Below are 113,740 nucleotides of genomic sequence, written 5' to 3'. Positions count from 1 at the left end.
CTGACGAGGTGCTGCACGGTGTCGAGGTCGAGTTCCTGATCCGGCGGCACGGTCAGCGACTCGTGTGCCATCGCCCCCAGCTCCCGGTCACCGGCGTCGAGCGCGAGCACGGTCGCCCCGGCCCGCCGCGCGTCGTGGACCCGCTCCAGGAGCGGCGCCCCGGGTGCGGCGGGCGACACCACGAGCAGCGTCTCACCGCGCCGCGCCGCCTCGATACGGCCGAGGCCGACCGCGAGATGGGCCGGGTCCGAAGCCCGCGCCCCGTGCCGCACCAGCGTCGGCGACAGCTCCGGCGTCCCCGACCAGGCCGCCTCGTCCACCAGATGTGCGGCCAGGTGCCACGGCTCGTACTCGGCCGTGCCCACGAGGAGCAGGCCGCCCCCGTACGACACCACGGACCCTCGCAGGCCCTCCGCGAACCGCCGCGTGGCACCCAACCACTCGGTCCCGGCGAGGACTTCGCGCAGCAATGCGACCCGTACGGCATCCATGCGCAGGCATCCTGCCCCAATCGGCAACTGATCAGGCGGAGTTCACCATGAATTCGCCCAAGTGGGGCAGATCCCGGCGCATGACGGAAACAACCGGAACCACCACGGCAACAACCGCGGTCACCAGCACCCCCTTCCACGCGGGCCGCGAAGGCTACGCGAGCTTCCGGATCCCCGCTGTCGTCACCACCCGTGCACCCACCCTGCTCGCCTTCTGCGAGGGCCGGGTCGACTCCGCCGCCGACCACGGCCGCATCGACATCGTCCTGAAGCGGTCGACGGACGGCGGCCGCACCTGGGGCCCGCTCCAGGCCGTCGCCCGGAACGGGAACGACCTCGCGGGCAACCCCGCCCCCGTCGTCCTCGACACCGGCCGGATCCTGCTCGTGCACGTCCGCGCCGCCGCCGGCGCGACCGAGGACGCCATCCTGCGCGGCGGGGTGAAGCCCGCCGACGGGCGCCGCGTCTGGGTGCAGCACAGCGACGACGACGGCGTCACCTGGTCCGCCCCGAAGGAGATCACCGGGCAGGTGAAGAAGGCGGACTGGCGGTGGTACGCGACCACGCCCGGGCACGCCATCCAGCTCGGCACCGGCCGGGTCGTCGTCCCCGGCAACCACACCCTGCCGCCCACCGGCACGGACACCGGCACCGAGGCGAAGTACAACAGCGGCCACTGCCTGCTCAGCGACGACCGCGGCGAGACCTGGTCCCTCGGGTACGTCGACGAGAACACCGACGGATACGTCAACGCCAACGAGACGACCGCCGCCGAACTCCCCGACGGGCGCGTCTACTTCAACACCCGCAACGAAACGCGAAGTTCCCGCCCGTCCGCCCCGTCCGCCCCGTCCGCCCCGTCCGCCCCGTCCCCCGGCAACCGTGCCGACGCCCACTCCACGGACGGTGGCAGGACCCTGGTCGGTCCCTTCCGGCCGCAGGCGGGCCTGGTCACCCCCGTCGTCCAGGGCAGCGTGCTCCAGCTCCGCGACCCGGACCTGCTGCTGTACTCGGGGCCCGCCGACCCCGCCGCCCGCGCCCTCATGACCGTCCGGGCCTCCGCCGACGGCGGCACCACCTGGCGGCCCGCGCACACCGTCGACGCACTGCCCGCCGCCTACTCCGACCTCGTCCGCGTCGACGGGGCGACCGTGGGGCTCCTCTACGAGACGGGCGACTTCGGGCCGTACGAGACGATCACCTTCCGCCGAATCCCCGTGACGGCCCTCACCTGAGCCCCCGAAGCCTCCGAGGCGGGAACCGTGACACGTAAAGTCGGCCCATGACCTCTACTGACAGTGCACAGAAGGCCCCCGCGAAGGACCCCTGGGACCTTCCCGACGTGTCCGGGCTCGTCGTCGGCGTGCTCGGCGGCACCGGCCCCCAGGGCAAGGGCCTGGCCTACCGGCTCGCCAGGGCCGGCCAGAAGGTGATCATCGGCTCGCGTGCCGCGGAACGCGCGCAGACCGCCGCCGAGGAGCTGGGCCACGGTGTCGAGGGCGCCGACAACGCCGAGTGCGCGCGGCGCAGCGACATCGTGATCGTCGCCGTACCGTGGGAGGGGCACGGCAAGACTCTGGAATCGCTGCGCGAGGAGCTGGCCGGCAAGCTCGTCGTCGACTGTGTCAACCCGCTCGGATTCGACAAGAAGGGCGCCTACGCCCTGAAGCCGGAGGAGGGCAGCGCCGCCGAGCAGGCCGCCGCCCTGCTGCCGGACTCGCGGGTCGCGGCCGCCTTCCACCACTTGTCGGCCGTCCTCCTCCAGGACCCGGAGGTCGACGAGATCGACACCGACGTGATGGTCCTCGGCGAGGAGCGCGCGGACGTCGAGATCGTGCAGGCGCTGGCCGGCCGGATCCCCGGCATGCGCGGTGTCTTCGCCGGCCGACTGCGCAACGCCCACCAGGTCGAGGCACTGGTGGCGAACCTGATCTCCGTGAACCGCCGCTACAAGGCCCACGCCGGCCTCCGGGTGACGGACGTATAGCGGGCGTACGGGCATGGGGGACATGAGGGACACTGGACGCCGTACGACCTCGTAGATCTCGTACGACCTCGTCCGAACCGTCCCGACAGGAGCCGACCCCCATGCCCCGCCTCGCCCTCTATGCCCTGACTGTCTGCGTCCTGTCGGTCGCCGCGGCCGTCGTCTCCTTCGTCCAGGGCAGCTGGCTGGGGATCGTGTGGGTGCTGCTGGCCGGACTGTCGTCCAACATGACGTGGTACTACGCGCGGCGCGGCAGGTCCGTCAGCTGACCGAGCAGAACTCGTTGGTGCCCTGCCAGAAGCGGTAGAACTCCTGACCGCAGTACGTCTGGATCTCGTCGATCCCCAGGCTGTTCAGGATCGAGTGGATCACGTCGAAGAAAGCCGTGTTCACCGACGGGATCCACAGCACCGCGAACACGAACAGCAGGCCGAACGGGGCGAACGGCTCCACCTGGCGCTTGACGTTGTACGACAGCCAGGGCTCGATCACGCCGTAGCCGTCCAGGCCCGGGACCGGCAGGAAGTTCAGGATCGCGGCCGTGACCTGGAGCAGTGCGAGGAACGCCAGCGCGAACTGGAAGTCCCGCGGCACGCCGTCCAGGGCGTGCAGCCAGAACGGCGCCGTGCACACGACGGCGAACAGCACGTTCGTCAGCGGGCCCGCCGCCGAGATCAGGCTGTGCTTCCAGCGGCCCTGGATCCTGTTGCGCTCGATGAAGACCGCCCCGCCCGGCAGACCGATCCCGCCCATGATCACGAAGATCACCGGCAGCACGATGCTCAGCAGCGCATGCGTGTACTTCAGCGGGTTGAGCGTCAGATAGCCCTTCGCGCCGATCGAGATGTCGCCGCTGTGCAGGGCGGTGCGCGCGTGCGCGTACTCGTGCAGGCACAGGGAGACGATCCAGGCGGCCGTCACGAAGAGGAACACGGCCACACCGGGCTCCTCGGCGAACCCGGTCCATGTCGCCCACCCGGTCACCGCCATCACGGCCACGATCCCGACGAAGACGGGGCTGATCCTCCGGTCGCTGCTGCGACGGGAAGCGGCGGTGGTCATGGGGCTCCTCGGACTGGTGCGCATGGTGCTGGGCCTGCCCGACCGTACCGGGCTCACGGGGAAAACGTCTCGCGGTCGGTCATTGGTTCCGGAGAAGGTAGGGGCTGAGATCGTCACGTCACCGGAGACAATGGACCCCGTGCGCTACCGGATCCTTGGCACCACCCAGGCACTCCGCCCCGACGGCACGCCCGTCGTGCTCGGCGGGGCGCGGCTGCGCGCCCTCTTGACCGTGCTCGCGCTGCGGCCCGGACGGACCGTGCCCGCGGCCGTTCTGGTGGACGAGGTGTGGGACGGCGATCCGCCCGCCGATGCACCGGGTGCGCTCCAGGCCCTGGTGGGGCGGCTGCGCAGGGCGCTCGGTCCGCAGGCGGTGGACTCGGGGGACGGCGGCTACCGGCTGGCCGCGGGCGCCGACGACATCGACCTGCACCGTTTCGAGCGGCTCGCGGGGGAGGGCGTACGCGCGCTCGCCGACGGCGACCCCACGAAGGCGGCCGAGGCCCTCGACGACGCCCTCGCCCTGTGGCGCGGGCCGGCCCTCGCGGACCTCCCGGACCGGGCCGCCGAGTCGGCCCGCTGGGAGACCCGCCGTCTCGACGTACGGCGCGCCCGGTTCGCGGCGGCCCTCGCCCTCGGCCACGCCGAACAGTCCCTGCCCGAGCTCACCGCCCTGTGTGACCTCCACCCCCTGGACGAGCCCCTGCACCTCCTGCGTCTGCGCGCCCTGCGCGACGCCGGCCGGCCCGCCGAGGCCCTCGCCGCCTACGAGTCCGTACGGGAGCTGCTGGCGGACCGCCTCGGCTCCGACCCCGGCCCCGAACTGCGCGCCCTGCACAAGGAGTTGCTCAGCCCGGCCGACGACGGCGGCAGGTCGCACGCCCAGGGCCCGCGACCCCGCTCCACGGACCGGACCGAGAACCGGACCGAGCACCGGACCGGGACCGAGACCGGGACCGGGATCCGGACCGCACCGGCCGGGCGTGGCCGCTCCGCATCGCCGCCGCCCGGCAACCTCCGCGCCCGGCTGACCTCCTTCGTCGGGCGGGCGGCGGACATCGACACGATCCGGGAGGATCTGGCGACGGCCCGGCTCGTGACGTTGCTCGGGCCCGGAGGGGCCGGCAAGACGCGGCTGTCGCAGGAGGCGGCGGAGACCGTGGCGGACACCGCGCCGGACGGGGTGTGGCTGGCCGAACTCGCGCCGGTCGAGGACCCGAAGGCCGTGCCCGAGGCGGTGCTCACCGCCGTCGGAGCCCGCGAGACCGTGCTGCGCGGCGCCGGTGCGGAGGAGTTGCGGGCCGCCGCCGACCGGCACGACGACCTCCATCGGCTCGCCGAGTACTGCGCCAAGCGCCGCATGCTGATCGTCCTCGACAACTGCGAGCACGTCGTGGACGCCGCCGCGCGTCTCGTCGAGGAGCTGCTCGAGCGATGCCCGGGCCTGACGGTGCTGGCCACCAGCCGCGAACCCCTCGGCGTACCGGGGGAGTTGCTGCGCCCCGTGGAGCCGCTGCCGGAGCCGTTCGCGCTGCGGCTGCTGGCCGACCGGGGGGCCGCCGCCCGCCCGGGTTTCCGGGTCGAGGACGACCCCGCGGCCACCGCCGAGATCTGCCGCCGCCTCGACGGACTGCCGCTCGCCATCGAACTCGCCGCCGCCCGGCTGCGGATGCTCACCCCGCGTCAGATCGCCGACCGGCTCGACGACCGGTTCCGGCTGCTGACCTCCGGCAGCCGTACCGTCCTGCCGCGCCAGCAGACCCTGCGCGCCGTGGTCGACTGGTCCTGGGACCTCCTCGACGAGGACGAACGGGACGTGCTGCGGCGGCTGTCCGTCTTCGCGGGCGGCTGCGACCTCGCCGCCGCCGAGGCCGTCTGCGGACCGGCCGCCCTGGAGACGCTCGGCTCGCTCGTCGACAAGTCCCTCGTCGTGGCCGCCCCATGGGGGGACGGCGAGATGCGCTACCGGCTCCTGGAGACCGTCGGCGAGTACGCGGGCGAGCGGCTCGACGAGTCGGGGCAGCGCCCCGCCGCCGAGCGCGCCCACCTCACGCACTACCGCGAAGTGGCCCGCACCACCGACCCCCGGCTGCGCGGCCCGGGCCAGCGCGCCGCCATCGAACGGCTGGAGACCGAGTCGGAGAACATCCGCGCCGCCCTCCAGCACGCCGTCGCCGCCCGCGACGAGCAGGAAGCGCTCTGCCTGGTCCTCTCCCTGGCCTGGTACTGGCAGATGCGCGATCTGCGGCAGATGACCCGCCACTGGTCCCGCGAGGTCATGGCCCTCGGCCCCGACCCCTTCGCCGAGCCCGCGCGGCCGGCCGCCCCGCTGCTGGAGAGCTGCACGGATACCCCGCCGCCGATGCGCCCCGAGGCCCTCGAAGAGGCCCGCCGCGGTGTCCACCTCGTCCATCTCGCCTGCATGGACATGGACATGGCGGCCTGGGACACCCCGCAGGCCAAGCGGAAACTGCGCGTCATCAGCGAGACCTACCGCCCGGGCCAGCCGCAGACCTGCCGCAGCCCCGGCAACCTCTGGTTCTACGCCGTGATCCTGACCGGCGACATCGAGCGGATGCGCTCCGTCATCGACGCGACCGTCCAGACCTGCCGCGAACTCGGCTACGAGTGGGAACTCGCCGTCGCCCTCCAGATGCGTGCCAACATCCTCGCCAACCGGGCCACCTGGGCGGGCGACGCGACCCGGGACGCCGACGAGGCACTGGAACTCTTCACCCGGCTCGGGGACGCCTGGGGCGCGGCCGAGGCGCTCTCCGCACGCGGTGAGGCCCACGAGCGCCGGGGCGAGTTCACGCTCGCCGCCGCGGACTACACGGAGGCCATGACCCACGCCGAAGGGCTCGGCGCGCACGCCCAGACGGCCGTCCTCAACACCCGGCTCGGCGGTGTGCTCATCGAGTCCGGCGACACCGAACGCGGCGAGCGGTTGCTGCGGGAGGTCCTGGAGAGCGGCGACGGCGCCTACAACGAGGCCATGCCCGCCTCCCGGCTGTTCCTGGCGATGTGGCTGGCCCGCAGTGGCCGGGTCGCCGAGGCACGCGAACACATGCGGATACTGCGCGAGAACTTCGAAGCGGTCACCTTCGTGGTCTTCGACGGGTTCGTGGTGGGCGTCGAGGCCTGGCTGGACGCGCTCGAGGGGCTGCACGAGTCCGCCCTGGAGAAGGTGCGGGAGGCGCTGACGCGGGCGGGCGACCCGTTGTCGCAGATCATCGCCCCGCACATGCCCTCCGCGCATCTGACCACCGCCGCCATCGCCCTCACGGGCCTGGACGGCGGCCGCCGCGTCCGCGACGCGGCCGTGCTGCTCGGGGCCGCCGACCATCTGCTGCCGCCCGGGCACTTCGTGGGCCCGATGGAGGAGCAGGTGCGCATACAGGCGGAGGCCGACCTGCGGGCCGTGCTGGACGACGCGACGTACGAGGCCGCGTACGCCGAGGGCGGCGGGCTCTCCCTGGAGGAGGCCGCCGCCCTCGTGTGACGCGGACCGGGGGTGACGCGGACCGGGGTTTCCGTGGTCCTGTGCGCGAACGTCAGCTCTTGGTGCGGAACTTGTGGATCGCGATCGGCGCCATGACCAAGGTGAGCCCTGCTGTCCAGGCGAGGGTCACCCACAGGCTGTGCGTGACCGGGCCGCTCACCATCAGGCCGCGCGTGGTGTCCGCGAGCGCGGACAGCGGGTTGTAGTCGGTGAAGGCCTGCAGCCAGCCGGGCATGGTCCCGGTCGGCGAGAAGATCGACGAACCGAACTGCAGGGGCATCAGCACCAGGAATCCCATCGCCTGCACGGACTGCGCGTTCTTCATCGTCACTCCGAGGACCAGGAAGATCCACATCAGGGACGAGCCGAAGAGGACGGCGAGCCCCACGGAGGCGAACAGACCCGGCCAGTTCGTGATGTCGAATCCGACCAGCACGCCGACGACCAGCAGGATCGTCGTCGCGACCAGCATCCGCATCAGCTCCACCACGATCTTGGCGAAGAGCACGGAGCCCTGGCCGATCGGCAGGGTGCGGAAGCGGTCCATCACCCCCTTCTGGAAGTCCTCGTTGAAGCCGGTGCCGACGGCTGTGGCGATGTTCATCGCCGTCATCGCCATCAGACCGGGCACCACGTACTGGACGTAGGCGTCCTGTCCGCCGCCCAGCGACTGCCCGATGGAGCCGCCGAAGACGTACACGAACAGCAGGGTGAAGACGACCGGCATCAGGACGGCGTCGAACATCGACTCCGGGTCCTGGCGGATCCACAGCAGGTTGCGGCGGACGAGCGCGCCGATGTGGCGCGCGTGCGCGCGGGGCGAGATACGGGGGTCGCCCTTCGCGGCGACGGGGGCTTCGACAACGGCGGTACTCATGCGGAGACCTCCTCGTAGGCGCGGGCGGGGGCGGCGTCCTGCGGGACACCGGCCTTGTGGCCGGTGAGGGACAGGAACACCTCGTCCAGGCTGGGCAGTTCGGTGGAGATGGAGCCGATCGTGATGCCGCGCGCGGTGACCGCGCCGACCACGGCGGTGAGTTGTTCGTCGCTGAGGATCGGGACCAGCACGGTGCCGGTCTCGGTGTCCACGACCGAGGCGGCGAGACCGGTGAGCCCCAGCTCGTCGAAGAGGGAGGCCAGCGGGCGCAGCTCCAGCGGGTCCACCGGGCGGATGCGCAGCGTGCGGCCGCCGACCCGGGCCTTCAGCTCGTCGATCCGGCCGCTGGCGATGACCTTGCCGCGGTCGATGACCGTCAGCTCGGAGGCCAGCTGCTCCGCCTCCTCCATGTACTGGGTGGTGAGCAGCACGGTGGCGCCGTCCGCGACCATCCGCTTGACCTCCTTCCACACCTCGTTGCGGGTGCGCGGGTCGAGCCCGGTGGTCGGCTCGTCCAGATAGAGGACGGAGGGGTGGCCGATCATGGAGGCGGCGAGGTCGAGACGGCGGCGCATACCGCCGGAGTACGTCGATGCCGGGCGCTTGGCCGCCTCGGTGAGCGAGAAGCGCTCCAGGAGCTCGTCGGCGCGCCGGCGGGCGTCCTTGCGGGGCAGGTCGAGCAGCCGCCCGATCATGTACAGGTTCTCCCAGCCGGGGAGCTTCTCGTCGACCGAGGCGTACTGACCGGTCAGGCCTATCACGCGGCGCAGCTGGCGGGGCTGGGTGAGCACGTCGTAGCCGGCGACGGTGGCCCGGCCGGCGTCGGGGGTGACGAGGGTGGAAAGGATACGGACGAGGGTGGTCTTGCCGGCACCGTTGGGACCGAGCACCCCGAGGACGGTTCCCTCGCGGACGTCCAGGTCCACGCCGTCCAGAGCCTTGGTCTCGCCGTAGTGCTTGACCAGCCCCCGCACGGAGACGGCGCTGCGGGCGCCGCTGTCGGGGTTCTTGTCGATTCGCGTCATGCCCATCAAGGTGCCAGCGCCCACCGACAAACCACCTACAGCTCGCCTACAGCGCCGTACGCTCACCGATATATCGCCGACAGACGTTCGCGCCTCTCACCGTGGTGCGTGCCCTTCACGTACGGCGACAGCCCGCCGACGGGGGAAATCGGCGGGCTGTCCTGGTGCCGCAGTGGCTCAGTGGGTCCAGGTAGTCCTGGGCGGTCCTGGGCCCCAGATGCTCAGTGGACCGAGTGCTCCTCGAGAGGGAACGTTCCGCCGACGACGTCGTCAGCGAACGCGCGCACCGCGTTGCCCATGACCTCGCGCAGATCGGCGTACTTCTTCACGAACTTCGGCACCCTGCCGCCGGTGAGGCCGAGCATGTCGGTCCACACCAGGACCTGCGCGTCGGTCTCCGGACCCGCACCGATGCCGACGGTAGGGATGTGCAGGGTGCGCGTGACCTCGGCGGCGAGCTCCGCCGGGACCAGCTCCAGGACGACCGCGAACGCGCCCGCGTCCTGGACCGCCTTGGCGTCGCGCAGCAGCTGCTGGGCGGCCTCCTCGCCGCGGCCCTGGACGCGGTAGCCCATGGAGTTCACGGACTGCGGGGTCAGGCCGATGTGCGCCATCACGGGGATGCCGGACTCCACGAGCAGCTCGATCTGGCGGTGCGAGCGCTCGCCGCCCTCCAGCTTCACCGCGCCGACCCCGGCCTCCTTGACCAGGCGGGTGGCGGAGCGCAGGGCCTGGACGGGGCCCTCCTGGTACGACCCGAAGGGCAGGTCGCCGACGATCAGGGCGCGGCTGGTGCCGCGCACGACCGCGGCGGACAGCATCGTCATCTCGTCGAGGGTGACGGGGACGGTCGTCTCGTACCCCAGGTGGCAGTTGCCCGCCGAGTCGCCGACGAGCATGACCGGGATGCCGGCCTCGTCGAAGACGGACGCGGTCATCGCGTCGTAGGCGGTGAGCATCGGCCACTTCTCGCCGCGTTCCTTGGCTGTGGTGATGTCGCGGACCGTGATACGGCGGGTGCTCTTGCCCCCGTACAGCGCCTTGCTGCTGTCGGTGGTCGCCCGCACGCCCTCCACGGGCTGCTTCGGGGCAGCCGAAAGCTGCGTCATCGCAACGGCTCCTTCTGTCATCTCGAGGCGCCCTGACGGCGTCCCCGGACCTCCTACATGGTGGCACCTCGTGCCACCGGGGGCCAGACCGGGGCGAGCGATGTACGTCTCGGGTCCACCCGCGATGTAGGTCGCGGGTGGACCGTAGACCCATCTCTTCGTAAGGTCTCTGTAAAGGATTTACGATACGAGACGGTCCCGTATCGAAAATCGCTAGGCTCGGCCCCATGACAACTCCCGCAGCCCACGTCGAACGGCGCGTGCCCGAGGCGGTCCATCGGCGCCGCTGGGCCATTCTCGGCGTGCTCATGCTCAGCCTGTTGATAGTGGTGCTGGACAACTCCATCCTCAACGTCGCGATCAAGACGATCTCGACGCCGGCGCCCACTGGACTCGGCGCCACCCAGAGCGAGCTGGAGTGGGCCATCAACGCCTACACGCTCGTCTTCGCGGGGCTGCTGTTCACCGCAGGCCTCTTCGGCGACCGGTTCGGCCGCAAGAAGGTCCTGCTCGCCGGACTCGCCGTCTTCGGCACCGGCTCCGCGCTGGCCGCGGAGGCCGGCTCGCCCGTCCAGCTCATCGTCTTCCGCGCGCTGATGGGCTTCGGCGCCGCCTTCGTGATGCCCGCCACCCTTGCCGTCCTCATGAACGTCTTCGAGCGCGAGGAGCAGCCCAAGGCCATCGGCATCTGGGCCGGCGGTGTCGGTATCGCCATCGCCATCGGCCCGATCACCGGCGGCGTGCTCCTCGCCCACTTCTGGTGGGGCTCGGTCTTCCTGATCAACGTGCCGATCGTGCTGCTGGCGCTCGGCCTGATGTTCTGGCTGGTCCCGGACTCCCGCGACCCGAGCCCCGGCCGCATCGACCTCGTCGGCGTCGTCCTCTCGGTCATAGGGCTCGTCCTGCTCGTCTACGGCATCATCAAGGGCGGCCAGCTCGCCTCCTTCACCGACGCGGCGGTTCTCGCGACCATCGGCGCCGGAGTCGCCGTGCTCGCCTGCTTCGTCCTCTACGAGAAGCGCAGCGACCATCCGTCCATCGACATCACCTACTTCAAGAACAAGGTCTTCTCGGCCGCCATCGCCGCGATCGCGCTCGTGTTCTTCGCGATGATGGGCGTGACCTTCTTCTCCGTCTTCTACACCCAGAGCGTGCGGGGCTACTCGCCGCTGAAGACCGGTGTGCTGCTGCTGCCGCTCGCCGCGGCCCAGCTCTTCTTCGCGCCGCGCGCCCGCCTCGTCGTCGACCGCTTCGGCAACCGGGCCACGTGCACCGCGGGCCTGGTGCTGCTCGCCGCGATGCTCGGCGCCTTCGCGACCCTGGACGCGGACACGCCGATCTGGCTCCTCGAGGTCATCTTCTTCCTCATGGGCACCGGCATGGCGCACATCATGACCCCGACGAGCGTCGTCATCATGCAGGCCCTGCCGCGTGAGAAGGCCGGCTCCGCCTCCGCCCTGAGCAACGTCTTCCGTCAGGTCGGCGGCGCCCTCGGCATCGCGGTCCTCGGCTCGGTCCTCTCCTCGGCCTACCGCAGCGGCATCGAGGACAAGCTCACCCTCCTGCCGGCCGGCCTGCGGCACACCGCGGGCGAGTCCATCGAGGCCACCCTCGGCGTCGCCGCCAAGCTCGGCCCCCGGGGCGACGCCCTCATCACCCCGGCCAACGACGCCTTCCTGCACGCCATGCACGTCACCGCCCTGTGCGGTGCGAGCATCGCGCTGGTCGGCGCCGTGATCGTGGCCCTGTTCCTGCCGGGCCGCAGTTCGACCCCGCAACAGGGCAAGGAGGAGACGGAGTTGGTGGCCGCCGAGCACTGACGGGGCGCTGCAGGGAGAATTGCGCCAGCACCACCAAGGAAAGGAGCGACACGTGAGCCTCGCGGACAGCCGAGCCAGGCAAGAGGGGTCCCCCCGGGGGCGTCCCCGCAGCGAGGCCGTGGAGCGCTCCATCATCGAGGGCGCGATAAAACTCCTGGAGGACGGCGTCCCCCTCGCGGAGATCTCCATCGAACGCCTGGCCAGGACCGCGGGCGTCGGCAAGGCGACCATCTACCGCCGCTGGAGCGACAAGGAGGAACTCTTCGTCGACGTCATGCGCGCCACCGAGCCCCCGGACACCGAACTCCCGGGCACCTCGATGCGCGACGACCTGATAGCCCTTCTGGAGCCGCTGCGCCAGCGGGGCCTGGCCAGCCGCTCCTCGGCGCTCCTGCACAACGTCTACGCCCAGATCAAGTCCAGCCCCAAGATCTGGGCCGCGTACCAGGCGATCGTCATCGAACCGCGGCGCCTGACCACCTTCGAGGTCCTGCGCCGCGGACAGCGGGACGGCGAGCTCCGCGACGACGTGGACATCGAGGTCATCAACGACCTCTTCGTCGGCCCCATGCTGGTACGCGCCGTCATGCGCCCGGACGCCGAACTCCCCGAGGACCTGGCCGAACAGATCGTCGACACGGTACTCGCGGGACTGCGTCCCGACCGGCCCTAGTTCGTCCTCTCACCCATCCTCGCATTCATCCTCTCGGCCGATGCGCCGAATGTGCGCGTTTCGTCACAGAGGCCGCGCTCCGCCCCGTATTCGGAACTCCGGACGCCGAGTTGTTCGTCCTCGTGCCCGTACGGCCGTCCCCGGACGGCGAGATCGACGCCGATCATCCCCTAGGGTCGTAGCCGAGGGGCTGACGGTGTGCACGGCAGGTTGTGAGGCGACGGTATGGCGCAGGCGTACGTGACGGAGACGGGCAGCGACGGCTCGGGGCCCGAGCGTCGAGGTCCCCGGCTTCGGCGCCTGCTGGACAAGCTCAGGCGCGCGCTGGGTTCATGGCGCGGCGACCGCGGCGTCTGGCGCCGCGGACTGATCCTGGCCGCGCTCGCCCTGATCCTCGCCCTGGTGATGCTGCTGCACGCGCAGATCCCCAACAGGATCGGCAACCTCGGCAGTCTCACCGAGACGTTCCTGCCGTGGCTCGGCATCCTCATCCCTGTCCTGCTGGTCCTCGGCCTCGTGCGGAAGTCCGCGACCGCCCTGATCGCCGTCGTGCTGCCCGCGACCGTCTGGCTGAACCTGTTCGGCGGACTGCTCACCGACCGGACCGGTGCCGGCGGCGACCTGACCGTCGCCACGCACAACGTCAACGCGGAGAACCCGGACCCTTCCGGTACCGCCCGTGACGTGGCCGCGTCCGGCGCCGACGTGGTGGCCTTGGAGGAGCTGAAGGCCACGGCGGTCCCCACGTACGAGAAGGCGCTCGCCCCGACGTACAAGTACCACTCGGTGGAGGGCACCGTCGGGCTGTGGAGCAAGTACCCGATGAGCGGCACCAAGCCCGTCGACATCAAGCTCGGCTGGGTTCGCGCGATGCGCGCCACGGTGACGACCCCGAACGGCCAGGTCGCGGTGTACGTCGCCCATCTGCCCTCGGTCCGGGTGAAGCTGCAGGCCGGGTTCACCGCCCGCCAGCGCGACCGGAGCGCCGACGCGCTCGGCGAGGCGATCGCCGACGAGTCACTGCAGCAGGTCATCCTGCTCGGCGACCTCAACGGCACGATGAACGACCGCGCGCTGAACGGTGTCACCTCGCAGATGCGCTCCACCCAGGGCGCGGCGGGCAGCGGCTTCGGGTTCAGCTGGCCCGCGTCGTTCCCGATGGCCCGGATCGACCAGATCATGGTCAAGGGCGTCGAGCCGGTGACCTCCTGGACCCTGCCCAGGACCGGCAGCGATCACCTCCCGATCGCAGCCCGGGTCAAGCTCGCGGCAACCGGATCTTAACCTCCTGGAATACTGGGCCTGCGAGACTTTGTTCCACAGGTGAACTTACAGAGCCCGTGCACACCGGTGTGCACGGGCGTGTCCGTGTGCGCGTGTGCCCCAGGCCACTGGGGCGCACGCCCACGAACCCGGTCCCGTCCCCGCCCGTCTTGTTCTCCTCTTTGCATTCCGCTCCTCTGAAAGGCCCTTCATGCCTCTGGCCCTGCTCGCCCTAGCCGTGGGCGCCTTCGGCATCGGTACCACCGAGTTCGTGATGATGGGCCTGCTGCCCGACGTCGCGGACGACCTCCACATATCCATCCCCAGCGCCGGACACCTCGTCTCGGCCTACGCCCTCGGCGTGGTGATCGGCGCCCCGCTGCTCGCCGCGGCCACCGCCCGGATGTCCCGCCGCAAGGTCCTCATCGCCCTGATGGGGCTCTTCGTGGCCGGCAACGCGCTCTCCGCCTTCGCCCCCGACTACCACTGGCTGCTCGCCGCCCGCTTCGTCAGCGGTCTGCCGCACGGCGCCTTCTTCGGCGTCGGCGCCGTCGTCGCCACCAACCTCGTCGCCCCCGAGCGCAAGGCGCGCTCCGTCTCGCTGATGTTCCTCGGCCTGACCGTCGCGAACATCGCGGGCGTCCCCGTCGCCACCTTCATCGGACAGCACTTCGGCTGGCGGGCCACCTTCCTCGGCGTGAGCGCGATCGGTCTGGCGGCGATAGCCTCACTCGCGTTCCTCATCCCGCGCGACCACACGCACGGCCCCACGGGCGGTCTGCGCGGCGAGCTGGCCGCCCTGCGGTCGCTCCCCGTCTGGCTGGCCCTCGGCACGACGGTCGCGGGCTTCGGCGCCCTCTTCTCCGCGTACAGCTACATCACGCCGATGCTCACGGACGCCGCCGGGTACGCCGACTCCAGCGTCACGCTGCTGCTCGCGCTGTTCGGCGTCGGAGCGACGGTCGGCAACCTCGTGGGCGGCCGCCTCGCGGACCACTCCCTGCGCGGCACCCTCTTCGGCGGACTCGTCTCGATGGTCACGGTCCTCGCCCTCTTCCCCGTCCTCATGAGCGCCCAGTGGAGTGCGGCCGTCGCGGTCACCCTCCTCGGTGCCGCCGCCTTCATCACCGGCTCGCCCCTCCAGCTGATGGTCATGGAGAAGGCCTCCGCGGCGCCGTCCCTGGCGTCCTCCGCCAACCAGGCCGCGTTCAACCTCGCGAACGCCGGCGGTGCGTGGATCGGCGGCATCGCGCTGGCCGCCGGCTTCGGTACGACGTCGCCCGCGCTGGCGGGGGCTCTGCTCGCCGTCCTCGGCCTCGCGGTCGCCGCGACGGCGTACGCCGTGGACCGCCGCCGCGCCGAGGCCGCCGCCCCCACGCCGGGCCGCCTGGTCGCAACCCACGTCCCCCCACACCCGGAACACGCCCACCACTGACGCAAGACCCCACGCCCAGCCCCCACCGCCCGTCGGCCGCACGCCGACGGGCGGACGGCGGCTTTCAGGGGCGCGGGGAACTGCGCGCCCAGCCCCCGCCGTCCGTCGGCCGAACGTGGACGGGTGGGCGGCGGTTTTTAGGGGCGCGGGGAACTGCGCGCCCAGCCCCGGTCGTCCGTCGGTCGAACGCGGACGGGCGGATGGCGGTTTTTAGGGGCGCGGGGAACTGCGCGCCCAGCCCCCGCCGTCCGTCGGCCGAACGCGGACGGGCGGATGGCGGCTTTTAGGGGCGCGAGGAACCGCGCGCCCAGCCCCCACCCACCCGCACAACCCCGCTGCCGCCCCCCGGCAAGGTCACGCGTGCTCGCGCCACCGATTGGTGATCGGAAGCCGCCGGTCCTTCCCGAACCCCTTGGCGGAGATCTTGGTGCCCGGCGGATACTGTCGGCGCTTGTACTCCGCCGTGTCCACCATCCGCAGCGTCTTCACCACCAGCTCCCGGTCGAACCCCGCCGCGACGATCCCGTCCGCCCCCTCGTCCCGGTCCACATACCGCTCGAGGATCGCGTCCAGCACGGGATAGTCCGGGAGGGAGTCCGTGTCGACCTGGCCGGGACGGAGCTCCGCGCTCGGCGGCTTGGTGATCGAGTTCTCGGGGATCGGCGGGGTCTGCCCCCGCTCGGCCGCCGCCCGGTTCCGCCACTCCGCCAGCCGGAAGATCGACGTCTTGTACACGTCCTTGATGGGCCCGTACGCGCCCACGGAGTCGCCGTACAGCGTCGAATACCCCACCGCCAGCTCGGACTTGTTCCCCGGTGCCAGCACGATGTGCCCCTCCTGGTTGGAGATGGCCATCAGCATCGTGCCCCGCAGACGCGACTGGAGGTTCTCCTCGGCCAGCCCGGTCAGCCCCAGTGACGACATATACGCGTCGAACATCGGCTCGATCGCCACCGTCCGGAAGTTCAGCCCCGTCCGCCGCGCCAGCTCCGCCGCGTCCCCCTTGGAGTGGTCGGAGGAGTACTTCGACGGCATCGACACCCCGTACACGTTCTGCGCGCCCAGCGCGTCGCACGCGATCGCCGCGACCAGCGCCGAGTCGATGCCGCCGGACAGGCCGATCAGCACGGAACGGAACCCGTTCTTCGCGACGTACGCCCGCAGTCCGACGACCAGCGCCGAGTAGACCTCCTCGTCGGCGTCGAGCCGCTCCGCGTACCCGCCGGCGAGCTCCGCCTCGTACGCGGGCAGCGGCTCCTGCGACAGCACCAGCCGCTCGATGCGCAGCCCGTCGTCCACCACACCCGTCACCGGCTCGGCGGCGCCCGCCGGCAGCTCCAGGTCCAGTACGACGCACCCTTCCGCGAACTGCGGCGCGCGTGCGACGACCTCCCCGTCCCGGTCGACCACGATGGAGTCGCCGTCGAAGACCAGCTCGTCCTGCCCGCCGATCATGGCGAGGTAGGCGGTGGTGCAGCCGGCCTCCTGGGCCCGCTTGCGCACCAGTTCGAGGCGAGTGTCGTCCTTGTCGCGCTCGTACGGCGAGGCGTTGATGGACAGCAGCAGCCCGGCCCCGGCGGAGCGGGCCGCCGGCACGCGCCCGCCGTCCTGCCAGAGGTCCTCGCAGATGGCGAGGGCCACGTCGACCCCGTGCACCCGTACGACCGGCATGGTGTCGCCGGGCACGAAGTAGCGGAACTCGTCGAACACGCCGTAGTTCGGGAGGTGGTGCTTGGCGAAGGTCAGCGCCACCCGGCCCCCGTGCAGCACGGCGGCGGCGTTCTGCGGGGCGCCGGCCGGCTGCCCGTACTTCGGCTGGGCGGTCTCGGACCGGTCGAGGTAGCCGACGATCACCGGCAGCTCCCCGAAGCCCTCGTCGGCCAGCCGCGCGGCCAGCGCGCGCAGCGCGGCGCGGGAGGCCTCGACGAAGGACGACCGCAGGGCCAGGTCCTCGACGGGATACCCGGTCAGCACCATCTCGGGGAACGCCACCAGATGCGCTCCCTGCTCGGCGGAGTGCCGGGTCCAACGGACGATCGCCTCGGCGTTGGCGGCGAGATCGCCGACGGTCGAGTCGATCTGATTCAGGGCGAGGCGTAGTTGAGGCACGGGCCCAGTGTAATCGTCAGAGCGACACAATGGGGTGTGGGGCGCCCCACCCGGGCAACCTACCCCTACGGGGTATCCGGCACGGCTGGGCCGCCGGTCCGCCCGGAAACGCGGACGCCCGCCCCTCGACGAGGGGCGGGCGCGGCGGAGAGGTGACGGAGGACCGTCAGTGACCGTGGTGCGAGCGGTACGACTCGACGTAGCCCGAGGTGGGCGTGCCCACACCGGTGACGTCGTCGTAGCCGCGCACGGCCTTCAGGGAGCTGTCCTTGCCGAGGCTGCGGACGGAGGTGAGCAGACCGCCCGACGCGTCGATGGAGTTGGCGAAGTCCACGCGCGCCACGGCGAGTTCGGAGCCCGTGGGGGTGTCCGTCACGTCGTGGTACGCCTTGGAGCCGTACTTCGCGTAGATCGACGGGTTGGCGAAACCGATCGCCTTGCCGCCGCGCGCCTCCTGGGCCAGGGCCTGGACGGCCGCGATCACCGGCGCGGCGAGCGAGGTGCCGCCGATCCGGTACTCGCTGTACTGCTGGGACCCGTCCGGGAAGGTCTGCGTCTGGCCGACCTTGAAACCGGTGTTGGGGTCGGCGACCGCCGCGATGTCCGGCACGGTGCGCATGGCCGTCGTGCCGTTGGCCGTGGCGAGCGCGCTGGGCACGACACCCTTCTGGTAGAAGGGCTGCGCCACGGTCTTGCTGGTGCCGCCGCCCGCGCCCGAGGTGAACGCGCCCGGGAAGCCGGTCCAGCTCTTGCCGTCGGCCGCGAGGGCGGCCTTCTCGGTGCCCCAGCCGGTCTCGAACTGGTACTTGTCGCCCTTGCCGACCGCCAGCGACGTACCGCCGACCGCCGTCACCCACGCCGAGTTGGCCGGGGTGTCGACCTGCTTCGTGCCGGTGTTGGCGACCTCGTCACCGTTGTCACCGGAGGAGAAGTAGAAGCCGATGCCCTCGACCGCGCCGAACTGGAACGTCTGGTCGTAGGCGGCCGCGAGGTCCGGCGTCTGGTTGGCCTCGATGTCGCCCCACGAGTTGGAGACGATGTCGGCCAGGTGGTTGTCGACGATCTTGTTCAGCGAGTCGAGCAGATCGTTGTCGAGGCAGGACGCGGCACCCACGTACGTGATGTTCGCGTCCGGCGCGACGGCGTGCACGGCCTCGACGTCGAGGGTCTCCTCGCCGTACCAGCCGGCCGCCCCGCACTCCTCGGTCTGCGTGTAGGTGCCGGGCAGCACCTGACGCAGCTGGCTGCTGCTGTACGCCGAGTCACCGTGCTTCTTGGCGTACGTGGCCGCGTCGAACGCGATGGTCGGCGAGGCGTACGCGTCGGTGATGGCGACCCGCACGCCCTTGCCGGTGCGCTTGCCCGCGCCGTAGGCGGCGCGCAGCTGCTTGCCCGTGTAGCCCTCGATCGCGTACGGAATCTTCTTGCCGTACGCGTCCGGCAGGGTGCTCGCGGTGTTCGAGCCGAAGTACGAGGAGAACGGCCCGGAGTTCTTGAACACCGCGTCCGGGGGCGGCAGCGTGTCGTCGTGCGTCGCCTTGTGCGGGGCGTTGTCCAGGCCGGTGACGGTCAGGACGGCGCCGTTGAGGGCGGCCGGCGCGGAAGCCGTCTTCGACGGCGCCCGGTAGGTCTTCTTGCCCTTGGCGTAGTTGTGCAGCTGAGTGCCGAACGCCTTCTCGGCGGCGGCCACGTCACCGGTGACGGAGACGTAGTGCTGCGTGGTGCCGGTGACCTTCAGGCCCGCCGACTTCAGCCACGAGGTCACCGCGGCGACCTGCGCCTTGGTGGCACCGAAGCGGGCCTGCGTCTGCTTGGCGCTGAGGTACTTGCCGTACGAGGCCGAGTTCGGGTCGGACACGGCCTTGGCATACGCGGCCAGACCGGCAGCGTTCCGGCCGGCCAGGTAGACCCGGGCGGAGACCTGGGAGTTGTCGGACGCGGCCCCCTTGTCCGCCTTCGCCGTGGCCCACGCGGGCTTGGTGCCCGTGAGGGTGTCCCGGCTGGGACCGTCCGCGGCGTTGGCCGTGGGTATACCGAGCGCCAGCGCGCCGGCGAGCAGCGGCAGTGTCGCTGCCATGCTCACTCCGGCGCGCATGGTGGCGCGATTGGATCTCATAAAACCCCCTGCGATGCGGTTCGTCGCATGTGTGGTCGTTCGTGATGTGCGAAACCGTGTGCCGTAATTGCGGACACAGGGAATGGATCACGCTGGGGTCACTCTGGCGATGAACCGTTCATGCCAGGGGAATGAGAAGGCCAAGGAAACACCAAGTGGCCGCGAATAAAGGGTATTTGCGACGGTATGACGCCACCCTCGCCCCGGATGTAGGGATATCCCTCGTTTTCTTGTAAAGGGGTTCCCAACTTCTGTGAGCGTATTGCGACATCGGCAGGTTCGTGGTTCGCCCCGGCGACGGGAAGGCACCCCGGGGCCGATCGCGTCCTGAAGGCCGGGTCGACGCCTGACGAGGACGGCCGGGGTGGCAGGGGTGTCGAGGGCGGCGTGGCCGTGCACCCGGCGGAGAGGGGCGGACGGGTCCGGGGTTCGACACCCCGGACCCGTTCACACACAGCCGTTCACACACAGCCGTTCACGCGCAGTCGTTCACACTCGGCCGTCCTCGGCCTAAGCGGGTCGGGTGAAGTCCGCTGCCGTTCGGCAGCGCCCTGAAGGGGCGCGGGGAACTGCGCGACCAGCCACGAGGGCGCCGCAGACGATCGACGGCACATCCCGGCACTTCCAGCGGAGCGCTTAGTCGCGGGCCTTCGCGCCCCGCTCCTTGAGCATGTCCGCCATCAGCTGGATCTCCGACTGCTGCGCGTCGACCATGCCCTGCGCGAGCTTCTTCTCCACGCCGACCGTGCACTTCGCGACGCAGCCCTCGGCCATGTGGATGCCGCCCTTGTGGTGGTCGGTCATCAACTGCAGGTAGAAGACCTCCGCCTGCTTGCCGCTCAGCGTGTTCAGCTTCTTCATCTCGGTGTTGGTCGCCATGCCGGGCATCAGCGCGCCGTCCTTGCCGGACGCCATGTCGCCCATGCCCATCCACGTCATGGGCGCGTCCGCCGACACCTTCGGCAGCTCCCACAGGTCGAGCCAGCCCAGCAGCATGCCGCGCTGATTGGCCTGCGTCTGCGCGATGTCGTACGCGAGCCGCCGTACCTCCACGTTGTCCGTATGGTCGCGCACGATGTACGACATCTCGACGGCCTGCTGGTGATGGACCGCCATGTCCCGCGCGAAACCCGCGTCCGCCGAGTCGGCCGACGGCACCTTCGTCCCCGAGGACCCCGAGCCGTCGCTCTCGGCGACCGCGTACGTGATCGCCCCGGCGGCCACCAGCACCGCCGCCGTGGTGCCCGCGATCCAGCCCACCTGGCGCATCTGGCTCACTGCGACAGACCGTTGGTGCAGGCGGCGCCCGGCTCGGGCGTCTGCTTGCCCTGCACGAACTCCGAGAAGAACTTGTCGACGTTCGGGTCGCTCGCGCTCGTCACCGTGCGCTGCTTCCCCCACGCGCTCAGCATGATCGGATCCTTCTGGTCCTCGACGGGGCTCATCAAGGTGTACGGCGTCTTCTTGACCTTCGCTTCGAGCGCCTTCACGTCGGCGTCGGAGGCCTTGCCGTTGTACGTCACCCACACCGCGCCGTGCTCCAGCGAGTGCACGGCGTTCATGTTGTTGATCGCCTTGCCGTAGACGTCGCCGTTGCAGTTCATCCACACGGGGTTGTGGTTGCCGCCGACCGGGGGCTCCATCGGGTACTTCACGGTCTTGGTGACGTGGTTGCGGGACAGCGTCCCCGACCAGGTCTCCACGCCGTCCTTGCCCGCGACGAAGTGCCCCGAGCCGCCCTTCGAGTCGCTCGCCGAGGTGCTGCTGTCGTCGGACTGCGACTTGACCAGGACGACACCGCCGACGACAAGACCGGCGACTATGACCGTGCTGGCCGTGATCGTGAGGATCCGGTTACGACGCTCCCGGGCACGCTCGGCCTTGCGCATCTCTTCTATGCGCGCCTTGCGCTGCGCGGAGGTGGTGTTCTTGGCGGAACCCATGGCGAGTCCTTATGGGGATGGGACGGTCGGGTCCGCTGATCGTAATGGGACGAGGGCGCTCAGTACGAAGGGAGGTCACGGAATGTCCAAAGGAGACACCCTGTGGCGCAGCCCCGCAAAGGGGGGAGGCGGCCCTGTTCGGATGATCCGCGGATAATTTGAGCGACAGATGCGTATTAACTACGCTGGCGGTATGAGGCTGCTGCGCTCCACCGATCTGGCCCTGCGTGTCCTGATGCGGCTCGCCGTCGCCGACGGGTCGACCCCCACCACCCGCGAGGTCGCCGCGGACATGGACGTCCCCTATACCCATGCCGCGAAGGTCGTCGCCGAGCTCCAGCACCTGGGACTGCTCGCGGCCCGCCGCGGCCGAGGCGGCGGCCTCGGCCTCACCGAAGCGGGGCGTACGGCTTCGGTCGGCGCGATCGTCCGCACCTTCGAGGGCGACGGTGACGTGGTCGACTGCGAGGGGGCCACGCCGTGCCCCCTCAACTCCGGGTGCCGGCTGCGGGGTGCGCTCCGGCGGGCTCAGGAGGCGTTCTTCGCCTCGCTGGACCCACTGACGGTGGCGGACGTGGTCGCCGCGCCTACGGGGCCGCTGCTGCTGGGGATCTCTGGCAGGCCGACCTCGGCTCTGACATCGGAATGACGGGCTGACACTTGACGAAATCTGTCATCTGTCATCTGTCATCTGTTACCTGTTACCTGATACCGGATACGGGATACCTGAAGTCCGCCGCTTGCCGTCAGGTATCCGTTATCCGTCAACCACCTCAGTCCTGCGCGAGCCAGAGATCCGGTCCGAACACCTCGTAGTGAATGTCGGCCGGAGCCACCCCCTTGTCGATGAGCTGCCCCCGCACCGCCCGCATGAAGGGGAGCGGCCCGCACAGGTACGCGCGCGTGCCCGACGCGACGGCCACGGAGGAGAGGTCCGCGCGCCCGGGGCGGCCGGCGCCCTCGGCGTCCTGCTCGTACCAGAAGTGGACGGCCGCGTCCGCGAGCTTCCCCGCGTACGCCTCATGGTCGGCGCGCAGCGCGTGGTCGGCGGGGGAGCGGTCGGCGTGGACGACCGTGACGGGGGCGTGGTGTCCGGTGAGCGCGAGCTGTTCCAGCATGGCGATCATCGGGGTGACGCCGATGCCGGCAGAGGCGAGCAGCACCGGCGCGTCCGTGTCGTCGAGCACCAGATCGCCGTACGGAGCGGAGAGCTCGAGCGTGCTGCCGACGTGCACACGCGCGTGGAGGTGGTTGGACACCTCGCCGTCGGGGCCCGAGGCCTCGCCCTGCACCCGCTTGACGCCGATCTGCCGTACGGGGGAGCCGGGGGCGCTGGAGAGGCTGTACTGGCGTATCTGGTGGGCGCCGTCCGGCAGCTCGACGCGTACGGACACGTACTGGCCCGCCCGGAAGTCCGGCAGCGGCCCCCCGTCGGCCGGGCGGAGCCGGAAGGTGGCGACGTCGGCGGTCTCCTCGACGCGTTCCACGACCTCCCAGACCCGCCACCCGCCCCTCCCGTCGCCGTGCTGCGCGTACAGCCGCCGCTCGATGGCGATGAGGGCGTTCGCCATCAGCCAGTAGACCTCGTCCCAGGCGGCCTCGACCTCGGGTGTGACCGCGTCGCCGAGGACCTCGGCGATCGCCGCGAAGAGGTGCTCGCGCACGATCGCGTACTGCTCGGGGGCGATCCCCAAGGAGGCGTGTTTGTGCGCGATGCGGTTCAGCAGCACGTCGGGGCGCTCGTCCGGCCGCTCGACGAGGTGGGTGGCGAAGGCGGCGATGGATCCCGCGAGGGCCTGGCGCTGGATGCCGGAGGCCTGGTTGCCGCGGTTGAAGAGGTCGCGGAGCAGTTCCGGGTGGGCGGCGAAAAGCCTTTCGTAGAAGCGGTCGGCGATCTCGCCGATGGCGGCGCCGACGGCGGGGAGGGTGGCGTGCACCGTGGCGGTGGACTGCTCGGACAGCATGGGGGGCTCCTCGAATGCCTGGGGCGGAACGGGGGTTGCGGTCCCCGTTTCTGCCCCGCACAGTAATAAAACTTGCATCTAAGATGCAAATTAAAGCTCACGAGGCGAGAGTCTCGGAGTCGGCCATTACAGACAGGCGGATGAGCAGGCAGTATGGGCACCAGAGCAGGACACCTGCCGTACGTGAGGCGTTCAGACCGCGGTCGCCCGGGCGATCATGGTCCGCAACGCGTACGAAATGGTGTTGTGGTGGGATGCTCAGGTGCCCCGACCGTCTCCGAGGCGTGGGAGCAGGCGACCTGACCAGCAAGGATGGGTGGAAGCGGAAGATGGACAAGCAGCAGGAGTTCGTGCTCCGGACACTGGAGGAGCGGGACATCCGGTTCGTTCGGCTGTGGTTCACGGACGTGCTGGGCTTCCTCAAGTCGGTGGCCGTGGCTCCGGCCGAGCTGGAGCAGGCCTTCGACGAGGGCATCGGCTTCGACGGCTCGGCCATCGAGGGCTTCGCCCGTGTGTACGAGTCCGACATGATCGCCAAGCCGGACCCGTCGACGTTCCAGGTGCTGCCGTGGCGTGCGGAGGCCCCCGGTACGGCCCGCATGTTCTGCGACATCCTGATGCCGGACGGCTCCCCGTCCTTCGCGGACCCGCGCTACGTCCTCAAGCGCGCCCTCGCGAAGACCTCCGACCTGGGCTTCACCTTCTACACCCACCCGGAGATCGAGTTCTTCCTGCTGAAGGACCGCCCGCTGGACGGCTCGCGCCCGACCCCGGCCGACAACTCCGGCTACTTCGATCACACCCCGCAGAACGTCGGCATGGACTTCCGCCGCCAGGCGATCACCATGCTGGAGTCGATGGGCATCTCGGTCGAGTTCTCCCACCACGAGGGCGCCCCCGGCCAGCAGGAGATCGACCTGCGCTACGCCGACGCGCTCTCCACGGCCGACAACATCATGACGTTCCGCCTGGTCATGAAGCAGGTCGCGCTGGAGCAGGGCGTCCAGGCGACGTTCATGCCCAAGCCCTTCTCCGAGCACCCCGGCTCCGGCATGCACACGCACCTCTCCCTCTTCGAGGGCGACCGCAACGCGTTCTACGAGTCGGGCTCGGAGTACCAGCTTTCGAAGGTCGGCCGTTCCTTCATCGCGGGCCTGCTGAAGCACGCGGCGGAGATCTCCGCCGTCACCAACCAGTGGGTCAACTCCTACAAGCGCATCTGGGGCGGCTCGGAGCGCACCGCGGGTGCCGGCGGCGAGGCCCCCTCGTACATCTGCTGGGGCCACAACAACCGCTCCGCGCTCGTCCGCGTCCCGATGTACAAGCCCGGCAAGACCGGCTCCGCACGCGTCGAGGTCCGCTCGATCGACTCGGGCGCGAACCCGTACCTGGCCTACGCCCTGCTCCTGGCCGCCGGCCTGAAGGGCATCGAGGAGGGCTACGAGCTCCCGCCCGGCGCCGACGACGACGTGTGGGCCCTCTCCGACGCCGAGCGCCGCGCGATGGGCATCGAGCCCCTGCCCCAGAACCTCGGCGAGGCTCTCACCCTCATGCAGCGCAGCGAACTGGTCGCCGAGACCCTCGGCGAACACGTCTTCGACTTCTTCCTGCGCAACAAGAAGTCGGAGTGGGAGGAGTACCGCTCCGAGGTCACCGCCTTCGAGCTCCGCAAGAACCTGCCGGTGCTGTAAGCGCTGGTCGGGGCGGGTTTCCCGCCGACGCGACGAACGGGGCCGACGGTCATGGACCGCCGGCCCCGCCGCGTCTCACCGACCCCGACCGTCCGAGGTCCAGATCATACGTTTGGAACGCGAGTCGGAGCGGGGACCGCCGGCGCACGGCTGGACGGATCAGCGGTGGACGCCAGCCCGGGTGAAGACGTTGATCGGCCGGCTGTCCCACGTCTCGTACACCGTGGAGGGCACCTGGCGACCGCTGAAGCGGCACGACTGGTCGTGGCAGCAGCCGACGCGGCGGGCCGTCGTTCACACCGACGGCGATCTCTTCCAGACCGTGACGCGAGGCCCGCGAACCTCGGACCGAACCCGGCAGACGGTTCGCTTCGACGATCTGTTGGAGATCCCGAGCGACTGCTTCATCGACAGGACGCTCGCGATCGACACGGTATCGCTGTGGATGACCGAGGACGCGCTGCTACCGGCCGCAGGCTTCTCCGACGACCTGTTCGGCTAGGTCCGTGCTGGTGGAGGAATCACCACCGGCCGAGGAGTGTCCCGACATCACCCATTCAAGTTCAGCAGCCGTGGGGAAAGCTCGGGATTGTATAGGCGCCCACCGGCAACGCGGGAAGTAGGAGCAGGGTATTCCGGGGGTTCGCCAGGCACGGAGTGGTGATTACGGGGGCACGCCCACTAATTCTTATCAGAGAAGCGTTTCGTCGGGCCATTGCGAGACGCTGACCTGACCTGACCTGACCTGACCTGACCTGACCTGACCTGACCTGACCTGACCTGACCTGACCAGCAGGCTCGGCGAGCCCATCGTCTTCGAGAGCACCCGCGTATTCTGACCGCTTGGACCAAGGGATAGCTTCTAGCAGGACGCGGTGCATCCCGAACCGGTTATGACGGGATCCCGCTGAGTTACTCCTTCAGGCTGTCGTCATCGTCCTCAATTGGCGTGTCGGGAAAAACCGCATGATCGCCCCGTTACCGTGCGGGGGTCGACCACAAAGGACTACCCGGCGGCTGGTGGGTAAAGGCTCCCTCAGCCGCATAGCGGCGTAGTCCGATCGAGAGGATCTGGACCTTGAGCGATTTTTCCCGCCGCTACCTGCTCAGGGCGTCAGCGGCCGCCGGCGCCGGGGCGGTCGTCGTCCCGGGCCTTACGGCCGCAGGCGCGCCGGACATCGCGGCCGCGAGCACCTTGGACCTTCTGGCCGCGAGCGACCCGACCAATGGGTCGTCGGGATGTCGGCCGGCGAAGCTGACCGGTCACATCGTCCGCCCCGGTGACGCTTCGTACACGGATGATCGCATCGACTACGACCAGCTGTTCTCCCACTACCCGCTGGTCATCGTCTTCGCCCAGAAGACCCAGGACGTGGTGAACGCCCTCACCTGGGCGCGGCAGCACAACGTCGCACTGCGGGTACGCAGCGGCCGCCACGCCCTGGAGGGCTGGTCGAACATCGACAACGGCATCGTGATCGACGTCAGCCAGCTCAAGTCGGTCCACATCGACGCCGACGCTCGTATCGCGACGGTCGGCGCCGGCCTGACCCAGCAGGAAGCGGTGACGGCGCTCGCCAAGCGGGACCTCGCGGTCACGACCGGAAGCGAGGGCAGCGTCGGCTTGGTCGGCGCGACGGTCGGCGGCGGCCTTGGCCCCCTCAACCGCTATCTCGGCATGGCCTGCGACAGCCTGATCGGGACCGAAATCGTCGTCCCGTCGGGTCGCGACTGCGCCAAGGTGATCCATGCCGACCTGAAGGACCACTCGGACCTCCTTTGGGCGCTCCGTGGGGCGGGAAACGGCAACTTCGGAATCGTCACGCAACTCACCTACAAGGTGCACCCGCTCAAGCGCATCGCCTACGTGACGGCGACCTGGGACGGCCTTACGGACCTGCATGGGATCTTCGATGCCTGGCAGCGCACGGTACCGTTCGCCGACAACCGCCTCGGATCCGAAGTCGAGATCCACAAGTCCCAGATCCTGCTGTTCGCGTGGCTCGCGGAGGGCACGGAGGCAGAGGCCAAAAGGCTGCTGGCCCCGATCCTGTCGATCGGCTCGCCCGATGTGACAGTGCAGGTCGGCAACTGGGGCCCCATCTTCGCCGGAGCGCAGGTCCCGCGCTCGCAGGAACCCGCCAACGTCAAGTTCTTCTCGCAGTTCGCCAAGAAGCTGTTCTCGAAGAAGGCGATCGACGTCATCGGCTACTACATGAAAAACGCTCCCACGGAGGACAGCAACTACTTCGTCGATGCCTTCCGCGGGGCGATCAAGAAGGAGCCCCGCGGCGGCACCGCGTTCGTGCACCGCGACGCGATCTTCTACGGCGAGATCGGCGCAGCCTGGGGAACTCCTTCAACGACACCAGGCGTCTGCGACCCGCTCACCTCGACGTGCCAGGCCTGGACCGCCGAATTCAGCCAGGCGATGCGCGGCTTCGTGGACGGCGCCTACGTCAACGTGCCGAACGTCGGCATGCAGGAGTGGGAGACCGCCTACTGGGGGAGGCGCAACTTCGAGCGGCTGCGCGGGATCAAGGCGAAGTACGACCCCTGCAACGTCTTCCAGTACGAGCAGAGCATCCCGCCCGCGTCACGCTGATTGACAGTTCGCCGTCGGGGCCCCGCCCCGGTCAGGCTCGGGCCGTCTGTGGGCCGTCGAAGGATGGCCCACAGCAGCCACCAACGACCATTGACGGCCGCCCGACCGCAGGTCGGCGTTACGCCGACGTCGGTCGCATGAGGTCGCTCCGGACCGACGTCACTTCCTGCGCAACAAGAAGTCGGAGTGGGAGGAGTACCGCTCCGAGGTCACCGCCTTCGAGCTCCGCAAGAACCTGCCGGTGCTGTAGGCGCAGGTCAGAGCGGATTTCCCGGCAGAACTGCACGTAGGGCCGACGGTCACCGACCGTCGGCCCTACGGCGTTCACGGCGCCGTACGGGAGATCTCAGCAGGTCGGGTGACGTGCGAGGTGAGAAATCAGACCGGGACGGTGGGGAGGGGCTGTTCGGTCCAGATGGACTTGCCGGTGCGGGTGTGGCGGGTGCCCCAGCGCTGGCAGAGTGCGGAGATGAGCTGCAGGCCGCGGCCGCCCTCGTCGGTGGCGGAGGTGTGACGGATGTGCGGCGTGGTCAGGCTGGCGTCGGCGACCTCGCAGATCAGTGCGCGGCTGCGGAGCATGCGCAGCCGGATGGGGCCGCAAGCGTGCCGGATGACGTTCCCGACCAACTCGCTGACCACGAGTTCAGTGGTCATGATCAGGTCCTCATCGGCCAGGTCCCAGTCGGCGAGCTGAGCGCGGACCAGGCCGCGGGCCTCGCCCGCCGCCACCGGGTCCTCCGGCAACGACCACTCGGCGACGTTCTCCGCGGCCAGCGGGTGGGTGCGGGCCAGCAGCAGGGCGGCGTCGTCGATCAGCGCGCCGTGGGCGGGGAGGAGAGCGGAGGTGATGGTGGCGCAGAGGGCGTCCAGGTCGGACGCATCCGCCGGTGAGGTCGACGTGGCGTTCACGGACTGGGAGAGGAGCTCGGCGAGGCGGTTCATGCCGGTGGTGACATCCCTGTCCTTGCTCTCGACCAGGCCGTCGCTGTAGAGGGCGAGCAGGCTGCCGGCGGGCAGTAGGGTCTCGAGGGTTTCGAAGGGGGGAGTGGCCACCCCCAGCGGCGGGTCCGGGGTCATGGACAGGAAGGTGACGGTGCCATCGGGGTGGGCCACCGCCGGGGGCGGCTGACCGGCACTGGCGTACGACAGACGCCGGGTCACCGGGTCGTAGATGCCGTACAGGCAGGTCGCGAAGGCATCGTTGCCCGGCTCGCCGACGATGTCGTTGAGGTGGCCGAGGATTTCGTCGGGCGTCAGCTCCAGCTCCGAGAGGGTGCGGACGGCCGTGCGGAGTCCGCCCATGGTGGCGGCCTCGGCCATGCCGTGGCCCATGACGTCGCCGATCACGAGCGCCACCCGGGCCGCGGAGAGCGGGATCACGTCGTACCAGTCGCCGCCGACGTCGGCTCCCTGCTTGGCCGGCTGGTAACGCGCTGCCGCCGTTACCTCGGGCAGTTCGGGAAGTGCCTGCGGCAGCAGGCTGCGTTGGAGGGTACGGGCCCGGGTCGTCGCCTCGTCGTAGAGTCCGGCCCGCTCCAGGGCCTGCGCGATCAGTCCGCTGAGCGCGGTCAGCAGCGTTTGTTCGTCCTCGTCCAGCACCCGCGGTCGATCGAAGCAGATCGCCGCCGCGCCGATCCCCCGTCCCGATACCGCCAGCGGCAGAAAGGTCCACGCCTGCTTGCCGCCCTCCCGGACCAAGGTCTCGGTCCCCGGGTAACGCTTCAGGAACTCCTCCGGGGAGGAGATGTGGAGGGGTGCGCGGGTGCGCAGGGCGTCCCCCACGGGGTTCGTGGTGTCCCTGACCGTCCACTCCCCGTCCAGCAGTCGGGTGAAGCGCTCCGAATACCCCCGGGAGCCGACCACTGTCAGCCGGTCGCCGACCACGCCGAGCATGACGAGTCCGGTGGACCCGAGGGGTGTCATCACACCGTCGGCCACCGCCGCCATCACATCCTGGGTCGTGACAGCCTCGGCCAGCTCCCGCGTGATCCGCTGCACCAGGGCCGCCCGCTCCGCGGCCGCCCGCTCCGCGGCGGCGCGCTCGACCTCCCGCAGATGCCGTTCGGTGGTGTCGGTGATGTAGAGCGTGAGGCCTTCCGGCACCGGCACCAGCCGCAGGTGGTACCAGGACGTCCCGTCCGGCCACGGTACGTCGAATCCGGCCGGCCGGCCCTGGGCCGCCGTGGCCCGGCACTGTTGCTCCAGCCCTGGCACGGCACGTACCGCGGGAACGTTCCAGAGCAGGGCTCCGGCCACATCTCCCGCGGCGCCGAAGAGCCGCTCGGCGGCCTGATTGAGAAATCCGATGCGCCAGTCCGTGTCCAAGGAGACGAAGCCGTCTCTCATGTGTTGCAGCGCCCGCCCCACCGACTCGGCGGCGGTGTGCGTTTCGCTGCTGTCCTGGAGGGCGCCGATCACCTTCACCGGTGTCCCCTCTTCGTCCGTGATCGTCCGGGCACGGGCCTCGATCCAGAGGTATGTGCCGTCCTGGCGCCGGATCCGGTACTCGTTCTGGAAGCCGCCGCGCAGCCGGATGCCCGTGTCGAAGCCGGCTACCGCCCCTGGCAGGTCGTCCGGGTGGATCAGCGCTGCCCACGCCTCGATGCCGCCGCTCATCACCTCCGGATCGATGCCGGCCAGCACCTCCTCAACCGGTCCGTCGGAGGTCAGCTCGCCGGTGCGCAGGTCCCAGGTGTACGTGATGGAGGGCACCCCTTTCACGTCCCACGGGGGGGCCTCCTGCGGTCCTGGCCCGTGCTCCAGGGCGCGCAGCAGAGTAAGGGACGGATTGAGGATCCCGGACGACCTGAGCCTCCCGGACATCCAGGCCGCCACCTCGTTCAGAAACGCGCGCTCCGCCGTGCCGGGCTCGGCGCCCGGAGCGAAGAGGACGGAGAGCGCGCCGCGTCGCCGGCCATCGCCCGGAATCGGCGCGGCCAGGTGACCGATGCCGACGGGGAGCCGGGAAGGCCACAGGGCGGCGGGGTCCCGCCCGGGCACCGGGTCAGGCGGGGCCAGGTCGGGCTGCCAGGTGATGGTGTCGGTGCGGGCGGCGCTGCTGGGCGGCGCCGTGCCCCGTGCTGGGATGATCAGCCAGGGTCGGGTCATCGACTCCGGCAGACCACTGCTGGCGACCAGGTAGAGGATGCCGCTCATGCCGCCGCCCGGGAGATGCACCATGCCGCCCAGGCCGTGCACCTCGGCCACCGCCTGCTGGAGCGCGGTGAGCAGCACCTCGACATCGTGCCGGTCCTCGTCCACGGCATCGAGCAGCAGCATCCGCACGCGGTGGCCCTCCAAGGGCTGCACGGTCTGCACGGTCCGCAGCCCCCGCGGCTGGTGCAGCGGATGGAGGGTGCGGGGCATGGACGGACCGCTGCTGTCGGCATCGCCGCCTCTGGAATTAACCACGGCCGACTGTCGCCTCCGCTCACCGCTTGGGTACCCGCTGGGCCGCATGTGATCGGGACCTGCGGCGATCTACATCCCTTGACCCACTCTAATCCGAATAATCTAGGTCATTTCATCCGTTTTGGGGAATCTTTCGCGTCCGATCAACCCCCTCGGCTCACCCTCGGCAGGCGCTGTGCGGGATTCTGTTGGTGGGGTGTGGGTGTGTGTACGGGGCGTTCACCCGCGTTCATGGGCGGCTCGCCACCGGATGGAGATGCCGTGCCGAGCGTCGCGAGCGTCAAAGGTCTTCGACCTGTGATCATGGAGCGTTCATGGAAAGTGGTCGACGAGGAGCTCCAGGCCGCGGGCCCGATGCGCCGCCGCCGTGTGGCGCTCGCGGGAACGCGCTGTAGGTGATGTGGTGAACTGGTTGACCTCGCTGCCGGCGGTGGTGCTGGTTGTGGGCGGACTCCTCCTTGCCTTACTGGTCGCGGCCGTGGCGCGGGTCGGCGTCCGGGCGCTCGTACCGGTCGGGGAACAGGACCGGGTGCCGCAGATCGCCACGCCCCTGATGCCGACACTCGGCGCTGCCTTCGCGATCTTCGCGGCGCTCTCACTGGCCAGCGAGGCCGGCTACCTGCGCGCAGCAGAGGGATTGGTGAGCGACGAGGCGGCCGCGGCCTCCCGCCTGGCATGGGCGGCGACAAGTCCGCGAGTCCAGTCGGAGCCGATCCATGCGGCACTGATGGACTACTTGCAGACCACGCGTGCCAGGGAGTGGGAGGGGTCAGCAGCGGCGTCCGGTGACGACCCGGCCACCGCTCGCGCGATCGCACGGCTGGAGCGGAGTGTGCGCGCCGAGGCGGCCCGGCCCGATGTGGGAACCCCGACAGGCACGGAGCTGGTGGCTTCCCTGGACGGTGTCACCAGCAGTCGTCGCGCCCGCGTTGCGGCCGCCTCGCGCGATGTTCCCGCGCTCTACGTCGTCACGCTTGTGGTCAGCGGGCTGGCCTTGATCGTGAACTCCGGCGCACTGGTCTTCCGCAACAGTCTGCGAACTTCGCTGCTCATCGTAGGGGTTGCGAGTGTGGTCGGACTGAGCCTGGCGTTGCTCTTCGCACTCAGCGGGCCCTGGAGCGGAGCGTTCATCGTCAGTGGGCATCCGCTCGACGCCATCATCGGGGACCTGAAGTCCGGCTTCTTCGGCCACGGGCCGTAGCCGACCGGCGCGATCAGTATGCCGACGACTGATCACCGGCTGCCGTGACGCTCGCACGGTGCGTGCGTGTGAACTTGTGGACTTCGGGCGTCGGGCAGCAGGGGAACGGTTTGGTGTCCGCCGGCGTCGTCCCTCTCCGGGGCACGATGGCCGTGTCCGGGAGAGGGGACACCGGGTGCGTACGGGCGGCTTCGCCAAGTGGACAAGGCGGTTCGAGGACGAGCGGGAGCGCAGGCGCGCCCTGGGTGACCCGGACTGGGGGCAAGGTGCGACGCTGCATCCGGCGGTGTGGGCCAGCATCCAGCGCTTCCAGGTCGGCGAGGACGGTGACGGCGCCAACCTCGTCGGCAAAGCGGACCAGGCCGGCGACGTCGACTACGCGCAGGCGGTCCGGCTCTTCATCGCCGAGGAACAGAACCACGCCCGTCTACTTGCTCGGCTCCTGGCTGCGGGTGGCACACCGACGTTGAACGGCCACTGGACCGACACGGTCTTCGTACGGCTGCGGCGTCTGATGGGCCTGCGCATGGAACTGCTGGTGCTGATGATCGCGGAAGTGGTGGCGCTGCGTTATTACCGGGCCCTGCGCGACGGCACGGACGACTCGCTCACTTCGGATGTGGCGGGGCGGATCCTGTCGGACGAGCAGCGCCACGTCCCGTTCCACTGCGAGCGACTGCATGCCTCTCTGGCGGAGCTGCCCCGCGCCACGCGCCGCCCGGTGATGATCCTGTGGCGACTTCTTCTGCTCGCGGTCTCCCTCGTCGTCGCCGCCGATCGCGGTCCGGCACTGCGCCGACTCGCCATCGGACGCCTGCGATTCGTGGTCGATGTCATGACCTCGTCCGGCGCGGTGGTCTCCGCGGTGCTGGTGCCCCGCCCAGATGCATGGACGAGCGCGGGGTGACAACAGACAGCTCCACCGCGTCTTACGGCCTCTTCGGGAGAGAGGCGGGGGAGTCCTGCCGGTGACCTGCGACTTCGCTGGTCGAGCTGGCGGACACGGTTGCGCCCGCCAAGGGCTTGCAGATCATTAACACGTCGTCTTGATCTTGCTGTTGGGGCTGTCGCTCTGGGCTCGAACCCGGGCCTGGAGGGTTGTGTCATTGGGTTGGCTGTGGGTGCCGCATACGTGTGTCACGGAACACCACTCTTCGTGCCAGCCGTAATCGTCGCGATCTGCTCCTTCTGGTCCAACGGCGTCATGTCCAACTTCCGTCGCACGCACGAGGTCCCGCGCCTTGCAACAGCAGTGAGCCTGATCTGCTTCGTCCTCACGCTCGTCTTCGGCATCACGGGCCTGGTCATCAGCTGAGCACGGGGCGCCGGCATCGAGGCTCGCGCCCTCAGCTTGGGAAGCTGCGGGCGCGAGGGGCGGGTTTCCGAGGGCCGACCTGGGCGAACGCCCGGAGCCCGGCTCCGACGGGCCTGGTTCCTTTCACCGTCTGCGCTGTTTCCCGCTCCGTCTGGTGCGGATGTGGTGCGCGTCCTAGTCAGCGGGTAGGACCCGGTCGGCAGGACTGTGCGGGCACGCTGGCTGAGTGCGTCAGAGACGCTGCTTTGCCGCGCGCACCAAGTGAGTGATGCCATCACGGGTGTGCGCTCGGCGCTCGTCGAGTTCGCTTCGACTATCCGTCTTGTAGAGGCCGGTCACGTCAGTGAGTACAGCTTCTGCGGACCGACTCAGAGACTCGTCATCCGTGAGCATCTGCACACGGAACAGGGCCTCTTGGGCACTTGATCGGAGGTCGTAGGCGCGTATTCGAACCTCGTCTGCATCCTCGGGCGGCGGTTGCTCATGGATGCAGAACCACAGATGGACGAGACACCGCCGGTAGTTGACCAGGGCGCCGGCGTAGGCCGAGTAGGCATCGAGTCGTTCCTGTCGGAGCTTCTCGCGGCGTGTGAACTCGTGGCTTCTCTCGGCTGTGCGTCGCTGAAATGCAAGGGTGATCCCTGAGCCAAGCAGGGTGCCTAGGACGGCTACGGCGCTGGCGATGACGGCTTCCACAGAACAAGCTGATCACGTCTCGCCTACGTCGGGAGGCTGTTGGCCCAAGTCCGGCGCCGCCAACACGCTTTCCAACTGTGTTGGTGGGGCGCTGGACGGTGTGCAGAGGTGTTCACCTGCGTTCATGAGCGGACGGCCGGTGAGGCGGGCTCCGTCCTGGGCCCGTTCTGAACGACCCTGAACGGTGCTGAATGAGACGGAAACTGAGACGGTTACCCATCCCGTCGGCGGCTGCCGGCCACAGGAACAAGAGCGTTGTCAGTGGGGGCTGTTAGCTTCCGTGGCAGAGATGAGCCGGTTCGATGTTCTCGCCGAAGAACACGGCGGCCAAGGGGGGTGGCCGGATAGGGGTCCCCGGACCACTGGGTCCCGGGATGCCGAATGGCTCCGCACCCACCCCCCTCACAACCTTCTGATCCGTAGCTCTAGCCGGATTGGTCAGTGACGGCCAGTCCGGCCGCTACCAAGCCCCGGAGGTGCGCTACCGGACGCGGGAGACTACTGGGGTTGCGGTACCTGGCTGCGGTACCGCAGGATCCAGGCGGGGGTGACCATGGAACGACACGTGCTGGAATCGCTGTTGACCGGCGACGACGAGGCGTCTGTGATAGCTCTGGCCTCCCTCCGCAGCGGCGCCACCTACAGCGTGGGAGAAAGGGCACATCCCGCAGACCGGCATGCCGGCGTCTTCAAGCAACGACTTCAGCGCATGCGGATGCACGGACTCGAACCTCCTGGGCTGGAACGAGCAGTGCAACTCCTCAGCGAACATGGCCGACCGGTACGCGTAGGGCTGGTCAATTCCGCCGATCGGACGTGGACCTCCCTGCTCTTCCTCACCGAGGACGGCAGTGCACTGGTGGCCAGCGCCAGCTGGCAGCTGGTTGCCAATGAATCACCTGAATCACCGCTTTAGGAGAGAGTCGGGGGAATCGTGCCGCTGAACTGGGGCTTCAATAAGCGAAGATGCCCCCGCGCCGATCCGCACGCGCACGGCGATTTCGGCGGCCGCGACTCAACAGCGGGGGCGAGACCAGTCGATCGGCGGTTCTCATCGTCGCGATTGGGGCCATCAGGCTTTATCCTGTGCTGCGTTGCCTCCTCCATACATGCGGAGAGACGGCAGTCATGGCTGTTCGAGAAGCAGTTGTCAGCCGGCGGCTGCCGACGCGGTAAAAAAAGCTACCTAGACATCAGTGGCGTCTCGAAAAAAGGCTTGCCATGAATTCTTGAGAGTTCCATAAAGTCGCGCAGATCCAACTTCTGAAACTTCGATTGAGAAACTATTCCACCGAGGCGCCCGATATGGACGGAATTCGAGTTGGATTTTTCCTGGAGAGGTATCCGCGTCAATCAGAATTACAGCCGCCTGTGGCAAAGTTGCGGATGTCTTGATGTGTAGATTGCGCTTGCCGTTTTCAGAGAGCGTAAGTTTCAGCTCGCCAAGGGCGCTCAACCCGTGATTCACATGGTGTCGAATTGCATCTGCTGACATCTCTAGATCTTTACTCAACGCTTCTGGCAAAACGCTGGTAGGGCTGATCATGGCAATCTCTACAACTACGCCCCTCTCAGCCAACTCCGCGAACACTCGAGGAATCCCCTCAAGGGTCCCCTGTGCCATCCAGTAGCAAGCAATTTGCACAGAGCCTCTGGCTTGTCTCAGGTAGTCGGCGAGTCTGGATGGAGTTCGATAGCGAAGCCACTCATCACGACCCACGTAGAAATTAGAAACTCCTTCTGAAAACATTCGCAAGCTAAAACGGTGCGCTTGCCTCAAGGCGAGTTGACGGCGCACTCGTGATGTAATCCGAACTCGCGTTCGAGCCACAATGAATCCGAGGACACTCAGAACAGCGGCGGATACGATCCCGATCACTAGCTCGTTGAGCATCCGAGGTCAGTCCCCTATTTAGCGTTTTGGTTTCTAAAAGTGACTAGTGATCAACTCGACTGCTTCGCGTGCGGACCAAGGAGAAGACAGCTCGATTACATTCTCTGTGTCGGTAACGAATTCGTCAATCAGGTTATTTTCGTAACGCTCTACAGTTCGGTAGAAAATCAATGCTTCATATGGTGTCGTGCGCTTTTCGGTGACTCTCTCCAGAAAGTCATGATCGGGCAAGCGGAGCTTTACTATGTGTGGTGTGAAAATCTCCAGCTGGCGCATTAGTGCATCTCGGTATCGAGCCACCGTTTTATCTGAGCCACGGGCCATGGCGAATGCAATGTTCCCGATGTGCCAACTTTCGATGACTGGCAGACGCTTTTCTCGGGCAATCTTCGCGTCACGCTCAAGTTCAATTTGCATGACCTGGGTATCAAATGATTCAACCGGTACGGTAACTCCGTAATCAACAGCCGCACGCAATGTAGTGCCTATCTGCGGGAAGAAGGCGAATTTGTCACTGGGCAGCGCGGACCCTAGCGTAGTCTTCCCCGCACCGTGGACCCCTAGCAGTACCACCACGCGCATGTCTCGCCCCTCAAAGCCCTTCTAGGTAATTCTTCACGGATTCAACAGAAGGGCTCGATGTGAGGTCGAAGGAGTTATCCTCGCGCACTATGCACGGCTGCAATTTCCCAATCGGTGTAATGCGGAGAGCGAAGATCCCCTCCTTGCATATTTCCTTCACTTGGCACGTCCGGCAAGCCAAGAATTTCTGCTGTGCGCCTATTTCAAGATGCTTAACCTCGATCTCGCCACCGCCTTCGAGCTTCATTACTTTGACGGGGAGAGAGTATGGGTCTATTTCCTCTGTAACGCTTTCAATCGGCAATGTGGCCAATTTTTCCAGAAGTTGAGATATTGGCATCCCGTCCCGGGAAGACAGTGATGGAATTCTGTTCAGTACATTCACGCGGACTGACCGCTCGCGCGCGAATGCCAATATGTCATGCAATGTGGCCATGTCTTGGAAGACGTGATTAATCTTTCCAAGAATCCCGAGAGATGCCGTGCGATCTATCCCGGAGACGACACGGCTCATGAGACTTGCTGGGCCCACGTTTTCTCTAAAGAACTCTGGGTTTAGGCTAAATAGGGAAACGTTGACCCTATCGATTCCGGCCTCTTTATACGCCTCGCCCAGACTTGCCAGTCGGCTTCCGTTCGTCACCATGGACAGATCAAGCGCAGGGTCGATCTGTCGAAGCCCACTGAGTATCTCTGGTAGATCTTGTCGGAGAGTTGGCTCTCCTCCCACGATTTTGAACTTGCGAACCCCTGTCTCGTAAAGGATTCGAGAAAATGAGACGATTTGTGCTGGCGTCAGCATAGGTCCAGGGCTCGTGCGTTGCATGCCCTCCTCATGGCACCAAACGCAGTGCATGTTGCATGTCTTGCTATGATTTACAACTATTCGAAGGTAAGGGTGAAGATTCGATTTCATGCCTTTGGCCTCGCAAAGTCGGGCTCTTCGAACCAGAGTTGCGACAGCTCTCTGTTTAGCGTGAGAGTGATGGCCTTCCTTATGTACGGAATCGTCTCATGGGGCAGGGAGTGGACATTGAACCAGCGCACATCGTCACATTTATTGGGCTCATTGTTGGTTATGTTGCCCCTCCATGATCGTCCGGTAAGGAAGAACTCAATCCTCTCCTCATCCGACAAGCGATGCATGACCCCAACCAGGCTCAAGTCCAAAGGGGATATGGATACATCAATCTCTTCTGCTGCTTCGCGGCAGGTGGCTTCTATTATGTCTTCCTGGCCCTTGAGGTGGCCGGCGACAACACCGTAGAGGCCGTCGCAATAGCCGGTATTGTATCGACGCGTGAGAAGTATCTGATCATTAGAGAAAAGGAGGAGATGTACTGCGACTGGGAAACGCATGTGCTGCCCGCCCATGGGACCTCCCCGGCTGGACAAAGGGAAATCACCCCTCGGTCACGTTACTCAGCGGTGACTCGTTCCAGGTTCTTGGGTGCGCCGTGCTCCGTAGCGGAGTCTAGGCGCTAGCGATGAGCCATGCCATATGTCGGTTCGGCTGGGGTAAGCCGTAACCGTCGGCCCGGGCGGGGGCCGGGCCGCACTTGAACCAGTAGGGAAAGTTGTAGATCAGTCGGTCGCGTGGGGCTTGAAGTCGTATGCACAGGAGGGGAGTTCAACGCTTCGTCGGCGTGCCAGGGGCAGGAAAAGTACTGGTCGGGCCGTCCAAGAGATGCGTGTGCCGCCCTGGTTGATCGTGACTGTGCAGGGCTCCGAGCGCAGGAGAGCTCTCCTCGTCTGGATGCGGTCCTCGTACAGCCATTCCCATGCTTCGTCGGAAACCCTGGGATCCAGTGCTGGTGTGATGGTGCGCAGTGCGATCGCTATCCAGCGGTCTGCCTGGCCGGCCGAGTGGGCGTCGAACGAGCTGTGAAAGGCCGGCGTCTCTGTCCTGGTGAGGTCTTCGGTCCAGCATTCGCAAGGTGACCGACGGGCCTCCGGTGACCAAGCGACTGATCTTTACCGGGCCGCGCGGCGGGTACGTCTGGCGGACATCCCTCAACGAAGGAGCGTGGAAGCGGGCGCTGGCCTCGGCCGGTGTCATCCCCGAGCGGAAGCCGGGCGAACCGTACGCCGAATCACGCGAGAACGGCATGCACGCCCTCCGTCACTTCTACGCCTCGGTGCTCCTGGGCGCCGGAGAGAACATCCAGGCCCTCGCCGAGTACCTCGGCCACTCGGACCCGGGCTTGACGCTCCGCGTGTACGCGCACCTCATGCCATCTAGCCAGGAGCGCACCCGCAAGGCCCTGGCCGCCGTCCTCCGGGCCACTTGAGGAAGTCCGGAAGGAGCCGAGTTCCAGGCCCTTCCCCCAGGCCGGGGCCTGAGTACGCGTACTCAGGCCCCGGCCGTCACGACCGGAGAGAATTTTGTCATGGACGCTACTGCGGCACAGCGGTACGACGAGCCTGCGGCGCCATCCGGTGGGGCTCTGGCCGTGCGCAGCACGGGCGCTGCCGCAACCGGTGCCGCTCTCACTTACCTGTCGATCCATCTTGTGCAGGAGGCGTACGCCTACGACGCCCGCTTGTGCGCCGATGAGACGAGTGTGTGCCTGACGCCGTGGCCGGTCCTCTCGTTCCCCGCCTCGTTCGCCATCGCACTCGTCGGGCTGATCGTGGCGTACAGGCTGCTGGGCATCCGCCCCCGGCTGACAGTCATCCCGCCGACGCTCCTGCTGGCACCCTTCCCGCTCCATGCCGCACTGAGCACACTCGGCACGTGGCCGGCCGTCGTGGTGGGAGCGGTATGGGCCGCCGCCGTGGCACTGACGGCATGGCGCCCCTACCGGATCCTGGGGCTGTCCGCCGCGGCCGCGCTGCTCCTGGCCTCGCTCATCGTTGTCTACCACTGACCTTCACCGCCATCGCAGCAACCCTCATATGCCACTGCGGACTTACCAAATGAAATGACGTCTAAATCGACGCGACGCGACGCTTAAGGGCTCGTACGCTTCGCACCCCGGGTGGCTGTGTAGGTCTCAACCGAAGGCGTTTGTTGCTCACTTCGGGAGGCACTTATCGGCCTGCGGGCCGGGAAGTTTTGTCGAGAAATGAAGTCGCACGCCCGTGCGGAGTCGGTATTCGCGGACGCCCCCACTTGGCGAAGGGGAGCCGGCGCGTGTGTGCCTCACCCTGGGTGTCCGGGCAGAGAACGCCGTCGAACCGGCTGGTTCATACCTCCTTGGCGAACATGCGGTCCAGGAAGCGGTCAGGGTGATTGACGAACGCGCGGGTCAAAGCGACAGGCTCGGCCTGGTCGTATTCCACCTGCTCGATGGTGCCGTCGGATTCGATCTGCAGGATCCGTGCGCCTGGCATGGCAAGCAGGATCGGCGAATGGGTAGCCACCACGAACTGGCACCCTTGCTGGAGGAGTTCCCGGATCCGGACGATCATCGCCAGGCATCCGTGCACCGACAGGGCTGCCTCCGGTTCGTCCAGCACGTAGAGACCGTTCGGGCCGAAACGGTGGTGGACCAGGTCCAGGAACGACTGGCCGTGGGAGCGTTCGTGTAGAGACCGGCCGCCGTAGGCGCGCAACAGTTCCCCCGAGTCTTCGTCCAGCCGCTCGATCTCGGTAGCCACGTTGTAGAAGCTTTCGGTACGCAGGAAGAAACCCGTGCGAGGCCTGCGGTTCCAGCAGACAGTCAGGTGATCACCCAGATCGGACTCGGTGGACCGGCTGGCGAACCGGAAGGACCTGGAACCGCCCTCGGCGTTGAACCCGACGGCCGTGGCCAGCGCCTCGATCAAGGTTGACTTGCCCGAGCCGTTGTCGCCGACCAGGAATGTCACAGCGGGGTCCAGATCAAGCCTGTCCATGCTGGCGAGATGGGTGACGACCGGCAGGCTGAAGGGGTAGTGGTCGGCGCCCACAGGCGAATCGAGCGCGACATAGCGAACAAATCCCCGATTGTAGCGGGTCATCGGCTGCCCGTTCTGGTCCGGTCCAATGTCACAGGGCCTGTCGGAGTCATGCTCTGACCATAGATCCAGGCACTGACAGCCCGCCTACTACGGGTCCCCATCCCAGCCGATGGGCTCAGCCTGCAGTGTTCTGCTCGGCGCGGCCCCTGGTCTGGGCGAGCCGGTAGGCGGCTGACCGGGCTGAGTCTCTGGCGCAGCAAGGTCCTGGCAACGCAGGTACCCGCCATGATTCTCGAGGGCGTACCTGAAGAAGACGCTGAGGCAGCAGTCACGGCCCTACGCGCTCTGGGAGCACAGGCAGAGGCGAGGGAACAGCCCGAGCCGGACTTCCTGAAGTCCTGAGGACGGCCCGATCAACTGGCTAACGACCCAGGGACGGCCCCAGCACAACTCGCAGAATCACTCGTACCGGAGACGTCACCTCGTCCGGGCCCGCAGTGTGGGGTCCGCACTACCTCTGACGGGTCAGCATCCTCGGTCGTAGATCGCCCGCAGCCACGGTTCCCTGACGGCGGGTGTCCGCGCGAGCGTGTACCGGAACGCCTCCTTGGACGGCTGAAACGGGTACCACGGGTGCGGCGGCAGCGGATCGTCCCGCTCCACGCCTGTCGGCAGCCCGCCGACCGCCGGAAGCCGGGTCCGATGGGGAGGGAAGGCGAGCTCGGCCCAGAGGGCGGCATCCATAGGTACCGGCACCGCCCCGGCGCGCGGCTGCCACGCGTCTCCGGTCTGCGGATGGACCGGCACTAGCACCAGATCACTGGACGGCTCGCCGAACCCCGGTCCCGCCAGGTCCAGCCGCTTCGCACCTTCCCCGGCGGGCAGCAGCGCGCCGAGTGCCCGGCCGAGGAGCTCAGCGACCGGCCCGGGCGCCACCTCGACCGGCTCGCCCCCGGCGGCCACCACCACCTGGGCGAGAGCCACGCCCGCCGGGATGTCCCGGTACTTGCTCAGCCGGTGCCACAGCGCGCCGGTGGCCAGCAGCTCTGCCCAGCCCATGACCGGCCGCTCCGGCGGGCCGGGCAGCCGCACTACTGCCTGCGGGACGAGCCGGACGACCTGCCAGCACCCGCAGTCGTCCATCCTCGTTCCGACCGGCAGATCGCAGCCAAGGCAGGCAAGGTTCGGCCCGTCCCTCCCGTCGATCCCCATGCAGTAGCCCCCAGCCTGCTCGAGGATCAGCTTGGTGCCGCGCATGTCGCCGGGCGCGAGGAGGACGGTGTTCGACGGTCCGTTGGACAGCGCGCCGAACGGTGCGAAGCGCCCCCGCTCTGCCGCCTCGTGCGCCTCGACCTCGTCCCACTGCCGCCACGGCGGCCCGTACCGTGCGGGGTCGACGGCGTAGGACCCGGCCTCCAGCAGCGGCGGGTGCAGCGTCTCCCAGTGGGTATCCGCCAGGTGGATCGGCAATGCCACCTCCGACACCGCCGCCGTCAGGACCGCACCGCAGCCCGCACACCCGAACACCGCCAAGCTGTCCCCTCCCACCGTCGAAGCCCCTGTATCCCACCAAGCAGACGGACCGGGGGCAAGGAGATTTCAGACGACGCCAAACGCCCGACCGATAGGCGGAGCGGGCCTCGACGTCCCGGTCGCAGTCTCAGGAAGCCGGAAGCCGCGCCGGACTGAGCCGTACTGGATCTGCCTGAGGCGCGCACGGGAGCCCTCTGCATGCGCCCAAGGCTGCGGCGTGCGTGGTCGTTGATGTCAGCGTGGGATGTTAGTAACTCCACCAGACGTGCCGACTGGCACAGCTCCACAGCGAGCGACACGTCCGCCGGCCGTCATCCTTCCGCTCCGCTAGCACGAGGCCACCAGACTTCATAGGCCGGCCGCATTCAGGACAGGCCGGAACGTCGCTGGTCACGCGCCACACCCCAACGGAAGACGACTACGGAGCCGCGCCGAATTGCAGCCCGCCCGCTCTGGACCGAAAGCCCTCGCACAGCCCAGGGACAACCCGAACGTAATCACCTGAGCGCCGTCCCTGACGCGTGCAGCATCGACCCGGATGAAGACGCCGAAGGGCTGGCGCCAGATCACCTCTCCTGCCACGGCCTCCCCCGGGGGGAGAGCGCCGAGGAGCCCGCGACCGGGTTCGGTGAGGGCCCAGCTCGGCGGTGCCTCTCGACTGCGGCGAACCGTCGTTGACCGTGATAGACCGCACGATGTGGCACGGCTGTGGCACGTGCCACAGCCGTGCCAGTCAGCGTCCATCGGATGCAGGAGCAACACCTCACTGATGACCTGTCGTTCCAAGGAAAAGGCGCTCATTTAGCTAGGATTCCTTGAGGCCCTGCGTGCTCACCCGCGTCTCGTCAGTTGGCGACCGGCTCGCGCGGTTCGGTCTCTGGCCGGCGAGGCGGCGAAACTGCCACTGTTCGCCCGCCGGGCGGGTCCTGCCGCAGCCACCGCTGCGGCGTGTGCCGTCGCCACCACTTCTCCGCGGGCTCCTCCACCGCGGAGTACAACGCCCAGGCCAGCACGACGACGACCAGGCCCATGCCGATCAGCGCGAACAGCGTGCCGTTGTTGTCGGGCATGCGGCCCCACTGGTAGATGGCCAGCCGGCTGATCGAGTGGTGCAGGAGGTAGAAGCAGTACGACCACAGGCCGAGCTGAACCATCAGCTTGGCGTTGAGTACCCCGCGCAGTCCGCGGACCTCGCGCTGGACGAAGGCGAGGATGATCAGTGCGGCCAGGACCGCGACCACCGGCCGCATCAGATAGTCGAGCTGCGAGGCGGCCCCGGCCGGCAATCGGGCCTGGCCCTGGTAGTAGCAGTAGACGTAGGCCGCCAGCAGCACCACCGGCAGCGAGGGGTGCAGCGGCAGTCGCCAGCCGCGTTTGACCGCGAGCGCGAGCGTCATGCCGAGCAGGAACTCCGGCAGGTAGATCACAGGGTGGCGCATCACCCAGGCCGCGTGGGCGGGCGAGTAGTGGGTGGTGGCGAACCAGTCGACGGCCCACATTCCCACCAGTCCGCCTGCCGTGACCGCCCCGAGCCAGCGGGTGCGCAGCCTGACCGCGATCCGGCCCAGCAGCGGGAAGAGGGCGTAGAAGAGCAGTTCGACGCTGAGCGTCCAGGTGACCTCGTTCCCGGGGAGGGCCGGGGTGACGTTCGGGGACCAGGTCTGCACCAGGAAGGCGGAGGAGATCAGGCTGGGCCAGCTGATCGCGAGGTGCGCCGCCGTGTAGTAAGCGTAGGTGCCCAGCAGCAGGGCGACCAGGTGGGCGGGCCATATCCGGCCTACCCGGCGCCAGTAGAAGGCGCCTGGGTGCTCGTTCGGTTTGAAGACCCAGGTCATCAGGAAGCCGGACAGAACGAAGAAGAGGCTGACGCCGTTTCCGCCGAACTGCGCGTAAGGGAAGATCAACGGCGCCCGTCCCAGTCCGGTCTTGCCGCCGCTCCCGGTGAAATGGGTGGTGAAGACCGCGCAGGCCGCGAAGAAGCGCAGGCTCGTGAGGGAGTCGAGGCGTTTGGGGAGAGGTGTCACCACTGCCCGTATGCCTGGCAAAGACATGGGGTTTCGCCGTAGCCCTTCGAGGGTCCGCCAGTATCCGGCGCATTATATGACCACTGACGTAAGGCTAAGTAAGCGCCAGGTTTCGGCGGACAGTGATGGAGTGTCGTGTCTTTCCCTGACCGGGTGGAGCTCAGCTGACACCCGGAGCACCCCAGGAACGCGATCAGGGCCGGTCTTCCTTGGTGGGAAACCGGCCCTGACCTGCTGCTTTCCGAGTCGGAATGGCGGGATTCGAACCCACGACCTCTTCGTTTCCCCTTAGGCCGGACTGCCTCGCACCCTCGCACCTGCTGCGATGGTCCACACGCGTACGTGCTTGTCCGCCGCTGTGCGTGGCCGTTGTCACGCAGTTAGACACTCACCTTGTCTGGCGCTCGGCCGGGCGCGGCCATCTGATCCGTAGCTCTGGACAGATCGGTCAGTGGCGGCCATACCTCCGCACTTCGGGTCTACAAGGACGCTACGGGGCGGGGCCGGTTGCTGTGGTTGCTGTACTTCGCTGCCGTATGGCTAAGGGGTGGGCTTCCCGGTCCAACCGCGTAAGCGTGATCAACAGCCGCCGCGTAGCCTCATCGGGGTGTACGACGACTGGTTCGAAGACGACGAACTGAACAGCCATCAGAGAGCCTTCGTGGACGTCGTGAGGGATTCCGCCCGTTCCTGGCCCCAATGCCCACCCAGCTCCACCGTCGTGCTCGTCTTCGAGCCGGATGAAGACGATGAAGAGGACGGATGCGCCGTCGCACAGGAGCCCCCATGGGAGCCCCCGGTCGAACACGCGGCTTACCACACTGCACTGGACGGGGCGTTGTCCCGAGGGGAAGAAGTCCTCACCCTGATCGCAGACCTGCTCGATCTGGAGATAAATCTGATCTTCAGGACGCTGGGCGCGACTGTCATCGGTGACAGGCTCTTCTGCAGCGAGCGGCACAGCCAGAACTACCAGAGTCCGGAACCCATCAGGGACGTGGAACCGCTCTATGCCGCCGGACCTCCCGAACATCTCGGTCGGATCGCAGCCGCCTGGTTCGAGGAGATCATGAGCCGCCCCGTCATCTCCCCTCTTTCGGTGGGGGGACACTCGTTCGTCTCTCCTGGCACCGCGCTTCCTCCGAGGCATCGTTGGGTCCGCAACGCACCCCGCACCTAGTGATGAAGCCTGCCTCGGAGCAACCTTGCAGAACCCGAACTGCTGTGGCTGTGGTCAGTAGCCGAAGAAATGACGGGCCGAGTCTCTGACCTGTGGCCGTGCTGTCGATCAACGTTGCGACCTACGGTTCAGCTGTCAGTGGTTGTCAGTGGTTGTCAGTGTTGGTCGTCATTGAACACCTTTGACGGCCCCGAGACGGCCCAAGGGCTACCCCCGGAACCGCTGGCGCTTTCCGTTGGCCAGCCCCGGCTGGCTTGTGTCGTGACGGTTGCGCTACTTCCCTGCTGTACTGCAGCCGGGGGCACAAGGGCCTAGGATTCCGCGATGATCACGGCCCAGGCGATGCAGCACACCCAGCCGGGCCCCACATGGGTCCGGCAGCTGTTCGTTGTCGGGGCGTCATCGGTGGCGCTGTCTTCCTGTACGGCGCGGCGACTGTCTTGGTCGAATTGACAGCTGGCTGACCTCGGCAGTGTCCCGACTGGCGGCACCCGCTTCAGGAGAGCGGTTGAGGTGCCTGGCCGGTGGCTCGCGGCTTCGACGGACCGACCAGGAGGCATGGACAGTCCTGCCCAACCACCCTTGTAGACCGGGGCTGCCCCCTGCATCGGGCACGGCTGTGGCAAGTTCACTGGCTTGAGCTCCGAGGCGGCCTCAGCAGTTCCGTATTCGGCAGGCGGTAGCCCGCCGGCTCTCTGCTGTCTGCTGTCTGCTGTCGGGTCTTTGGTCGGGGGATGGTGCTTGCCCCAGACACCTCAGCCGTGGTGCACGGCCACCTCCTCTGATCCGTAGCCGTGCCCTGCCCCGTGCCGTCTCCACCTCCGGGGGCCGGCGGTATGCGGGCCGCGGATCATGGTGGACGAGGTGCTGAAGGGTGCGCGGGTGCATACGTGACTGAATCTGCACAGCGAATGCGCAACTGCGGCACGGGTGCGTTCTGTTGGTGCGGAGTTGTCCTGGCCGGAGCTGCCGCGGCAATAGTTGTCGGGTTCCTGTGCGGGGCTACATGTAGAGAAGCTGCCCTCAATTCGTGTGCGTGCGTGCATGGATGAGTAGCCGACTGACTCAACTGACCTGCTGGGAGCAGCGACCGACTGGATGCCGGGCACGCTCCGTGATTTGATCCTTCGCGCCGCCGGGATCGCGCCAAGGCGTCCGGAAACGGATGGCACGCGCCTGCGGTCGCGGCCCACCGTCCATCCCCAGCTTGGCCGTTCCCCCTTGTGGAACATCCATACGAAGGGAAGTTTCATCATGAACTCCGCTCCCCAGGTTCAGACCCTTGAAATCTCTGACGCCGAGCTCGACACCGTCTCCGGCGGTCTGAGCCCGCAGGTCGGCATCGCCGCAGGCCCCACGGCGATCAGCAGCTCGGGCCTTGTGGCTCAGTTCGGCGCGGTGAAGGACGAGGTCCTGGGCACCGTCGGCCAGTACCACCAGGCCGGCGTCACTGTCTCCTTCTGATCGTCAGATCGCGGGACTTCCTCATCGCGGGATCGCTGATATCGGCAGCCTGACCGCCGATCGGCGTCCACGGCGACAAGCCCCCTACCTGCGGGTCTTCGCTGGTAGGGGGCTTGATCGTTAGAGGCTGCTTCTTCTTTCCCCGGGTCTTGTCGGGGATCTCGATGAGCTGTGTTTTCGCAGCTCAGGGGCGGTGCCCTGTTTTGGTGGTGACCCGGGCGCGTAGTGTCTCGCGGACGGTCGGCCATTCTTCGGCGAGCAGGCTGTAGTACAGGGAGTCGCGGCGGGTGCCGTCCGGGCGGCGCATATGGCTGCGCAGGGTTCCTTCGTGGACCAGGCCGAGGCGGATCAGGGCCTGCTGAGACCGCACGTTGAGGTTGTCGGTGCGCAGGGCGAGCCGGGCCAGGCGCAGGTCTTCGAAGGCGTGGGTGAACAGCAGCAGTTTGGACTCGACGTTGTAGGGGCCGCCCCAGCAGGAACGGTCGAACCAGGTCGCGCCGATCTCGGTGCGGCTCTCGGCCAGGTCGAGGTCGTACATGCTGGTTGAACCGATCACGGTGCCGTCGTCACAGCGCTGCACCGCGAAGCAGCGCCGCGTCGGGTCGGCGGTCATCTCGCCGAGCCACTCGCGCAGTTGGTCCACGGTCTCGGGTCGTGCCCGGGGCATCCACCGCCAGACCTCGGGGTCGGCCGCCGACGGGAAGAGGGCCTCGGCGTGGTCGGGAGACAGGCGGACGAGGCGGACGACGGTGCCCTCAAGCGGCTGGTTGGTCACCGGAGCAGAATAGATCCGGTGGCCAGTGGCGATCTTCCGCGCACGGGCCTTTTCGCGAGCCCTCTTACGGGCCTCCTCGCTGGAGCGCGCCAGGGGCCGTACGGCGTCAGGCCGTCACCTTCGTGAGGAACGCCGCCAGGTTCGTCACCGTCCGTTGGATCTTTTCCTCCAGCGTGAGTGACTCGTGGAGGCGGGCGCCGGGGCCCGCGTCCTTCTTGCCTCGTACATACAGGGAGCAGGAGAGGTCGGTGCATATGTAGGCGCCGACCGAGTTGCCCTGCTGGCCGGCCTTGCCCGCCTTCGGGGCGACCCTCAGGGAGACGCCGCCGGTGTGGGTGGTCAGGCACATCGAGCACATGCTGCGCCGGGTCTGCCAGGAGGTGGGGCTGGGGCTGCGCAGGGCCAGGGCCTTCGGGTGGCCGTTCAGCTCGAGGACGAGGTAGGCGCGTTCGGGGGACTGGGGGTCTCGCCAGCCGAGATAGTCCAGGTCGTCCCAGGGGCGGTTGGCCAGGTCGCGTGGGACGGACAGGCGCTTCGCCTCGCCCTTGGTGCAGTTCACGAACGCGGCGCGGATCTCTTGTTCGGTCAGCGGTTTCATGAGAGGCATGGTAAATTGCCTAAAGGTGTTAGGCAAACGTATTAGATGTTGTGGTGAATGGGGGCAAGGTTATGGCGCGCGTCGGGCTGACCACGGAACGTCTGGTCCTCGCGGGGGCGGAGCTGGCCGACGAGGTCGGCTTCGATCAGGTGACCGTCTCGGAGCTCGCCCGACGCTTCGACGTGAAGGTCGCGAGCCTGTACTCGCACGTGAAGAACTCCCAGGACCTCAAGACCCGGATCGCCCTGCTCGCCCTGGAGGAACTCGCCGACCGGGGCGCCGCCGCGCTGGCCGGACGGGCCGGCAAGGACGCCCTGGCCGCTCTCGCGAACGTCTACCGCGACTACGCCCGGGAGCATCCGGGCCGGTATGCCGCCGCCCAGTTCAGACTCGATCCGGCAACGGCCGCCGCCAGCGCCGGTGGGCGGCACGCGCAGATGACGCGGGCGATCCTGCGTGGCTACGCGCTGACGGAGCCGGACCAGACACACGCCGTTCGGTTGCTGGGCAGCTTCTTCCACGGCTACGTCAGTCTGGAGATGGGGGGAGGGTTCAGCCACAGCGCCCCCGACACGCAGGAGACCTGGGTGCGGATGCTGGACGCCCTCGACGCGCTGCTGCGGAACTGGCCCGCGGGTGCGACAGAAACAGCTACCGCGCCCGCATCCGCCCCCTGATCGTCCCGCCGGAATCGTCCCGCAGGAATCGTTTCGCCGGTCGATTCCGGCACCCGAGAGTTCCGAGGGAGACACCGAGGCCATGACCACCGACCACGACCGGATCACCACACCCATCACCACGCCCATCACCGCCGGCCTCCTGCGCGGTGCCCTCGACCTGGAGCCCACCGAACACGGTCTCCTCCCGCACCGGCTGCCCGCACGGGCTCGCAGGCAGATCCCCGACGGACAGCTCACCATGGCCGAGGCCCAGCCCTCCGGCGTACGGCTGGTCTTCCGTACCCGGGCCACCGCCGTCGAACTGGACACGTTGCCGACCAAGCTCGTCTACGTGGGTGCGCCGCCGCGTCCGGACGGGGTGTACGAGTTGGTCGTCGATGGCCGGCCGGCCGGGCAGGGGAGTGTCACCGGCGGCAACGCGAAGGTCATCGACATGACCTCCGGAGCTGTCGAGACCCGATCCGGAGCGGTCGGGACCCTCCGTTTCGACGGTCTGTCCGACGGCGTCAAGGACGTCGAGATCTGGCTGCCGCACAACGAGATCACCGAACTCGTCGCCCTGCGCACCGACGCCCCCGTCGAGCCCGCGCCGGACCGGGGACGCAAGGTGTGGCTGCATCACGGCAGCTCGATCAGTCACGGTTCCGACGCCGCCGGGCCCACCTCCACCTGGCCCGCGCTCGCCGCCTCCCTCGCCGGTGTGGAACTGATCAACCTGGGGCTGGGCGGGAGCGCTCTGCTCGATCCGTTCACCGCGCGGGCCATGAGGGACACCGCCGCCGATCTGATCAGCGTCAAGATCGGGATCAACCTGGTCAACGCCGACGCGATGCGGTTGCGTGCCTTCGGCCCGGCGGTGCACGGCTTTCTCGACACCGTCCGTGACGGGCATCCCACCACGCCGCTGTTGGTCGTCTCGCCTCTTCTCTGTCCCATCCATGAGGACACGCCCGGGCCCACCGCCCCGGACTTCTCCGATCTCGGCGCGGGGCGGCTGCGGTTCGTGGCCATGGGGGATCCGGCGGAGCGCGCGAGCGGGAAACTGACGTTGCGTGTCATCCGCGACGAGCTGGCCCGGATCGTGGAGCAGCGAGCGGCCGAGGATCCGAACCTGCACCACCTGGACGGCCGGGGCCTCTACGGCGAGGCCGACTTCGCCGAGTTGCCGCTGCCCGACCAGCTCCACCCGGACGCCGCCACCCACCGCCGTATCGGCGCACGCTTCGCCGAGCTGGCCTTCAACGCCCAGGGTGCCTTCGCCTAGTTCACCTACGCCTTCGCATGGTTCACGGACGCCGTCGCCCGGTTCACGGACGCCGTCGGCTAGTTCACGTACGCGGGTGACACCGCCGCGGTGCTGATGCGGCGCGGCTTTCCCGTGCCGTCGGACGGGACGGTGTAGAGGTCGGCTCCATAGTCGCCGGGGAGGGCGTAGACGATCGTGCGGTCGTCGCGCCAGACCACCTGGTCGTCGACGCTGCGGGGCTCGGCCAGCGGGGTTTCGCGCATCGTGCGCAGGTCGAGGACGTACAGGTGCCAGGGGGCGTCCTTCGACAGGCCCGGCACGCGCTTCTTGTAGGCGACGCGCGTGCCGTCGGGGGAGAGGGACGGGCATTCGACGTTGGTGTGGAGGGTCGTGAGGGTGCGGGCCCGGAGGTCCCCTCGGACCAGGTACGTCCTGCCCTTCGTCGCCAGCGTCGCGTAGAACGTGCGGTCGTCGGCCGCGAACGTGACGCCCCAGAAGTTGACGTCCGCCGCGTGATACGTCCTGCCGTCCTTCACGACGCGGAACGCCTCCAAGGAGGAGGTGAGTTTCCCTGTTCTCGTGTCCACGATCGCCGCGCGCGTGGAGAAGTTCGTACCCGCGTACGAGTCGCCGCCGACGAAGGCCGTCCACGCGGCGTACCGGCCGCTGGGGGAGACGCGGGCGCGGGACGGGATGCCGGGGACGTCGTAGCGGGCCGTCTCGCGCAGGTGCGTGTCGAGGATGACGGCCCGGTAGGTGTCCTGGACCGGGCCGTGCACCGACTGGAGGCAGACGCCGGTGCCCGCGGCCGTGTAGAAGCGGAGGCATTTGACCTTCGACGCCGTGCGGGGCCCCGAGGGGTTCGACGCCGGGACCGTCGTCAGTTCGTCGCGGTGCGGGCCCCAGGCCATGTTCCGGAAGATCATGCGGCTCCCGGACCCGGTGGCCAGCGCGACCGTGCCCGTGGTGATCCTCGGGCCGCCGGGCTGGGTCTGGTTCTTGCGGTCCGCGCGGGCCGAGGCGTGCAGGACGGAGGCCGTGGCCACGCCCGCCAGGACGACCAGCGCCGAGATCAGGACCAGGATGCGGGTACGGAGGGTCATGCGAGGCCTTCTGAAGGGGCGGAGGGGGTGGGACGGCGGAGTGTCAGCGCGAACAGGGCGCAGAGCGCCAGCGCCACCGTCGACGCCGTGAGCGCCGTACGGTCGCCCCAAGCCGTCCATGCCGCGCCGAAGCCGAGCGAGCAGACGAAACGGGCCAGGGCCTGGCCCGTCTGGACGAGGGCGAGACCGGACGAGCGCAGTTCCTCGGGCACGCTCTCCGAGGCCACTGCCATCAGTACGCCGTCGGTGGCGGCGTAGAAGCAGCCGTGCAGGAGCAGGACGGCGTACGGCAGTGCCGTTCCGTGCCAGGAGGTGAGCAGGAGGGCGTACGCGAGGAGCAGGGCGCCGTGACCGGCCAGGAACACCCGCCAGCGGCCGACCCGGTCCGCGAGGCGGCCGAGCGGGACGGCCAGGAGCAGGAAGGCCGCCGCCGTGCCGAGGGGCAGCAGCGCGAACCACCGGTCCGGTACGCCCAGGCGCCGCTGGAGGAGCAGGTAGACGAAGGAGTCGCTGACCGTCGCGAGGCCCAGCAGGAGCGCGCACAGGGTGACGCGGCGCAGGTCGGGGCGGGCGAGGAGGGCGATGGCCGCGCGCAGGGTGGGGCGGGGTGCGGTGTCCCCGGAGATTCCCTGCGGTGCCGTCCCTGTCGCCCGCGAACGAGCGCCGTCCGCACCCGACTTCGTACCAGTGCCGTCAGCACCCGATTTCGTACCAGTGCTGTTCGCACCGTTCGGCACGAACAGCACCAGGACCAGTACGCCCACCACCGCCACGCAGAAGCTCACCGTGAACACCGCGTCGTACCCGTCGACCGTGGCCCGCAGGATCAGGAAGGCCACGAGGGGACCGAACAGCGCGCCCGCGGTGTCCATCGCCCGGTGCACGCCGAACGCGCGCCCCCGTGTCTCCGGCGTGCTCGACAGCGAGATCAGCGCGTCGCGCGGGGCCGTGCGCAGGCCCTTGCCGGTGCGGTCCGCGGCCAGGATCAGGCCGATCGGGGTGAGCGTGTGGGCCAGGAGCAGCAGGGGCTTGCAGGCCGCCGAGAGGGCGTAGCCGAAGCCCGCCACCCATTTGTGGCGGCCGCCGCCGCGGTCGGCCAGGTGGCCCCCGATCAGCCGGACGAGTGCCGAGAAGCCGTTGTAGATGCCGTCCAGGAGGCCGAAACCCAGCGGGGACAGGCCGAGGCCCGTCACCAGGTACAGGGGCAGTACCGCCGTGACCATCTCCGAGGAGACGTCGGTGATGAGACTGACCGCGCCGAGCGCCAGCACCGTGGGCGCGACCGCGGCACGGCGCCGTCCGGCACGAGGCCGGACGGCGCCTTCCGCGGACGCCGCACTCGTGGAGGCGCGGCTGTCCGCCACGTACATCTCAGGACGTCCAGATGCCGGTGATGTCCTTGCCGGAGGCGGCGTTGCCCGCGTGTGTCGACAGACCCTGCGAGTCCTCCAGGGTGCGCAGCAGGTCGTAGTGGTTGTAGGTGGTCGAGCTGGTGGATCCCGCGGTCACCTGCTGGCCGTAGAACACGGTCGGGATCTTGTTGCCGCTGAGCCGGTTGTCCTCGTCGAAGGTGACGACGAGGAGGCTGTTGTGGGTCTTGGCCCAGGTCGCGTACGCGCCCAGCTTGTTCTTCAGCCAGGTGTCACCGGTCGACACCGAGCAGTCGTGCATGTCGCTGCACAGGTTGGGGACCACGAAGGAGACCTGCGGAAGCGTCGTGTAGTCCGTCGGGAACTGGGTGAAGGTCTTCGCGGTCGACGTCGGTACGTTGCTGAAGCCGAACCACGGGTTGTGCTTCTGCGCGTAGTTGCCGCTGCTGCACGTCGTGGAGCCCTGGCTGGGCAGCGTCTCGTTGTAGCTCGCCCAGGTCCTGCCCGCCCCGATCACCTCGGAGGCGAGGTTCGCGGCGGAGGAGAAGCCGGGGGTGACGCAGCTGTCGTCCGTGACGCCCTGGGTGGAGCCGGAGAAGAGGGCGTAGTAGTTGGGCTGGCTCGGGTGCGTCTCGGCGTACGACGAGGTGAGGTTGGCGCCGCCGGTCTTGAGCGAGTTGATGTACGGGGCGCTGGAAGAGCCGATCACCTGGCTGTACGCGTGGTTCTCGAAGACCACGACGACCACGTGGTCCGGGGTCGGTACCCCGGCCGCGGCGTGCGCGGTCGTGGAGCCGCCGAGGCCGGTCCACAGGCCCACCGCGGCTGCGGTGAAGGCGAGGGCGGACGCCACGACGGCACGACTGCGGCGGTACACGTTTCTGCCGGACACTTCAGACCTCCGGTGGGGGGGAAGGCGACGGTGGCGGTGCGGACAGAGCATGCACACGCCAACATTCCCCTGCGCCAAGCCGCCCAACCGGCGGGGTGAAGACCTGATGAACTGCTTACTTCCCGGCCTGCGCGGTCGTCGCCACCCCGCTCGCCTTCTTACTTTTCTTACCTTCCTCGCCGCTCGCACGGGCCACATCCGAGGACACCTTCCACGGAAGCCGATTCCGGCGCGGGGCGCCACCGTGGGGACCGGGGTTAGGCTCGGGCTCGTACGACCTTGATCGGACCGGTCGTGCGACCTGATCCGACGGGAGGGCCCAGGATGATGGCGCCGGGGCGCAGGAGCAGTACCTTCACGCGGCTGCTGCGACACGGCTTCACCGATCCGTCGGCCGCCGAGCGGCTCCTGGACGGTGCGGAGCTCGAGCCCGTACGGTCCGATCCGGTGCTCCTCGACGCGCTCGGCGCCACCGCCGATCCCGATCTCGCGCTGCTCGGGCTCGTCCGGCTCGTCGAGGCGCAGGACGGCCACATCGCCGAGCGGGAACTCCTCGACACCCTGATCGCGGCCAAGCCACTGCGTGACCGGCTACTTGGCGTCCTCGGTGCCTCCGCCGCCCTCGCCGACCACCTCGCCCGGCACCCGCGCGACTGGCAGGAGCTCGTGACGTACGAGCCGCAGGACCTCCACCCCGGGGTACGGGAGTTCGAGCGGGGGCTGGCGCAGGCGACCGATCCCGTCGCCCTGCGCGTCGCCTACCGGCGCTGCCTGCTGTCCATCGCCGCACGCGACGTGTGCGGCACCACCGACCTCGCCCAGACCGCCGCCGAACTCGCCGACCTCGCCACGGCCACCTTGCGCGCCGCGCTCGCCATCGCCGGCAGAGCCGCGCCCGACGACGCCGCGCTGTGCCGGCTCGCGGTGGTCGCGATGGGGAAGTGCGGGGGGCACGAGCTGAACTACGTGTCCGACGTCGATGTCATCTTCGTCGGGGAGGCGGTGGAAGGGGCTGACGAGCGCAAGGCGCTGCAGGCCGCCACCCGGCTCGCCTCCCACATGATGCGGATCTGTTCCGAGACCACCGTCGAGGGCAGTATCTGGCCGGTCGACGCGAATCTGCGGCCCGAGGGGCGGAACGGGCCGCTGGTGCGGACGCTGAGCAGTCACCTCGCCTACTACCAGCGGTGGGCCAAGACCTGGGAGTTCCAGGCCCTGTTGAAGGCGCGGCCGGTGGCCGGGGACCTTGGACTCGGCGAGGAGTACGTGGCCACGCTGGCGCCCCTGGTGTGGCACGCCGCCGAGCGGGAGAACTTCGTCGCCGACGTACAGAAGATGCGGCGGCGGGTCGTGGAGAACATCCCCGTCGCCGAGATCGACCGCGAGCTGAAGCTCGGACCGGGAGGACTGCGCGATGTCGAATTCGCCGTGCAGCTCCTCCAGTTGGTGCACGGGCGGGCCGACACCTCACTGCGCAGCGGGACCACGCTGGACGCGTTGAAGGCACTCGCGGCCGGTGGGTATGTCGGGCGGGCCGACGCCGTGCAGCTCGACGACGCCTATCGGTTCCTGCGGTCCATGGAGCACCGCATACAGCTCTACCGGCTGCGGCGGACTCATCTGGTGCCCGAAGACGATGCCGATCTGCGGCGCATCGGGCGGTCGCTCGGCCTTCGGGCCGATCCCGTCGTCGAGCTGAACCGTGAGTGGAAGCGGCACGCGGCTGTCGTACGGCGGCTGCACGAGAAGTTGTTCTACCGGCCGCTGCTGGACGCCGTGGCCCAACTCGCCCCGGGCGAGAGCCGGCTGAGTCCGGACGCGGCGCGGGAGCGGCTCGTCGCCCTCGGGTACGCCGATCCGGCCGCGGCGCTGAGGCATTTGGAGGCGCTGGCTTCCGGGGTCTCGCGGAAGGCCGCGATCCAGCGGACCCTGCTGCCCGTGCTGTTGGGGTGGTTCGCGGATTCCGCCGACCCCGACGCCGGGTTGCTGAACTTCCGCAAGGTGTCGGACGCCCTGGGCAAGACCCCTTGGTATCTACGGCTGTTGAGGGACGAAGGGGCCGCGGCGGAGAACCTGGCGCGGGTGCTGTCGGCCGGGCGGCTCGCCCCGGACCTGCTGATGCGGGCGCCGGAGGCCGTCGCGCTGCTCGGCGACGGGGACGGGGGCGGGCTCGAACCGCGCAGCCGTGCCCATCTGGAACAGGAGATCCTCGCCGCGGTGAGGCGGGCCGACGGGGGCGAGCAGGCGGTGACCGCCGCGCGTGGTGTGCGGCGGCGGGAGCTGTTCCGTACGGCCGCCGCGGACATCGTCGCCTCGTACGGCACCGAGGAGACGCCGGCCGTCGCCGATCAGGGCGCGCTGGTGGATCAGGTGGGCGGTGCCGTGTCCGACCTGACGGCGGCGACGCTGGCGGGGACCCTGCGGGCCGTGGTGCGGGACAAGTGGGGGGACACGCTGCCCACGCGGTTCGCCGTCATCGGGATGGGGCGGTTCGGGGGGCACGAGCTCGGTTACGGGTCCGATGCGGATGTGCTGTTCGTGCATGAGCCCCAGGAGGGTGTCGACGAGCAGGAGGCATCCCGGGCGGCCAACGCGGTCGTCTCGGAGATGCGGCGGTTGCTTCAGGTGTCCAGTGCGGATCCACCGTTGCTGATCGACGCCGATCTGCGGCCCGAGGGGAAGTCCGGGCCTTTGGTGCGGACGCTGCACTCCTATGCGGCCTACTACCGGCGATGGTCGTTGGTGTGGGAGTCGCAGGCCCTCTTGCGGGCCGAGTTCGTCGCCGGGGACGAGGACCTGGGGCGGCGGTTCATCGAGCTGGTCGATCCGTTGCGGTATCCCGCGGAGGGGCTCGGTGACGACGCGGTACGGGAGATCCGACGGCTGAAGGCCCGGATGGAGTCGGAGCGGATGCCCCGCGGAGCCGATCCGACGCTGCACACCAAGCTGGGGCGGGGCGGACTGTCCGACGTGGAGTGGACGGTGCAGCTGTTCCAGTTGCAGCACGGGTGGGTGGAGCCGGGGCTGCGGACCACTCGCACACGGGAGGCGCTGGGCGCGGCGTGCGCGGCGGGGCTGGTGTCCGGGGAGGACGCGGCCATCCTGGACGAGGCGTGGGTGCTGGCCACGCGGGTGCGCAACGCGGTGATGATGGTGCGGGGGCGGGCCGGGGACACGTTTCCCTCCGACGGCCGTGAACTCGCCGCGGTCGGGCGGTACTTGGGGTACGGGCCCGGTCATGTCGGCGACATGCTCGAGGACTACCGGCGGATCACTCGGCGGGCGCGGGCCGTGGTGGAGGTGCTGTTCTACGGGGCGTGAGCGTGGGGGGCCTGCCGCGCGTGAGGCTTGAGGGCCTTCCGCGCGGTGGGCGGGTTTCCTTCCGTTCGGGGCGGGTGCGGGTGGCCGCCACTCCGGCCAGGACCACCGCCATGCCCACCAGGGTGCGGGGGCCGAGCGCCTCGTTCAGGACCAGGGCGCCGAGCGTCACCGAGACCACGGGGAGCAGGTAGCCGACCGTGGCCGCGCTGGTGGGGCCCTCTTCGGCGATCATGCGGTAGTTGAGGTAGAAGGTCAGGCCGGTGGAGAAGACGCCGAGGACGGTGACCGCCAGCAGGGCCGTGCCGTCGGGGTGGCTGGGGGCCGCCGTGGGGAGGGCCGGCGTCGTCCACGCCGTGGCCATGAGGAGTTGGGCCGCCGATACGGCCAGGGGGGCGCCGCGGGGGGTGAGGTGGCGGGCCATGTAGGTGAAGGCGATCGCATAGCTGGCCGCGGCGGCCAGGAGGGCTCCGGCGCCCCAGCCGGCCAGGCCGCCGTGCCGCCAGGGAGCGAAGATCAGCAGGACGCCCGCGAAGCCGAGGAACAGGCCGGTCAGGCGGAGGGGGTGGAGGGCGCGGTCCGTGCCGAGGACCGCGCCCAGCAGGAGCGACCAGAGGGGAGTGGTCGCGTTCATGACGCCCGCGATCCCCGAGTCGACCGTCTGCTCGCCGAGCGCGAAGAGGGCGAAGGGGATCGCGTTGCAGAACAGCGCCGCGACGGTGACATGGAGCCAGAGGGCGCGGGAGCGGGGGAGGCGCTGTTGCGCTCCGCGGGCCAGGAGCAGGAGGACCGCCGTGCCCAGGGCGCAGCGCGCGAGGGTGAGGTGGGCGGGGGACAGGCCGTGGTCGAGGGCCACCTTGATCCAGAGGAAGCCGGAGCCCCAGAGGAGCGCCAGGGTGGCCATGCGGAGAGAGGAGCGGAAGGAGGAGCGGCGGGAGGAGGGCGAGGCGGTGACGGGGCTTGCCATGCGTCCTACCGTCCGTGGTTTTTGGATTGAGGACAAGTGAAGTGTTTTGCATGCACTGTTAAGGTGTGCTTCATGCTTGATGTGCGGCGTATGCAGGTGCTGCGGGCTGTGGTCAGCAGCGGGTCGGTGACGGCGGCCGCGGCGGATCTGGGGTACACGCCGTCCGCCGTCAGTCAGCAGATCGGGGCGCTGGAGAAGCAGGCGGGGACCGAGCTGCTGGAGCGGGTCGGGCGCGGGGTGCGGCCCACCGCGGCGGGGCTGCTGCTGACCGAGTACGCGGACGCCATCGGGCGGCAGGTCGCCGAGGCGGAGACCGCCCTCGCGGATCTGCGGGCGGGGCGGACGGGGCGGCTCGCGATGCGGTACTTCGCCACGGCCGGGGCCGCGCTGGTCGCTCCCGCCGTTGCGCGGTTTCGGCGTGAGCACCCCGGCGTACGGGTGGAGCTGAAGCTGATCGACGTGGAGGATCCGCTGCCCGACGTGAAGGAGGGGCGGGCCGATCTCGCCCTGGTGGTGCGGGCCGACGGTGCCGGTCCCGAGGGCATCCGGCTTGTACGTCTGCTCGATGATCCGTACCGGGTCGTGCTGCCCAGGGGGCATCGGCTCGCGGGGCGGCGGCTGCTCGAACTGGCGGAGCTGGCGGATGAGCCGTGGGTCGGGAGCGAGTGGCCGGGGCCCTGTCTCGACGCTCAGTTGGACGCCTGTGCGACGGCCGGGTTCCGGCCCTCGTTCGCGGTGCAGAGCGAGGACTACGCCACCGCTCAGGGATTCGTGGCGGCCGGGCTCGGAGTGAGTCTGATTCCCCGGCTCGGGCTGGGGAGCCGGCACCCCGGTGTGGTGGTGCGGAAGGTGCGCGCTCCTGAGCCCGTGCGGGTCCTTTACGCGGCGGTGCGGGAGGCGGGTCTCGGCGCGGCCGAACGGACGGCGCTGCGCGGACTGCTGGACGCGCTCCGGGGCGCGGCCCACCCCGACCGGTGACGGCTCATGACGGCTCCGGCTCCAGGTGCTGGAGGGGCGCGAGACGGGACGTATCGCTCCGGTGGACGGCGAACGGGCCCGTCGGTCACCGACGGGCCCGTTCGACGACAGCTCCGGGTGTCAGGCCTCCAGCGGTACCAGGGGCGCGCCACGCGTCCCTGGTACCCAGCGGGGCAGGGCGTAGGGCAGAGCCCCGTACCAGAGGCGGGCGACCGTGAAGCCGAAGGCCAGGCACAGCATGCCGCCCACCGCGTCCAGCCAGAAGTGGTTGGCGGTGGAGACGATGACCAGCAGCGTGGCCGCCGGATAGAGCAGACCCAGGACGCGTACCCACGGCACCGAGGCCAGGGCGAAGATGGTCAGACCGCACCACAGGGACCAGCCGATGTGCATCGACGGCATCGCGGCGTACTGGTTCGACATGTGCTTGAGGTCCCCGGAGGCCATGGAACCCCACGTGTGGTGGACGACCACCGTGTCGACGAAGTCGCCGCCGTTCATCAGGCGGGGCGGGGCCAGCGGGAAGAAGTAGTAGCCGAGCAGGGCCACCGCAGTGGTGGCGAAGAGCGCGAGGCGCGCCGCCGCGTACCGGCCGGGGTGGCTGCGATAGAGCCACACCAGGACCCCGAGCGTCACGACGAAGTGCAGCGTCGCGTAGTAGTAGTTCATCCCGATGATCAGCCATGTCACCGAGTTCACGGCGTGGTTGACCGACTGCTCGACGGCGATCCCGAGGTGGTGCTCCATGCGCCACAGCCAGTCGGCGTTGCGCAGCGCCTCCTGCTTCTGCTCGGGCACGGCGTTGCGGATCAGTGAGTACGTCCAGTAACTCACGGCGATGAGCAGGATCTCGAACCAGAAGCGGGGGCGACGCGGGGTGCGCAGCCGGCGCAGGAACGCCTTCCCCGCGTTCTCCTCCGCGACGGGGCGTGGAGCGGCCCGGTCCTGGCCTTCCAGTGTCGTCACGGTCGTCTCACCCATAGGCGCAAAGTCTGCCAGAAAAGCGTTCCGCGACCGATCATCCCTTGGTCGGGTCCTGGCCGCACGTTCTACGACAGGAGGAGTCCTCCGCGCAACGTATGCGCTCCTCCTTAGGGACGATTCCGGTCCCCAGGGGCCGAAGCGGTCGAACCGCGCACCACCAGCTCCGGCATGAACACGAATTCACTGTGCGGTGCCGGAGTTCCGCCGATCTCCTCCAGCAACGTCCGCACGGCAGCCTGTCCCATGGCCGGGACCGGCTTGCGGATCGTCGTCAGGGGTGGGTCGGTGAAGGCGATCAGGGGGGAGTCGTCGAAGCCGACGACCGATATGTCCTTCGGCACCTCCAGACCCCGCTGGCGCGCCGCCCTTATCGCGCCGAGGGCCATCATGTCGCTCGCGCAGACCACCGCCGTGCACCCCCGGTCCATGAGGGCGGTGGCCGCGGCCTGGCCGCCCTCCAGGGTGTACAGCGAGTGCTGGACCAGTCGCTCCTCGATGTCGGCCGGGCTCAGCCCCAACTGCTCCTGCATCGTGCGCACGAAGCCCTCGATCTTCCGCTGCACGGGCACGAACCGCTTCGGACCCAGGGCGAGTCCGATGCTGGTGTGCCCGAGCGAGACGAGGTGCGTGACCGCGAGGGCCATCGCCGCGCGGTCGTCCGGGGAGATGAAGGGCGCCTGGACCTTCGGCGAGAAACCGTCGACCAGGACGAACGGGACGCCCTGGGCGCGCAGCTGCTCGTAGCGCTGCATGTCCGCCGAGGTGTCGGCGTGCAGACCGGAGACGAAGATGATGCCGGCGACGCCCCGGTCCACCAGCATCTCCGTCAGCTCGTCCTCGGTGGAGCCGCCCGGCGTCTGGGTGGCGAGGACCGGGGTGTAGCCCTGGCGGGTCAGGGCCTGGCCGATGACTTGCGCCAGGGCCGGAAATATGGGGTTCTCCAGCTCCGGGGTGATCAGGCCCACCAGGCCCTCGCTGCGCTGCCGCAACCGGACCGGGCGCTCGTAGCCCAGGACGTCGAGCGCGGCCAGGACGGACTGGCGGGTGGTCGCGGCGACGCCCGGCTTCCCGTTCAGGACGCGGCTGACAGTCGCCTCGCTGACCCCCGCCTGGGCTGCGATGTCGGCAAGCCGTGTGGTCACAGGATTGGACTGTACCGGTCGCATCTCAGACTGCCCACCAGACCGTTGAATCTGCGGGCAGTTCGGTCGTTTCGGTACCCGGCTCGACGTCCGCGCTGGCGAGCAGCAGGGTGCCCGGGGTGGGCAGCGAGAGCGGGGCCGCGGTGAGGTTCACCGTGCAGACGAACGAGCCCTCGGCGGTGTCCCGGCGGAAGGCGAGGACCCCGTCGGGCGTCGGCAGCCAGGTCACCTGGCGGCCCGCGCCGAGCGCCGGGTGCTCGCGGCGCACGGCGAGCGCGCTGCGGTAGAACTCCAGCGTCGAGGTGGGGTCGCCCTCCTGCGCCTCGACCGTGAGGTTCTTCCAGGAGGCCGGCTGCGGCAGCCAGCTCGGGCCGCCCTCGACCGGGCCGAAGCCGAACGGCGCGACCTCGCCGGACCACGGCAGCGGCACCCGGCAGCCGTCGCGGGTGCCGTCCTGGCCCGCGCTGCGGAAGAACGCCGGGTCCTGGCGGACCTCGTCGGGCAGGTCGACGACCTCGGGCAGCCCGAGCTCCTCGCCCTGGTAGAGGTACGCCGAGCCGGGCAGCGCCAGCATGAGCAGGGTCGCCGCCCGTGCCCGGCGCAGACCACGCGCCTCGTCCCCTTCCGCGAGACGCGTGGAGTGCCGGACCACGTCGTGGTTGGAGAGGACCCAGGTCGCGGGCGCGTGCACGGCGTTCATGGCGCCGAGCGAGCGGTCGATGACCTCGCGCAGGTCCGCCGCGTTCCAACCGGTGGTCAGATAGGAGAAGTTGAAGGCCTGGTGCAGCTCGTCCGGGCGCAGGTAGAGGGCGCTGCGCTCGACGGTCGGCGTCCATGCCTCGGCGACCGCGATGCGCTCACCCGCGTACTCCTCCAGGATGCGCCGCCAGCTGCGGTAGATCTCGTGCACGCCGTCCTGGTCGAAGTACGGCACGGCCTCGGTGCCCAGCAGCTTGACTTGCTCGTCGTGGCCGATGTCCGGCAGACCCGCCGCCTTGACGAGACCGTGGGCGACGTCGATGCGGAAGCCGTCGATGCCGAGGTCCAGCCAGAAGCGCAGGATGGAGCGGAACTCGTCGTGGACGGCCGGGTGGTCCCAGTTGAAGTCGGGCTGCTCCGGCGCGAACAGGTGCAGGTACCACTCGCCGTCCTCGACGCGGGTCCAGGCAGGCCCGCCGAAGATGGACTCCCAGTCGTTGGGGGGCAGTTCGCCGTCCTCCCCCTTGCCGGGACGGAAGTGGAAGCGCTCCCGGATCGGCGAACCCGGGCCCTCGCGCAGCGCCTGCTTGAACCACTCGTGATGGTCCGAGCAGTGGTTGGGCACCAGGTCGACGATCACCCGCAGCCCCAGCCCGTGCGCGTCCCGCACCAGGTCGTCGGCGTCCGTGAGGTTGCCGAACATCGGGTCCACCGCGCGGTAGTCGGCCACGTCGTAGCCCGCGTCCGCCTGCGGGGAGGCGTAGAAGGGGGACAGCCACACCGCGTCGACGCCGAGTTCCTTCAGGTACGGGAGCCGGGCCCGGACGCCCGGCAGGTCACCCATGCCGTCGCCGTTGCCGTCCGCGAAGCTGCGCGGATAGACCTGGTAGATGACCGCGTCGCGCCACCACTCCCGGCGCCCGGAGGCGGCGGAGGAGGCGTCGGTGGGGAGTGCGTCGGTGACGTGCTGGGTCATGGATTCCCTTAGGGGTGCGGGGGGAACGACGGAGGCGCTTGCTGAGTACGAGGGGGCCGCTAAGTGCGGGCGGGCCGTCAGGATTTCGTGCCTCCGGCCGTCAGACCGGAGACCAGGCTGCGCTGCACCAGCATGAAGACGAGGGCCGCCGGAAGGGTGATGATGATCGCCGTGGCCGAGGTCCACGCCCAGTCGGGCCGCTGGTCCTGCGCGAAGGTGCGGATGCCGACGGCGAGCGTGTAGTGGTCGGACTGCATGAACTGCGTGGCGTACGCGACCTCGCCCCAGGCGGTGAGGAAGCTGTAGAACGCGGTCACCGCGAGGCCCGGCTTGGCCAGCGGCACGATCAGCCGCCAGAACGTGCCGAACGGGGTGAGCCCGTCGACCCGGCCCGCCTCGTCTATCTCCTTGGGAATGGTGTCGAAGTACCCCTTCATCATCCAGGCGCAGAACGGCACCGCCGTCGTCGCGTACGCCAGGATCAGACCGAGGTAGTTGTCCAGCAGGTTCAGCTCGGACATAAGCAGGTAAAGCGGCACGATCAGCACGATACTGGGGAACATCTGCGTGACCAGGAAGGTCCACATCAGCTGCCTGCTGCCGGGGAACTTCATCCGGGACACGGCGTATCCGGCGGTCGCCGCGAGGAAGACGCCGAGCACGGTGGTGCCGCCCGCCACGACGACGGTGTTCAGGAACCACTTCGGCAGGTCCGTCTGGGACAGCACATCGCTGTAGTTGTGCAGGCTGAGGTGCGAGAACACCTCGCTCGGCTGCTGCCAGGCGTTCTTCGGGCCGAGCGAGATGAACAGGATCCACATCACCGGGAAGGCCGCGATCACCGTGGCGACGATCAGCGTGCCGTGCAGGGCGATCGAGGAGCCGAGGCTGCGTTCCTCGCGGCCGCGCACCTTGCGGGGGGTGGCCACGGCGGACCGGCCGGCGGGGGCGGTCGCGGAGGACTCGTGGGTTGCTGCGGTCATGGCGAGGGCTCCTTACGCCTGCTCGGACTTCAGGGTGCTGCGGCGGTAGAAGGTCGAGAAGGCCAGCAGGAGGGCGAGGATGATGATCCCGTACGTCGCCGCGCCCGCGTAGTCCGAGACGCCGGTGAACGCCTTGCGGAAGGCGAAGGTGACGAGGATGTCGGCGTCGCCGCTCGTGTTGTTGCCCAGCAGCAGGTAGATGATGTTGAACATGTTGAACGTCCAGATGCAGCCCAGCAGGATCACGGTGTTGGTCACCGGACGCAGGCCGGGCAAGGTGACGTTCACGAATCGCTGCCAGGGGGAGGCGCCGTCCATCTCGGCGGCCTCGTACAGCTCCTTGGGGATGGACTGCAGACCGCCCAGGATCGCGACCATGTTGAAGGGGACGCCGACCCACACGTTCACCATGATGACGGCGACCTTCTGGGCGAGCGGGGTGCCGAGCCAGTCCTGGGCCGGCAGGCCGAACGCGGTGATGATCTCGTTGAAGACGCCGTACTGGGAGTTGAGCATCAGCCGCCAGGCGAAGACGCCGATGAACGACGGAACCGCCCACGGCAGGATCAGCATCGCGCGGTAGAAGCCCCGGAAGCGGACCTTGCGGTTGAGGAGCACCGCGAGGCCCATGCCGAGGCCGACCATCACCCCCACGCCGACCACGGTCCAGATGATCGTCCACCACAGGCGCGGGTAGAAGTCGCTGTCCGCGCCCGACAGCACGTGCCAGTAGTTGTCGAGGCCCACGAACTTGTACGTGGCCGGGCGGTGGAAGGCGCCGATGGTGGACGCCACGTTCGACTCGTTGGCGTCGGTCAGCGACTGGTAGACGCCGTACCCGAGCGGATACAGGACGAGGACGGTGAGGACGATGGCGACCGGGGTCACCATGGCCCAGGCGTACCAGTACTTGTCCCAGGACCGCCGGAGCGCCGAAACGCGTGGGGGGCGCGCGGCGTTCTCGCCGGGCGCTGGCTGATCGGTCTTCTCGGTGCTCGCTGCGGTCGTCATCCTCATCGGCTCTTTCGCGGCGGAAATGCGGAGGTCTGGGGCGGGGGAGATCTGGTGCCCCGGGGTCTGGCGACCCCGGTGGCCCCGTGGCCCCGTGGACCCGGGGCTCGGTGGGCCCAGGCCCCGGAGTCCGGGGGGCCGTGGGTCCGGGGGCCGGTGGGTCCGTGGTTGTCCGGGGGTTGGTGGGTCCGTGGGCCTGGGGTCCGGGGTCCGGTGGATCCGAGGTCTGGGGGCTGGTGGGTCCTGGGTCCAGAGGTCCGTGGGCCGGGGTCTGGTGGTCTGGTGGATCAGGGGTCCAGGGGCGGGTGGACCCGGGATCCGGGGAGTGTGAGGGGCTGGGGGTCTGGTCAACCCGGGTCCAGGGGCCCGGGATCCGGTGGGCCCAGGCCCAGGCCCAGGCCCCGGAGTACGGGGGCCGTGGGTCCGGGGTTGTCCGGGGGCCGGTGGGCCCGGGATCCGGTGGGTCCGGGGTCCGGAGTCCGGGCCTGATGGATCCAGGGATCCGGCGGGCCCAAGGTCCAGAGTCCCGGGCCTGCGGATCCGGGATCCGGGACTCGGTCGACCGCGGGGCCAGGGCCCTGGGGGTCTGGTGGATCCGGGGTCCAGGGTCCGGTGGGTCCGGGATCCGGGACTCGGGGTCTGGTCAACCCCTGGGGCCCTGGTGGACCCGGGGTCCGGGGATCCGGGTCCGGGTCCTGGTGGGTCCGGGATCCGGGGTTCCGGGGCCTGGTGGGTCCGGGGGCCGGTGGGGCCGGTGGTCCTGAGGGAACCGGTGACCGCAGCCCCGGGGGAGCCCCATTCGGGGCGGCAGCGGGGAAAACGTTCCCCGGGGCTGCGCGTTCTTCGGTTACCGGTGGATCAGGGGTTGCCCGGTCAGCCGATGGTGTAGCCGGGCAGGAGCTTCTGGAACTCCTTGGCGGTGGCGTCGAGACCGGTCTTGACGTCCTCGCCGCCCTGGAGGATCTTCACGTAGTTCTGCGCGAGCGGCGTGAAGAGCGAGCCGACCTGCGGCAGCGCGACGCGCGGACGGGCGGTCTGCTCCAGGATCGGCTTGAAGCCGGCGATCTTGGCGTCCGCCGTGACCTCGGCCGTGTACGCCGACTTGCGGGTCGGCAGCGTGCCGGTGCCCTTGGCGATCTCGACCTGGCTGTCGGTCGAGGTCATGAACTGGGTGAAGAGGTACCCGGCGTCCAGGTTCTTGGAGCCCTGGTAGACCGCGAGGTTGTGACCGCCGGTCGGCGCCTGGGCCTTGCCACCGGGGCCGGCCGGGACGGGCGCGTAGCCGAGGTTGGTCTCCTTGCCCTTGAAGGCGCTGCCGCTCAGGTCCTCGCTGACCGACCAGGGACCCTGGACCAGCATGGCGACCTTGCCGGTCTTGAACGCCGTCTGCATGTTCTGGTAGGCGTTGGCGTAGTCGACCTTCATCGACGCCTCGTCCTGGATCTTCTTCGCCGTGGTGATCGCGGTGACGGCGTTGGCGTCGGAGATGGTGATCTTCTTGGCCGAGGTGTCGGCCATGTCCGCGTTGTTGCTGTAGAGCAGCGGGAGCAGGAAGTACGAGTCCGGGTTGAGGTAGGTGCCGTACGCCCCGGTCTTCTTCTTGATGGTCTTCGAGTCGGAGATGAACTCGTCCCAGGTGGTCGGCGGCTGCGCGATGCCGGCCTTCTTCAGGAGGTCCTTGTTGTAGAGGAGACCCAGGGTGTCGGTGACCGAGGGGACGCCGTACGTCTTGCCGTTGTACTTGGTGGTGTTCAGCGGGCCCGAGTTGAAGTCCGAGGTGTCCTTCAGCGCGATCGTGCCGTCGAGGGGGGCGATGTAACCGAGCGAGGCGTACTCGGCCATCAGGCCGACGTCGGTGCGGACGACGTCCGGGGCGCCCTTGCCACTCTTCGCCGCCGACTTGAACTTCTGCTCGACGTCGCTGAACGGGACGCTCTGGTAGTTCACCTTGATCTTCGGGTACTTGGCCTCGAACTTCTTGATGAGAGCCTTGTACGTCGGGGCTTCGGTCGCCGCGTCCGATGTGTCCCAGTACGTGATCGTCCCGGAAATGTCGCCTGCGGCCTTCGGCTTGCTCGACGAGTTGTCGTCGGAACCACCACAGGCGGTCGCGGTCAGCGCGATGACGGTCACCGCGGCGGCGATCGATATGCCACGTCGCATATGAACTCCTAGAAGAGGGTTTGCCCGGATCTTCCCTTGGGAGGACCGCGGGTGCCGTCTGTCCCATCGACGGCCGCCGGGCTGGGGAGGAAACTAACAGCGCTGCAAGTCCTTGCGAAAGACGTTGCAAGGAAATTTCCGCAAGATCCCGCAAGCGTGACGTTCCCGTTACCGCAAGGTGTCGCAAAGAGGTCGCAAAGAGGAAAGCGCCGTATCGGGTATGTCCGATACGGCGCTTTCGGTGCGGGCTCTCGTACGGCCTTCCGCACGGCTCGCGGAGGCCGGTCAGCAGCTGGTCTTGCCCGCGTAGAGCGCCAGCGCCGTGTTCGCGCCGAGGGTCGCCGTGAACTGCCCGGAGCCGTTCACCGTGACGCTGGTGTTGTTCTGGACATTGCAGTAAGTCCCCGACGCGAGGGATGTCTGATAGGTCCGGGTCAGCGAGCCCGACTCGTGGTTGATGGCCACGTACCCCTTGGCGCCGCGGCCGAAGGCGATCGCGTCGTTGCCGTCGTCCCACCAGTCGGTGACCGACTGGCCCCGGGTGGCGTTGCGGAAGGCGACCATCGACTTGATCTCCGGCCAGGCGTGCTGGCACTTCCAGCCGTCCTGCCAACAGGCGTTGACCGTGCCGCCGTTGGGCGGGCCGGCGTCCACGTCCGACCACTCGTAGCCGGAGTTGATGTCCGGGGCGCCGTACGGGTAGGCGAGCATGAAGACGTTCGCGAGGGTGTAGTTCGCCCCGTCCTTGTAGTTCAGCGTCGAACCGTTGCGCTCGGTGTCGTGGTTGTCGACGAAGACGCCCGCGACGGAACTGCTCATATAGCCCCAGCCCTCGCCGTAGTTCTTCAGGTAGGCGAGGTTCTCGTTGTTGAAGACGCGCTTGAGGTCGTAGGCGTACCGGAACTCCTGCACGTCGCCGTTGCCGGTGTACTCGGTCGGCTGGACCGCCTCCCCGGCGCCGTAGATGACCTCCTGCTTCCAGTACACCGACGGATTGGTCAGCCGCGACTTGATGTTGGCGAGGTCGGTCGCCGGGATGTGCTTGGCCGCGTCGATGCGGAAGCCGTCCACGCCGTACCCGAGCAGGCTGTTCATGTATCCGGCGATGGTCTTGCGGACGTACTCCTCGCCGGTGTCCAGGTCGGCGAGCCCGACGAGCTCGCAGTTCTGGACGTTGGCGCGATTGGTGTAGTCGCTGACCGTCGCCGTGCAGTCGTCCATGTCGTACGAGGAGTACAGGCCCGGGTAGTTGTACTTCGTGTAGGAAGAGCCGCCGGTGCCGGTGCCGGAACCCGCCGCCATGTGGTTGACGACCGTGTCCGCCACGACCTTCACGCCTGCCGCGTGACAGGTGTTGATCATGTTCTGGAAGGCGGTCGCGTCACCGAGCCGCCCCGCGATCCGGTAGCTCACGGGCTGGTACGAGGTCCACCACTGCGAGCCCTGTATGTGCTCGGCGGGTGGCGAGACCTGGACGTAGCCGTAACCGGCCGGCCCCAGCGTGTTGGTGCATTCCTTGGCGACCGAGTCGAACTTCCACTCGAACAGAACGGCGGTGACGTCCTTCGTGCCCGGCGGGGAAGCCGCCGCGACACCTGGGGGGAGGGCCACCGAGACCGCCAGGCCCGCCGCGAGGGCGAACGAGGCGGCAAGTGTTTTCCTGGCCATGTTTCCTGCCATGCGGGTGCTCCTGCACTTCGTCGTGCGGGTGGGGGAAACGGAAGCTATCCGTTGGTTCGGGTTTCAGCAAGATGTCGAAAGAACTTCCAACGCGTGTATTGACGCGACCACTTGGCCGCGCTCACTCTCGCATCGCGGTCAACTTGACTCCCCAGGACCCCAGTTGCCCGCGTTCCCGCACCTCCCTCCCCCGCAAGGAGTTGCCGTCATGCGCTGGATCAGATCACGGGCGTTACCCCTGGCCACAGCCGGACTGCTGGCCCTCGGCGGAGCCGCCGCGCTGCCCGCCCCGGCTGCCCACGCCGCCGTCTCCGACACCGGTATCCCCAACGGCGATGTGATCGCCAACCTGTGGGAGTGGAACTGGAAGTCGGTCGCCGCCGAGTGCACGAACGTGCTCGACCCGGCCGGCTACGGGGCGGTCCAGGTCGCCCCGCCCGCGGAGTCGCTGAAGCAGACGAACTACTACTGGTGGGACGTCTACCAGCCCTACGCCTACAACCTGAACAGCCGCTTCGGCACCGCGGCCCAGTTCAAGACCATGGTCGACACGTGTCACGCGGCCGGCATCAAGGTCTACACGGACGCCGTGATCAACCACACCGCCGCCCAGACGGGCACCGGTTACAACGGCACGGTCATCACCAACAAGTACGACACCCCCGACTACGACCCCGCCGACAGCGACGACTGCACGAAAACCATCTCCAACTGGTCCGACCGGTACGAGGTCCAGCACTGCGAACTGCTCGGCCTGCCCGACCTGGACACCGCCGAGAGCGGCGTCCGCACGAAGATCATCGGCTTCCTCAACCAGCAGATCGACCTGGGTGTCGACGGCTTCCGTGTCGACGCGGCCAAGCACATCGACGCCGCCGACCTGAGCGCCATCGTCGCAGGACTGCACACCACGACCTCCGGCACGGCGCCCTACATCACCCAGGAGATCTACCCCGGCACCCCGCCCGCGCAGGACGAGTACTACGGCACCGGTGACGTCCTCGACTTCACCTTCGCCGCGCAGATGAAGTCCCAGTTCCAGGGCGACATCGCCAACCTGTCCAGCTTCGGGAGCAGTTGGGGCCTGACGGCCGAGGCCAACTCCAACACCTTCGTCACCAACCACGACACCGAGCGCAACGGATACTCGCTCAGCTACAAGGACGGCGACACCGCGGTCCTCGCCAACGTCTTCCAGCTGGCCCGGGGCTACGGCCGCCCGTCCGTCTACTCCGGCTGGACCTTCAGCCAGAGCGACGAGGCCCCGCCGAACTCCGCCGGTTTCGTCACCGACACCACCTGCGCGAGCGGCTGGTACTGCCTCGACCGCAACACCGCGGTCTCCGGCATGATCGGCTGGCACAACGCGGCGAGCGGCTACGCGGTCGCCAACTGGCAGTCCCCGTCCTCGAACGTCATCGGCTTCGGCAGGGGTGGCGCGGGCTTCGTCGCCCTCAACAACAGCACCGGCGCCAGCACGTACACGTACACGACGGGCCTGGCCGACGGGACGTACCCGAACGTGATCGACGGTGGCGCGACCACCGTCACCGTCACGGGCGGCAAGGCCTCCCTGACCGTGCCCGCGAAGTCGGCGGTCGCCTTCTACGACCCGGACTACGTCTGCACGGTGAACTGCGGCGGAGACGGTGGGGGCGGAGGCGGCGGTGGTTCCACCAGCGTCACCGCGACCTTCGACGAGTACGCCTCCACCACCACCGGCACCGATGTGTACGTGGTCGGTTCGGTCGCCGCGCTGGGCAGCTGGAACACGGCGAACGCGGTGAAGCTGTCGTCGTCGGGCTACCCGATCTGGAAGGCCGACGTCTCCGTCCCGGCGAGCACGAGCATCGAGTACAAGTACATAAAGAAGGACTCGTCCGGAAACGTCACCTGGGAGTCCAACGCCAACCGGGCTCTCACGACGGGTACTTCGGCGGTCCAGGTCGACAACTCCTGGAACGTGGCCGACGCCGACGCCACGGACGTGACCTTCGGAGTCAACGCCACCACCGACTACGGCACCAACGTGTACGTCGTCGGTTCCCTCCCCTCCCTCGGCTCCTGGAACACCGCCGACGCGATCCCGCTGTCCTCGGCGTCGTACCCGTACTGGGGCCGACTGGTCATCGTGCCCAAGTCGACGTCGTTCGCGTACAAGTACATCAAGAAGGACTCCTCCGGAAACGTGACGTGGGAGTCCGGCGCCAACCGCGCCTACAGCACCGGCTCGGGAACGGGTTACAGCGTCAGCGACACCTGGCACTGAAAGTTCTTGCTCAGAGTTTCAAGACTCTTGCTGTAAAGCTTGCGTGGGCGATACCGTCGCGCCGGTCGCCCGGCATCGAGGCCGTGTCTCGGTCAAGCCGGTCCCAAACGAGCCGTTTTGAGCCGTATTCACTAGGAGTTCACGCCTGTGGCCCTGATACCGAGATGGCCGACGCCCGGGGCGCGCCGCCGCACCCCACCCCGGCGAAGAATCGCCGCCGTCGCCGTGACCGCACTCGCGGCAGCGTTCCTCCAGCCGATCGCGGCGCGGGCGCAGACCCCGCCCGCGCCGCCCTCGGACGCGAAGCTCGCCGCCGAGCCGGCCCGGCACGACGACACCCGCGAGCAGTTCTACTTCGTGATGCCGGATCGTTTCGCCAATGGCGACACGTCCAACGACCGGGGCGGGCTGACCGGTTCGCGCCTCGCCACCGGGTACGACCCCACGGACAAGGGCTTCTACCAGGGCGGCGACCTGAAGGGGCTGACCAGCAAGCTCGACTACATCAAGAAGCTCGGCACCACCGCCATCTGGATGGCGCCGATCTTCAAGAACCAGCCCGTGCAGGGCGAGGGCAGCAACGCCTCGGCCGGGTACCACGGTTACTGGATCACGGACTTCACCCAGGTCGACCCGCACTTCGGCACCAACAAGGACCTCGCGACCCTCATCTCCAAGGCGCATGCCAAGGGTATGAAGGTCTTCTTCGACGTCATCACCAACCACACCGCCGACGTCGTCGACTATGAGCAGAAGTCCTACGACTACCTCTCCAAGGGTGCCTTCCCGTATCTGACCAAGGACGGGAAGCCCTTCGACGACGCCGACTACGCGGCGGCAGGCGCCGGGTTCCCGTCCGTGGGCGCCGGGTCCTTCCCCCGTACGCCCGTCGTGCCCGCCGCCAAGAAGAACGCCAAGGTGCCGTCCTGGCTCAACGACCCGACGATGTACCACAACCGCGGCGACTCCACCTATGCCGGCGAGTCCACCACCTACGGCGACTTCTCCGGCCTGGACGACCTGTGGACCGAGCGTCCCGAGGTCGTCAGCGGCATGGAGAAGATCTACGAGAAGTGGGTCAGGGACTTCGGCGTCGACGGCTTCCGGATCGACACCGTGAAGCACGTGGACATGGAGTTCTGGACGCAGTGGGCCACCGCGCTCGACGCGTACGCGGCCGAGCGGGGCCGGAAGAACTTCTTCATGTTCGGCGAGGTCTACTCCGCCGACACGTCGATCACCTCCCCGTACGTCACCCAGGGCCGGCTCGACGCCACCCTCGACTTCCCCTTCCAGGACGCGGCACGCTCGTACGCCTCCCAGGGCGGCAGCGCCAAGAAGCTCGCCTCGGTCTTCGATGACGACTACAAGTACACGACCGACAAGGCCAACGCGTACGAGCAGGTCACCTTCCTCGGCAACCACGACATGGGCCGCATCGGATACTTCCTGAACCAGGACAACCCGAAGGCCACCGATGCCGAGCTGGTGAAGAAGGACGAGCTCGCCAACGAACTGATGTTCCTCAGCCGCGGCAACCCGGTCGTCTACTACGGCGACGAGCAGGGCTTCACCGGTGCGGGCGGCGACAAGGACGCCCGCCAGACGATGTTCGCCTCCAAGGTCGCCGACTACCTCGACGACGACGAGCTCGGCACCGACCGCACGCACGCGAGCGACGCCTACGACACGAGTGCGCCGCTCTACAAGGAGATCGCCGCTCTCTCGAAGCTGCGCAAGGACAACCCGGCCCTCGCGGACGGGGTGCAGACAGAGCGGTACGCGGCCGACGGGGCGGGCATCTACGCCTTCTCCCGTACGGGCGGCAACAAGACCGAGTACCTCGTCGCCCTCAACAACGCGGGCGAGGCGAAGACGGCGACCTTCGCGACCGGCTCCGCCGACATGACCTTCCAGGGGATCTACGGGACCTCGTCCCGGCTGACGAGTGACGCCGGCAAGAACGTCACCGTCACTGTCCCGGCGGGTTCCGCGGTCGTCCTCAAGGCGGCCCGCCCGCTCGGCGCCCCCGCCGCGAAGCCCTCGCTCACCCTGAAGGCGCCGGACGCGGGCGCCACCGGCACCGTCGAGCTCGGCGCCGACGTCACCGGCGGCTCGCTCGACCGTGTCGTCTTCGCCGCCCAGGTCGGAGACGGGAAGTGGCGGACGCTCGGCTCCGCCGACCACGCCCCGTACAAGGTCACCCAGGTCATCGGCAAGGACGTACCCGCTGGAACCGCCCTGCGCTACAAGGCGGTGGTCGTCGACTCGGCCGGGCGGACCGCGAGTGCGACGGCCACGAGCACCACCGGGACCCCGCCCGCCCCCGAAGTCCCCACCGCCTCCTCGCGCGACTACGCGGTCGTCCACTACAAGCGCACCGACGGCGACTACACCGACTGGCGGCTGTACGCCTGGGGCGACCTCGCCGACGGCGAGTCGACGACCTGGCCCGCCGGCCACGACTTCATCGGCCGGGACGCCTACGGTGCCTTCGCCTACGTCAAGTTGAAGCCAGGCGCCTCCAGTGTCGGCTTCCTCGTCATCGACAAGGACGGCAACAAGGACGTCGCCACCGACCGCACGATCGACGTCACCAAGACGGGCGAGGTCTGGGTCGAGCAGGGCAAGGACGCCGTACAGACCCAGCGGCCCGACTACCCGGCGCAGGACACGACCAAGGCCGTACTGCACTACCACCGCGCCGACGGCGACTACACCGGCTGGGGACTGCACGTCTGGACCGGAGCCGCGACACCCACGGACTGGTCCAAGCCCCTCGAACCGGTCAAGACCGACGCCTATGGCGCCGTCTTCGAGGTGCCGCTCACCGCGGGTGCCACCAGCCTCAGTTACATCCTCCACAAGGGCGACGAGAAGGACCTCCCGACCGACCAGTCGCTCGACCTCACCGCGAACGGCCACGAGGTGTGGCTGGTGAACGGGCAGGAGAAGTATCTGCTCCCGCAGCCCGCGGGCAGCGCGGCCGCGCTCGACCTGACCACCTCCAAGGCGGTCTGGATCGACCGGAACACGGTCGCCTGGAACGGCTCCGAGGCCGCGGCCTCCACCCAGTTGCTGTACTCCCACGACGGCTCGATCGCGGTCAAGGACGGGACGCTGACCAGCGACGACGAGCGCTGGCTCCGGCTTTCCAAGACGACCCTCACCGACGCCCAGAAAGCCGCGTTCCCGCACCTCAAGGACTACACCGCCTGGTCCGTCGACCCGCGCGACCGGGGCCGGGTGAAGGAGGCCCTGAACGGTCAGATCGTCGCCTCCCAGCGGGCCGCGAACGGCGCCGTGCTCGCGGCGACCGGCGTCCAGATCGCCGGCGTACTGGACGATCTGTACGACGCGACCGAGGCACAGCTGGGTCCGACGTTCCGTGACGGTCGTCCCACGCTGGCCGTGTGGGCGCCGACCGCGCAGAGCGTGGCGCTGGAGCTCGACGGCTCCACGGTCGCCATGAGGAGGAACGACACGACCGGCGTCTGGTCCGTCACCGGCGCGAAGTCCTGGCGGAACAAGCCCTACCAGTACGTCGTGAAGGTGTGGGCGCCCACCGTCCGCAAGGTCGTCACCAACAAGGTCACCGACCCGTACTCGCTCGCCCTCACCGCCGACTCCGAGCGCAGTCTCGTCGTCGACCTGAAGGACAAGTCCCTCGCCCCGAGCGGCTGGTCCTCCCTGAAGAAGCCCAAGGCCGTGCCGCTGCGGGACGCCCAGATCCAGGAGCTGCACATCCGGGACTTCTCGGTGGCGGACAAGACCGTCCCGGCGAAGGACCAGGGCACCTACCTCGCCTTCACCGACAAGAACAGCGACGGGTCCAGGCACCTGCGGGCCCTCGCCGCGTCCGGCACCTCGTACGTCCACCTCCTGCCCGCCTTCGACATCGCCACCGTCCCCGAGAAGAAGTCCGAGCAGGCGACCACCGGCTGCGACCTCGCCTCCTACCCCGCCGACTCCCAGAAGCAGCAGGAGTGCGTCGCCGCGATCGCCGCGAAGGACGCCTACAACTGGGGCTACGACCCGTACCACTACACGGTCCCGGAGGGCTCGTACGCGAGCGACCCGGACGGCACCGGCCGAACGGTCGAGTTCCGCCAGATGGTCAAGTCGCTGAACGAGGACGGTCTTCGGGTCGTCATGGACGTCGTCTACAACCACACGGCCGCCAGCGGTCAGGCCGACACCTCCGTGCTCGACAGGATCGTGCCCGGCTACTACCAGCGGCTCCTCGCGGACGGGTCCGTCGCCAACTCCACCTGCTGTGCGAACACGGCCACCGAGAACTCCATGATGGGCAAGCTGGTGGTGGACTCGATCGTCACCTGGGCCAAGGAGTACAAGGTCGACGGCTTCCGCTTCGACCTCATGGGGCACCACCCCAAGGCCAACATCCTGGCGGTCCGCAAGGCCCTGGACGCGCTGAGCCTCGCGAAGGACGGGGTCGACGGAAAGAAGATCATCCTGTACGGGGAGGGCTGGAACTTCGGCGAGGTCGCCGACGACGCCCGCTTCGTGCAGGCCACCCAGAAGAACATGGCCGGCACGGGCATCGCGACCTTCTCCGACCGGGCGCGTGACGCGGTGCGCGGCGGCAGCCCCTTCGACTCCGACCCCGGCGTCCAGGGCTTCGCCTCGGGGTTGTACACCGACCCCAACTCCTCTACGGCCAACGGCACTTCGGCCGAACAGAAGGCCCGGCTGCTGCACTACCAGGACCTCATCAAGATCGGGCTCAGCGGCAACCTCGCCACCTACCGTTTCACCGACACCGACGGCAAGGAGGTCAAGGGCTCCGAGGTCGACTACAACGGTCAGCCCGCCGGATACGCGGCGGCACCGGGTGACGCCCTCGCGTACGCCGACGCGCACGACAACGAGTCCCTGTACGACGCCCTCACCTACAAGCTGCCCGCCACGACCGGCGCGGACGACCGGGCGCGGATGCAGGTCCTCGCCATGGCGACCGCCGCCCTCTCCCAGGGCCCGTCGCTCTCCCAGGCGGGCTCCGACCTGCTGCGCTCCAAGTCCCTCGACCGCAACTCGTTCGACAGCGGCGACTGGTTCAACGCCATCCACTGGGACTGCCGGGACGGCAACGGCTTCGGACGCGGACTGCCGATGGCGGCCGACAACGCGTCCAAGTGGCCCTACGCCACACCCCTGTTGAGCACCGTCAAGGTGGGATGCCCGCAGATCGAGGGCAGCTCGGCCGCGTACCAGGACCTGGAGCGGATCCGTACGACCGAGAGCGTCTTCTCGCTGTCCACCGCCGGGCAGGTGCAGTCGAAGCTCTCCTTCCCGCTGTCCGGCAAGGACGAGACGCCCGGCGTGATCACGATGGAACTCGGCGACCTCGTCGTCGTCTTCAACGCGACTCCCAAGGCACAGGAGCAGACGGTCGGCGCCCTGGCCGGGACGGCGTACGCGCTGCACCCGGTGCAGGCGGCGGGCGCCGACCCTATCGTCAAATCCTCCTCTTACGAGGGGAAAACGGGCACGTTCGCCGTTCCGGGGCGCACTGTGGCGGTATTCTCCCGGACCTCCTGAAAGGGCATTACCTTGGTGGGGCAGACCTCGAACCCGGTCTGCCCCACCGGCGTGTCCAAGGGCTGGCAGATGGAAGTCAACGGCAAGCGGACAGACACGACCGTGCTGGTCGTGGACGATGTGGCGGCCAGTCGGTACGCCATGAGCGCCGTGCTGCGCCGCGCCGGTCACCAGGTGATCCCGGTCGCCAGCGGCTCCGAGGCGCTCGTCGAACTCGACGTACGGCTGCGCAAGGGCACCCTGCCCGACGTGGCGCTCGTCGATGTGGACCTGCCGGACATGAGCGGCTTCGAACTGTGCCGTCGGCTCAAGGCCCGGCCCCACATGGCCGGCCTGCCCGTCGTGCACTTCTCGGCCGCCGCCGTGGACGCGGGTGACCGCTGCCGGGGCCTCGACGTGGGCGGCGAGGCGTATCTGACGGTGCCCGCCGAGCCCGAGGAGATCGACGCGGTGGTCCGGGCCGCGGTGCGCGCCGCCCGTCTCAGGGCCGACGACCAGGCGCTGGCACGGCGGCTGACCCGGCTGGCGGAGACGGTCGTCGCCATCCAGACGGCGCGCTCCCCGCAGGAACTCGCCGACGCCGCCGCCGACGGCGCCGCGCGGCTCACCGGCTCTCCCGCCGCCGTCTTCGTCCTCGGCCCGGACGACGAGCTGTACCGCGGCACCTCACGGGACCGCACCTCGCTCGCGATGCCCGACGAGGGCGCCCACCGGTCCGTGGCCGGACTGCTCCGACGGCTCACCCGGGGGCAGTCGGGCGTCCAGATCACCACGGTGCCCGCGCCGCTGTGGCCGGCCGGGTTCTTCCGGCCGGGCGTGCAGCACGACGCCCGCCTGGCGCTGATCCCCATCCAGGAAGGCCGGGCCTCCGTGTGCCTCGCCACGCCCACCCGCGGGATGCGCCGGGTCAGTCCCGAGGACGAGGCCCTGCTGGCCCGGCTCGCCGAGGCCACCGCGCTCGCCGCCGAACCGCTGCTCATGTACCAGGTCGAACGGCACGTCGCGCTCACCCTCCAGCACAGCTTCCTGCCCCAGCCGCACCGGCTGCCCGAACTGCCGGGCGTCGACGTCGTGGTCCGGTATGTGCCCGCGTCCGCGGAGACCGAGATCGGCGGCGACTTCTACGCGGCCCTGCGCACCGGCGAGGGCGTGCTCACCGCGGTCGGCGACGTCGTCGGGCACTCGCTGGAGGCGGCCACCGTCATGGTGGAGATCAGGCACGCGCTGCGCGCCTACAGCGTCGAGGAGAGCGACCCGGCCGTGCTCGCCGAGCGCCTCGACCGGATGCTCCAGCGCTACCACCCCGGCATCACCACGACCGTCTGCCTGGTCCTGGTCGACCCCGCCACCGGACGCACCCGCATCGCCAACGCCGGCCACATCCCGCCGCTGATCATCCGGGACAACGGGGGCGCCGACTACTCCAAGGCCGCCGGCCCGCTGCTCGGTGTGGGCCTGCCCCACCCGTCGCCCACGGAGCTGTTCCTCGAACCCACCGACCGGCTCCTCATGGTCACCGACGGCCTGATCGAGACCCGGGGCACCGATCTGGCGGTCTCGATGGAGCACCTCCGCGCCGCCGCCACCGGCGCCCTGCCCAGCCTGGACGCCCTCTGCGACACCCTGCTCGACTGCTTCGGCCGGGACCGCGAGGACGACATCGCACTGCTGGCGCTGCGGCTAGGGTGACCGGGAAACCCTAGAACAGGAGTGCCCATGCCGAACATCACCGTCGAGCATTCCCCGGCTCTCGACCACGTCGACTGGCGCGCCTTCGCCCTCGCGCTGCACCCGGTGGTCGTCGAGACCGCCGCCGCGAAGATCGAGGCGTGCAAGACGCGGACGCTGCGCACCGAGGACGAGGTGGTGGGAGCGGAGGCGGACCCGGACGCGCACGCCATCGTGCATGTCACGCTCGCCCTGCTGGCCGGCCGCACCGAGGAGACCAAGGCGAAGCTCACCGAGGCCACCCTTGAGCTGCTGCGCAAGCACGTCGAACCCACCGACGGGCGCACGCTGCACGTGTCCGCCGAGGTGCGCGAGCTCGACCCGTCGTACCGGAAGTACGTGCAGTAACCGCTATGCGGCGGCCGGGGGTGAGGCCAGCGCGATCAACCGGACGGCGAGGTCGGTGAACGGCCCGTCGCCCGGGTCGCCCTTGAGCGCCCGGCGCAGCAGCTCGCCCAGCTCCTTGTCCTGCGTGGCGCTCACCGCGGCCAGCGCCGCGAAGTCCTGCACGAGCTGCACCTCCAGCTCGCCGCGCGGAATCCGCCGCCCGTCCAGCCAGATCAGCGCCGTCGACTCGACGAGCGAGATCCAGGAGCGGATCACCAGCTCCAGGCGGGCGGGCGGGTCCTCGACCTTCAGATGCGACAGGATCTGGACGTAGGCGGCCTGCCGCACCGCGTCGACAAGCGCGTTGGTCTTGGAAGAGCCGACCGCGGGACCGCCGCGCATCAACGCCGAGAAACCGGGCCCGTGGTCGTCCACGAAGTCGAAGAAGCGGCGCATGACCCGCAGCAGCCGCGAGCCCAGGGGGCCCTCGTGCGGCTCCACGAAACGGCTCGCGAGATCGTCCGAGGCGCGCTGCAACGCCGCCTCGTACAGGCTGAGTTTGCCGGGGAAGTAGTGGTAGACCAACGGCCGTGAGATACCCGCGGCCGAGGCTATCTCGTCGATGGAGACCTCGTCGGGTGAGCGTCGGCTGAAGAGGTCGAGGGCCACGCCGATCAACTGCTGCCGCCGCTCCTCGACACCCATCCTGCGGCGTACCCCGGTTGTCATACGAACACCTTACCGATCGGATCCGGCCCCGAACGGGCCGGTCCGGCCATGGTCGTTCACATGTCCAACACGAGGCGATCACCGAGCGCCCGCGACACACAGATCAGCATCGAGTCACCACGCTCCGTGTCGGTGAGCAGTTCGTCGCGGTGCTCGATCTCCCCTTCCAGCACGCGCTGTTGGCAGGTTCCGCAGAATCCCTGCTCGCAGGAGTAGGCGGTGTCGGGCAGTTCGGCGCGTACGGCGGCGAGCACGGTGGTGTCGGCGGCGACGCTCACCGTACGTCCGCTGCGGCGCAGTTCGACCTCGAAGGCGCCGTTGCCCTCGGCGGAGGTGCCCGGCGTGAACCGCTCCAGGTGCAGCGCCGCACCGTCGGGCAGTCGGCGTCCGACCGCCTCCATCAGCCCCTCGGGGCCACAGCAGTGGACGGCCGCGCCCGCCGGCACGTCCGCGAACAGCGCGTCGAGATCGGGCCGTCCGTCCTCGTCCTCGGCCACGACGGTGACCCGGCCGCCGCGCAGCTTCCCGATCTCCTCCAGGAACGGCATCGACGCGCGCGACCGGCCGCCGTACAGCAGCCGCCACTCCGCGTGGTCCTGGACCGCCCGCAGCATCGGCAGGATCGGTGTGATCCCGATGCCGCCCGCGACGAAGACGTACGCGGGCGCCGGCGCGAGGGGGAACCGGTTGCGCGGCCCCCGCACCTCGACCTCCATGCCTTCCCCGAGCTGTTCGTGGACCTCGCGCGACCCGCCCCGCCCGTCCTCGACCAGCCGGGCCGCGACGGTGTACGACGAGGTGTCCTCCGGGTCCCCGCACAGCGAGTACTGCCGTACGAGCCCCGAGGGCAGGACGAGGTCGAGGTGGGCGCCGGGCTCCCAGCGCGGCAGACCGTGCCCTTCCAGGCGCAGTTGTACGACCCCGTCGGCGACCCGCTCGTGCCGGGTGACCAGCAGCCGCAGCGCCCGGGAGCGCGGCCGGCCGGAGATCGGCTCCTCCAGGGCGGGCAGCGGCCACAGCGGCGAGACCTCGATCCGGCGGCGCAGCGCCCGCCGGACGAGCAGGGCCGCACCGGCGACGGCGGCGACGGTCCGCAGCCGGGGCGTCATCCCGCTCTCCTCTCGGCCGCCGTCGCCGCCGGTGACGAGGCGAGATAGGCGACCGCCTGCTCGGTCGAACCCTCCTGGGAGGGGTGGTAGGTGCGGCTGAGGTAGCGGGGAATGGACTTGAGCATGTCGCCGGTCGACGGCAGTACACCCCGCTTCCCGCTCAGGTAGAAGTCCTTGAAGCTCGCCCTGCCCGCCGTGAGGGTCGGGTCGTTCTCCATGAAGAACCGCGCCCCGCGCTGCCACAGGAAGACCAGGGCGGTGAAGGCCGTGGCCCAGGTCCGGGCGCGGCGCCGGTAGCTCCCGTCGACGTGGAGGAAGAGTTCGAAGGCCACGGACCGGTGCTCGACCTCCTCCGCGCCGTGCCAGCGCATCAGGTCCAGCATGGTGGGATCGGCGCCGCGCCGGTCCAGCTCCTCGGCGTTCAGGATCCAGTCGCCGAGGAATGCGGTGTAGTGCTCGATCGCGGCGATGATCGCGACGCGCTCCATCAGCCACCATCTGCGGGCCCTGCCCGGCGGCAGGGTGCGGTCGCCGAGCAGCTTCTCGAAGAACCAGTCGACCTGGGCGGTGTACGGCGTCGGGTCGAGCCCGAGTTCCCTGAGGTGGGGGAGTACCTCGTCGTGGGCCTGCGAGTGCATCGCCTCCTGCCCGATGAACCCGATGACGTCCGCGCGCAGCCGCTCGTCCCGGATGTAGGGCAGTACCTGCTTGTACACGTGCACGAACCAGCGCTCACCGGCCGGCAGCAGCAGGTGCAGCACGTTCATGGTGTGCGTGGCGAACGGCTCCCCCGGCACCCAGTGCAGCGGTGTGTCCTCCCAGGAGAACGACACCTTCCGCGCCTTGAGCGGTATCCGCTCGGACTCGACCGGCCGGGGCAGCCGGGCGGCATGCTTGTTAGACATGCCGTCAATGTACTGACGGGTAGGTGTCGGGAGAACCCCTGTGCGCCCACTTGTTGACGCGAGGGCCGGACGACCGACCTCACATCCCGGCACTTCCGGCGGAGCGCTCAGCGCAGTCCGTCGACCGCTCGTCCGTCCGTCAGGGTGCCCTTCAGTCCGGCCTGATCCCCCTGCTTCGTCCGTACGGCGAGCAGCGCGCCCCGGGCCGTCCCGCTCACCCCGCCCGTCGTGCTGATCGAGGCGGTGTCCTTGCTGCCCGCCGCGAGGAGGTACCAGTCGCCCGTGCCCGACTTCCACAGCACGCCCGCCAGCACATGGGGGTCACGGCTGCCGCACGCGGGCGAGTTCTCGGCCTTCGCCGCGATGGCGCCGTACGCCCCGTCCGGGGTGTGGAACTGGGCCAGGACACGGGTGCCGTCGCCCCGCCAGGTGTCGGCCCGGGTGCACACCCAGGCGGCCTGCCCGCTCGCGTCGGGCAGCGGCTGCTGTGCGTACTGCCAGGCGTTCACGGCCCGCACGCCCTGGGAGCGCACGGCGGCCAGGGAGCAGGCGAACGGCGCCCAGTTCCGCAGCGCCGCCGGGCCCGCGGCCTCGTGGGGTGCCGCGGGCGGCCCCGAGGTGAGATGGGCCGGGATCAGCTCGCCGAGATCGGTCAGCAGGTGCGGGCCCGAGGTGTCGGTCACCTCCATGACGTTCCACGAGGTGCAGGTGCCGGCCGGGGCGGCGGGGGCCAGCGGCGTGCTGACACCCTCGGCCGAGAGGGTGAGGGGCGTCGGGCCCGCGGTCGGCTTCATCAGGTCGCGCTCGGCGGCCCTGGTCACCCAGGGGGCGGTCAGATAGCGGACGTTGCCGTCGGCCCGGTCCAGGACCAGCGCCTCCGCCTCGGCCCCGGTCGCGCCGTCGACCCGGGCGAAGTCGAGGGCCGCGCCGCCCGTGCCGGCGCGCGACTCGGCGTACCGGGCGATGCGCAGTCCGTCGTAGAAGAGCACCACGCGCGCCTGGTCCACATCACCGGCGTACAGCAGTTGCGGCGGTCCGGCCGGGGCACCCGAGGGAGTGCCGGGCGTAGCCGAGACCTGCACGGACTCGCCGGGCCTGGCCCAGACCGCGAGCGCGCGGCGCAGCAGCCCGGTGTCCCCGGCGAGGTTGCCGCGCGCGGGCCACACGGAGAAGTCGGTGCGCGCGGACGACCGCCACGCCGTCGGGGCGACCCGCGTCACCTTCCCGGGGTCGAGGGCGGCCTCGGCGGCCGGGTTCTGCGCGTACGACGGGGCGGCGGCGCCGTCGGGTCCCCAGCCGCCGCTGGGCAGGGCGAGCAGCGCGCCGCAGACGGCCGCCGCGACGCCGGCGGCGAGCGCGGCCTTCATGTGCTGTCTGCGCCGCATCAGGTCGGTGGGCCGGGCGTGCAGCGAACAGGGGTCGAACTCGGGGGACAGGAGCAGGGCGTCCCTGGCCTCGACACCGCCCGCCTCCTTGAGCGCCGCGCCCGGGTCGTCGACGCCCGCGGCCGTCAGTGCCTTGCGCACGTCGGGGTCGGGCAGCTTCTCCAGGCCGCGCAGGACATACGCCGCGCGGGCGGGACCGGACAGGGCCGACAGTCGCTGGTCCAGGGCGAGTTCGTCGGCGCCGCCCGAGCGCGGGAAGAGCCTCAGGCCCCACACCTGGGGCAGCAACGGAGGCAGTTGGGACCGCTTGGGCCAGGCCGCGCGCCGCAGCGGCACCCCCGCCTCCAGCGCCGTACGTACGACCTTGAGGCGGACGAGGGCGTAGCCGGGGTCGCCGTCACGGCCGGTGGCCTGGGCCGGGATCAGGGTGGCGGTCGTGCGCCCCCGGGGCAGGGCGCGCTGGGTGAGGGCGTGCGCGGTCAGCACCCGTCGGTTGCGGCCGAGGCTCGGCGGCAGCACCAGATAGGCGAGCCGGACGAGCCGCGGGTAGTGCTCGACGAGAGCGGCCTCGGCCTGCTCGACGTCGACGACCGGTCCTGGGGAGGCTGCGGAGCGCTGGGCTACATCCTGTGACTGCACGTTCAGCAAAACGAGCGAATCGGTGGATGGTCACCTGGCTCCGGAGAGTTACTCCCCGGGTTGTACGAGCAGCCGCGCGTAGTTCGCCATGGACCGCTGGTAGCGCGGCAGATGGGGCGCGAGGGCGGCGATCACCAGCGAGAGGCCCTCGCGTTCGCGGCCCAGGTCGGCGAGGCAGAGCGCGAGGGTGGCACGTACGGCATCGTCCAACTCGTCGGAAGAGGCATCGAGTTCGGGAGTGAGGAGCTTGACGCCCTCCTCGGCCTGCCCGATGTTCCGCAGGGAACTGGAGAGTTGGATCTTGGTGCGGCGGGCGCGGTAGCCGCCGAGGCCGCGGGCGAGCGCCTCCCGGTACAGCGGTACCGCCTGGTCCGAGTGGCCGGTGGAGTCCCAGGCGCAGGCCCGCTCGAAGGGGCCGACCGGGCTGTCCGCGGGCAGTTCGGCGACCAGCGCGTCGATCACCGCGCGGAAGTCCGCCGCGTCCGCTTCTTCATAGTCGTCGAACGTGGCCCAGGCCGCCGCCGTACGCTCTTCCCAGTCTTCGGTCACGGCCACACCTTCGCACACACGTGCCCGTTGCGGCATCGGCATTCCCACCGGATGTCTTTCCGTCCGTATCGGGGGAGATTGAGCACTTGGCGCGCCGCAGCCGTATCGAAGACCAGGGCCCTCGCCGGGGCTCTCGACGGCGTGGGCGCCGACAGGCACCGGAGGAACGTATGAGGTTGACACGCGAAAAGCTGAGCGGGCACGGCCTTGTGGTCGTCGCGGCCGCGGCCCTGCTGGCGCTGACCGGCTGCGGTGGGTCGGGCGGGGGAGGAACCAAGAGCGACTCGGCCGACCGGGTCCCTGCCACCGCGACCGGCAGTCTGGAGGATCTGGCGGCCGAGGTGAAGTGCAAGCCGGACATACAGACGGATGCCGACGAGATCCGGCAGGCGATCTGCAAGAACACCGACGGCAAGTTCGTGCTCGCGACCTTCGCCACCGACCGCGGCCAGCGCGAGTGGATCAACGACGCGAAGGACTACGGCGGGTTCTACCTCGTCGGCGCCAAGTGGGTCGCCGTCGCCGACCAGAAGGTGGTCACGGAGCTGCGCGGCACGCTCGGCGGTGACATGGAGGTCGGGACCGACCACCACCAGCATTCCCACAGCGGCTGAGCCGCACGTACGGCACACACGCAGAAGGCCGGTGGCGGGATCTGTCGCCACCGGCCTTCTCACTGCCGTGCCTAGCTCTTCGGTGAGGCGACTACTGCCTTCGGTGAAGGGCTACTGCGTCAGTGAAGGGACTACCTGCACTGCTTGCCGGTGTTGATGCAGTTGGCGATCTTGTTCGCCAGGCCACCGGTGGTGACGCTGATGAAGTCGTCGTGGTCGGTCGCCGACTTGTGGAGCTGCTCCGGGAAGCCGTCCACCGCGAACGCGTTCTTCACCACGCCGTTCTGGAGGACCGGCGGCGCGATCTTGTAGACCAGGCGCATCGTCAGCTGCGGGATCGCCTTGAAGCCGTTGCCGCAGACGCCGCTCGCCGGATCGGCGAAGGCCACGTGCGTGCGGTGGTTGGCGCTGTCGATGTTCTGGCCGTCCCAGCAGCTCTGGAAGGCGAACGTGCGGACCACGTTGCTGCCCTGCGGGCAGATCGGGTACTGCGTCGTCAGCTGGACCTTGTTCTCGAAGCCGGTGCAGCTCCAGTGCGCGTTGGCGTTCGCCAGACCGTTGGTGGTGGTCTTGGCGTCACCGGTGATGATGCGCAGGAACTGCGGCATCGCGACGACCTTGCTGGCCGGGCTGCCGACGTACTTGATCTGTGCCTGTACGGGCGTCAGGATCTTGCCGACGTTGCCTTCCTTGCCACCGCCGTCCGCGTTCTGGTCGAAGTCCTGCGTGCCGTTCTGGAGACGGACCACCGGCCAGTAGTACGACGACAGGTCGCTCTTGTTCTGGCAGCTGGTCCCGCCCTGCAGGAACGTCTGGTTGCTGGAGAACGCGTTGACCTTCTGGTTGCCGACGTAGTCGTGCAGGTGGTGCGCGCCGTTGGTCACGCCGGGCGCCACGATCACGTTGTCCGTGTTGTGGTTCTTGTTCGCGTTCACGCCGCACTGGGTGGTGAACGTACCGCTCGAGGCGTTGGCGCCCTTCTGCGGCTTGCCCTGGACGTTCGCCGCGACCTTCGTGATGTCCACGAAGTCGGCGGCGACGGGACCGTTTCCGGCCTGACCGCCGATGTTGGCCGGCGCGCTCGCGCTCGGAGCCGCGCTGGCCCCGGCGCCGCCGTTGTTCTGCTGGCCGCCGTTGTTCTGGCCGCCGTTCTGCTGGCCACCGTTGTTCTGTTGGCCGCCGTTGTTCTGCTGGCCGTTGTTCTGGCCACCAGCGGTGGTCTGGGCCTGGTCGGCGGTGGTGCCGGTGCAGGCGGCGAGACCGTCCAGCGAGCCCGGCGCGGCGGCGCCCACCCGAGTGAAGTCGATCTTGATTCGGCCGATGACCGCGGTCCGCTTGTCCTTGAGCGGCGACAGGATCGCGTTCTGGACGAAGCCCGCGTCATTGGCCTGAGCCTGACGCGACGAGGCCAGCCGGGCGTAAGCCTCGGTGATCTGCTTGTCGAGCGTGGCCAGCTCCGTGTCGACGTTCGACTTGGCGTTGGCGGGCACGCTGGTCAGTTTCTGCCCGACATCGGGGCAGGAGATGGTGGCGACCTGGGCGGCGGCTGCCTTGGTGGTGTTCGGGCTCGAGTTGGTCTCGTGCGCCGAGGCGTAGAAATTCGCCCAGATCAATCCGCCCCCACCGATCGCGAGCGCCGCGGATGCGGCAACGGCGCGAACAGCCAGCGGCGAACGTCGTTTGCGAGTGTTGCGTCCCATGGAACTCCTCTGACTTCCTTGCGGGGCATCGAGGCGCCCGACAGGAGTGAAGCGGCGTCCATCAGTACGCAGGTGACTCCTGAGGCGTTCAGAAACCCTGGAAAATCTTAGAAGTTCGTGAGGTCATTTCCGGCGCAATGGTCTCAGAAGCGCATGTTTTTCGAGGAGTTGATCTCGGAAAACAGGTTTGAATGATATTCAACGGCGTCGGCGGGTCCTTCGTCATCCCTGGCCGCCGTGATCCAAATACGCCAGTACGGCGAGTACGCGCCGGTTGTCGTCGTCGGAGACCTCCAGCCCCAGTTTGGTGAAGATGTTGGAGGTGTGTTTGGCGATCGCCCGTTCTGTGACCACGAGTTGGGCAGCGATCGCCGCGTTCGAGCGTCCCTGGGCCATCAGTTCGAGCACCTCCAGCTCACGTGGGGTCAGCCGCCCGAGGGGCTGCGCGGTGTGTGAACGCCGCGCCAGCAACTGCTGGATCACCTGCGGATCCATCGCGGTCCCACCCGCGGCGACCCGTCGTACGGCGTCGATGAACTGCTCCGCGTCGAACACCCGGTCCTTGAGCAGATAACCGACCCCGCCCGTGCCGTCTGCGAGCAACTCCCGTGCGTACAGCTGCTCCACGTGCTGGGAGAGCACGAGCACCGGCAGCCCCGGCCGCTCCCGACGGGCCTGGAGCGCGCACTGCAGGCCCTCGTCCGTGTGCGAGGGCGGCAGCCGTACGTCGACCACGGCGACGTCCGGCGCCAACTCGGCCAACGCCCGGGTGAGTTCGGGCCCGCTCTCGACGGCGGCGGCGATCTCGAAGTCGTACGCCTCGAGCATCCGGACCAGTCCGTCGCGCAGCAGGAACAGGTCTTCGGCTAGGACAACGCGCAAGGGATCTCCATGGTGACCATGGTGGGACCGCCCGCGGGGCTGCTGACGGCCAGGACGCCGTCGAATGTACCGAGCCGCCGCTCGACGCCGGTGAGCCCCGAGCCCGCGCCGACCCGGGCGCCGCCCTCTCCGTCGTCGGTGACGGTGATGCGGAGCGTTCCGTCCCTGTGCTGGAGGTCGACCCAGAGGCGCTCGGCTCCGGAGTGCTTGACCGCGTTGGTCAGCACCTCGCTGACGGCGAAGTACGCGGCGGACTCGACGGGGGCGTCGGCGCGGCCGTCCATGTCGACGTCCACCTCGCTCACGAGAGGCAGCCGCAACACCAACGCCCTTACCGCGTCGCCGAGTCCACGCTCGGCGAGCACGGGAGGATGAATACCCCGTACGAGGTCGCGCAGCTCGGTGAGCGCCTCCGCGGAGGATCGGCGGGCCTGGGCGAGCAGTTGCCGGGCTTTGGCCGGGTCCTTCTCGATGAGGACCTCGACGGTCCCCAGGTCCATCCCCATGGCGACCAGTCGCGCCTGCGCCCCGTCGTGCAAGTCCCTCTCGATGCGCCGGAGTTCGGCCGCCGACGTGTCCACGGCGGTACGCCGGGTCTCGGTGAGGACGCGGACCCGTTCGGCGAGTTCGCCGTCACCGGAGGCGAGGACGGAGCGGGTGAGGAGGAAATGGACCCGCAGGAGGGCGGGGGAGAGGGCGTAGGAGGCGACGAGGAGCGCCGCGCCCAGTGCCCCCGCGAGGAGGGCGGTGCCCTGCCCCGACACCGGCACGAAGCCGTACCACCATCCCACGTGCGTGCCGTCCGTGAAGACCCGCCACAGGCCGGCCGCCAGTGCGAAGCCCTCCAGGGGGTAGAAGAGGAGGCCGGCGGGCAGCAGCGCGGTCACGAACCCGGCGGTCATGTCGACCACCAGCCAGCCGAGATCGCGCCAGGTCGCCGGGTCCCCCAGCATGCGGAAGCAGCGCGTCCACAGGGTCGTGTCCGTCGGCAGGCTCCGGTACGTGGACGGAATCCGTATTCCGCACCACTCGGCGGCGATGATCCGTCGCCGGTCCGCGAAGGCCCGTACGCCGGTCAGGACCCAAGGGGTCGTGACGATCCCCACCCCCACCGGGACGAGCAGGATCGACACGACGGACAGTACGAAGAGGACGACTGCTCCGCTGAACCCCCCGACGGCCAGCATCAGCCCTCGTCCCCCGGCGACCAGTACCTCCGGCCCGCGCGTCCGTATGCCCCACCCGCTCCGCATCTCCATACCGCCAGTCTCACCGACCCGCCCCGCGGGGTCACTGGGCCGAGCACCAGGGTGGGGGTGGTGCCAGGTGCACCCCGGGGGGCTTTCGGCTACGGACCGGTGGGGGCTGGTCGCGCGGTTCCCAGGGATGGGACGGGCGGGGGCGGCGAGGGCGAGAACCAGGGGTGCGCTACCGGGTGAGTACCTTGGTCTCCAGGTCCGGCGGGAGGCCCACCGGGGGGCGGCCCGGGCGTTGGGGGGCCACCCCGCCGATGCCCCGGAGCCAGGTCCACGTGTCCGCGACCGTTTCCGAGACGGGCCGGCACCGCAGACCCGCCGCCACCGCCCGCGACACGTCCGCCCGATGAAGGGCGTCATGCATGTCGGACCCCACCGGCACCCACACCGGCAACTGCGTCCACGGCTGAATCCCGGCGTCGAGGACCACGGAAGGCTCGGTCCAACGGAGCTCCGCCCGCGCCCCGGTGACCCGGACGCACGCGTCGAGCAGCTCGCCCATCGTCGTATGCCCCTGCGGACTCATCAGGTTGTACGCCCCGCTCACCCCCGCATCCGCCGCCCCGAGGATCCACTCCGCGAGATCACGCACATCGACGTACTGGAGGGGGAGGGACCGGGGGCCGGGCGCGAGTACGGGACCGCCCCGGGCGATCCGGTTCAACCACCACGGCAGGCGCCCGATGTTCTCGTACGGCCCGAGGATCAGCCCGGACCGCACGAGCACCGAGCGCTCCGCGCCGAACGCGGAGACGGCGGCCAGCTCGCCGCCCAGTTTGTCCTGCGCGTAGTCGGTCTGTTCCGCGTCCTCGGACGCCCCTTCCACGAGCGGCGCGTCCTCGGCGTAGTCGGCGGGCGGAGCCCACGCGTAGACCGAGCAGCTCGACACGTACACATACCGCCCGGCCCGCCCGGCCAACAGCCGTGCCGTGTCGCGAACGGCCCGCGGCGCCGCCGACCAGGTGTCGACGACGACATCCCACTCACCGTCGGTGGACGCGTCGGCGAGCGCCGCGAGCCCGTCGGGGGCGGTCCGGTCACCCAGCAAGGACCGCGCCCCGGCGGGCGGCTCGCGGCGCCCGCGGTGGAAGACGGTCACCTCCCAGCCACGGCCGAGCGCCGCCTCCACCACGGCCCGCCCCGCGAAGTCCGTACCGCCCAGCATCAGCAGTTTCTTGGGTGTCATACGCAGGACTCTGCCCGCACGGTCCGCCGGACGGAACGGGAATCTGCTGACAGAAGATTTCCTGAGCCGCGTGCTGGGTCAACGCCCCGTCGGGGGCGCGTACTTGTACCCCACCCGCCGCACCGTCTGGATCGCCTGCCGGTGCTGCGCCCCCAGCTTGCGCCGCAACCGCGCGACGTGGACGTCGACGGTCCGCCCGTCGCCCACGTGCCCGTAGCCCCACACGGTGGTGACCAGTTGGTCGCGGGTGTGCACCCGGTGCGGTTGCGAGACGAGGTGCGCGAGCAGCTCGAACTCCAGGTAGGTGAGGTCGAGCGGCCGCCCGTCGACCTCGGCGGTGCGCTGCACGGGGTCGATGCGGACGAGCGTGTCGTCCGTCACGGCGGCGTCGGCGGGGGCCGGGGAGTCCGGGACGGCGACCGGCAGCAGGGGCTGCTGGTCGGCCGGTACGAGGACCAGGTAGCCGATCATCGGCGGCTGGCCGGGGAGTACGGGCAGGGTGTGCGGGGGAGCGGGCAGCCAGGTGGCGCCCGGCGGCAGGAAGTCCGCGACGTCGACCGCCTCGTCCCGGTGGACGGCACGGAGTCGGTGCCGCGCGGGGACGGGTGCCGGTGCGGAGGTGGTCGCGACGGACGAGAAGGAACGAGTGGTCGCCATGAGAGGTCAGCTCTTTCGCGCGAGGAGTTCGTCGGGAAGGTCGACGACCGCGAGTTCGTGGTCGGGGCCGTCGAGGACGTACGTCGTGCGCGCTGGCCGAAGGCCGGGGTGTACGGCTTTAGAGGGCCGGCGCGTTCGTCGCGCGGCAACACACCCGGTCGAAGTCGTGATGCTGACGGGAAGGCCAGAAGGGCTCCAGGTCGGGGCGACCCGTCGCGGTGTACTTCTGGAAACCGGCCATGCCCCCATTGAAGCAGAAGCCGGAGCCGCGCAGGAGACTCCTCTCACAGGTCGGACGCGCCCTTGGCGTGAACGTGACGCCGTACGAGGCCGATGTCGCGTAACGCGAGGAGGCGCCCACCATGACGGTGGGCGCCTCCTCGCGTGTGTGCGGGGCGGATCAGACCTGGTCGGCCTTCTCCAGGGCGGTGCAGCAGGTGTCGACGAGCAGGCGCGTGACGACGTACGGGTCGACGTTGGCGTTCGGGCGGCGGTCCTCGATGTAGCCCTTGCCGTCCTTCTCGACCTGCCACGGGATGCGGACCGAGGCGCCACGGTTGGAGACACCGTAGGAGTACTCGTTCCACGGGGCGGTCTCGTGCAGGCCGGTCAGGCGGTCGTCGATGCCGGCGCCGTAGTTCTTGACGTGGTCGAGCGGCTTGGAGCCCTCGCCCAGTGACTCGCAGGCGGTGATGATCGCGTCGTAGCCCTCGCGCATCGCCTTGGTGGAGAAGTTGGTGTGCGCGCCGGCGCCGTTCCAGTCGCCCTTGACCGGCTTGGGGTCGAGGGTCGCGGAGATGTTGAAGTCCTCGGCGGTGCGGTAGAGCAGCCAGCGGGCCACCCACAGCTGGTCGGAGACCTCCAGCGGCGCCAGCGGGCCGACCTGGAACTCCCACTGGCCGGGCATGACCTCGGCGTTGATGCCGGAGATGCCGAGGCCCGCCTCGAGGCAGTTCTCGAGGTGCGCCTCGACGACGTCACGGCCGAAGATCTCGTCCGCGCCGACGCCGCAGTAGTAGCCGCCCTGCGGGGCCGGGAAGCCGCCGACGGGGAAGCCGAGCGGGCGCTCCCCGTCGAAGAAGGTGTACTCCTGCTCGATACCGAAGATCGGCTCCTGCGCGGCGAACCTCTCCGCCACCTCGGCCAGCGCGGCACGGGTGTTGGACGCGTGCGGCGTCATGTCGATGTTCAGGACCTCGCACATCACGAGGACGTCGTCGCCGCCGCGGATCGGGTCCGGGAAGGTGGCGACGGGCTTGAGTACGCGGTCCGAGGCGTGACCCTCGGCCTGGTTCGTGGAAGACCCGTCGAAGCCCCAGATCGGCAGCTCGGCGCCCTTGGCGTCGTCGCCCAGTATCTTCGTCTTGGAACGGAGCTTGGCCGTCGGCTCGGTGCCGTCGATCCAGATGTACTCAGCCTTGAAGGTCACGGGCCACATCCTTCGGGGTGTGTCTACGGGCGCACTGCGGGTGCTGCGGCGCTGCGGCACTGGGGCGCCGCGGTACTGCCCGGCAGCCTGTCAACAGGCGATTTCCCGATCATTGCTCGAATGTGAACCCCGTGTTACCGGGTGTCTCTGTGCTGCGACTCACTCGCCGAGAGCGATGCGTGACCGCTGTCGGCGGCCCGCTCGCGAAGCCCGCCGGGACACGCCTCGGGCCACCGTGGCCCTCCCGGTCCCGGTGGCGGCGGCTCGTATGCGATGGGTTTGCGGACACGCACCGGGCTCTGCGCCCGGTGAACTCGCCCGACGTGCCGGTCCTGCTGTTCGTGGCCGCGAACAGCAGGACGCACGACCCGCACCGGGCGGCGGTCCGGGCCGCGGGGCTGCTGCCGCACGCGGCCCGGCCGGTACCGCCGTCCGATCGGCGGAGTTCCTCAGTCGTCAGATGGAGGCGCTCACCCCACCTTCTCGATCCGGGCCCGGCGGATCAGGAACTTGCCCGGCTCCCGGACCTGCTCGAACGCCGCGTTGTTGAGCAGCACGCAGCTGCCCGACACCGAGGTGACCTGCACGGTCGTGGACTTGTTGTTGTCCAGGTTCGTGACCTTGAGCTTGGTCCCGGCCGGGAACTGGTTGCTGGACGCGGCCGGGGCGCCCGCCTCGCCCGAGAGGGTGACGGTCGAACCGTTGCAGACCTGCTGTCCGGCGGCGGCGCCACCACCACCCGTCCCCTGCGCGGGTGCGGTGGTCTGCTGCTGCGCGGGTGTGGTCGTCGCCGGCTGGGCGGACTGCGCGGGCTGCGTGGTCTGGGAGCCCTGAGCCGACTCCCCAACCGCGCAACCGGACGCCTTCTGCTGCACCTTGATCTGAGCGATGACCGCCTCGCGGTTGGCGATCCGCGCCGCCGACTGCGCGTCGGGATTGGCCCGTTGGCCGTCGATGAACTTCTGGTTGTTGCCGAGGGCGGTGGTGAGCCCCTGGCAGACCGTCGAGTCCGCGGCGGACAGCGTCCGGCCGTTCTCGGTCTGCGCCGCGTTCGAGGTGGCCGCCATGGCGAACGCGCCACCTCCGGCCACGGCCGCGGCACTGACCAGCAGTGCGAGTTTCTTCTTGGGACTGAGAGTCCTTCTACGCGACATGCACGCCTCCTGTCCGTGGCCGCCTCGTGCGGCGACCGGATGCGATCCGTGTGCCGCTATGTACGAGATCCCGAACAGGGTTACTCAATGGTTAACACGAGTCAGCGAAGTGGTCTGGGTCACATGCGGGTCAAGGCGTCCCGAACCGCTTCCTCCGTGCGTCCCACGACGGCCGTCCCGTCCTCCGCCGTGATGATCGGACGCTGGATGAGCTTCGGGTGCTCGGCCAGCGCCTTGATCCACCGTCCGCGCGAACCGTCGTCACGCGCCCACGACTTCAGGTCGAGCTCCTTGGCGACGGCCTCCTGTGTCCGGGTGATGTCCCACGGCTCGAGGCCCAGCCGCTCCAGTACGTCCCGGATCTCGTCCTCCGTGGGGACGTCCTCCAGGTAGCGGCGGACGGTGTACTGCGCACCCTCCGCGTCGAGCAGGCTGATGGCGCTGCGGCACTTCGAACAGGCCGGATTGATCCAGATCTCCATGCCGCACACGTTACGTGAGCCCTCTTTTTCCACCGGCGTCACGCCACCCCTGAAAGCCCCGTGGCCAGGGGCCGGTTCATCACAAGATCATCACTCCCTCTCCATGCCTCTGTCATATGCCATGGCCGGGAACTACCGTCATCCCACCCGAAAGCGCAACCAGGGGGGACGAGATGACTGACCCGTACGCAAGGCCGCCTGTTCCGCGACCGCCGGACACGCGGCCTTGGCGCAAGCGCAAGCGCGTGTGGGCGGCCGGGATCCTCCTGTTCGGCCTGGGGGCCATGGGGGGCACCCAGAGCGCGCAGGACGAGGTGAACGCGGCGAAGGCCGCGGCCGCCAGCCCCCGTCCGACGGTCACGGTGACCGCCACCGCCACCGCCACCGTCACCGTCACCGCGACGCCGAAGCCGCGGGCGACCGTCACCAAGACGGTGCGGACGCCGGGCCCGACCAAAACGGTCACCGAGGCCGCGCGGGACACTGGGGCGGACACGAGCGGGAGCAGCGACACCGGCACCTGCTCGATCGTCTCCAACTCGGGCAACTGCTATGCGGCGGGGCAGTACTGCCGGAACAGGGACCATGGCGCTTCGACGACGGATGCCGGCGGTGCGGGCATCACGTGCGCCTATCGCAACGGGTGGCGCTGGACCTACTCCTGACGGCGCGAGCCGTGTCTTTCCCGGTGGGTGACGGATGGGTCCACGTCGTGCCGCCGGAGGGCCTGTTCGAATTTGCCGCCGCCTCACGCACCTCTCGCAGAACTGCTGTGACACGGCGGTAATTCCCTTGCCCACCTGGAGGTTTGCCGGGCTCTGTGGACTCCCTGGATGTCAGTGCCGGGCAGTAAACTAGAGGCAGTGTTCGAGGGTGTCGCCGGGGGGTCCGGATGGCGCCCTGACCGCGACAGGAGGATGCCTGTGCCCGCTGCCGCACTGAAGCCGCTGCCCACTCAGTCCACGTCCAAGAGGGCGGTCCTGATGGACCTGCCGTACGAGCCCGTGGCGAAGCGACCGTTGCCGCCGGGGCGGCCTCGCGAGTGGTACGTCACGCACAACCGCCGGCTCAAGGCGATGCGTCTCGCGATCGCCCTGCTCGACTCCGGTGTGTACGTTCCGAATCAGGCCCGCAACGAGAAGATCCGCAGTACTGCGGAGGCGATCGGTGTTCATCCGCCGTCGGACACCACGTGCCACATGGTGCGCGCGCTGATGCGTTACGCGCGCTGAGCGCAGCGGGGCGGCCGGGGCAAGGTCTCTCGCCCCCGCCGCCCCTACCCGTCCCATCCCGGGGGCTCCGCCCCCAAACCCCCGTCAGCCTGAACGGCCTCGTCCTCAAACGCCGGACGGGCTGAAAGACGCGGCCCGGGGTGGGTGGGGCTGCGGCCTCTGGCCTCGTCCTCAGTCGCTGGACGGGCTGAAGATGTGGGCCGGGGTGGGCGGGGTGTGGGCTCCGGGCGGGCCGAAACCTGTGGCCCGGGGTGGGTGGGGGCGGTCTCCGGGCTTGTCCTGGGACGCCGGACGACCCCGGGCCTTCAGGGGCGCGGGGAACTGCGCGCCTAGCCCCCACCGGGCCCGCAGTCGAACGAATCGGCGGGCGGGGAATGCGGGGCGAAGCCCCCGCTTTGGGGGCGCGGGGAACTGCGCGAGCAACCCCTACCGGTCCGCGGTCGAAGGGCCACCGGGATCCGGAGCGAAGCCCCGGCCGAGGGGCGCGGGGAACTGCGCGACCCGCCCCCTCCCACCCGCGGTTGAACGCACCTCCGGCGGCCGGGGCCGCGCCACCCCGTTTCCTCCGTCACCGCCCCGTCGTCAGTTCCTTCTCCAGGGGGGTCCGGAAGCGTGGCGTGATCCGGGTCGGGCCCAGCCAGGCCCGTAGACGGGCGGCCTCCGTCTCGATGGCCGCCAGTGCCTCCCGCCCCACCCCGCCAGGATCCAGCACCCGCCACACCAGAGCCCCATCGCTCCGCTGCGCCCACCCCCCGACCACCCGCCCGTCCCACCACACCGTCGGCCCGACATTCCCACTGCCGTCGAATAGGGCGGTGCGGAGAGAGGGGGAGAGGTACCAGTCCTGTTCCTGCCATCCCATGGCCGTGGGATCGAGCCCGGGAAGGAGCGCGGCCCACGGCGCGGCGGGGCCGGGGACGGGGGCGACGTCGTCGGCGGTCACATATCCGGTGGCTCCGTCGTCGAGCGACACGGCCACCGCCCCGATCGCGGCCAGCGCCCGCCGCACATCGGTGACCTTCCACCCCGTCCACCACTTGAGGTCGGCCTCGGTGGCGGGCCCGCACACCGCGAGCCAGCGGCGCAGCAGCTCGGGCTGGGCCTCGGCGGGCGGGAGTTCGGGATGCGGCGGCGCCACGGCCCAGCGGAACTGGGTCGACGTCCAGGACCCCAGCGGGCGCCCCCGCACCACCCGCCCCTCGACCCCGAGCACCCGCATCAGCCGGGACGACACGGTCTGCGCGCTCTCGTAACTCCGCCCCGTGCCGTACGTGAACTGCTCCCTCAACCGCGGTTCGTCCTGGACGAGTTCGTTCACCGTGGCCTGCCCGCGCCGCGCCAGCGCGGCGAGCGCGGACGTCTCCACCTCGGCGAGCCACTCCTCGGTCAGCCGCCCGTCGCTGCCGCTCACCATGTTCTTGATCAGCCCGGCCCGGGCCTTCGCGGCGATCGCGAGCCCCGTAGAGGCGTGCACCACCGCGGCCAGCTCGGTGGGGAACACGAACACGGTGTGCCGCATGCCGTGCATCCGCACCAGCGTCCGGTCCTCGTACAGCGCCCGGTCGAGCTCCGCCACCGTCTTCCCGGCGTCCGCGAGCCGCGCGCCCACCGCCAGGTACACCGTCGCCGGATCGGTTCCGTGCAGTGCGACCAGGGACCCGGCGACCTCCTCGGGGCTCGCCGCGCGCGCCGTCCCCGCGAGCCGGTGCCGCAGGGCGAGCCGGGCCCGCCGCTCCGCCCCTGCGATGTGCCGCCGCTCCTCGCCCACGCCGCCTCCTTCTCGTAGCTGCCGTCCCCGCATCCTCTCGCGCCTCACCCGATCGGCGCCCCCGCCATGCGTACGCCCTGCTCACGGCCTTGACTGAAGCGGGAATCCGCAGCGGAACGTCGGGAGACGACATGGCGCGGCACGCGCGGCAAGGGATACGTGGGATACGAGCGCCCGGTGTACGACGGACCGGCCCGGGGGCCGTGGCTGTGGTGCTCCTGCTGGCCCTCGGCGCCTGCCTGGCCGGCTGTTCCCACGGCGCCGGCCCGTCCGACGTGGCCTCCGCCGCCTCCTCCCTCGCGTCCCAGGCCGGCGATTCGCTCGCCTCCGCGACCGCCGAGGCCGGGCGGAAGTTCGACGAGTTCAGGAACGGCCTGAACGCCAAGGACGAGGTGAAGCTCGGCGACCGGGTGAGCATCGACTCCGCGGGCCGCGCCACCGTCGAGGCCACCGCCACCAACCCGACGTCCGCGGCGAAGACGTACGCGGTCCAGGTCGACTTCCGCGACAAGGGCGGCAACCTCCTCGACACGGTCGTCGTCACCCTGAACGACGTCCCGGCGGGCGCCGCCAAGGACGCCGCCGCCCGCAGCCACCGCACCCTCTCCGGAGACGTCACCGCCGACGTGGCCCGCGCCGTACGGACCTGACACCCATGAACGGGCTTCCCGCGACGGCGACCATCCCGCCGTCGCCGTCGCCGTCGCCGTCGCCTCAGCCGTACAGCTCGAACAGCCCGGTCACATACGCCGTCAGCCGTTCGCCCAGCAGTTCGGGGGTCAGGTCCGCGCGCCCCAGTTCCCGCCACGGCACCGCGAGCTTCTCGGCGTCGGGGGAGTAGGCCAGCGCGTCCAGCAGCCGCCAGTACAAGTGCTCCTCGGCGCCGGCCGGCCGGCGCCCGCCGTGTGCCTCGTACCGCGCGCGGAACCCCAGGCCGTACGCCTCCCCGTGGAGCAGCGCGAGAGCCGTGGAGCAGTGGGCCACGTCCAGGTCGGCGGGCCCCCACGAGGTCTCCACCCAGTCGACCACCCCGCTGATCCGCAGTGTGTCGCCCGCGCCGGTGAAGAGCACGTTGCCGGGATGGAAGTCCCGGTGCAGGAAACATCCTTCGTACGCCGGAGGGTCGCGCCGGATCACGTCCACGGCCCGCTCCCACAGCGTCCCCCGGGGCGCACGGACGCGTTCGGGCGAGGTCCATGCCTGGTACGGGCGCGGGCGGTCGGTCGGAACCACCGCGTGGATACGGGCCAGTTGGCGGGCCAGCAGGTCGATGCGCCGGTCCAGGTCCTCCTCGTCGACCCGTACCCCGCCCGGCAGCAAGGACATCAACAGGGAGGGGTGGTCGCAGTGTTCGGCGGTGGCGTCGACGGCGTGCAGCTCGGGCGTGGGTACGTCCTCGTACGGGGCGAGCAGGGTGAGGACGGACGCCTCGCGGGCCAGCAGACCGGCCGCGTGACGGCGGTAGAAGGGCTTCACGAACGACCGCAGCACCAGACCCGTACCCTCGTCGAGGGTGAGCCGGCGCATCTGGGAGCTCCAGCCGCCGCGCAGGGCCGTGGACTCCCGTACGCTCCTGCCGGCCGGAAGCTGTTTGGCCACCCAGCCGCGGGTCGCGGTCCACCCCCGCTCGCCCAGTCCCACGAGTACGGCGTCCACGAACCGCGCCCGGTCGGCGGGATGTTCGCGCAGCCACAGGCCCAGCATGTGGTCGGCGTCGGGGAATTCGAGCCGGGTGAACTGGGCGCGGGCGGTGAGCGCGTCCGTCACGGCCTCGGTGACGGCGGGCGGGATGACGGCGTCCGTACCGGGTACAGCGAGGACCGCACGGCCGTCGTACCCGCGCAGCACGTCGAGCGCGGGGGCCTGCCGCCAGCTGTCCGGCGCCCGGATGATCTCGCTGAAGCGCCCGTCGCCCTCCCCGAAGGGAACCTGCCAGGCCTCGGCGCCGTACACGGCGGGCGCGCACAGGCCCAGCGCCACCACGCGCCGCCCGTAGTGCCCGGCGAGATCGGCCACCGTCTGGCCGCTCATGCTGAACCCGACGAGGATCAGCGGACCCTCCGCCGGGACCGACGCGTCGATGACGGAGACGGCCTGCTCGAAACGTCGGCGCAGGCTCAGGTGCTTGAGTTCGCCCGAGCTCTCCCCGTGTCCGGAGAAGTCGAGGGCGAGGCCTCGGCAGCCGCGTGCCACGAACTCCTCCAGCAGCGGGAGCAGGCGCTCCTTGTTGCCCAGGCCCGCGCCGTGCAGCAGGACGACGGTGGCCGCGCCGCCGGGGCCACCGTCACCGCCGCCGCTGACGCAGCTCAGTCGTTCACCGTCATGGTCGTGTGCGAAGGGGGCGAGCATCCCCCCATTTACCCACGGCCGCTTTTCCCCTCTCTACGTACCGACGGCCCCCGGCCAGGTCACAGACCCGGGGCGCCCCAGATCGGGAACCAGCGGCTGAGATCCTGCTCGATCCGCAGATCGTCCGCGAGCGCGGCCTTGACCTGCAGTTCCAGCGCGTTGTCGCGCCGTTGGGCCTCGCCGGCCAGCGGCGCGAACGGATAGAAGGTGCCGCGCTTGTAGAGATAGACGAGTCCGAGCCGCCGCTGCCCGGTGTCCTGGAAGCCGGCCACGGAGCAGAGCAGCTGCGGTCCGAAGCCGCTGCCTTCCAGCGCGCTGTTGACCGCGTGCAGATCACTGACCAGTGCGGGCAGATCGTCCGGTTCCCGCCGTGAGACCAGCCACGAGTATCCGTACTCGTCCCGGCTGACCTCCACCGGCGGACCCGTGCGGTCGGCATCCGCGTCGAGCAGTTCCTGCACCTCCTGGTGCGCCTGGGCGAAGGCCCCGCCCTCGACGCTCGCGAAACACACCGCTCCCGTCCCGGTCGGGGTGAACCCGGCGGCGGCCTGCAGGGTCAGGGCCGCCGACGGCAGCCCGAAGAGCTGGTCGAGATCGGGCGCGACGGCCTTGGTGCGCCCGAGCAGGATGTCCAGGAACCCCATGCGGTCGGCTGCCTTTCCGGAACGGACGAGGGCCATGGCCCAGGATGAGCGGGGTGGGTTCGGAAAAGGGCGGGAAGAAGAGTCAGACGCTGCTCTCCGGAGTCGCCGCCTCACCCAGCTCCGCCGAGATCCTGCCCAGTTGTTCGAGCCGCTGCTCCAGGCTGGGGTGGGTCGAGAAGAGCTTCGCGATCCCCGGTTCGGCACCGAAGGCCGGCGTGAAGTAGAACGCGTTGAACGCCTGCGCCGTCCGCAGGTCCTTGGTCGGGATCCGCGCGATGTCCCCGGAGACCTTCGTCAGCGCGGACGCCAGCGCCGAGGGCCGGCCGGTGAGCAGGGCGGCGGACCGGTCGGCGGCCAGCTCGCGGTACCGGGACAGGGCCCGGATGAGCACGAAGCTGATCGCGTACACGGCCGCGGAGACCGCCATCACCGCCATGAAGATCGCCACGGTGTTCTGGTCCTTGCGGCCGCGCCCGCCGAAGAGCTGGGAGTAGAAGGCGAACCGCACGATCAGCCCGGCGATCACCCCGAGGAACGAGGCCACGGTGATCACGGCGACGTCCTTGTGCGCCACGTGCGACAGCTCGTGCGCGAGCACGCCCTCCAGCTCGTCGGGCTCCAGCCGCCGCAGCAGCCCGCTGGTCACGCAGAGGACCGCGTGATCGGCGTTTCGCCCGGTCGCGAACGCGTTCGGCATGTCGATGTCCGACACGGCGACCAGCGGCTTCGGCATGTCGGCGACGGCACACAGCCGGTCGACGACCCCGTGCAGCTGCGGATACTCCTCGCGCTCCACGATCCGGCCGTGCATCGCGTAGAGCGCGATCCGGTCCGAGAACCAGTACTGCGCGCCGAGCAGCAGGGCCGCGAGGACCACGACCAGCACCCAGGACTTCAGCAGCACGATCAACGCGGCGACGAAGGCCACGTACAGCAATCCGAGCAGGAACAGCGTGACCGTCATGCGTACGGTCAACCGCGGATCGCTCCGGAACCGGCTCTGCATCTGCATCACCCCCGCAGTAAGGCACTCGTCCCGCTGTCCAGTGTGCACCTGCGGACGCCCATGAAGCGGTTCCGAACAGCCCTAGGAGGTGCAAAGGCGACCTGTGGGATTCCGGGCGGGATCTGAGGGATTCCGTCCAAGATGCTGAGTGGTCGATCGCCGACTAGCCTTTATTCGCGAGCAGCTCTTCATGAAAAGAGCCGCCATCGGAGTACGCCCGCTGCACGCGTCGGCGGTCTGAACGTACTCCTCGTACTCGGGCGAGCATCGCGCCGGACCCGCTCCGCCGCGGTCACGGCCATCTGCCATCCGTCTCGTGCCTCCGAAAGACCGCACGAGGGGTGCAAGGAGGATTCATCCATGAAGGCACAACGTGCGAGGCGCTTCTTCGCGGTATCCGCCATCGGCGTTCTGATGGCCGGAGGCGCGGCGATCGGCGCAGCAGGTACGGCCTCGGCAGCTGCCCCGGCCCAGGCCCAGACCCACGCCAGCACCTACGGCTGTTCCAACTGGGGCGGCCGTGGATTCGGCAACTGCGGGTTCGGCTTCAACAACGGCTTCAACAGCGGCTTCAACCGTTTCGGCTTCAACAACGGTTTCGGCTTCAACAACGGCTTCGGCTTCAACAACGGCTTCAGCAACGGCTTCGGTGGTGGAGTCGTGGTCGTCGTGGTGCCCTGACGGACCACGGCCGAGGGCCGCCACCTGTACGCACAGGTGGCGGCCCTCAGTTTTTCAGCCGTCTTGTCAGGCGTCGTGATCTTTAGACGTCGTAGTACAGCTCGAACTCGTGCGGGTGCGGACGCAGCTGCAGCGGCGCGATCTCGTTCGTGCGCTTGTAGTCGATCCACGTCTCGATCAGGTCGGACGTGAAGACGTCGCCCGCGAGCAGGAACTCGTGGTCGGCCTCGAGGCGGTCGAGGACGGCCGGGAGGGAGGTCGGGACCTGGGCGACGCCCGCGTGCTCCTCGGGGGCGAGCTCGTAGAGGTCCTTGTCGATCGGCTCGGCCGGCTCGACCTTGTTCTTGATGCCGTCGAGGCCCGCGAGCAGCAGCGCCGAGAAGGCCAGGTACGGGTTGCCGGAGGAGTCGGGCGCACGGAACTCGACGCGCTTGGCCTTCGGGTTCGAACCCGTGATCGGGATACGCATGGCCGCGGAGCGGTTGCGCTGCGAGTACACCAGGTTGACCGGGGCCTCGAAGCCGGGGACCAGACGGTGGTACGAGTTCACCGTCGGGTTCGTGAAGGCGAGGAGCGACGGGGCGTGCTTGAGGATGCCGCCGATGTAGTAGCGGGCGGTGTCCGAGAGGCCCGCGTAACCGGCCTCGTCGTAGAACAGCGGGTCGCCGTTGGCCCACAGCGACTGGTGGACGTGCATGCCCGAGCCGTTGTCACCGAAGATCGGCTTCGGCATGAAGGTCGCGGTCTTGCCGTTGCGCCAGGCGACATTCTTCACGATGTACTTGAAGAGCTGGAGGTCGTCGGCCGCGGCGAGCAGCGTGTTGAACTTGTAGTTGATCTCGGCCTGGCCGGCGGTGCCCACCTCGTGGTGCTGGCGCTCGACCTGGAGGCCGGACTTGGCCAGCTCCAGGGAGATCTCGGCACGCAGGTCGGCGAAGTGGTCGACCGGCGGGGTCGGGAAGTAGCCGCCCTTGTAACGGACCTTGTAACCACGGTTGTCCTCGAGGGCGCCGGTGTTCCAGGCGCCGGCCTCGGAGTCGATGTGGTAGAAGGCCTCGTTCGACTTGGTGTCGAAGCGCACGCTGTCGAACACGTAGAACTCGGCCTCGGGGCCGAAGAACGCGGTGTCGGCGATGCCGGTGGACGCGAGGTAGGCCTCGGCCTTCTTCGCCACGTTGCGCGGGTCACGGGAGTACTGCTCGCCCGTGATCGGGTCGTGGATGAAGAAGTTGATGTTGACCGTCTTGTCGCGGCGGAACGGGTCGACGCGCGCGGTGGACAGGTCGGCGCGGAGCGCCATGTCGGACTCGTGGATGGCCTGGAAACCGCGGATCGAGGAACCGTCGAACGCGAGCTCCTCGGCCGGGTCGAAGGCCTCGGCCGGGATCGTGAAGTGCTGCATCACGCCCGGCAGGTCGCAGAAGCGGACGTCGACGAACTTGACGTCCTCGTCCGCGATGAACTTCTTGGCCTCGTCGGCGTTCTGGAACATCCAGCTCCTCCTACTCCCGCCCACAGTGGACCGGGGTGGTAGTTCGTTCGTGCGGCCAGTGCGGTGGCACACGCTGGTGCCGACCATAGGGATGGGGGATTTCTCCAGCGTGACCCATTTGTTTCGCCCAAGTTAACCGACCCAGGGTCGCCAGGCCCCTCGTGTCCGCATGCCAAAACGGGCGCAGTACCGTGGACGGGTGGACAACAGGCAAGCAATCGGATCGTGGCTCTCCGGACCCCGTGCGGCCCTGGAGGACGCAGGTGCCGACCTCGGATACCGGGGTGAACAGCTGGGTCTGCCGGAACAGGGCCCCGGCTCCATCGCCCGCCCCGGCCGCAGGCTGGGCGCCCTCGCCATCGACTGGGCCCTGTGCCTGTTGATCGCATACGGACTGCTCACCCACGGCTACAAGCCGGGGTCGACGGGCAACTGGGCCCTGCTCGTCTTCTTCGTCCTGGGCGTCCTGACCGTCGGCACGGTCGGCTTCACCCCGGGCAAGCGCCTCCTGGGCCTGCGGATCGTCCCCGAGGGCGGCGGCCGTCTCAACCCGCTGCGCGTCCTGCTGCGCACCGCCCTGCTGTGCGTGGCCATCCCCGCCCTGATCTGGGACCGCGACGGCCGCGGCCTGCACGACCGCCTGGCCCGCACGATCGAGGTCCGGGCCTAGGGCCCGTCCGGCGGATCATGCCCTGGCAACCGGGCACCAGGCCGTACGACGAGTGGTACGACGATGGGGGCGCCCGGAGTGATCCGGGCGCCCCCATCGTCGTAACTCTGCTCAGAGGAGTGTCAGCGGGCCTTCGGTCCGCCGCGCGGCATCCGCATGCCCTTGGGCATCGGACCCTTCGGAAGGGGCATGTTGCTCATCAGGTCGCCCATCGCGCGCAGCCGGTCGTTGGTGGCCGTCACCTGCGGGCCGGTCAGGACGCGGGGGAACTTCAGCATCGTCGTGCGGAGCTTCTTGAGCCCCACCTGACCCTCGCCGGAGCCCACGAGCACGTCGTGCACGGGCACATCGGCGACGATTCGCGCCATCTTCTTCTTCTCGGCCGCCAGCAGGCTCTTCACCCGGTTCGGGTTGCCCTCGGCCACCAGCACGATGCCGGCCTTGCCGACCGCGCGGTGCACCACGTCCTGGCTGCGGTTCATCGCCACCGCCGGAGTCGTGGTCCAGCCACGGCCGATGTTGTCCAGTACGGCCGCTGCTGCGCCGGGCTGGCCCTCCATCTGTCCGAACGCGGCTCGCTCGGCCCTGCGCCCGAAGACGATCGCCGTCGCGAGGAAGGCGAGCAGAAGGCCGAGAATGCCCAGGTAGTACGGGTGGTCGATCAAGAGGCCGATCGCGAGGAAGACACCGAAGGTGACGATTCCGACTGCCGCGAGTACAAGACCGATCTTGGAGTCGGCCTTGCGAGTCATCTTGTAGGTCAGGGCGATCTGCTTGAGTCGCCCGGGGTTAGCAGCGTCCGCTGCAGTTTCCTTCCTCGCCATGCCACGAAGTCTACGTGGCCCGACAAGCGCCGACGACGGCAGTGTCCGGGCAGGCGGCGGCAGCGCCCGCACGGGGAGTCCGGCGACGGCTAGGAACGCGTCGCCACGGACTCCAGCACGCGCTGCGCCTCGACCCGGTCCTTGGCGCGGCGGCGGTCCTCCAGGACGGAGGTCCAGGCGTTGCGGCGGGCGGTGCGCTGGCCGCTGCTCATGAGCAGCGACTCGACGGCACGGAGTGCATCGGTGAACGACGGGATGGCTGTGGCGCGTACGGGCGCGGCCTGCATGATGGAGGTCCCCCCTCGGGATGGCGGCTCTGGACGGGGCGGTACGTGGAGTAAGACCAGGGTCACTGATTGGTGTTACCAGGGCGTGACCGACCGGTCAAACACCAATGAAGCCTTGATGCGGCGGGCCTCCAGCATGGCGCTGTCCTGACGCCTGTCCCCATCTGCGCGGACGGTCCGCAGCGCGGTGAATTGGCCACATTGTGGGGGGAGTTGGTTGTGCGCCGATTCACATGCGAGCGGTGGCACTGAGTGCCACCGCTCGCGTTGTACGGCGTTTTAAATTGTGTCGCCCGCGTTGCTCCGTACGGGTGTTCAGACCGCCTGCGAGGCGATGTACGCGCCGCGCTTCTCGATGGCCATCTGGTACAGCCGACCGGCGCGGTACGAGGAGCGCACGAGCGGGCCCGACATGACACCGGAGAAGCCGATCTGCTCGGCCTCCTCCTTCAGCTCCACGAACTCGTGCGGCTTGACCCAGCGCTCCACGGGGTGGTGGCGCACGGAGGGACGCAGGTACTGCGTGATGGTCACCAGCTCGCAGCCCGCCTCGTGCAGCTGCGTGAGAGCCTCGCTGACCTCCTCGCGGGTCTCGCCCATGCCGAGGATGAGGTTCGACTTCGTGACCAGACCGTAGTCGCGCGCCTCGGTGATGACCTTCAGCGAGCGCTCGTAGCGGAAGCCCGGGCGGATGCGCTTGAAGATCCGGGGGACCGTCTCGACGTTGTGCGCGAAGACCTCGGGGCGGGACGAGAAGACCTCGGCGAGCTGAGCGGGCTCGGCGTTGAAGTCGGGGGCGAGGAGCTCGACCTTGGTGCGGCCGGCCTCGCGCTCCGCCGTCTGCCGGTGGATCTGGCGGACCGTCTCGGCGTACAGCCAGGCCCCGCCGTCCTCCAGGTCGTCGCGGGCGACGCCGGTGATGGTGGCGTAGTTCAGGTCCATCGTGACCACGGACTCGCCCACGCGACGGGGCTCGTCGCGGTCGAGTGCCTCCGGCTTGCCCGTGTCGATCTGGCAGAAGTCGCAGCGCCGGGTGCACTGGTCGCCGCCGATCAGGAACGTGGCCTCGCGGTCTTCCCAGCACTCGTAGATGTTGGGGCAGCCCGCCTCCTGGCAGACCGTGTGCAGGCCCTCGCTCTTCACGAGGTTCTGCATCTTCGTGTACTCGGGGCCCATTTTCGCCCGGGTCTTGATCCACTCGGGCTTGCGCTCGATGGGGGTCTGGGCGTTCCGGACCTCCAGGCGCAGCATTTTGCGTCCGTCGGGTGCGACTGCGGACACATCGGCTCCCTGTAGCTTCGATTCTTCGGCGTACACCAGGGTACGCCCGTACGGTTCTCGGCCCCCGGGGTGGGCAACCTTGCGGACCGGGGGTGCATTCCCGGGGGTTTCCTCGCCCCCGCCGCCCTACCCGTCCCATCCCCGCTGGGGGGGCTCCGCCCCCGAACGAACCGGGCGGGCGGGGGACGCGGGGTGAAGCCATCCGTCAGGCCGAGGCCTGTTCGACCTCGCGCGGGCGCAGGTCGGCGTTCTCCAGGACGTCGCGGAGGTGCTTCTCCGCGACCGGCAACACCTCGGCGATGGTGACCTCGCGCCCCAGCTCGTACGCCAGGGACGTCACCCCCGCGTCCCGGATCCCGCACGGGATGATCTTGTCGAAGGAAGAGGTGTCCGGATTCACGTTCAGGGCGAAGCCGTGCATCGTGACGCCCTTGGCGACCCGGATCCCCATGGCGCAGATCTTCCGGTCCTCGCGCCGCTGCCCGGCGTTGGAGGGCGCGTACTCGGGCCCGTTCAGACGGGGGTCGAACTCCTCGTCCGTCAGCCGCGGGTCGAAGTCGAGGGAGAGCCCGCCGAGGGAGGGGCGCGAGGCGACGGGGTCGCCCAGGACCCAGACGCCCGCCCGGCCCTCCACCCGGCTGGTCTCGACGCCGAACTCGGCGCAGACCCGGATCATGGCCTCTTCGAGCCGCCGCAGGTGCGCCACCACGTCCACCGGACGCGGCAGCTTCTGGATCGGGTAGCCCACGAGCTGCCCGGGCCCGTGCCAGGTGATCTTGCCGCCGCGGTCCACGTCGACCACGGGCGTGCCGTCGAGGGGCCGTTCGCTGTCCGCCGTACGCCGGCCCGCCGTGTAGACCGGCGGGTGCTCCAGGAGCAGACAGGTGTCGGGGGCCTCGTCCAGGAAACGGGCGGCATGCACGCGGCGCTGCTCGTCCCAGGCCTCTTGGTACTCCACGGCCTCGGCACCGAATCCCATGCGGACGAACCGCAACTCACTCACGGCAAGCGCCTCCCTAGAAGCCTCAGAACCTTCAGAACCGGTGGTGTGGCAACCGGCGGGCCCGTTGCGCGGCAGGCGAAAGAACCTTTCGTCAGGTACGTAACGCGCCCACGCCACTGTACGTCCGGGCCGCGCGCGTCAGCCCAGCGGTCAATCCTCACACGATCGGATGAATGTATGTCGATGTTCGCGATCGGGTGCTTACTCTCCGCTACATTCGCGCCGTCCATGAGGCCATAAGGGCTGCTCACAGGCAATCCGGGCACCCAGTGATGCCCGGAAGGCAGGAGACCGCACCGCAGATGACGGAACGACCCGCGCAGCGCACTCCCAATCGCCAGCTCGCCGCGCTCATCGCAGAAGCGGGGTTCTCCAACGCAGGTCTCGCCCGTCGCGTGGACCAGCTCGGCCTCGAACACGGACTTGACCTGAGATATGACAAGACATCGGTGACGCGGTGGCTGCGCGGGCAGCAGCCCCGCGGCACCACGCCCGCCCTCATCGCCGAGGTGTTCACACGGCGCCTCGGCCGCCGCCTCACCGCGCAGGACCTCGGGCTCGACGCCTGCGCACCGGTCTACGCGGGCCTCGAGTTCGCCGCGACCCCCGAGGAGGCCGTCGACATCGTCAGCGGCCTGTGGCGCAAGGACTCCGGCAGCCACGCCGAGCTCCGCAAGATCGCCTTCACCCCGGCGGGACTCGTCGTCCCCAGCCGCGACTGGCTGATCGGACGGGCCGACGACCGGGTGAGCCGCGGCGACCCGGCCGCCACGCGCATCCCCGCCCAGGGGCGCCCCGCGGTCCCCCGCCAGCGCAGCCAGACCGAACGCGGCCCCGGCCAGAAGGTCACCGGCGGGGACATCGCCGCCCTGCGCTCGGTGGGCGAACTGTTCCGCGCCCTCGACCACGCCTACGGCGGCGGCCACGCCCGCCAGGCCCTGGTCCGCTACCTGGAGCACGAGGCCGAGCCCATGCTGCGCGGCGCGTACGGCGAGCAGACCGGGCGGCGCCTGTTCGCGGCCGCCGCCGACCTCACCCGCCTCGCCGGCTGGACCTCGTACGACATCGCCGCGCACGGGCTCGCGCAGCGCTACTTCGTGCAGGCGCTGCGGCTGTCGCAGGCGGCCGGCGACCGGGCGTACGGCTCGTACGTCCTGGTCACCATGAGCCGGCAGGCGGTCTACCTCGGCCACGGGCGCGAGGCCGTGCAGCTCGCCCGGGTCGCGCAGCAGGGCGTCGGCTCGTCCGTGCCGCCCGTCGTCCAGGCGCTGCTGCACTCCGTGGAGGCGCGCGGGCACGGCGTACTCGGGGAGGTGCGGGCCTGCACGGCGTCGCTGGTGCGTGCCGAGCGGGCCCTCGAATCCGCTCGGCCGGGGGACGAGGCCCCGCACTGGGCGCGGTTCTTCGACGAGGCGCAGCTCGCCGACGAGTTCGGGCACTGCCACCGGGACCTGCAGCAGTACCGGGCCGCGGCGCAGCACGCCGAGCGCTCGCTGCAGTTGCGGGCGCCCGGCTTCGCGCGCAGTCGGCTGTTCTGCCGGGTGGTGCTCGCCTCGGCACGGCTCGGGCTCGGGGAGCTCGACCAGGCCTGCCAGTTGGGCGCCGAGGCCGCGGGGCAGGCGGTGGAGATGCGGTCGGTCCGGGCCGTCGAGTACGTACGGGACTTCGAGCGACGGCTCGAACCGTACCGGGACGCGGCACCCGTTCGGGGCTACCGGGATCGGGTGGCGGCCCTGGGCTGACTCAGGCCGCCGTTTCCAGACGCTCCTCCGTCGCGGCCGGACGGGCGCCCAGGTCCATCAGGAGGGCGTGGGCGGCCCGGCGGCCCGAATGCAGGGCGCCCTGGACCGTGCCGGTGTCCCGGTGGTCCCCGCAGACGTACAGGCCCGCCAGGAGGCGTACAGGGCGGCGCAGGTCGTGCGGCGGGGGCATCGCGGGGACCGCGTCACGGGTGTGGTGGACCGCGAGGAGTTCCCAGCGGGTCGTCGACGTGCCGTAGAGGCGGGCCAGTTGGGCGCGGACCGCGGTGTCCAGATGGGCGGCGGCCGGGGGAGTGCCCAGCACCGTCGAGGAGACGAGCGCTCGTCCGTCGGGGGCGCGGGACGGGTCGACCTGGCTGATGACCGCTGTCTGCGCCACCGGCCCGCTCCGGTCGGCGTCCAGCAGCAGGGCAGGGTCGGTCAACGGGGGCTCGTCCGTGGTGTGGTGCAGGACCGTCACCGGATGGAAGGCCGGGACGCGCAGACCGGGCAGCAGCCGGGCCGCGGCGCGGGCTCCGGTCGCCAGCAGGATGGCCCGGCAGCCGAGTTCGCCGTGGTCCTTCGTCGTCACGGTGGTCGTGGAGACCGCGGTGACCTCGACGCCGGTGTGGACGGTGCCCGGGGGCAGGGAGGCCGCCAGGAGTTCCGGCAGGGTGTCCGCGCCGCCCTCCGGCAGGCAGAGCCGGCCCGACGCGAACGAATGCAGGGCCAGGTCGGCGGCGCGGCTGGAGGTGGTGAGGTCCGGGTCGCACAGGAGTGCGGCGAGCAGGGGGCGCAGGAAGCCGTTGACCGTACGGGGCGGCAGACCACGGGTGGTCAGCGCCTGTGCGGCGGGGAGGTCGGGGCGGGTGAGGAGGCCTTCGGGTGGTGTGGCGGCGAGGCGGGCGAGCGCGGTGGCCAGGCGGGTCTGGTCGAGGTGGCCGCCGAGGGGGCCGGGGCGGGAGGACTGGCTCCGGGGGAGCCGGGGGGCGCTTGCGAGGGCGCGTGCGGCGGTGAGTGCGCCCCTTGCGCTCCGGGGGGTGGGGGCGGCGACGCGATGGTGGCGGCCGTCGCTGTGCAGCAGCACGCCCGGGGAGAACGGGCGCAGGGCCAGGGTGTTCAGGCCCGGGGTGCGGTGCAGTTCGGGGTACGAGGTGGACAGGAGCCGGCCGATGCGGTCGAGCCGGAAGCCGTCCACCTTCTCCGTCGTCATGCGGCCGCCCACGGTGGGGCCGGCCTCCAGAACCTTCGTCGTGAGGCCCGCCCTGGTCAGGTGCTGGGCGGCCGCGAGTCCCGCGGCTCCGGCCCCGACGATGACGACGTCCACATCCGCCTTGCATACGGGCTCTAGCACGTACCCCTCCTCGAGGTTGCGCGGCCGGTGGGAACGTCATGCCCCCAACGTGCCCTGGGGATACCCGAGTTCGGGTCGAGGGTAGGTGCGTCCGGAGCCGTGGACAGTCGCGCGTCGGGCGTGCACGGTCGCATGGGGGTGCACGGAATCCTTGTCCGCGGGTGAGCGGGGGCGGGGCGCGCAGTTCCCCGCGCCCCTGAGGCGGGGCTCCGCCCCGCATCCCCGCGCCCCCGAAAGCCTCCGCCCGCCCTCGTTCTCAGCCCGTCCGGCGTTTGAGAACGAGGAACGTTCGTCAGCGCAGGGCCGCTCGCAATGCGCCCTCGATCGACGGGAAGGTGAAGGTGAAGCCGGAGGACAGCAGGCGGGTGGGGTGGACGCGTTGGCTGCCCAGGATGTCGCCGGACATGTCGCCGAGGGCGAGGCGCAGGAGGGGAGCCGGGGTGGGGAAGACGGTGGGCCGGTGCAGGACGCGCCCCATCACCTCGGTGATCTCCCGGTTGGTCAGGGGTGTCGGCGCGGTGAGGTTCACCGGCCCGGACAGCGACGACGTGTCGATGAGATGCCGGATCGCGGCCACCTCGTCCTGCAGCGAGATGTAACTCCAGTACTGGCGGCCGTCCCCCATCCGCCCACCGAGCCCCGCCTTGAAGAGCGGGAACAGCTTCCCCCACGCCCCACCCTCACGGGCCACCACCAGCCCCGTACGGGCGAAGACGGTACGGACACCCGCCTCCCGCGCCGGCTCCGCCGCCCCTTCCCACGCCACGCACACGGAGGGAAGGAATCCCTCCCCGGGCGGCGCCGACTCGTCCACCACCCGGTCGCCCGTCTCGCCGTAGAACCCGATCGCACTCCCGTTGACGAACACCCCCGGCCGCTCGTCGAGAGAGGCCACCGCCGCCGCCAGCGTCGCCGTCCCCCGCACCCGGCTGTCCAGGATCTTCCGCTTGTACGCCTCCGTCCACCGCCGCGAAGCGACCCCCGCACCCGCGAGATTGACGACCGCCGTGCACCCGGCGAGGCCCGCGGCGTCCATCCGCCGCCCGTCCGGATCCCACCGCACCTCGTCCTGCCCGCGGGGCGCACGCCGTACGAGGCGGACCACCTCGTGTCCGTCCGCGATCAGGGAGCGCGTCAGCGCCGAGCCGATCAGACCGGACGCGCCGGCGATCGCGATACGGGACCTGCGGGAATCCGGAGCGAGCGGTGAGTCGTTCATGCGCCCATCCTGCCGCGCGCGCCGGGAAAGTACGGGACGGGACCGCGCGCGGCCGCCGTAAGGTGACCTTCATGCCGGTACCGCACATACGCATCGCCACCCTCGACGACGAGGACGCGCTCGGCCGTCTCGACCGTGTCACCTGGTCGACCCTGCACGCCGTCATGCCGCGCCCTCAGCCGCCGTACGAACCCTTCTACAACGAGCGGTTCGGCCCCCGGGACCATCACGTCGCCGAGCTCGACGGCGTGCTCGTCGGCTACATCCGGCTGGGCTATCCCACGCCCCTCGCCTGCAACTCCCACGTCCGGCAGATCCAGGGACTTGTCGTCGCCGAGGAGGCGCGCCGCGCGGGCGTCGGACGAGGGCTGCTGCGGGCCGTGCTGGACGGGGCCCGACGGCAGGGCGCCCGGCGGATCACGCTGCGCGTCCTCGGGCACAACGCCCCGGCACGGAAGCTGTACGAGTCCGAGGGCTTCGAGGTGGAGGGTGTCCTGCCCGAGGAGTTCCTGCTCGACGGCGATTACGTCGACGACGTGTTCATGGGCCGCTTTCTCTGAGCTACGAGGTGATCAGGTCGCCCGTGTCCACCGGTGTCGTCGCGGCCGCGGCGCGCTGGGCGTCGCCCGCGACCTCGTCGGCCGTCAGGACGTAACCCGTCTCGTTGTCCGAGGTCGAGCGGGCGAACACGACGCCGTACACCCTGCCGCCGGTGGTGAGCAGCGGGCCGCCGGAGTTGCCGGGGCGGACGGTGGATCGGATCGAGTAGATCTCCCGGGTGACCATGCTCGAGCTGTAGATGTTCTGGCCCCGCGCGTTGATCCGGCTCGCGACCGTGGCCGCCTGGAGATCCAGACCGCCGTCCTGCGGATAGCCCGCGACGACCGCCGAGTCGCCGCGCTTGGCGCTGTCGTCGAAACGCAGGAGCGGGACCTTGAGGTCCGGTACGTACAGGACCGCGACGTCCTTGCGCGGGTCGAAGAACACCACCCGCGCCGAGTACACCCGGCCCACACCGCCGACGCGTACGGTCGGGTTGTCGATGCCCGCCACCACATGGGCGTTGGTCATCACGTGCTGCGCCGCGTACGCGAACCCGCTGCCCTCCCGGCCCTGGTTGCCCGCGGCGCCCTCGATCTTCACCGTGCTGCGCTTGGCGGCGCTCGTCGCCGCCGCGGTGACGCTGTCGCCGGAGGGCTTCGCGACACCCGCCGTCGGCTCGTTCTCGAACGGGTTGAAGACCTGCGGGAAGCCCGCCTCCGTCAGCGCCGAGGTGGCCCGCGAGAACCAGGTGGGCGTGGTGTCCGGCATCGCCGTCTGTACGGCGCCCAGCAGCGCGGAGTTGCGGATCGACTGGGTGATGAGGGTGGACGAGGAGGCTCCCAGGACGCTCGCGGCTACCCAGGCCACCAGCAGCACCGCCACCGTGTTCGCCGCCGCCCCGCCGACCCCGTCGGCCACCCGCAGCGGCCCCTGGTCCAGCTCGCGGCGCAGCTTCAGCGCCAGCCGGCCCGCCAGCTCGTGGCCCACCACGGCGGGCACCAGCACCGTCAGCACGGCCGTCACCGTCGCCGCCGACGTCCCCGCCGTCACCAGGTCCATCATCCACGGCAGCACCCATACGCCGATGACGGCGCCGCCCACGAACCCGGCCAGCGAGACACAGCCGGCGACCAGACCGCGCCGGTAGCCGGACGCCGCGTAGGCAAGGATCACCAGCAACAGCAGGATGTCGAGCAGGTCCACGGAGCCGCCTTTCTCTTGGGCCCCTTAGTACGCGTGGGGCAGGCCCAGTGATCAGGCACGCGCGCGTGGAGCCGGGAAACGGCCACGTGTGCGTGGACCTGTAGAAACGTCCCGGACCAGGACGATGGTTCCACCAGGTGGCACAGCACACATCGCGGGGGGATCGGAACCGGGCCAGGGTGGCCCCATGCGTGTCTTCCGAACGGCGCGAGGGGCATGGACGCGGCTCGCACGGAGGGTGTGGACGCGGCGTGCCGCCGTCGTCGTGCTCGGGTGCGTGCCCGGTCTGCTCGCCGTGCTCGCGCTGGTGGTGTGTGCGGTGGGGGTCGACCGGAGGGTCGTCGAGCGCGAGCGGCCGGTGGCCGCGCCGCTGCCCGCGGGTCCGCATCGCGCGGCGCGGCCGGTCATCATGCCGCGGTCGCGGTGGCTGGACGCCGGGAGCACGCACACGCAGCCGCCGGCCCGCTACGACGATCACGTCGTCGCGGTCTTCGTGCACCACACCGACTCGCCGAACGCGTACAAGTGCGCCGATGCGCCCCGCGTCATCCGCTCCCTGTACGCCGGTCAGACGGGTGTCCGGCGGTGGGACGACATCGGGTACAACTTCCTCGTCGACCGCTGCGGCACGATCTACGAGGGGCGGGCGGGTGGGGTCGACCGGGCCGTCACCGGCGCGCATACGCAGGGGTTCAACCATGGCACCGCGGGGATCGCGGCCATCGGTACGTTCGGGGCGGGGACGCCGGTGCCGCGGGCGATGACCGAGGCGATCGCCGCGTTGGCGGCGTGGAAGCTGGGGCTGTCCGACGTGGATCCCCGTGCCAAGGTGCGGCTCGTCTCCAGCAACGACCTCAGCCGTTACACCGCCGGTACGAGTGCGGTGCTGCCCACGCTGGCCGGCCACGACGCGGGCTTCATGACCAACTGCCCCGGCGCCGCGCTGACGTCCCAACTCCCCCGAATCCGCTCCCGAGCCGCCCACCTCCAGGGCCGCTGACCGGCGAGGAACGCGTTCACAGACAGCCCACAGTCGAGTCAACGGTGTCTCAGATCGCCGCTCTCTAGTGTCCTTCTCGTAACAGCCGACTGGAGGTGGGGAAGATGAGCAGCAGGCGTACCGAGAAGACGGGCAAGGCGAACAAGGCGGCCGGCGCGGGGGGTTGGAACACCGCATTGCGGACCCCGTGGACCGTGGCCTGCGCCGTGGTGACGGTCCTCGTGGGACCCGCCGCGGCCACTGCCTCGGCACTGGACCGAGCCAACGCCGCACCCCCGTACCACGCCCACGAGAACCACGAACACCACAAGAACCACGAGGCACACCTTCCGTACGTCACCCCGTACGCCACGTTGCCTCAGTCCCTGAAGCGCTCCCACAGCTTGGGATAGCGCTCGGCCAGCACGGACTCGTTCTCGAAGTCGAGCGGCGTCCCCTCCGGCTCGGGCGACGCGGGCGGA

General features: G+C 69.5%; 95 protein-coding genes and 5 pseudogenes (2 of these 100 cut by a window edge). 40 read left to right on the top strand and 60 right to left on the bottom strand.

Translation table 11 applies throughout. The annotated features are described in order from the left end of the window. Positions 1–491: the 5' portion of a hypothetical protein gene (locus ACZ7M2_RS02910; protein WP_067363306.1), read on the bottom strand. The gene continues 112 nt to the left of window position 1, outside the view; only the first 491 of its 603 coding nucleotides appear in the window; its start codon is at positions 489–491; its stop codon lies off the left edge, out of view. A gap of 80 nt (positions 492–571) precedes the next feature. Between ACZ7M2_RS02910 and ACZ7M2_RS02905 the strand changes: the two genes are divergently transcribed. The 3 genes from ACZ7M2_RS02905 (at position 572) to ACZ7M2_RS02895 (ending at position 2,747) form a co-directional block, all read left to right on the top strand. Further along, on the top strand, positions 572–1,726 hold the full coding sequence (locus ACZ7M2_RS02905) for a sialidase family protein (protein WP_471593863.1): 1,155 nt from the start codon (positions 572–574) through the stop codon (positions 1,724–1,726). Between the two features lie 47 nt (positions 1,727–1,773). Then, positions 1,774–2,478 carry an NADPH-dependent F420 reductase gene (gene npdG / locus ACZ7M2_RS02900; protein WP_101405506.1) on the top strand — a complete coding sequence of 235 codons (705 nt, stop codon included), beginning with the start codon at positions 1,774–1,776 and terminating at the stop codon, positions 2,476–2,478. 101 nt (positions 2,479–2,579) lie between these two features. Beyond that, entirely contained in the window at positions 2,580–2,747 is a 168-nt protein-coding gene (locus ACZ7M2_RS02895) for a hypothetical protein (RefSeq protein WP_471593862.1), read from the top strand. On the opposite strand, the gene ACZ7M2_RS02890 is transcribed toward ACZ7M2_RS02895, so the two are convergent. Further along, complete coding sequence (locus ACZ7M2_RS02890; RefSeq protein WP_352045571.1) at positions 2,740–3,540, bottom strand: site-2 protease family protein; 801 nt, start codon at positions 3,538–3,540, stop codon at positions 2,740–2,742. The genes ACZ7M2_RS02895 and ACZ7M2_RS02890 overlap by 8 nt on opposite strands. Before the next feature lie 130 nt (positions 3,541–3,670). Here ACZ7M2_RS02890 and ACZ7M2_RS02885 point away from each other — a divergent pair, with 130 nt between their 5' ends. Beyond that, positions 3,671–7,042 (top strand): AfsR/SARP family transcriptional regulator, encoded by a 3,372-nt coding sequence (locus ACZ7M2_RS02885; protein ID WP_471593861.1) that lies wholly within the window; start codon positions 3,671–3,673, stop codon positions 7,040–7,042. A gap of 52 nt (positions 7,043–7,094) precedes the next feature. Here the strand turns inward: ACZ7M2_RS02885 and ACZ7M2_RS02880 are convergent, their stop codons facing one another. The 3 genes from ACZ7M2_RS02880 to panB form a co-directional block, all read right to left on the bottom strand. After that, complete coding sequence (locus ACZ7M2_RS02880) at positions 7,095–7,919, bottom strand: ABC transporter permease (RefSeq protein ID WP_471593860.1); 825 nt, start codon at positions 7,917–7,919, stop codon at positions 7,095–7,097. Further along, positions 7,916–8,944: an ATP-binding cassette domain-containing protein gene (locus ACZ7M2_RS02875; RefSeq protein WP_471593859.1), complete on the bottom strand. Its 1,029-nt coding sequence runs from the start codon at positions 8,942–8,944 to the stop codon at positions 7,916–7,918. The genes ACZ7M2_RS02880 and ACZ7M2_RS02875 overlap by 4 nt, the downstream gene beginning before the upstream one ends. 221 nt (positions 8,945–9,165) lie before the next feature. Further along, positions 9,166–10,053, bottom strand: a complete 888-nt coding sequence (panB, locus tag ACZ7M2_RS02870; protein WP_352045567.1) for a 3-methyl-2-oxobutanoate hydroxymethyltransferase — start codon at positions 10,051–10,053, stop codon at positions 9,166–9,168. 227 nt (positions 10,054–10,280) lie between these two features. Here panB and ACZ7M2_RS02865 point away from each other — a divergent pair, with 227 nt between their 5' ends. From ACZ7M2_RS02865 to ACZ7M2_RS02850, 4 genes are all read left to right on the top strand, one after another. Then, entirely contained in the window at positions 10,281–11,873 is a 1,593-nt protein-coding gene (locus ACZ7M2_RS02865) for an MFS transporter (RefSeq protein ID WP_471593858.1), read from the top strand. A 52-nt stretch (positions 11,874–11,925) separates the two neighbouring features. Then, the gene (locus ACZ7M2_RS02860) at positions 11,926–12,546 is read left to right on the top strand and encodes a TetR/AcrR family transcriptional regulator (protein ID WP_352045565.1); all 621 of its coding nucleotides are present in this window, start codon (positions 11,926–11,928) and stop codon (positions 12,544–12,546) included. 225 nt (positions 12,547–12,771) lie between these two features. Next, positions 12,772–13,830: an endonuclease/exonuclease/phosphatase family protein gene (locus tag ACZ7M2_RS02855; protein ID WP_471593857.1), complete on the top strand. Its 1,059-nt coding sequence runs from the start codon at positions 12,772–12,774 to the stop codon at positions 13,828–13,830. A 190-nt stretch (positions 13,831–14,020) separates the two neighbouring features. After that, positions 14,021–15,244: an MFS transporter gene (locus ACZ7M2_RS02850; RefSeq protein ID WP_471593856.1), complete on the top strand. Its 1,224-nt coding sequence runs from the start codon at positions 14,021–14,023 to the stop codon at positions 15,242–15,244. A gap of 354 nt (positions 15,245–15,598) precedes the next feature. Here the strand turns inward: ACZ7M2_RS02850 and ACZ7M2_RS02845 are convergent, their stop codons facing one another. The 4 genes from ACZ7M2_RS02845 to ACZ7M2_RS02830 form a co-directional block, all read right to left on the bottom strand. Then, on the bottom strand, positions 15,599–17,353 hold the full coding sequence (locus ACZ7M2_RS02845; RefSeq protein ID WP_352045562.1) for an NAD+ synthase: 1,755 nt from the start codon (positions 17,351–17,353) through the stop codon (positions 15,599–15,601). Positions 17,354–17,519: 166 nt separating this feature from the next. Beyond that, positions 17,520–19,430 carry a S53 family peptidase gene (locus ACZ7M2_RS02840; RefSeq protein WP_471593855.1) on the bottom strand — a complete coding sequence of 637 codons (1,911 nt, stop codon included), beginning with the start codon at positions 19,428–19,430 and terminating at the stop codon, positions 17,520–17,522. Positions 19,431–20,105: 675 nt separating this feature from the next. Continuing rightward, positions 20,106–20,738 carry a DUF305 domain-containing protein gene (locus tag ACZ7M2_RS02835; protein WP_471594506.1) on the bottom strand — a complete coding sequence of 211 codons (633 nt, stop codon included), beginning with the start codon at positions 20,736–20,738 and terminating at the stop codon, positions 20,106–20,108. Between the two features lie 5 nt (positions 20,739–20,743). Next, positions 20,744–21,412, bottom strand: coding sequence for a DUF3105 domain-containing protein (locus tag ACZ7M2_RS02830; protein ID WP_471593854.1), 669 nt, complete (start codon positions 21,410–21,412; stop codon positions 20,744–20,746). A gap of 193 nt (positions 21,413–21,605) precedes the next feature. Between ACZ7M2_RS02830 and ACZ7M2_RS02825 the strand changes: the two genes are divergently transcribed. Continuing rightward, the gene (locus ACZ7M2_RS02825) at positions 21,606–22,061 is read left to right on the top strand and encodes an Rrf2 family transcriptional regulator (RefSeq protein WP_471593853.1); all 456 of its coding nucleotides are present in this window, start codon (positions 21,606–21,608) and stop codon (positions 22,059–22,061) included. A 124-nt stretch (positions 22,062–22,185) separates the two neighbouring features. Here ACZ7M2_RS02825 and ACZ7M2_RS02820 read toward each other — a convergent pair whose 3' ends face one another. Further along, positions 22,186–23,376, bottom strand: coding sequence for a globin domain-containing protein (locus tag ACZ7M2_RS02820; RefSeq protein WP_471593852.1), 1,191 nt, complete (start codon positions 23,374–23,376; stop codon positions 22,186–22,188). Between the two features lie 329 nt (positions 23,377–23,705). Here ACZ7M2_RS02820 and glnA (ACZ7M2_RS02815) point away from each other — a divergent pair, with 329 nt between their 5' ends. The 4 genes and pseudogenes from glnA (ACZ7M2_RS02815) to ACZ7M2_RS02800 all read left to right on the top strand — a co-directional run. Next, positions 23,706–25,067 (top strand): type I glutamate--ammonia ligase, encoded by a 1,362-nt coding sequence (glnA, locus tag ACZ7M2_RS02815; protein ID WP_054230834.1) that lies wholly within the window; start codon positions 23,706–23,708, stop codon positions 25,065–25,067. Positions 25,068–25,080: 13 nt separating this feature from the next. Next, positions 25,081–25,371: pseudogene (locus ACZ7M2_RS02810) on the top strand (helix-turn-helix domain-containing protein); the annotation flags it as partial. 774 nt (positions 25,372–26,145) lie between these two features. Further along, a complete protein-coding gene (locus ACZ7M2_RS02805) occupies positions 26,146–27,672 on the top strand; it encodes an FAD-binding oxidoreductase (RefSeq protein ID WP_471593851.1) in 1,527 nt (508 codons plus the stop codon). 163 nt (positions 27,673–27,835) lie between these two features. Continuing rightward, positions 27,836–27,922, top strand: a pseudogene (locus ACZ7M2_RS02800) (glutamine synthetase); the annotation flags it as partial. A 128-nt stretch (positions 27,923–28,050) separates the two neighbouring features. On the opposite strand, the gene ACZ7M2_RS02795 reads toward ACZ7M2_RS02800, so the two are convergent. Further along, positions 28,051–31,038 carry a SpoIIE family protein phosphatase gene (locus ACZ7M2_RS02795; RefSeq protein WP_471593850.1) on the bottom strand — a complete coding sequence of 996 codons (2,988 nt, stop codon included), beginning with the start codon at positions 31,036–31,038 and terminating at the stop codon, positions 28,051–28,053. 448 nt (positions 31,039–31,486) lie between these two features. Here ACZ7M2_RS02795 and ACZ7M2_RS02790 point away from each other — a divergent pair, with 448 nt between their 5' ends. The 3 genes from ACZ7M2_RS02790 (at position 31,487) to ACZ7M2_RS02780 (ending at position 33,599) form a co-directional block, all read left to right on the top strand. After that, positions 31,487–32,284, top strand: a complete 798-nt coding sequence (locus tag ACZ7M2_RS02790) for a bestrophin-like domain (RefSeq protein WP_471593849.1) — start codon at positions 31,487–31,489, stop codon at positions 32,282–32,284. A 175-nt stretch (positions 32,285–32,459) separates the two neighbouring features. After that, positions 32,460–33,191: a ferritin-like domain-containing protein gene (locus ACZ7M2_RS02785; protein WP_471593848.1), complete on the top strand. Its 732-nt coding sequence runs from the start codon at positions 32,460–32,462 to the stop codon at positions 33,189–33,191. 249 nt (positions 33,192–33,440) lie between these two features. Beyond that, positions 33,441–33,599, top strand: a complete 159-nt coding sequence (locus ACZ7M2_RS02780; protein WP_471593847.1) for a hypothetical protein — start codon at positions 33,441–33,443, stop codon at positions 33,597–33,599. Between the two features lie 231 nt (positions 33,600–33,830). Here the strand turns inward: ACZ7M2_RS02780 and ACZ7M2_RS02775 are convergent, their stop codons facing one another. After that, a complete protein-coding gene (locus ACZ7M2_RS02775; protein WP_471593846.1) occupies positions 33,831–34,295 on the bottom strand; it encodes a hypothetical protein in 465 nt (154 codons plus the stop codon). Between the two features lie 553 nt (positions 34,296–34,848). Here ACZ7M2_RS02775 and ACZ7M2_RS02770 point away from each other — a divergent pair. Further along, a complete protein-coding gene (locus ACZ7M2_RS02770; RefSeq protein ID WP_471594505.1) occupies positions 34,849–35,211 on the top strand; it encodes a hypothetical protein in 363 nt (120 codons plus the stop codon). A gap of 270 nt (positions 35,212–35,481) precedes the next feature. Here ACZ7M2_RS02770 and ACZ7M2_RS02765 read toward each other — a convergent pair whose 3' ends face one another. From ACZ7M2_RS02765 to ACZ7M2_RS02745, 5 genes and pseudogenes are all read right to left on the bottom strand, one after another. Then, positions 35,482–36,015 (bottom strand): hypothetical protein, encoded by a 534-nt coding sequence (locus ACZ7M2_RS02765; protein WP_471593845.1) that lies wholly within the window; start codon positions 36,013–36,015, stop codon positions 35,482–35,484. A 207-nt stretch (positions 36,016–36,222) separates the two neighbouring features. Next, positions 36,223–36,771 (bottom strand): hypothetical protein, encoded by a 549-nt coding sequence (locus tag ACZ7M2_RS02760; protein WP_471593844.1) that lies wholly within the window; start codon positions 36,769–36,771, stop codon positions 36,223–36,225. 10 nt (positions 36,772–36,781) lie between these two features. Beyond that, complete coding sequence (locus ACZ7M2_RS02755) at positions 36,782–37,687, bottom strand: radical SAM protein (protein WP_471593843.1); 906 nt, start codon at positions 37,685–37,687, stop codon at positions 36,782–36,784. Continuing rightward, complete coding sequence (locus tag ACZ7M2_RS02750) at positions 37,684–38,145, bottom strand: NUDIX hydrolase (protein ID WP_471593842.1); 462 nt, start codon at positions 38,143–38,145, stop codon at positions 37,684–37,686. Before ACZ7M2_RS02750 ends, ACZ7M2_RS02755 begins: the two co-directional genes overlap by 4 nt. A 210-nt stretch (positions 38,146–38,355) precedes the next feature. Further along, positions 38,356–38,706: pseudogene (locus tag ACZ7M2_RS02745) on the bottom strand (hypothetical protein); the annotation flags it as partial. On the opposite strand from ACZ7M2_RS02745, the pseudogene ACZ7M2_RS02740 reads away from it, so the two are divergent. Then, positions 38,706–39,062: pseudogene (locus tag ACZ7M2_RS02740) on the top strand (tyrosine-type recombinase/integrase); the annotation flags it as partial. The pseudogenes ACZ7M2_RS02745 and ACZ7M2_RS02740 overlap by 1 nt on opposite strands. Before the next feature lie 99 nt (positions 39,063–39,161). Continuing rightward, positions 39,162–39,641: a hypothetical protein gene (locus tag ACZ7M2_RS02735; RefSeq protein ID WP_471593841.1), complete on the top strand. Its 480-nt coding sequence runs from the start codon at positions 39,162–39,164 to the stop codon at positions 39,639–39,641. A gap of 319 nt (positions 39,642–39,960) precedes the next feature. Here the strand turns inward: ACZ7M2_RS02735 and ACZ7M2_RS02730 are convergent, their stop codons facing one another. Next, entirely contained in the window at positions 39,961–40,716 is a 756-nt protein-coding gene (locus ACZ7M2_RS02730; protein ID WP_471593840.1) for an AAA family ATPase, read from the bottom strand. A 165-nt stretch (positions 40,717–40,881) separates the two neighbouring features. On the opposite strand from ACZ7M2_RS02730, the pseudogene ACZ7M2_RS02725 reads away from it, so the two are divergent. Further along, positions 40,882–41,058: pseudogene (locus ACZ7M2_RS02725) on the top strand (ribosomal protein L7/L12); the annotation flags it as partial. A gap of 123 nt (positions 41,059–41,181) precedes the next feature. On the opposite strand, the gene ACZ7M2_RS02720 reads toward ACZ7M2_RS02725, so the two are convergent. Then, on the bottom strand, positions 41,182–42,132 hold the full coding sequence (locus tag ACZ7M2_RS02720; protein WP_471593839.1) for a hypothetical protein: 951 nt from the start codon (positions 42,130–42,132) through the stop codon (positions 41,182–41,184). Positions 42,133–43,034: 902 nt separating this feature from the next. Next, the gene (locus tag ACZ7M2_RS02715; RefSeq protein WP_471593838.1) at positions 43,035–44,213 is read right to left on the bottom strand and encodes an acyltransferase family protein; all 1,179 of its coding nucleotides are present in this window, start codon (positions 44,211–44,213) and stop codon (positions 43,035–43,037) included. Between the two features lie 607 nt (positions 44,214–44,820). Between ACZ7M2_RS02715 and ACZ7M2_RS02710 the strand changes: the two genes are divergently transcribed. Then, positions 44,821–45,393: a hypothetical protein gene (locus tag ACZ7M2_RS02710; RefSeq protein ID WP_471593837.1), complete on the top strand. Its 573-nt coding sequence runs from the start codon at positions 44,821–44,823 to the stop codon at positions 45,391–45,393. A gap of 1,254 nt (positions 45,394–46,647) precedes the next feature. Next, positions 46,648–46,857 (top strand): hypothetical protein, encoded by a 210-nt coding sequence (locus ACZ7M2_RS02705; RefSeq protein WP_471593836.1) that lies wholly within the window; start codon positions 46,648–46,650, stop codon positions 46,855–46,857. Positions 46,858–47,041: 184 nt separating this feature from the next. Here the strand turns inward: ACZ7M2_RS02705 and ACZ7M2_RS02700 are convergent, their stop codons facing one another. Together ACZ7M2_RS02700 and ACZ7M2_RS02695 are read right to left on the bottom strand one after the other, a co-directional pair. After that, entirely contained in the window at positions 47,042–47,632 is a 591-nt protein-coding gene (locus ACZ7M2_RS02700) for a GNAT family N-acetyltransferase (protein ID WP_471593835.1), read from the bottom strand. A 106-nt stretch (positions 47,633–47,738) separates the two neighbouring features. Further along, positions 47,739–48,230, bottom strand: coding sequence for an FBP domain-containing protein (locus ACZ7M2_RS02695; RefSeq protein ID WP_471593834.1), 492 nt, complete (start codon positions 48,228–48,230; stop codon positions 47,739–47,741). Between the two features lie 71 nt (positions 48,231–48,301). Between ACZ7M2_RS02695 and ACZ7M2_RS02690 the strand changes: the two genes are divergently transcribed. Beyond that, positions 48,302–48,907: a TetR/AcrR family transcriptional regulator gene (locus ACZ7M2_RS02690; RefSeq protein WP_471593833.1), complete on the top strand. Its 606-nt coding sequence runs from the start codon at positions 48,302–48,304 to the stop codon at positions 48,905–48,907. Between the two features lie 82 nt (positions 48,908–48,989). Then, entirely contained in the window at positions 48,990–50,174 is a 1,185-nt protein-coding gene (locus ACZ7M2_RS02685) for a GDSL-type esterase/lipase family protein (RefSeq protein ID WP_471593832.1), read from the top strand. Positions 50,175–50,233: 59 nt separating this feature from the next. Here ACZ7M2_RS02685 and ACZ7M2_RS02680 read toward each other — a convergent pair whose 3' ends face one another. From ACZ7M2_RS02680 to ACZ7M2_RS02670, 3 genes are read right to left on the bottom strand one after another with little or no spacing between them, the layout of a single operon-like run. Continuing rightward, positions 50,234–51,259, bottom strand: a complete 1,026-nt coding sequence (locus tag ACZ7M2_RS02680; RefSeq protein ID WP_471593831.1) for a TolB family protein — start codon at positions 51,257–51,259, stop codon at positions 50,234–50,236. Beyond that, positions 51,256–52,629, bottom strand: coding sequence for an MFS transporter (locus ACZ7M2_RS02675; RefSeq protein WP_471593830.1), 1,374 nt, complete (start codon positions 52,627–52,629; stop codon positions 51,256–51,258). Before ACZ7M2_RS02675 ends, ACZ7M2_RS02680 begins: the two co-directional genes overlap by 4 nt. 1 nt (position 52,630) lies before the next feature. After that, positions 52,631–53,521 carry an alkaline phosphatase family protein gene (locus tag ACZ7M2_RS02670; protein ID WP_352051964.1) on the bottom strand — a complete coding sequence of 297 codons (891 nt, stop codon included), beginning with the start codon at positions 53,519–53,521 and terminating at the stop codon, positions 52,631–52,633. Between the two features lie 324 nt (positions 53,522–53,845). Here ACZ7M2_RS02670 and ACZ7M2_RS02665 point away from each other — a divergent pair, with 324 nt between their 5' ends. Continuing rightward, positions 53,846–56,842, top strand: coding sequence for a bifunctional [glutamine synthetase] adenylyltransferase/[glutamine synthetase]-adenylyl-L-tyrosine phosphorylase (locus ACZ7M2_RS02665; protein ID WP_471593829.1), 2,997 nt, complete (start codon positions 53,846–53,848; stop codon positions 56,840–56,842). On the opposite strand, the gene ACZ7M2_RS02660 is transcribed toward ACZ7M2_RS02665, so the two are convergent. After that, complete coding sequence (locus tag ACZ7M2_RS02660; RefSeq protein WP_471593828.1) at positions 56,793–57,806, bottom strand: DMT family transporter; 1,014 nt, start codon at positions 57,804–57,806, stop codon at positions 56,793–56,795. The two genes, ACZ7M2_RS02665 and ACZ7M2_RS02660, sit on opposite strands and share 50 nt — an antisense overlap. A 72-nt stretch (positions 57,807–57,878) precedes the next feature. On the opposite strand from ACZ7M2_RS02660, the gene ACZ7M2_RS02655 reads away from it, so the two are divergent. Next, positions 57,879–58,784, top strand: coding sequence for a LysR family transcriptional regulator (locus ACZ7M2_RS02655; RefSeq protein WP_352051961.1), 906 nt, complete (start codon positions 57,879–57,881; stop codon positions 58,782–58,784). Positions 58,785–58,904: 120 nt separating this feature from the next. On the opposite strand, the gene ACZ7M2_RS02650 is transcribed toward ACZ7M2_RS02655, so the two are convergent. From ACZ7M2_RS02650 to ACZ7M2_RS02620, 7 genes are all read right to left on the bottom strand, one after another. Further along, positions 58,905–59,765 (bottom strand): phosphatase PAP2 family protein, encoded by an 861-nt coding sequence (locus tag ACZ7M2_RS02650; RefSeq protein ID WP_266644620.1) that lies wholly within the window; start codon positions 59,763–59,765, stop codon positions 58,905–58,907. 110 nt (positions 59,766–59,875) lie between these two features. Next, positions 59,876–60,910, bottom strand: coding sequence for a LacI family DNA-binding transcriptional regulator (locus ACZ7M2_RS02645; RefSeq protein ID WP_352051959.1), 1,035 nt, complete (start codon positions 60,908–60,910; stop codon positions 59,876–59,878). Positions 60,911–60,935: 25 nt separating this feature from the next. Next, on the bottom strand, positions 60,936–62,585 hold the full coding sequence (locus ACZ7M2_RS02640) for a glycoside hydrolase family 13 protein (RefSeq protein WP_471593827.1): 1,650 nt from the start codon (positions 62,583–62,585) through the stop codon (positions 60,936–60,938). Between the two features lie 77 nt (positions 62,586–62,662). Further along, the gene (locus ACZ7M2_RS02635; RefSeq protein WP_352051957.1) at positions 62,663–63,568 is read right to left on the bottom strand and encodes a sugar ABC transporter permease; all 906 of its coding nucleotides are present in this window, start codon (positions 63,566–63,568) and stop codon (positions 62,663–62,665) included. A gap of 12 nt (positions 63,569–63,580) precedes the next feature. Next, entirely contained in the window at positions 63,581–64,579 is a 999-nt protein-coding gene (locus ACZ7M2_RS02630; RefSeq protein ID WP_471593826.1) for a carbohydrate ABC transporter permease, read from the bottom strand. Positions 64,580–65,452: 873 nt separating this feature from the next. Continuing rightward, a complete protein-coding gene (locus ACZ7M2_RS02625; RefSeq protein WP_471593825.1) occupies positions 65,453–66,742 on the bottom strand; it encodes an extracellular solute-binding protein in 1,290 nt (429 codons plus the stop codon). 285 nt (positions 66,743–67,027) lie between these two features. Continuing rightward, positions 67,028–68,410, bottom strand: coding sequence for an alpha-amylase (locus ACZ7M2_RS02620; RefSeq protein ID WP_471594504.1), 1,383 nt, complete (start codon positions 68,408–68,410; stop codon positions 67,028–67,030). Positions 68,411–68,630: 220 nt separating this feature from the next. Between ACZ7M2_RS02620 and ACZ7M2_RS02615 the strand changes: the two genes are divergently transcribed. From ACZ7M2_RS02615 to ACZ7M2_RS02600, 4 genes are all read left to right on the top strand, one after another. Continuing rightward, complete coding sequence (locus ACZ7M2_RS02615; protein WP_471593824.1) at positions 68,631–70,691, top strand: carbohydrate-binding module family 20 domain-containing protein; 2,061 nt, start codon at positions 68,631–68,633, stop codon at positions 70,689–70,691. A gap of 153 nt (positions 70,692–70,844) precedes the next feature. Next, entirely contained in the window at positions 70,845–76,253 is a 5,409-nt protein-coding gene (gene pulA / locus ACZ7M2_RS02610) for a pullulanase-type alpha-1,6-glucosidase (RefSeq protein WP_471594503.1), read from the top strand. A 69-nt stretch (positions 76,254–76,322) separates the two neighbouring features. Beyond that, positions 76,323–77,942, top strand: coding sequence for a SpoIIE family protein phosphatase (locus ACZ7M2_RS02605; RefSeq protein WP_471594502.1), 1,620 nt, complete (start codon positions 76,323–76,325; stop codon positions 77,940–77,942). A 27-nt stretch (positions 77,943–77,969) separates the two neighbouring features. Further along, positions 77,970–78,329 (top strand): 5-carboxymethyl-2-hydroxymuconate Delta-isomerase, encoded by a 360-nt coding sequence (locus tag ACZ7M2_RS02600; RefSeq protein ID WP_403687439.1) that lies wholly within the window; start codon positions 77,970–77,972, stop codon positions 78,327–78,329. Between the two features lie 3 nt (positions 78,330–78,332). On the opposite strand, the gene ACZ7M2_RS02595 is transcribed toward ACZ7M2_RS02600, so the two are convergent. From ACZ7M2_RS02595 to ACZ7M2_RS02575, 5 genes are all read right to left on the bottom strand, one after another. Continuing rightward, positions 78,333–79,037 carry a TetR/AcrR family transcriptional regulator gene (locus ACZ7M2_RS02595; RefSeq protein WP_471593823.1) on the bottom strand — a complete coding sequence of 235 codons (705 nt, stop codon included), beginning with the start codon at positions 79,035–79,037 and terminating at the stop codon, positions 78,333–78,335. A 56-nt stretch (positions 79,038–79,093) separates the two neighbouring features. Then, positions 79,094–80,146, bottom strand: a complete 1,053-nt coding sequence (locus tag ACZ7M2_RS02590; protein WP_471593822.1) for a PDR/VanB family oxidoreductase — start codon at positions 80,144–80,146, stop codon at positions 79,094–79,096. Then, complete coding sequence (locus tag ACZ7M2_RS02585; RefSeq protein WP_060900739.1) at positions 80,143–81,051, bottom strand: metal-dependent hydrolase; 909 nt, start codon at positions 81,049–81,051, stop codon at positions 80,143–80,145. The genes ACZ7M2_RS02590 and ACZ7M2_RS02585 overlap by 4 nt, the downstream gene beginning before the upstream one ends. 107 nt (positions 81,052–81,158) lie before the next feature. Further along, positions 81,159–83,075, bottom strand: a complete 1,917-nt coding sequence (locus ACZ7M2_RS02580) for a hypothetical protein (protein ID WP_471593821.1) — start codon at positions 83,073–83,075, stop codon at positions 81,159–81,161. Positions 83,076–83,123: 48 nt separating this feature from the next. Then, on the bottom strand, positions 83,124–83,660 hold the full coding sequence (locus tag ACZ7M2_RS02575) for a tetratricopeptide repeat protein (RefSeq protein ID WP_471593820.1): 537 nt from the start codon (positions 83,658–83,660) through the stop codon (positions 83,124–83,126). Positions 83,661–83,794: 134 nt separating this feature from the next. Here ACZ7M2_RS02575 and ACZ7M2_RS02570 point away from each other — a divergent pair, with 134 nt between their 5' ends. Then, complete coding sequence (locus tag ACZ7M2_RS02570; protein WP_471593819.1) at positions 83,795–84,238, top strand: hypothetical protein; 444 nt, start codon at positions 83,795–83,797, stop codon at positions 84,236–84,238. Positions 84,239–84,369: 131 nt separating this feature from the next. On the opposite strand, the gene ACZ7M2_RS02565 is transcribed toward ACZ7M2_RS02570, so the two are convergent. The 9 genes from ACZ7M2_RS02565 to ACZ7M2_RS02525 all read right to left on the bottom strand — a co-directional run bounded on the left by ACZ7M2_RS02565 (position 84,370) and on the right by ACZ7M2_RS02525 (position 92,984). Continuing rightward, positions 84,370–85,938 (bottom strand): DUF1996 domain-containing protein, encoded by a 1,569-nt coding sequence (locus ACZ7M2_RS02565; RefSeq protein WP_471593818.1) that lies wholly within the window; start codon positions 85,936–85,938, stop codon positions 84,370–84,372. 222 nt (positions 85,939–86,160) lie between these two features. Then, entirely contained in the window at positions 86,161–86,820 is a 660-nt protein-coding gene (locus ACZ7M2_RS02560; RefSeq protein WP_471593817.1) for a LuxR C-terminal-related transcriptional regulator, read from the bottom strand. Continuing rightward, positions 86,805–88,079: a sensor histidine kinase gene (locus ACZ7M2_RS02555; RefSeq protein WP_471593816.1), complete on the bottom strand. Its 1,275-nt coding sequence runs from the start codon at positions 88,077–88,079 to the stop codon at positions 86,805–86,807. The genes ACZ7M2_RS02560 and ACZ7M2_RS02555 overlap by 16 nt, the downstream gene beginning before the upstream one ends. 169 nt (positions 88,080–88,248) lie before the next feature. Further along, on the bottom strand, positions 88,249–89,241 hold the full coding sequence (locus ACZ7M2_RS02550) for an NAD-dependent epimerase/dehydratase family protein (protein WP_471594501.1): 993 nt from the start codon (positions 89,239–89,241) through the stop codon (positions 88,249–88,251). Between the two features lie 99 nt (positions 89,242–89,340). Beyond that, a complete protein-coding gene (locus ACZ7M2_RS02545; RefSeq protein ID WP_471593815.1) occupies positions 89,341–89,919 on the bottom strand; it encodes a winged helix-turn-helix domain-containing protein in 579 nt (192 codons plus the stop codon). Between the two features lie 118 nt (positions 89,920–90,037). Next, positions 90,038–90,283, bottom strand: a complete 246-nt coding sequence (locus ACZ7M2_RS02540) for a hypothetical protein (RefSeq protein ID WP_471593814.1) — start codon at positions 90,281–90,283, stop codon at positions 90,038–90,040. 36 nt (positions 90,284–90,319) lie between these two features. After that, a complete protein-coding gene (gene glnII, locus ACZ7M2_RS02535) occupies positions 90,320–91,348 on the bottom strand; it encodes a glutamine synthetase (protein ID WP_471593813.1) in 1,029 nt (342 codons plus the stop codon). Between the two features lie 470 nt (positions 91,349–91,818). Beyond that, positions 91,819–92,502, bottom strand: a complete 684-nt coding sequence (locus ACZ7M2_RS02530) for a hypothetical protein (protein WP_352051941.1) — start codon at positions 92,500–92,502, stop codon at positions 91,819–91,821. Between the two features lie 119 nt (positions 92,503–92,621). Next, positions 92,622–92,984 carry an arsenate reductase family protein gene (locus tag ACZ7M2_RS02525; protein ID WP_470046271.1) on the bottom strand — a complete coding sequence of 121 codons (363 nt, stop codon included), beginning with the start codon at positions 92,982–92,984 and terminating at the stop codon, positions 92,622–92,624. A 173-nt stretch (positions 92,985–93,157) separates the two neighbouring features. Here ACZ7M2_RS02525 and ACZ7M2_RS02520 point away from each other — a divergent pair, with 173 nt between their 5' ends. Beyond that, positions 93,158–93,649, top strand: coding sequence for a hypothetical protein (locus tag ACZ7M2_RS02520; RefSeq protein ID WP_471593812.1), 492 nt, complete (start codon positions 93,158–93,160; stop codon positions 93,647–93,649). Between the two features lie 258 nt (positions 93,650–93,907). Further along, positions 93,908–94,216 carry a hypothetical protein gene (locus tag ACZ7M2_RS02515; RefSeq protein ID WP_054230803.1) on the top strand — a complete coding sequence of 103 codons (309 nt, stop codon included), beginning with the start codon at positions 93,908–93,910 and terminating at the stop codon, positions 94,214–94,216. Between the two features lie 568 nt (positions 94,217–94,784). On the opposite strand, the gene ACZ7M2_RS02510 is transcribed toward ACZ7M2_RS02515, so the two are convergent. Next, a complete protein-coding gene (locus ACZ7M2_RS02510; RefSeq protein ID WP_471593811.1) occupies positions 94,785–96,017 on the bottom strand; it encodes a winged helix DNA-binding domain-containing protein in 1,233 nt (410 codons plus the stop codon). Between the two features lie 170 nt (positions 96,018–96,187). Here ACZ7M2_RS02510 and ACZ7M2_RS02505 point away from each other — a divergent pair, with 170 nt between their 5' ends. After that, positions 96,188–96,634: an FxLYD domain-containing protein gene (locus ACZ7M2_RS02505; RefSeq protein ID WP_471593810.1), complete on the top strand. Its 447-nt coding sequence runs from the start codon at positions 96,188–96,190 to the stop codon at positions 96,632–96,634. 64 nt (positions 96,635–96,698) lie between these two features. Here ACZ7M2_RS02505 and ACZ7M2_RS02500 read toward each other — a convergent pair whose 3' ends face one another. The 3 genes from ACZ7M2_RS02500 to htpX all read right to left on the bottom strand — a co-directional run bounded on the left by ACZ7M2_RS02500 (position 96,699) and on the right by htpX (position 99,983). Beyond that, positions 96,699–98,333, bottom strand: coding sequence for a phosphotransferase (locus tag ACZ7M2_RS02500; protein ID WP_471593809.1), 1,635 nt, complete (start codon positions 98,331–98,333; stop codon positions 96,699–96,701). A 59-nt stretch (positions 98,334–98,392) separates the two neighbouring features. Beyond that, on the bottom strand, positions 98,393–98,977 hold the full coding sequence (gene pspAB, locus ACZ7M2_RS02495) for a PspA-associated protein PspAB (protein WP_471594500.1): 585 nt from the start codon (positions 98,975–98,977) through the stop codon (positions 98,393–98,395). Positions 98,978–99,059: 82 nt separating this feature from the next. Then, positions 99,060–99,983: a zinc metalloprotease HtpX gene (gene htpX, locus ACZ7M2_RS02490; protein WP_352052178.1), complete on the bottom strand. Its 924-nt coding sequence runs from the start codon at positions 99,981–99,983 to the stop codon at positions 99,060–99,062. A gap of 360 nt (positions 99,984–100,343) precedes the next feature. Between htpX and ACZ7M2_RS02485 the strand changes: the two genes are divergently transcribed. After that, a complete protein-coding gene (locus ACZ7M2_RS02485) occupies positions 100,344–100,664 on the top strand; it encodes a hypothetical protein (protein WP_471593808.1) in 321 nt (106 codons plus the stop codon). Positions 100,665–100,746: 82 nt separating this feature from the next. On the opposite strand, the gene glnA (ACZ7M2_RS02480) is transcribed toward ACZ7M2_RS02485, so the two are convergent. After that, entirely contained in the window at positions 100,747–102,156 is a 1,410-nt protein-coding gene (gene glnA, locus ACZ7M2_RS02480) for a type I glutamate--ammonia ligase (protein WP_054229275.1), read from the bottom strand. 199 nt (positions 102,157–102,355) lie between these two features. Between glnA (ACZ7M2_RS02480) and ACZ7M2_RS02475 the strand changes: the two genes are divergently transcribed. Continuing rightward, positions 102,356–102,826, top strand: a complete 471-nt coding sequence (locus ACZ7M2_RS02475) for an RDD family protein (protein WP_352052176.1) — start codon at positions 102,356–102,358, stop codon at positions 102,824–102,826. 122 nt (positions 102,827–102,948) lie between these two features. Here the strand turns inward: ACZ7M2_RS02475 and ACZ7M2_RS02470 are convergent, their stop codons facing one another. From ACZ7M2_RS02470 to lipB, 4 genes are all read right to left on the bottom strand, one after another. Then, positions 102,949–103,650 (bottom strand): DUF4191 domain-containing protein, encoded by a 702-nt coding sequence (locus ACZ7M2_RS02470; protein ID WP_095855076.1) that lies wholly within the window; start codon positions 103,648–103,650, stop codon positions 102,949–102,951. A gap of 89 nt (positions 103,651–103,739) precedes the next feature. Continuing rightward, complete coding sequence (locus ACZ7M2_RS02465; RefSeq protein ID WP_054229278.1) at positions 103,740–103,937, bottom strand: SCO2195 family GlnR-regulated protein; 198 nt, start codon at positions 103,935–103,937, stop codon at positions 103,740–103,742. Positions 103,938–104,252: 315 nt separating this feature from the next. After that, positions 104,253–105,218 (bottom strand): lipoyl synthase, encoded by a 966-nt coding sequence (gene lipA, locus ACZ7M2_RS02460; protein ID WP_352052175.1) that lies wholly within the window; start codon positions 105,216–105,218, stop codon positions 104,253–104,255. A gap of 205 nt (positions 105,219–105,423) precedes the next feature. Further along, the gene (lipB, locus tag ACZ7M2_RS02455; RefSeq protein WP_471593807.1) at positions 105,424–106,221 is read right to left on the bottom strand and encodes a lipoyl(octanoyl) transferase LipB; all 798 of its coding nucleotides are present in this window, start codon (positions 106,219–106,221) and stop codon (positions 105,424–105,426) included. A gap of 302 nt (positions 106,222–106,523) precedes the next feature. On the opposite strand from lipB, the gene ACZ7M2_RS02450 reads away from it, so the two are divergent. After that, on the top strand, positions 106,524–107,963 hold the full coding sequence (locus ACZ7M2_RS02450; RefSeq protein ID WP_352052173.1) for a regulator: 1,440 nt from the start codon (positions 106,524–106,526) through the stop codon (positions 107,961–107,963). A gap of 1 nt (position 107,964) precedes the next feature. Here ACZ7M2_RS02450 and ACZ7M2_RS02445 read toward each other — a convergent pair whose 3' ends face one another. Both ACZ7M2_RS02445 and ACZ7M2_RS02440 read right to left on the bottom strand, forming a co-directional pair. Continuing rightward, positions 107,965–109,314, bottom strand: a complete 1,350-nt coding sequence (locus ACZ7M2_RS02445) for an NAD(P)/FAD-dependent oxidoreductase (RefSeq protein ID WP_471593806.1) — start codon at positions 109,312–109,314, stop codon at positions 107,965–107,967. Positions 109,315–109,606: 292 nt separating this feature from the next. After that, positions 109,607–110,533, bottom strand: a complete 927-nt coding sequence (locus ACZ7M2_RS02440) for a TIGR01777 family oxidoreductase (protein WP_471593805.1) — start codon at positions 110,531–110,533, stop codon at positions 109,607–109,609. A gap of 71 nt (positions 110,534–110,604) precedes the next feature. Here ACZ7M2_RS02440 and ACZ7M2_RS02435 point away from each other — a divergent pair, with 71 nt between their 5' ends. Next, positions 110,605–111,093 carry a GNAT family N-acetyltransferase gene (locus ACZ7M2_RS02435; protein WP_352052170.1) on the top strand — a complete coding sequence of 163 codons (489 nt, stop codon included), beginning with the start codon at positions 110,605–110,607 and terminating at the stop codon, positions 111,091–111,093. Position 111,094: 1 nt separating this feature from the next. Here ACZ7M2_RS02435 and ACZ7M2_RS02430 read toward each other — a convergent pair whose 3' ends face one another. Then, the gene (locus ACZ7M2_RS02430) at positions 111,095–112,279 is read right to left on the bottom strand and encodes a MarP family serine protease (RefSeq protein WP_471593804.1); all 1,185 of its coding nucleotides are present in this window, start codon (positions 112,277–112,279) and stop codon (positions 111,095–111,097) included. A 187-nt stretch (positions 112,280–112,466) separates the two neighbouring features. On the opposite strand from ACZ7M2_RS02430, the gene ACZ7M2_RS02425 reads away from it, so the two are divergent. Beyond that, complete coding sequence (locus tag ACZ7M2_RS02425) at positions 112,467–113,279, top strand: peptidoglycan recognition protein family protein (protein ID WP_471593803.1); 813 nt, start codon at positions 112,467–112,469, stop codon at positions 113,277–113,279. Between the two features lie 104 nt (positions 113,280–113,383). After that, a complete protein-coding gene (locus ACZ7M2_RS02420; RefSeq protein ID WP_403687379.1) occupies positions 113,384–113,671 on the top strand; it encodes a hypothetical protein in 288 nt (95 codons plus the stop codon). Here the strand turns inward: ACZ7M2_RS02420 and ACZ7M2_RS02415 are convergent. After that, a protein-coding gene (locus ACZ7M2_RS02415; protein ID WP_352052182.1) for a DUF4240 domain-containing protein crosses the window boundary here: on the bottom strand, positions 113,638–113,740 show its 3' end. Its footprint extends 416 nt past the window's final position; 103 of the gene's 519 nt are visible here — the last part of the coding sequence; its start codon lies beyond the right edge, outside the window; it ends in the stop codon at positions 113,638–113,640. The two genes, ACZ7M2_RS02420 and ACZ7M2_RS02415, sit on opposite strands and share 34 nt — an antisense overlap.

Source organism: Streptomyces sp. NPDC111507 (assembly GCF_055638955.1).
Note: the sequence above shows the minus strand (reverse complement) of the source record. Positions and strands in the feature narration are given on the sequence as shown.

Bases quoted from the DNA above. Each gene is read 5' to 3' on its own strand.
- ACZ7M2_RS02905 (WP_471593863.1), top strand. From the start codon at position 572: ATGACGGAAACAACCGGAACCACCACGGCAACAACCGCGGTCACCAGC.
- npdG (WP_101405506.1), top strand. From the start codon at position 1,774: ATGACCTCTACTGACAGTGCACAGAAGGCCCCCGCGAAGGACCCCTGG.
- ACZ7M2_RS02895 (WP_471593862.1), top strand. From the start codon at position 2,580: ATGCCCCGCCTCGCCCTCTATGCCCTGACTGTCTGCGTCCTGTCGGTC.
- ACZ7M2_RS02890 (WP_352045571.1), bottom strand. From the start codon at position 3,540: ATGACCACCGCCGCTTCCCGTCGCAGCAGCGACCGGAGGATCAGCCCC.
- ACZ7M2_RS02885 (WP_471593861.1), top strand. From the start codon at position 3,671: ATGGACCCCGTGCGCTACCGGATCCTTGGCACCACCCAGGCACTCCGC.
- ACZ7M2_RS02880 (WP_471593860.1), bottom strand. From the start codon at position 7,919: ATGAGTACCGCCGTTGTCGAAGCCCCCGTCGCCGCGAAGGGCGACCCC.
- ACZ7M2_RS02875 (WP_471593859.1), bottom strand. From the start codon at position 8,944: ATGACGCGAATCGACAAGAACCCCGACAGCGGCGCCCGCAGCGCCGTC.
- panB (WP_352045567.1), bottom strand. From the start codon at position 10,053: ATGACGCAGCTTTCGGCTGCCCCGAAGCAGCCCGTGGAGGGCGTGCGG.
- ACZ7M2_RS02865 (WP_471593858.1), top strand. From the start codon at position 10,281: ATGACAACTCCCGCAGCCCACGTCGAACGGCGCGTGCCCGAGGCGGTC.
- ACZ7M2_RS02855 (WP_471593857.1), top strand. From the start codon at position 12,772: ATGGCGCAGGCGTACGTGACGGAGACGGGCAGCGACGGCTCGGGGCCC.
- ACZ7M2_RS02850 (WP_471593856.1), top strand. From the start codon at position 14,021: ATGCCTCTGGCCCTGCTCGCCCTAGCCGTGGGCGCCTTCGGCATCGGT.
- ACZ7M2_RS02840 (WP_471593855.1), bottom strand. From the start codon at position 19,430: ATGGCAGCGACACTGCCGCTGCTCGCCGGCGCGCTGGCGCTCGGTATA.
- ACZ7M2_RS02835 (WP_471594506.1), bottom strand. From the start codon at position 20,738: ATGCGCCAGGTGGGCTGGATCGCGGGCACCACGGCGGCGGTGCTGGTG.
- ACZ7M2_RS02830 (WP_471593854.1), bottom strand. From the start codon at position 21,412: ATGGGTTCCGCCAAGAACACCACCTCCGCGCAGCGCAAGGCGCGCATA.
- ACZ7M2_RS02825 (WP_471593853.1), top strand. From the start codon at position 21,606: ATGAGGCTGCTGCGCTCCACCGATCTGGCCCTGCGTGTCCTGATGCGG.
- ACZ7M2_RS02820 (WP_471593852.1), bottom strand. From the start codon at position 23,376: ATGCTGTCCGAGCAGTCCACCGCCACGGTGCACGCCACCCTCCCCGCC.
- glnA (WP_054230834.1), top strand. From the start codon at position 23,706: ATGGACAAGCAGCAGGAGTTCGTGCTCCGGACACTGGAGGAGCGGGAC.
- ACZ7M2_RS02795 (WP_471593850.1), bottom strand. From the start codon at position 31,038: ATGCCCCGCACCCTCCATCCGCTGCACCAGCCGCGGGGGCTGCGGACC.
- ACZ7M2_RS02770 (WP_471594505.1), top strand. From the start codon at position 34,849: ATGGAACGACACGTGCTGGAATCGCTGTTGACCGGCGACGACGAGGCG.
- ACZ7M2_RS02760 (WP_471593844.1), bottom strand. From the start codon at position 36,771: ATGCGCGTGGTGGTACTGCTAGGGGTCCACGGTGCGGGGAAGACTACG.
- ACZ7M2_RS02755 (WP_471593843.1), bottom strand. From the start codon at position 37,687: ATGAAATCGAATCTTCACCCTTACCTTCGAATAGTTGTAAATCATAGC.
- ACZ7M2_RS02750 (WP_471593842.1), bottom strand. From the start codon at position 38,145: ATGGGCGGGCAGCACATGCGTTTCCCAGTCGCAGTACATCTCCTCCTT.
- ACZ7M2_RS02735 (WP_471593841.1), top strand. From the start codon at position 39,162: ATGGACGCTACTGCGGCACAGCGGTACGACGAGCCTGCGGCGCCATCC.
- ACZ7M2_RS02730 (WP_471593840.1), bottom strand. From the start codon at position 40,716: ATGACCCGCTACAATCGGGGATTTGTTCGCTATGTCGCGCTCGATTCG.
- ACZ7M2_RS02705 (WP_471593836.1), top strand. From the start codon at position 46,648: ATGAACTCCGCTCCCCAGGTTCAGACCCTTGAAATCTCTGACGCCGAG.
- ACZ7M2_RS02695 (WP_471593834.1), bottom strand. From the start codon at position 48,230: ATGAAACCGCTGACCGAACAAGAGATCCGCGCCGCGTTCGTGAACTGC.
- ACZ7M2_RS02690 (WP_471593833.1), top strand. From the start codon at position 48,302: ATGGCGCGCGTCGGGCTGACCACGGAACGTCTGGTCCTCGCGGGGGCG.
- ACZ7M2_RS02685 (WP_471593832.1), top strand. From the start codon at position 48,990: ATGACCACCGACCACGACCGGATCACCACACCCATCACCACGCCCATC.
- ACZ7M2_RS02680 (WP_471593831.1), bottom strand. From the start codon at position 51,259: ATGACCCTCCGTACCCGCATCCTGGTCCTGATCTCGGCGCTGGTCGTC.
- ACZ7M2_RS02675 (WP_471593830.1), bottom strand. From the start codon at position 52,629: ATGTACGTGGCGGACAGCCGCGCCTCCACGAGTGCGGCGTCCGCGGAA.
- ACZ7M2_RS02665 (WP_471593829.1), top strand. From the start codon at position 53,846: ATGATGGCGCCGGGGCGCAGGAGCAGTACCTTCACGCGGCTGCTGCGA.
- ACZ7M2_RS02660 (WP_471593828.1), bottom strand. From the start codon at position 57,806: ATGGCAAGCCCCGTCACCGCCTCGCCCTCCTCCCGCCGCTCCTCCTTC.
- ACZ7M2_RS02655 (WP_352051961.1), top strand. From the start codon at position 57,879: ATGCTTGATGTGCGGCGTATGCAGGTGCTGCGGGCTGTGGTCAGCAGC.
- ACZ7M2_RS02650 (WP_266644620.1), bottom strand. From the start codon at position 59,765: ATGGGTGAGACGACCGTGACGACACTGGAAGGCCAGGACCGGGCCGCT.
- ACZ7M2_RS02640 (WP_471593827.1), bottom strand. From the start codon at position 62,585: ATGACCCAGCACGTCACCGACGCACTCCCCACCGACGCCTCCTCCGCC.
- ACZ7M2_RS02635 (WP_352051957.1), bottom strand. From the start codon at position 63,568: ATGACCGCAGCAACCCACGAGTCCTCCGCGACCGCCCCCGCCGGCCGG.
- ACZ7M2_RS02630 (WP_471593826.1), bottom strand. From the start codon at position 64,579: ATGACGACCGCAGCGAGCACCGAGAAGACCGATCAGCCAGCGCCCGGC.
- ACZ7M2_RS02625 (WP_471593825.1), bottom strand. From the start codon at position 66,742: ATGCGACGTGGCATATCGATCGCCGCCGCGGTGACCGTCATCGCGCTG.
- ACZ7M2_RS02620 (WP_471594504.1), bottom strand. From the start codon at position 68,410: ATGGCCAGGAAAACACTTGCCGCCTCGTTCGCCCTCGCGGCGGGCCTG.
- ACZ7M2_RS02615 (WP_471593824.1), top strand. From the start codon at position 68,631: ATGCGCTGGATCAGATCACGGGCGTTACCCCTGGCCACAGCCGGACTG.
- ACZ7M2_RS02605 (WP_471594502.1), top strand. From the start codon at position 76,323: ATGGAAGTCAACGGCAAGCGGACAGACACGACCGTGCTGGTCGTGGAC.
- ACZ7M2_RS02600 (WP_403687439.1), top strand. From the start codon at position 77,970: ATGCCGAACATCACCGTCGAGCATTCCCCGGCTCTCGACCACGTCGAC.
- ACZ7M2_RS02595 (WP_471593823.1), bottom strand. From the start codon at position 79,037: ATGACAACCGGGGTACGCCGCAGGATGGGTGTCGAGGAGCGGCGGCAG.
- ACZ7M2_RS02590 (WP_471593822.1), bottom strand. From the start codon at position 80,146: ATGACGCCCCGGCTGCGGACCGTCGCCGCCGTCGCCGGTGCGGCCCTG.
- ACZ7M2_RS02585 (WP_060900739.1), bottom strand. From the start codon at position 81,051: ATGTCTAACAAGCATGCCGCCCGGCTGCCCCGGCCGGTCGAGTCCGAG.
- ACZ7M2_RS02575 (WP_471593820.1), bottom strand. From the start codon at position 83,660: ATGCCGCAACGGGCACGTGTGTGCGAAGGTGTGGCCGTGACCGAAGAC.
- ACZ7M2_RS02570 (WP_471593819.1), top strand. From the start codon at position 83,795: ATGAGGTTGACACGCGAAAAGCTGAGCGGGCACGGCCTTGTGGTCGTC.
- ACZ7M2_RS02565 (WP_471593818.1), bottom strand. From the start codon at position 85,938: ATGGGACGCAACACTCGCAAACGACGTTCGCCGCTGGCTGTTCGCGCC.
- ACZ7M2_RS02555 (WP_471593816.1), bottom strand. From the start codon at position 88,079: ATGGAGATGCGGAGCGGGTGGGGCATACGGACGCGCGGGCCGGAGGTA.
- ACZ7M2_RS02550 (WP_471594501.1), bottom strand. From the start codon at position 89,241: ATGCTGGGCGGTACGGACTTCGCGGGGCGGGCCGTGGTGGAGGCGGCG.
- ACZ7M2_RS02545 (WP_471593815.1), bottom strand. From the start codon at position 89,919: ATGGCGACCACTCGTTCCTTCTCGTCCGTCGCGACCACCTCCGCACCG.
- ACZ7M2_RS02540 (WP_471593814.1), bottom strand. From the start codon at position 90,283: ATGGTGGGCGCCTCCTCGCGTTACGCGACATCGGCCTCGTACGGCGTC.
- ACZ7M2_RS02530 (WP_352051941.1), bottom strand. From the start codon at position 92,502: ATGTCGCGTAGAAGGACTCTCAGTCCCAAGAAGAAACTCGCACTGCTG.
- ACZ7M2_RS02525 (WP_470046271.1), bottom strand. From the start codon at position 92,984: ATGGAGATCTGGATCAATCCGGCCTGTTCGAAGTGCCGCAGCGCCATC.
- ACZ7M2_RS02520 (WP_471593812.1), top strand. From the start codon at position 93,158: ATGACTGACCCGTACGCAAGGCCGCCTGTTCCGCGACCGCCGGACACG.
- ACZ7M2_RS02510 (WP_471593811.1), bottom strand. From the start codon at position 96,017: ATGCGGGGACGGCAGCTACGAGAAGGAGGCGGCGTGGGCGAGGAGCGG.
- ACZ7M2_RS02500 (WP_471593809.1), bottom strand. From the start codon at position 98,333: ATGCTCGCCCCCTTCGCACACGACCATGACGGTGAACGACTGAGCTGC.
- pspAB (WP_471594500.1), bottom strand. From the start codon at position 98,977: ATGGGGTTCCTGGACATCCTGCTCGGGCGCACCAAGGCCGTCGCGCCC.
- htpX (WP_352052178.1), bottom strand. From the start codon at position 99,983: ATGCAGAGCCGGTTCCGGAGCGATCCGCGGTTGACCGTACGCATGACG.
- ACZ7M2_RS02485 (WP_471593808.1), top strand. From the start codon at position 100,344: ATGAAGGCACAACGTGCGAGGCGCTTCTTCGCGGTATCCGCCATCGGC.
- glnA (WP_054229275.1), bottom strand. From the start codon at position 102,156: ATGTTCCAGAACGCCGACGAGGCCAAGAAGTTCATCGCGGACGAGGAC.
- ACZ7M2_RS02470 (WP_095855076.1), bottom strand. From the start codon at position 103,650: ATGGCGAGGAAGGAAACTGCAGCGGACGCTGCTAACCCCGGGCGACTC.
- ACZ7M2_RS02465 (WP_054229278.1), bottom strand. From the start codon at position 103,937: ATGCAGGCCGCGCCCGTACGCGCCACAGCCATCCCGTCGTTCACCGAT.
- ACZ7M2_RS02450 (WP_352052173.1), top strand. From the start codon at position 106,524: ATGACGGAACGACCCGCGCAGCGCACTCCCAATCGCCAGCTCGCCGCG.
- ACZ7M2_RS02440 (WP_471593805.1), bottom strand. From the start codon at position 110,533: ATGAACGACTCACCGCTCGCTCCGGATTCCCGCAGGTCCCGTATCGCG.
- ACZ7M2_RS02435 (WP_352052170.1), top strand. From the start codon at position 110,605: ATGCCGGTACCGCACATACGCATCGCCACCCTCGACGACGAGGACGCG.
- ACZ7M2_RS02425 (WP_471593803.1), top strand. From the start codon at position 112,467: ATGCGTGTCTTCCGAACGGCGCGAGGGGCATGGACGCGGCTCGCACGG.
- ACZ7M2_RS02420 (WP_403687379.1), top strand. From the start codon at position 113,384: ATGAGCAGCAGGCGTACCGAGAAGACGGGCAAGGCGAACAAGGCGGCC.